Source organism: Haloferax sp. Atlit-4N, from assembly GCF_003383025.1.
GTDB lineage: Archaea > Halobacteriota > Halobacteria > Halobacteriales > Haloferacaceae > Haloferax > Haloferax gibbonsii.
Map to the genome: position 1 here is coordinate 1,167,266 of NZ_PSYY01000002.1, position 96,469 is coordinate 1,263,734.

Sequence of the window (96,469 nt, forward strand, 5' to 3'; positions counted from 1 at the left end):
CCGACGGCTCGGCGAGCGTCCGCCGGGGGGTCCGCGTCGCGGTCGACCTCGCAGAGCGGTTCGACGCGTCGGTCCACGCGCTGTACGTCGTCGACGCCGGCGACGTGGAGACCGCGCCGGAGCGACTCCGCGACGAGATGCGCGACGCGCTCACCGAGCGCGGCGAGGAGGCGCTCGCCGAGGTCGAGGCCGCGACCGACCGCGACGTGACCCTCGCGGTTCGAGAGGGCCGCCCCGCCGCCGAGATTTCGAACTACGCCCGCGAGGTGGACGCCGACGCCGTCGCCATGGGCACCCGCGGCCGCCACGGCGAGAACCGCTTTCTCATCGGGAGCGTCGCCGAGCGCGTCGTCCGGACCTGTCCGGTGCCGGTGCTGACGGTCCGCCAGTTGGAAGAGGGGACGACGGACTCCTTACTGAGCGACGAGGCCGCCTGAGCGGGCTGCGGGACTCGGTTCGGTCGCGGGCCGCGAGCCGTTCGACGCGGTCGCCGCCGACGGAATCGGGAGGAGTTTTCCCCGTCGCGCCCGAGTTCGGCGTATGGAAGACGAGCTCATCGACAGTTCTCAGCTCTCGCTCCCCCGCAAGTCCGTGCTCCCCGGTGCCGGATTCTTCTACCCCGACTCGTTCGACGAGGAACGCGCCGAAGAGCGCGCCAAGGAGAAGCTCGAAGACGCGTCGGTCGCGGTCGTCACCGACACCGACGCCGACGGCCTCGGCTGCGTCGCCCTCCTCCGGGAGGCCTACGACGCGGCCCTCGACGTGGCCGACTTCGAAGCGCGAATCGAGGAGAAACTCAGCGACGAGGACGAGGACGAAGACGACGAGGAGGAAGAAGAGCGACCGAAGTCGCCGGTCGCGCTGATGGGGTCGAGCCCGTACTCGCTCGAAGACGACCTCCAGCGCGTGGCCGACTACGCCCCCGAGGGCGTCGAGGTGTACGTCTGTGACCTCTGTCCGGACAAGTTCGAGTACGTCGAGGAGGAACTCGCCGCGCTCGTCGAGACGGCGGGCGAGATTCACTGGTACGACCACCACCAGTGGAAGCCGGAGGTCGCCGAGGCGGTCCGCGAGGCCGGCGTCGACCTCGTCGTCGGCGAGTCCGACGAGGAGTGTTCGACCGACGTGACGCTCCGCGAACTCGACTACGAGTTCGACGAGCGCTTTTCCGAACTCGCGGCCGTCACCCGCGACCACGACCTCTGGCTGAACGAAGACGAGCGGAGTCAGGACCTCGCGGACTACGCCTACTGGACCTCGAAAGAGGAGTACGTCGCCGTCGTCGGCGCGTACGGCGCGGACCTCCCGCCGGTCGTCGAGGAGTACATCGCCCACCGCCGCGTCGAAAAGGAGAACCTCATCCAGGCCGCCGTCGACCGCGCCGAACTGAAGACCGTCGGCGACTGGACGGTCGGCGTCACCTACGGCCGGTGCTCCCAGAACGAGGTCGCCGACGCCCTCCGCGAGGCGGGCGCGGACGCCGCGGTCGTCGTCAAGCCCGCCGGGAGCGCCAGCATCCGCGGCTCCGACGACTTCGAGCGCTGTCACGAGGTCGCCGACCTCGTCAACGGCGGCGGCCACCCGAAGGCCGCCGGCTGTAAGCCCGACATCTACGACGACATGCTCGACTACGCCCACCACTGGACGACGCAGGGCGCGACGACGAAGCGCGTCATCCTCCGGGCGTTCGAACAGGTCGCAGACGCGGTCGCGGAAGCGGAAGCCGAAACCGACGACGAGGACGAGGCGGACGACGAAGGCGTCGAGACCGAGCGCTAACGACGAACGCGACTCCGAAACCGACTCCGAAGCGGAAAACCAGCGTCGAAAAGCGGGGGTCGATTACGCGTCGTCGACGACCCAGCGGTCGGAGTACGTCGTTCCGCAGGTACACTTGGCGTAGGCGTGGACCACGTCGCCCTCCTCGTAGATGCCGCCGACCTCCTCGTTTTGCGCCTCGGCGAACGAGAAGATGAACTTGACCTCGTGGTTCTCGTCGGCGGCCGCCTCGGGGCAGGTGCCGCCGCTGAGGTCGTCGTCGATGTCGCCGTCGTTGCCCATGGCGGTCTGGGCGAACTCCATGGCGTCCATGCCCGTGCCGGCCGCGAAGGCCCGGCGGCCGTCGTCGCCGGGGACGACGAGGACGTAGCCGTTTTCGACTTCGACGCCCATGTTCGGGAGCTTGCCCTGGCTGTCGAGGTACTCGTGGGTGAGATAGAGCGCCACGTCGTCGAGGCGCTCGCCTGCGAGGTACTCCGTTACCTTGCTCATACCCCGCCTAGGGCGGTCGGCGCGTAAAAGCGGCGTGTCTCGGAGTGCGACCGGTCACTCGTCGGACAGGCCGAACTTCTCGGCGATGCTCGAAAGCGAGTCGTTCGGCCGCTCAGTGACGCGGTACACCTGCCTGACGCCCGGCACGCGGAGGCCGTACTGGTAGCCGTCGTCCAGTTCGTCGAGTTCGACGGCGTCGCCGTCGGCCCGGTCGTGTTCTCGGCACCACTCGACGAGCCGATTCTCGCCGTTGTTCGGGGTGCGAGCGAGGCGCTTGTTGTCGTACGCGCCGCGAATCACGAGTCCCGAGGCGTCGGCCGAGAGGCGGGCGTGGTAGGCGGTGCCGTCGAGGTGGAGCCGAACGAAATCGCCGTCTTCGGCGGTCACGTCGTCCGGAACGCGCAAGCAGGGGCGACGGGTACCGCCGCTCCGGGCGATGTTCGCGCGGAACGTCTGGACCGACGGATGGTCGGAGGGCAGTTGCTCTGGCACGGGAAAGAGAGGAGTGAGACGGCGTTATTCGTCCGCTTCTTCGTCGTCGCCCTCGCCGAAGGCGGCGGCGACGTCGCCCTCACCGGAGACGACCTTCGCGTTGATCTGGACGGTCTCACCGGAGACCTCGCGGCCGCGGACGGTGACGCGCTTGCGCTCGCCGTCGCGGGACGGCTTGTAGCCGATGCCGTCTTTGGCGAGGATTTCCTTGAGCGCGCCGCCGGGCACGTCGGGGTGCATCGGTCGGCCGGCCTTGTCCGAACCGCCCGTCAGTTCGAGCGTGAATCCGTCGAGACCGACGGCCGCACCGTCGACCTCGTCACCGAGGTCGCGGCCGAGGAATCGGTTTGCGTCCTGTCCTTCGACGTCGACTTGGTAGGTCGCACCGGTGTCGGGGTCGGCGACGACGACCATGAATTCTGCCATGCGCGGATGAAAACGGTCGCGGATAAAAAGTACGTCGAAAGCGCGTCTCGGGACCGTACCCGCCGAATCGGGGCGAAACGGCCGAATTCGGCGGCGTCAGGGAGGAACGACACGTACTGGTAAGAGTTAACACCTGACACGACGTACACCGTCTCATGAGCAACGATATCACCACTCGTGAGCCTGCAGACCTCGTCAAAGCCAAATCCAGGGCGCTGGTCGGCCCCGAACCGACAGACCTCGTCGAGCGCCCCCCGGCGGAGTTGGTCGAACGCCGGACCGACGCGCTCGTCGAGCGCCGGACGGAGATGTTAGTCGAGGCCGAGCCGACGACGCTCGTCGAGCGCTCGTGGTACGAGTGTACCGCCTGCGGCCACCGCTCGGGACACGGCGTCTACGAGCAGGTCTGTCCGCGGTGCGGCGGGTCGCTGAAGAACATCGGCGTGGCCCAGGAGTGACCCCTCAGACGACGTATTCGGTCTCGTCTCCGCCCGTCTCGCCTTCGGCCTCCGCTTCCTCGATGGACTCCCAGAGCGAACACCAGTCTGCGGGGTCGACGTAGCCCTCGACTTTCGCGCAGGCACCGAAGCCGTCGCCGTTCTTGTCGGGGATGTACTCCGCGCAGTTGCCGCAGTCTCGTCCGGCCTCGGTGAGGCCCGCCTCGACGGCGTCGTCCGCCTCCTGGAACTTGACCGCCTCCTTCGTGAACAGGTTCTCGGGGTCCCGCTGCTCGTTCGCCTGCGAGAGCGCCGTCCGGTAGGCCTCCGGAACCGGGCCGTGTTCGAACTCCTCCGCGGAGACCCCCTCGGGACGCTCCTCGTCGTGGTCGTCGTCCGACTCCTCTGCCGTCGTTGTCGTCTCCGTCTCCGTCTCCTGTTCGCCGCCACCACCGCCGAGGCAGCCAGCGACACCCACTACCGCACCACTCCCCACCAGTTCGAGGAACCGCCGCCTCGTTCGGCCGAATCGCGCCATAGCCGACAGCTACGTCCTCAGACCGTTTTAGTAAGCGCAGAGTTACCGTTGGACATGGTATCTTAACCGTCTCAACCCCGTCGGACGGCGGGTTCAGAATCCGTCGCTGTGACGGCTCAGAACCCGTCTTCCCAGCGGAACGTGCCGTTCCGCTGGACGACCTCGCCGTCGACTTCGATGCGCGAGTCCTCGCTCATGTCGGTGATCATGTCCACGTGGACCGCGGACTGGTTGCCGTCTTCGCCCTCGGGGAGACACGCGCCGTACGCCCGCCCGACCGCGAGGTGGATGGTGTCTCCCATCTTCTCGTCGAAGAGGATGCTGTCGGTAAAGCGGTCGATACCGCGGTTCATGCCGATGCCGAGTTCGCCGAGGCGGCGCGCGCCCTCGTCGGTGTCGAGGATGCCGGCGAGCGCGTCCTCGCCCGTGCCCGCGGAGAAGTCGACCACTTCGCCGCCCTCGAACGTCAGGTGGACGTTCTCGACGCGCTGGCCCTCCAGCGTCATCGGCACGTCGAAGAACACCTCGCCCTCGACCGCGTCCTCGACGGGCGCGGTGAACACCTCGCCCGACGGGAGGTTGTGGGAGTCGTAGGCCACGGAGGCCGCGGAGTTGACCGCGGTGCGGCCCTCGATTGACATCGTGAGGTCGGTGTCCGCCTTGACGATGCGGACCTCCGAACCGGCGTCGAGCACGTCTTTCATGTTCGCCATCTCGTCGGCGAGTTCCGACCAGTCGCGGAGAATCGCGTCGTAGACGAAGTCGGCGTACTCCTCGAACGACATGCCCGCCTGCTGGGCCGCCGCGCGGGTGGGGTGGACCGTCGAGACCCAGTCGGTGTCCATGCGCGCCTCTTTGACCTCGCTCGTGGCGCGGCCGTAGGCCTGCCGCGTCTCGATCGGCACGTCCGCGGTCGCCGCCGTGTTGCGGGTGCCGCCGAGGAAGAGCACCGAGTCGGCGGCCTCGTAGAGGGCGAGTTCGTGTTCGGGGAGGTCGAAGTCGCCGTCGTGCGCGCGGAGGTACGCCCGCTGGACCTCCTCGGAGGCGTAGGTCGTGACGACGCTCGCGCCGCGCTCGCCGAGGGCGTCGGCGACGGCGACCGCGAGGTCGTGGGCCCCCTCGCCGACGGAGACGACCACGTCGTCGCCGGCCTCGATTCGCGCGCTCCAGTCGACGAGCACCGCGGCGTGCTCGTGGATGCGTTCGTCCATACCCGAGCCTCGCGCGCGGCGGTAAAAACGTCGGCGTCTGCGGCCGCGACGCCGCCCGACCGCGGCCCCGAAAGCGGTGATTGCGGCGAACGGACCGAGCGTTACAGAACGCTTATCGCCCGATGTCCGCCATCATCTCCCGTGACTTCCATCGCACTCGCCACCGCCGAGGACCTCCCGGGACTCGTCGACGACGACGCCTCGTTCCTCGCGGCGCTCCGGGAGCGTGACGTGGCGGCGGAGCCGGTCGTCTGGTCCGACGAGTCGGTCGACTGGAGCGACTTCGACGCCGTGGTCGTCCGGTCGATTTGGGACTACTACCGGCATCCGAGGGCCTACGCCGCGTGGGTCGACCGCCTCTCCGACGCCGACTGCGCGGTGTGGAACCCGCCGACGACGCTCGACTGGAACAGCCACAAGTTCTACCTGCGCGACCTCGCCGACGCCGGCGTGTCGACGCTGCCGACCGAGTACGTCGAACGCGGCGGCGACGTGTCTCTCGAAGCCGTCTTCGAGACGCGAGGGTGGGACGAGCTCGTCGTCAAGCCCGCCGTGAGCGCGGGCGCGTTCGAGACGAGACAGTTGAGTCGCGCGGAGGCCGCCGACGCCCAGCCGTGGGTGGACGACCTCGTGGCAGAAAAAGACGTGTTGGTTCAGGAGTTCGCGCCGGACATCGAAGACGGCGAGTGGTCGCTCGTCTTCTTCGGCGACGAGTTCAGCCACGCGGTGGTCAAGCGCCCCGAGCCGGGCGACTACCGCGTCCAAGAGAAACACGGCGGGAGCGTCCACGTCGAGGAGCCGAGCGAAACGCTGCTCGATAACGCCCGGCGCGTCGTCGACGCCGTCTCGGCCCACCTCGGCGGCGACCCGCCGCTGTACGCCCGCGTCGACGGCGTGGAGCGCGGCGACGACTTCCTCCTCCTCGAAGTCGAACTCATCGAGCCAGAGCTCTTCTTCCGGACCGACGACGCCGCCGGCGACCGATTGGCCGAGGCGCTGTTGGCGCGGCTCTGAGCGGTCGGTACCGTCGGCGGAACGGTCGGTCTCGGCGGCGACCGCGCACGCGCCAAACCACAACCACTACCACCCCCCGCGGACGATGCCGACGCATGCAATTAGGCGTCATCGGCCTCGGCCGGATGGGGCGCATCGTAGTCGACCGAGTGCTCGATGCCGGGCACGAGGTCGTGGCCTTCGACCTCTCGGCGGAAGCCGTCGCGGCGGCCGCCGACGCGGGTGCCGAACCCGCGGACAGCGTCGCCGACCTCGTCGACCGGCTCGGCGACGACAAGCGAATCTGGCTCATGGTCCCCGCGGGCGACGCGGTGGACGCGACCCTCGACGACCTCGACCCGCATCTCGACGGGGACGACGTGGTCGTCGACGGCGGCAACTCCCACTTCGAGGAGTCCGTGCGGCGCGCCGAGGCGTGCTCGGCGGCCTACCTCGACTGCGGCACCTCCGGGGGCCCCGCCGGTGCCGAACTCGGCTTCTCGCTCATGGTCGGCGGCCCGCAGTGGGCCTACGACGAGCTGTCTCCCGTCTTCGACGCCGTGGCGACCGGCCCCGCCGGCCACGGCCACATGGGCGACTCCGGCTCCGGCCACTACGTGAAGATGGTCCACAACGGGGTCGAGTACGCGCTGATGCAGGCGTACGGCGAGGGCTTCGAACTGCTCGCCGAGGGCCGCTACGACCTCGACCTCGAATCGGTCGCGCAGACGTGGAACAACGGCGCGGTCATCCGCTCGTGGCTTCTCGAACTCTGCGAGGAGGCGTTCCGCGAGGAGGGAAGCGACCTCGGCGACGTGGACGACCACGTCGCGGGCGGCTCGACGGGCACGTGGACGGTCCAGGAGGCGCTCGAACAGGAGGTCCCGGTCCCGCTCATCTACCAGTCGCTCGCCGAGCGGTTCGGCTCCCGCGCCGACGACCGCTTCTCCCGTCGCCTCGCCAACCGGCTCCGGTACGGCTTCGGCCGCCACGAGGTCGCTCGGAAGGACGACTGACGGGGTCTGACGCGGCCCCCGTCGGCGCGAGCGCGATACCGGGGGCGGCCTCGATATGATACCGAGGGCCACCTCGATATTGTGGGAACCCGCGTGAGACCCGCGTCTCGGCGGTGAAATCGACCGCCCGCGGGTGCCGCCACAATCACAATTTCCTTAACCCCTCCCTCCATATCCGCCGGTATGGCAGTCATCAGTCTGGTGGGTGTCGGGGCCGGATTGGTCCTGGTACTCCTCGCCGTCGCCCTGCACTACTCGAAGGGCACCGGCTGGGAGCCGACCGCCGACATCACACAGGAAGTCCTCGAACGCCGCGCGGCGACCGTCGCAGAGACCGACTTCCCCGAGCCGATGAACCGTTCCATCGGCGGGGGCGGCGGCGTCGCCGCGGTCGCGGGCGGCGAAGAGGGCGCCGAGCTCGAAGGCGAGGAGGCGGAAGAAGAGCCGAGCCCCGCCGACATGCCCGAAGACGAAGTCGAGTACTTCGAAGTCGAGTTCGTCAAGCAGGGCGAGACCATCGAACTGGCGAGCAACGAGACGGTGCTCGACCAGGGTGAAGACGCCGGGATGGACCTCCCCTATGCGTGCCGGCAGGGTTCCTGTGTCTCCTGTGCCGCGAAGATTACCAACGGCCCGGCCGAGGAGTACATCACGCACCACACGCAGGAGACCCTCTCCGACGAGGAGATGGACAACGGCTACACGCTCACCTGCGTCGCCTACCCGAAGGCCGACTTCGCCATCGAGACCGGCGAAGCGCCGTAACGCGACGAACCGCAACCACCCACCGTTTCTCTCGACGCCACCCGTTTCGGTGAGCCGCGCCCGTCCCGTTCGGCCCCGAGGTTCGCGGTTCGCGGTTCACGGTTCGCGGCTGTCGCCCCCGGTCGCTCCCGCTTGTCGGCGAGGCGAATCCGAGGGGCGAAGACGCCTATCGACGCTTTCAAACGGTCTCCGCGTGTCTCACCTGTTCAGTGTCCCTCCCCGAAGGAGGTTCCCTCACCGAAGGCGACCTCAAACGGCCGATGTTCGAACTGGCGTGGCCCATTATCGTCACCGAACTCCTCCAGGTGGCGTACAACCTCGCCGACACCGTCTGGCTCGGTCGGCTCTCGACCGACGCCGTCGCCGCCATCAGCCTCGCGTTTCCCCTCATCTTCCTACTCATCTCCGTCGGCGGCGGCTTCACCGTCGCCGGGAGCACGCTCGTCGCCCAGTACACCGGCGCGAAAAGCGAGGGCTCCGCCGGGACCGTCGCCGGGCAGACGCTCACGTTCATCACCGTCATCGCCGTCGTCGTCGGCGTCATCGGCTTTTTCGCCACCGACGCGATGCTCGGCGTCCTCCCGAGTTCGGAGGCGACCGCCGGGCAGGTCATCCCCCTCGCCGGCGACTACATGCGCGTGTTCTTCCTCGGCCTACCGTTCCTCTTCGGCTTCTTCGTCTTCTCCGCGCTCATGCGCGGCTACGGCAACACCCGCGCCCCGATGGTCGTGATGTTCATCAGCGTCGTCATCAACATCGTCATCGACCCCGTGTTCATCTTCGGCTTCGACGCCAATCCGCTGTTTTCGATGCTCGGATTAGAGGGGCTTCAGGCGAGCCTCTTCACCGCCACGGGCTTTGACGGCTTCAAAGTCGCCGGCGCGGCGTACGCGACGGTCCTCTCTCGCGCCGTCGCCACCATCATCGGCATCTACGTCATCTTCGGGACGAGCGCCGGCCCCGACGTGCAGCTCGCCGACTTCCGCCCGCAGTTCGAGTACATCAAGAAAATCGTCGATATCGGCGTCCCGAGCGCCATCGAGCAGTCCGCCACCGCCCTCGGTTTCATCACCCTCACCGCGATGGTCGTCACGTTCAAGCCCGAGGTCGTCGCCGCGTTCGGCCTCGGCAACCGACTCACGTCGCTGGTGTTCCTCCCGGCGCTCGGCCTCGGACGGGCGACGAACACCATCGTCGGCCAGAACCTCGGCGCGCAGAAACCCGACCGCGCCGAGAGCGCCGTCTGGCTCGCCGCCAAGGTCGGCGCGAGCGTCATGCTCGTCACCGGCGTGCTCGCCTACGTCTTCGCCGAACCCATCGTCGCGTTCTTCCTCCAAACCGGGACCGCGTCGGCCGCCCAGACGATCGACCTCGGCGTCGAGTACATCCGCATCCGGGCGTTCGAATTCGGTTTCATCGGCGTCCTCCAGGTCGTCCTCGGCGCGTACCGCGGCGCGGGGAACACCAAGACCGCCCTCGGTTTCTCGCTGTTCGCGCTCTGGTTGGGCCGCGTGCCAATCGTCTACCTGCTTTCGTTCCAGTTCGGGTTCGCCGAGACGGGCATCTGGCTCGGGATGGCCGTCGGGCAGATTCTCGGCGCGATTGCGGCCACGGCGTGGTTCACCCGTGGCACGTGGAAACACAGCGTCGTCGACGCCGACGCGACCGGAACGTAATCGGCCGCCGGCGTGGGTTCCACAACGGTTTTACGTCGGTGCCGTGTAGCTCTCTCCGCTGAGGGCCCGTAGCTCAGTGGACAGAGTGCTTGGTTCCGGACCAAGATGTCGCGGGTTCAAATCCCGTCGGGTCCGTTCGCTCCGCTCACTCCCCCGACGACTTCCCGCTCGCTTGCGCTCGCGGGAATCCCGTCGGGTCCGTCATTTTCTAAAACGGCATATTCGACGCAGAGAGACCCCAGAAGTTCCCTCACCGCTTCAATGAACAAACTGTCCAAGATTTCGTTCGTTCCCAACGCTACCTATTCCATCGTGAGTTCCGGAAGCCGCTCCTGAAACAACCTATCCAGAACCGTCCACAGAATCTCTGTCGGAATCTGCTTCTCGAACTGAGCCGCCTCGTGATTGGTCTCTCCTTCGTCGGGCAGATAATACTGGAAATGAACCGCCCCAAGTTCGGGATGGTCGTCGTCCCGATGCCATCCACAATTGAACTCTGTATTCGGGTCTGCGTAATGAATCCGAAATTGTGACTCGTCTCCGGCGAACCGCCACTCCACGTCGAGTGTTGGAGACTCTGGCCCAGTCGCCGGCACGACTCGATTGGGGTCAAGTTCTGCTTGGATGTACTTCTTGACGATGCTGTCCGGTTCGTAGGACACCGACGTGACTGCAGGATGTCGCTGCAGAACGTCCTTTAGTCCCTCGTAGACCGAACTGTCGATAGTTCCGGATAAGCCCATTTGATCACGCGGAGATGGAGTCCCGTTTGGTCGCCCAGTCGTACTCGTTGAGCGCTGCTCGAACGACCGGAATTCGGTCGGCGAGGTGTTCCCACTCGCTGGCGACTTCCCGGCGTTCCGCGACTTCGTCGGCGTCGTCGAGGTCCGCGATACTCGCCCGAAGTTCGCCTGGTGTCTCGACATCATACGACTGCTTCCAGTCCGTGATCTTGCTCCGCATCGAATCGAGGGCGTTCGTCAACTCCTCCCGGCTATGTTCTCGCTGGAGTGCCGCGACCTCTCGGTAGGTCGCCATCAGCTGGTCAACGCAGTAGAGCGTCTGGTCGCCCTGTTCGATTTTGCGGAGGACGTTGTCCTCAACGAGCTGGTCCAGATACTTCTGGGCCGTCTTGACGGAAACATCAGTCTCGTTTGCGACCCACGACGCGGTTCGAGGCGTTCGAAGGGTGCGGGCGGCGGCACGGATGCGCTCGCCTCGGGTCATCGAAGCACGAGGGTCGTTCTGGGTTTCGTCGGGCATACTCGGTTCTACGAAGTGGTAAAACATATATCCACTAGGTTGGAAATATGGGTCTGACAAAGGATAGCGTTCGTCTGATGAACGAGATGAATCCAAAAATGCAGTCTACTGGTCGTGCTGGAAATGTATCGTACAGCCCCTCAACCGCCTGAAATCTAGACCCCGTTCGCCCACCGAACGAAAGCCCGTCGGGTCCGTACAGTTCTGGAACGCTTTAGAACCAAAGAGCGGGCTCTCTACCCGTCGAATCGCATATTTTCCTGTCGACAGATTTCGTCACGTAGCATGACGAACTCACTACAATCTTCAGAACACAAAGTACAGCAGTACACTCATTACATCAGTACACATATTTCACAGTATGCCCGTGAGCATCGACGACTTCGAATCTGGTGACCTTCCACGAGGGCCAAGCGTCCCCGAACAGGTGGTCACGTACCTCTACACTCACAGCGACCAAGCATTCACCCGCTCTGAGATTGCGACTGCCATCAGCGAGAACCCGAATACCGTCGGGACTGCACTCTCCCGCTTGAAGGACCGCAACCTCGTTCGCCACAAGGGAGAGTTCTGGGCAATCGCAGAGGACCAAGAGCGTGTCGCTGCCGCCTACGACCTCCACACCACGAGCGAGCGACTCAACGACGAAGACAGTGGCATCGACGCCGACGAGTGGGACTCAGTCGCTCCGGAGACACCACATCCGAGCGAACGAGACGAGGACCGACAGTAGATGCAGCCAGAGCGCGGAGACGTCGTCCGGAGTTCTGACCCCTTCAAACTCGGTGATGACAAGCAACGACCGTGGCTCATCGTCAACAACGACTCTCACCCGTTCGGTGGCCAGCAGTACATTGCGGTCGCTATCTCGACGAAAGAGTACGACGACTCACTCCCGCTCACCGATGGCCTCTGGGAAATCGGTGGTGTTCCTCGCGACTCGTTCGTCTCTCCGTGGGCAGTTCACTCACCTCGCAAAGAGGATTTCGTGGCGTGGCAGGGACGTCTCGAAGAGACGTTTGTCGACCGCGTCGTCGAGCAGGTTGAACAGTATCTGAGGTAGCCAGAACTGAGAGTCGCTAATCGCCAGACAACGAACCGATTAAACCAAATTCGTCACACACGATGACGCATTCCCTTCGGGTCCGTCATTTTCTAAAACCACATATTCAGTGCATAGAGGCCACAGAAGGTTCCTCGACAGTTGGACGAACGAACTACCGTAGATTTCGTTCGCCGAGAGGGAATGGTACCTATCGAACCAGACCGTATCGAGATACTCTACACCAACTCTTGGAAGACGAACAGGCCTGTACGCGTGGTTATTCACTCATCTTCCATTCACAGACCTTGTTCGAACGTTCCGTCACAGGCCATTTCACTCGACAAGCGATCTCGTCAACACTCGTGTTCTTCGGAACGTCGAAGTAGAGGACACCATTCGTCGTTTCTCCGGGGGCAAGCTCACGCGAGCCACGGAAGTATGGCATCTCGACCGGTTCACGCAGTCCACGTGCGAACCCACGGTTCGAATTTGAATCGACAAATCCGTTCCCTTCGACTTCGAACCAGTCTTTGTCAGGTTCTGAGATAGTCGAATCCGTCGGGTTCCACGCAGTTATCTCGAAGACAGCGAACGAACGCCTGTCGAGAGAGTGGTTTTCGAAGCCACTTCCGTTTTCGTCGACCCAGACCGTATCACTGACTGTCGGTTTGCTCACCCGAAGTTTGACACCATTCGGTAGCTCGTGAGAGCTTCCAAACTGTGCCTTCGTGGGAACGACGTGAGTCGTTTTCTCGAACGCCGGAGGCACTGCAATCGTTACGTCTTGAACCCCTTTTGCTGGGACCGTTCTTTCGATTGTCACCGTCTCACCAGGCTCAACTGTGGTATCAAGTACGCCGCCCGGTGCATTCGGCTCGGTGCTCCGTGCGACAGAGAACCGCTGGTTGAACAATCCAGCACTCCCACCGGTGTTCGTCACCGACACCGAGAACTCTATTGGGTCACCGTTAACGTGTTCTTCGGGGACATCGAGAGACGTGAGTTCCACATCTGGAAGCGAACTCGGGTCGACCGTTCCCTCCCAATACGCTTCCAAAGTCGACGACTGTGAATCGGAGAGCGAAATACGGAAATCCGTCGAGTCAGCCGGGACCTCGAAGAAAACCCAGCCCAACGCGGTGACGTTAGGATGCGCGTCTTCGGCTGTTTCGTAAAGTGTCCCACCGAGCGGGAACGACAGCGTCGGTTCACCACCCGGTTTCCCCTTCGGTTTGAGAGGCCGGTACTGGCTCCCACCGGTGATAAGTGCCAGAGAGTCACGGGAAGGGAGGTTGACGACCGACTCGCCTGTATTCGCTGACCGGACGTCAGCTAAGATCAAAGCGTTACCCGGCTCTGGGCTGATTGTGGTTCCATCGTCCAGCCGCGCTGCGCCGCTGAACCGAGCGGATGCAACCACAATGGTGGCACCATTGGACCGTGAGTACGACTCTCCGACCGAACGTTGTACTGGTCCACTCGCCTCAGGAGTTGGTGTCGCTTCCGTCCTAGACGATGCAGCGGACGAGTCAGTCTTCGTCGTACAACCAGCAGTCGATGCGAGTGCGAGCGAGGTGAGGAACGTTCGACGGTGCATAAACCGGGATGGTCCCGGTTTATGACTTAAACCTTCGCGCCGAAGCGACCTACTCGAACACGTCGAACACTTCCACTGCCTTGTACTCTTGACCCCACTCGGCCCCAGTCACTTCTTCGATGAGGCCGGCGTCTTCGAGATTATCGATGACGTTGTAGGCAGTTCCACGTGACACGTCGAGTTCCCGGACGATGTCGTTCGCCGTGAAGTACGGAACTTCGAGTAATTTGCGGGCGAATCTGTCTGTCGACGTGTTCCCCGCGTAGTCCGTCTCGTATTTCGATTGCAGTTCTTTGAGTGCCCACGTCCGGTCGTACGACTCTTCGGCCTGCGACCGAAGTGCTTCGAGGAAGAAGCCGATCCACTCGACCCACTCGCCCTGCTCACTCACGGCGCGCATCTTCTCGACGTACTCGACCTTGTTTCGGTTGAAGTAGGCACTCGGATAGATGTACGGACTCTCGATGTAGCCTTGGTCGACCAGATAGAGGATGATGACGAGTCGGCCGAGACGCCCGTTCCCGTCTGAAAACGGGTGAACCGTCTCGAAGAAGTAGTGGATAATCGCGGCGTCGACGAGTGGGTGGTACTCACCATTCATCCCAACGTACTCGACGAGTGAGGACATGAGGTCATCGAGAGACGATGCCGATGGAGGGATGAACGGGTCTTTGGCTGGGTTCGGACTGTTGAGCCGGACCATGTGGTCGCGGAACTCTCCGACGACGTCGCCCTCGTTACGCACGTCGTCGAGGAGCATCTCGTGGAGGTGTTTGAGCAGGTCGAGCGTGATTTCGCCACCGCCACCGACGTGGTCGATGCCGTACAGGAGCGCCTCCTCGTAGTTCAGGGCCTCACGCAAGTCCTTGCTTTGTGCCTCTGCATCGGCGCTGTCTTCGTGTTTCGTGTGGAATGCGGCGACGTCCTGGTAGTCGACTTCTGCACCCTCGATTCGGGCGGACTCGACTGCCTCGATTCGGATGAGCGTCGTGTACAGGACGGCCGCGAAGTCGACTGTCGAACTGATGCCGTCGACACGACCAATCTGGTAGGCTGCGTCGGCGACGAGGTCGTGTGTCTCGTCGGGGAGTTCGATTTTGGGCTCTGGCGGAAGCGGGTCTGGCGAGTAATACGGACGCGGATGATACTCGACGTACTTCCCCGGTGCCTCCTTCGGGAGCTTCTTCCTCCGCATTTCTACGCAGTACATGGGGTACCCATGTATAACTATTCATATACCAATTGAACAAGATCGGGATGAAGCCCGGTATGTACAGAGCAACCCGGGAAATTTGAAATAACAGTCGTTGATATCGGCCCTTGTAAAACTATCATTTAAACCACTAAACAAACAAACGTGTTCGAGTCACCCGTCGTCGACTAACAAGGAGACGATTTGACAACGAACCGTTCTGGCTGGGAGACAACTACCAACGTTCAGATTTCGAACGAAATGAATCCAAAAATGCGACCTGTCGGTCACGTTGAAAATGCGCCGTGCAGTCCCTCATTCGCCTGAAATCTAGACCCCGTTCGTCCACCGAACGAAAGCCCGTTGGGTCCGTACAGTTCTGGAACGCTTTAGAACCAAAGAGCGAGCGCTGTAGCCACCGATTTAGCATTTTCACCACCAACCGGTTTCGTCACGCACCATGACGAACTCTCCCAGCACGTCCTGCTCGGCGTCGGCGCAGTCGTGGGGTTGACCCTGTTCGCGTGGTTGCCATGGCTTCCGCGCCGGGTTCGGAGCGGGTTCGCGTCGATCGGCTTGATGACGTGTTCGGCCCTGCTCGTCTATTTTTCGGGGGGATACATCGAGGCGCACTTCCACTTCTTCGTCATCGTGGGCGTCCTCGCGGTGTACGAGGACTGGCTCCCGTTCGTCGTGGGCATCCTGTACGTCGCCGTCCAGCACGGCATCTTCGGCATGGCGCACCCCGAGGCGGTGTACAACCACCCGGACGCCATCGCCAACCCGATGGGCTGGGGGCTCGTCCACGCGGTGTTCATCCTCATGCTCGCGTCGGCGTTAGTCACGAACTGGTTTTCCGTCGAGCGTTCTCGGGAGGAGACCAGAAAGAAGATGCAGAGCCTCGAAGACAGCGAGGAGGCGAAGGCCGAAGTCGAGCGCCTAAACGAGCAGTTGGTGGTGCAGGCCGACGAACTCGCCGCGGCCATGGACGCGGTCTCGGAAGGGGATTTCACCGCGAACCCGCCCGAGAACACCGATATCGAGGCTATCGAAGCCATCAGCGACGCGTTTGTGGCGATGAAGCGCGACCTCTCATCGACCATCGTCGACCTCCGGGCGTTCGCGGCGACCGTCGAGCGGACGACGCGGTCGGCCCACGACGACGCGGAGACGCTCGAACGGACGCAACGACAGCTCGCGGCCGACGTGCGGGCGTTCGCCACAGACGTACGCGAACAGGCCCACGACCTCGAATCCACGACCGACGAACTGAGCAGCCTGTCGGCGACAATCGAGGAAATCGCCGCGAACGCCGACCAGGTCTCAGACGAAGCCAGTAACGCGGCGACGGCCGCCGACGAGGGCACGGGAACCGCGGCGGCGGCCATCGAGGCGATAGAGAACATCGAGCAGAGCGTCGACGAACTCGCGTCGCTCGTCGAATCGCTGGACGACCGGATGGACGACGTCTCGAAGAGCACCGACCTCATCGAGTCGATCGCCGAGCAGACGAACACGCTCGCGCTCAACGCGAACATCGAGGCCGCCCGCGCTTCGGACGGAAGCGAGGGGTTCGCCGTCGTCGCGAACGAGGTGAAGTCCCTCGCCGACGAGACGCAGAACCACTCGGCGGCCATCGAGCGGACGATAACCGAGACGGTCGAGGACGTGGCGCGCGTGCAGGCGGAGATGAAACAGACGAAGGCGCAACTCGAAACCGGGCGGTCGACGACGACCGACGCCGCCGAGGCGTTCGTGGCGGTCTCGGAAATCGTCGAAAGCGTCGACATGTCGGTCAACGAGGTCGCCACGGCGACCGACGACGGCGCGCGGACGACCGAGGAAGTTGTCGACGCGATTATCGGCATCGCCGACCACTCGCGGGACATCGCAGAACAGAGCGACGCGCTGGCGAGCCAAGCCGAGTCCAGAGCGGCGACGATTTCGGAGATTCGAGCGCAACTCGACGACCTCAGGGGCCAGACCGGCGGCCTGCAAGAGCAGCTCGAAACGTTCGACTGCGAGGTTCCGTCCGGCGGCTGAGCCGGGTCGGGTCGGGCCGGGTCCGGTCGAGTCGGGACCGACGAACGACTGCCGACTCGCGTCTGCAGTCGCTCGGGGAGCGAATGCGAGAACGCGAGCAAAAAAGTCAGCCGGCGGCGGCGGTCGCATCCGCCGCGGGAACCGATTCCGCGCCTCAGCCGAGGGCGGGCGTCGCGGTTATTCGAGGTCGAAGCGGTCGTGGCTCATGATCTTGTGCCACGTCTCGACGAAGTCCTCGACGAACTCCGCTTCGCCGTCGTCGCCGCCGTACACTTCCGCGATGGCGCGCAGGCGGGAGTTCGAACCGAAGACGAGGTCGAAGCGAGTGGCCTCCCACTCGACGTCGCCCGTCTCGCGGTCGCGCACCTCGTACAGATACTGGTCGTCCGAGACCGGCTCCCACTCGTAGTCCATGTCGAGCAGGTTCACGAAGAAGTCGTTCGTGAGCGTCTCGGGCTCGTCGGTGAGGACGCCGAGGTCGGAGTCCTGGTAGTTCGCGCCCAGCGCGCGCATGCCGCCGACGAGGACGGTCATCTCGTGCGCCGAGAGGTCGAGCAGGTCCGCCTTGTCGACGAGCAGGTCCTCGGGGCGCTCGTCGGCGTCGTCCGCGATGTAGTTCCGGAAGCCGTCGGCGTCGGGCTTGAGCATCTCGAACGACTCGACGTCGGTCTGTTCCTGCGACGCGTCGGTCCGACCGGGCTCGAACGGCACTTCGACGTCGTAGCCGGCGTCGACCGCGGCCTGCTCGATGGCCGCAGCGCCACCCAGCACGATGAGGTCCGCGAGCGAGACGCGAGTGTCGTCGGACTGCGCGCCGTTGAAGGACTCCTGAATCCCTTCGAGGGTGCCGAGCACGTCGTCGAGCTGGTCGGGCTCGTTGACGTCCCAGCTACGCTGGGGTTCGAGCCGGATGCGCGCGCCGTTCGCGCCGCCGCGCTTGTCGCTGTCGCGGTACGTGGACGCCGAGGCCCACGCCGTCTTGACCAGCTGAGACACCGAGAGGCCCGAGTCGAGAAGTTCGGCTTTGAGTTCCTCGACGTCGTCCTCGTCGATGAGGTCGTAGTCGGCGTCGGGGATTGGGTCCTGCCACAGCATCGCTTCGTCCGGGACCTCGGGGCCGACGAGTCGGGACGGCGGGCCCATGTCGCGGTGGAGGAGCTTGTACCACGCCTTGGCGAACGACTCCTGGAACTCCGCGGGGTCCTCTTGGAACTCCTCGAGCACCGCGCGGAAGTCGGGGTCCTTCTTCAGGGCGATGTCGGTGGTGAGCATCATCGGGTCGACGAGCTGGTCGGGGAGGTGAGCGTCGGGCGCCGCGTCCGGAATCTTGTCCGCGGGCGACTCGTCGGCCGGCCGCCACTGCCACGCGCCGCCGGGGCCCTTGTGAGCCTCCCACTCGTAGTCGAGCAGGTTGTCGACGTAGCCCATGTCCCACTTCGTGGGGGCCTGCGTCCACGGCCCTTCGATGCCGCTTGTGATGGTGTCGGGGCCCTTCCCGGAGCCGAACTCGTTCTTCCAGCCGAGACCCTGTTCCTCGATGGGTGCCGCCTCGGGCTCGGCTTCGAGGTTGTCGCCGGAGTCCGCGCCGTGGACCTTCCCGAAGGTGTGGCCGCCGGCGATGAGCGCGACGGTCTCCTTGTCGTTCATCGCCATGCCGCTGAACGTCTGGCGGATGTTCTTCGCGGAGCCTTCGAGGTCGGGTTCGCCGTTGGGACCCTCGGGGTTGACGTAGATGAGGCCCATCACGGTGTTTCCGAGCGGCTCTTTGAGGTTACCCTCCTCGTCGAAGCGGTCGGGAGACGTCGTCTCCCACTCCTCTTCGGGGCCCCAACTGGGTGCCTTGTCGCCGACGTAGTCGTCGGCGCGGCCACCCGCGAAGCCGAACGTCTCGAAGCCCATCGATTCGAGGGCCACGTTGCCGGCGAGGACGATGAGGTCGCCCCACGAGAGCTGGTTCCCGTACTTCTTTTTGACGGGCCAGAGGAGTCGGCGCGCCTTGTCGAGGTTCACGTTGTCAGGCCAACTGCTGATCGGAGGGAGGCGCTGGTGCCCGCCGGAGGCGCCGCCGCGGCCGTCGTGCGCGCGGTACGTTCCGGCGCTGTGCCACGCCATTCGGATGAAGAGGGGACCGTAGTGACCGTAGTCCGCCGGCCACCAGTCCTGCGAGGAGGTCATCAGCTCTTCGAGGTCGGCTTTCACCTGCTCGTAGTCGAGCTTCTGGAACTCCTCTGCGTAGTCGAACTCCTCGCCCACCGGGTCGGTCTGTTGTGCGTTCTGGTCGAGGATTTCGAGTTTCAACTGGTTCGGCCACCAGTCATGGTCGGAGCCATTCATACGCCAACGGTTACCGCTTTTGGGTGATAAAATTGACTGATTTTGAATTAACTCTTGGTTATAGCCAAAGCAATCTTTTTACTTTATGAATAATTCTCCGGAGGGCTCGCGTTTGGCACGTAGTCTATCAGTAAAACACATCTAGCAAACGGTGTGACAAGTTGTGGACTCGACGCGTCCGCCTCCGGCCGCCCGCCCGCCGAAACGGAGGTGAAAGCGGGTGGGTGGTCGGAAGCGGCCGGTTTCGGGTCCTCGAAAGGAGTCCAACCGCACTGAGGTACCCACATCTCACTCGGATAATCAAAAATACTTACCACGTGAATTTGTGTGGCATTGAAGAATATCGCCGCTGTATTCGCATGCACCATGGAAGATGGAGCAACGGCACTCTCGTTTGACACGCAACTTGCGGCTATTCAACACGTCGAACGGCGTCTACTGCTTCTCACGCTTCTCAGAGCGGGGCCCGACAGCACCGCGTTCGACGCTGACCACACACCTCCGGGAACCGACGTGCGGGAACTAAAACTACAGATGTACCACGTGCACCTCCCGAAGCTCGAACGGATGGGCCTCATCGAGCCGAACGGGAACTGGTACGACATCCGCAGAGGTCCGCGCTTCGACGATATCGAACCGCTGTTGCGCGTCATCGACGACCACCGAAAGAAACTGCCGGGCGACGTACTGTAGGCGTCGTCGAGCGAACCGACGTGCGAACGAACGGCAGCGCCGCTAGCGGATTACTCCGAGTCGCGGCCGAGCAATCCTTGGGACAGCAACCGACGCGAGATGACGATGAGTCCGTTCTGGAATCCACTGCCGAAAATCGCGTGTTCTTCGCCGGTGGCGGGAACGATGGTGCTGACGAGAATCGACGAGCGGTCGACGAGTAAGAGCCGGCCGATAGCGAGGTTCTCGGCGGTGTTCTCGCCGCGGAGCCATTCGAGACCGGAGACGAACGTCGTCGCGCTCGGGACGGCCGCCCGCACCTGCTGTCGCAGGGATTCGGTCGCCGCTCCGATGAGCACGTCCACATCCTCGGCTCGGGCGTTCAGGTCATCGACGAACCGGTCGGTCAGAAGCGAGTCGTCGCCGAGGACGAGCACGATTTCGTCGTCCGCGTCGTCGATGAGCTTGTGCGTCCGGTTCGCGATGCCCTCGGTCCCGGACATCGCCCAGACTTCCTGAACCGAGCCCTGTTCGTCCGAGTCGATTCTGTCGGTCCGTTCCAGCGCGTTCGTGAGCCGGTCGATTCGGTTTTGATACTGCGCACGGAGCGTCTCGGTCGCCTCCACGAGCGGGACGGCCCGGAACCGCTGCGGACTCGAGTGCTGGACTTCGACGAGCCCCTGCGCCTCCAGCACGCGAACCGCGTCGTACACGCGAGTCCGCGGTACGTCGGTAATCTCGCTGAGTTGCTTCGCCGTGCCCGTCGAGACGCGAGTGAGACCGACGAAACACTTTGCCTCGTACTCTTTGAGTCCGAGTTGCTGAAGTACGTCGATAGCGTCCTCTTGTGAATCTCCCGTGCTCATATGTCTCAACCGAACTCCGAGGCGTCCCGTCTCCTCACGAACGCTTGTATCGGCGAACGGATAACAATTGTTACTTTTCGAGTGAATACGTTTCGACAGGATTAGCCAACCGAGTTAATTCGACGTTAAAACCGTGCTTTCACTCCGGCTCCGAACGTGTCGTTGTTATTTTCTTAGTGACAAAGTAGTCTCACCGGGTTTTTCGTACGTTACGCGCGGACAATAGACACTTAATAGATTCACTCAGTTAATCACAAACAACTATACGGCGCCAAGACGAATGGAGAGTGCGGCACACAGCGAAGTACTGTGTCCCAACCACAACTGACACGTGCCGCCTCAGCCACCCGTCGTGGCTGAGTTCGCAGACAGCGAGGCACCCATTATGAGTACTGACTCGGGCGACGACTTCCGTTCTGTCGCAATCGAACAACTGAAACAACTCGGCCTCAGCGCGTACGCCGCACGGACCTTCGTCGCACTCACCAGCCTCGGTATCGGCACGGCAACGGAGATTAGCGAGGTCTCCGAGGTCCCGCGAACTCGGGTGTACGACGCGGTCGACGAGTTACGCGAGCGGGGACTCGTCGACGTCCAGCAGTCCTCACCGAAGCAGTTCTGGGTGGTGTCCGCGGAGACGACGTGCCAGAAGTTCGAACACGAGATGAGACAGCGGACCTCCCTTCTGACGACGGCGCTCCAAGAACTCGGGACGGCGCAACGCAAGCAGGAACAACGCGGCGTCTGGACCGTCGACGGCCAGTCAGCCGTCACGGACCGCGTCCTCGAGTTCATCCGCGACGCGGACGACGAAATCGTCTACATGACCGTCGAGGGACTGCTCACCGAGGACATCGTCGAGGCGCTTGGGGAGGCGGCACGCCGGGGCGTCTCGATTCGGGTGGCGGGAATCTCACCGGACGTTCAGGGGACGATTCGCGACGAAATCCCCGACGCGGAGCTGTTCGACACGCTCTGGATGTGGTCGGACACGCCCGCGGGCCGCCTCATGATGGTCGATAGGAATCAGACGCTCGTGAGCGTGCTCGTCAACGGCAGCGGCGCGACTCCGTCCGACCCTCGCTCGGAGACGGCGATTTGGGGGGCGGGCGAAACGAACAGCCTCGTCGCGGTGCTCCGGGCGATATTCGCGTGGCGGCTCGAACGCGACGGCCTCGACGACTGAGACGCGGACGGCTCGGGAGCCGCGGGTGGCCCGAAACGCGGAGATAGAAGCGTTCGAAGTCGGAGACTCATTACTGCGACCCGTTACAATCGACCGACTGCTGTCGAGAAAATCGCTCGCGCGAGTCGCCCCGAGCGCGGCGCGAGCGGCGCGGAATGCCATCGGGGCGGGTCCGGCAACCTACTGCCGTAGTGGACGCGGCGGCGCGACCGCGGTCGTCGCCACCGCGCCCATCGCCACGACAGGGTCGACGATGGGTATCGGAACGTCGGCCCGCACGTCGGGAATCGCGCCCGAAGAGGAGATGCCGGTACAGCTCGGTGCGACGACGTCGCAGCCGGCGTCGACGAGGCGGTCGACCGCCGCGCGAATCGCCGCCCGACCCTCGTCGGTCGTGAAGTAGTTCGTCGTCGCCGCGCCCTCGACGACTTCCTCGGCCGCGAGCCGGTCGCCGAGCAGGTGTCGGATGCTCGACCCGGCACCGTTTTCGAGGCCGAGCGTCCCGACGCGGTCGCCGCGGGCGGACGCGACGGCGGCCACGCTCGCGCCCGCGCCGACGACCGGGACGTCGAGCGCGTCGCCGAGCGCCTCCACGCCGGGGTCGAGCGCGCAGCTGACGCAGAGCGCGTCGACCTCGGTCGCCATCTCGCGGCCGAGCGCCTCGATGTGCGGGAGGGCGTCGGCCTCGGCGGCCGCGTTCGGAATCCCGTCCGGGTGGTCGGGGATACACCGCGACAGCGTCGAGACGTGCGGGTAGTGTCGCTCGACGAGCCGCCCGTGGAGGGCGACCTCCTCGGGGTCGTCGAGCGTGAGCACGCGGAGGACGCCGAGTTCGACCATCAGACAGCACCTCCGGTGTTCCGGTCGGCGTCCGTGCCGGCGTCCGTATCCGCCGGTTCGTCGATACCGCGGGCCTCGAAGAACCCCTGCTGGCGGAGCGCGTCGAGCAGTTCGCCCTCGCGGCGGTTCATGAAGCCGTTCGGCCCCCAGTAGCGTTCGAGCGTCTCCTGCCACTCGCGGCGGTCGTCGCCGTAGACGCTGTCGCCGTACATCTCGTTCATCGCGTCGTAACAGGCGTCGAGCTGGTCGTCGGTGGCGTCGCGGTAGCCGCCCTCGTGGAGGACCGCGTCGAGCGGGACCCGCGGGGCGTGCTCGGTCGCCTCGCCGTGGCTCGGGACGCCGAGACAGAGGCCGAAAATCGGCAGGACCCCCGAGGGGAGGTCGGTCGTCGCGGCGACCGCGGTGAGGTTGTTCAGGATGTTGCCGATGGGACAGACGCCGTAACCGCGGCTTTCTGCGGCCAGCATCACGCCCATCGCGGCCAGCGAGGCGTCTATCGCTCCCTCCAGCAGCCCCATCGCGGGCGTCGTCCGGAACTCGCGGTCGCGGTGCTCCAACAGCAGTCGAATCCGGCGGAGGTCGATGCAGACGAGGAGGAAGTGGCTCGCCTCCTCGACCTGCACGGTGCCGCGGCTACACAGCTCGTGAATCCGCTCGCGGCGGTCGGGGTCGCGTATCCAGACGAAGCTGTACATCTGGGTCGTCCCGCTGGTCGGGGCCTTCCGCCCGGCGTCGACCAGCGCGCGGACCTCGTCGTCGGGGATTTCGGCGTCGGTGTCGAACTGGCGGACCGTCGCGCGACGCGCCAGCCACGGGGCGAGGTCCGGCACGTCGGCGACCGCCGCGGCGAGCGCGGGCCGGTCTGTGCGGCTCGTGCGGTCCGTGCCGGCGCGGTCACCGCCTGCGGGCGTGCGGTCGCTCACACGAGCACCTCGCCGTCGGCGACGACGACCTCGCCGTCGAGCGAGACCGTCGGTTCGAGGATGACGCCGTCGAGGTGCGAGTCGCAGTCGATGGTCCCGCCGAAGCCGAGGTTGTCGCCGAAGGCGACGTGGCAGGTGCCGTACACCTTCTCGTCTTCGAGGACGGTTCCGATGATGCTCGCCGCCGGGTTCGTCCCGAGGCCGAGTTCGCACACTCGCCGGGCGCAGTCGTCGCCGCTCGTCGCGTCGAGGAACTCGTCGGCGGCCGCGCCCTCGACGGCCGTGATGCGCCCCTCGTCGAGTTCGACCGTCAGCGGCTCGTCGAGGACGCCGACGCCCGCGAGGCCGCCGTCGAAGACGAGCGTGCCGGTCGCCGTTCCCTCGACCGGCGCGATGTAGCTCTCGCCGGACGGGAGGTTACCGGAGTCGCCGGAGTCGGCGATGATGCCGTCGCTCGGGATGCCGTCGCGGCCCGAAAGCGACATCGTCGCCGACGCGCCGCCGGCCTCGATGCGGGCCTCGTCGGCCGCGGTGAGCTTCTCCGTGAGCGCCGCCGTCAGGCGTTCGACCTCCTCGTAGTCGGCCGTAATCGCGCCCGCGCCGAACATCTGGTCCGTGATGCCGGGCATCGTGGCGACGCGCGCGCCGGCCTCGGTCGCGGCCTCCCGCGCCCGCGTGTGCGTCAGCGACGCGCTGGTCGGACAGACCACGATGTCGGCCGACTCCATCGCGCGGGCGACCGACTCGGGCGGCTCCATCCCGTTTCGCTCCATCGGCGGAATCTCGAACAGGCCGGACTCCAGCCCGAGTTCGACCCCCGCATCGAACAGCGCCCGTCCGATGTGGTTCGTGTCGGTGTCGGTCACGACGAGGAGCGTCTCCCCGGGATGGGCGTTCATGTTCTCGGCGAGGAGTCGCTTCGCCACGGCGCGGTGGTCGGCCACGTCAGAGCACCTCCTCCGCGGTCTTCGCCAGCACCGACCGCCCGAGCAGGACGCTCGTGTCCGTAATCTCGCGGACAGTCGCTTTCATCTCGGGCGTGTAGCCCATGCAGTCCATCACGATGAGGTCGGCGTCGGTGCCGATTTCGGCGGCGGCCGCGGACACCTCGTCCTCGTCGGCGTACGGCGACCCCGCGGCGGTGACGAGGTCGTAGTCGGCCCACTTCTCGAACGTCATGGCCTCCTGTTCCTCCTTGGGCATGATGACGCCGAGGGTCCCGCCGTCGAGGATGGTCGAGACCCACGCCGAAAGCAGGTCGCTCGGCTCGAAGACGGGCACGCTGGCGTCGAACGGCGGGAAGTGGCCCGTACAGAGGACGCCGATGGCCGTGACCTCCGATTCGAGGGCGCGGATGCGTTCGCGGAGGAGTTCGACGACCGACTCGCGGTCGACGGTGACGGGCGTCCCGTCGGCGAGTCGGGAGACGTACACCGGCTCTCCCTCTCGCGGGCCGACCGCCGCTTCGACCTCGGCCGCCGAGTCGAACCGGTCGAGCGCGCCGACCTCGACGATGTCCACCTCGGGCGGGAGCGCCGCCGCGATGTCGGGCGTCACGTCGCTCCGGGGTGCCTGTCCGATGGTCACGAGTCCGAGCGTCGACATCTCAGACGCCCTCGCCGAGGGTCTGGAGACGGCCCATCGAGCCGTACAGCGACGTGAGTCGGTCGTACTCGGTCTCGTCGTAGAACGACGCGCGGCCGCGGGTGAAGTCCTTGGCCGTCTCGACGACGAACCCGGTCGCGTCGAGCAGGTCGGTGAGGTAGTTCGCGCCGGTCCCGCAGCCGGGGACGGGCGAGACGCTCGTCGTCGCCACGCCCACGACGGGCGCGTCGGTCGCCGTCGCCGGCTGGAGGATGCTGTTGATGTGGTGGACGTCGTTGCCGTAGGGGGTGATGTCCTGCATCGTGAGCGTGAGCGTGCTCGGCGGGCGGCCGGTCGACCGCTCTTGGATGTCGAGGAGGCTGTCGCTCACCTTCAGCACCCACCCCTCTTTGACGGTCGGCGTGATGGCGAAGCCGCGCTCGCAGTGGACGCGGTTGCCCTTCGTGGCGTCGACGGAGACGACGGCGTCCATCTCCTCGTCCACCTCGTGTTCGTTCATGGTGCTCGTATCGACCGGACTGCCCATGAAGGGCACCGGGTCGTGGGGGGAGGTCGGCGCGTCGGGACAGACGTGCGTGGCGATGCGAACGTCGCCGGCGAGCACGTCGCCGCGGGCGCGCATCTCGCCGAGGTGGAGCGCGACCGCGAGGGCCACGATGGCCCCGTCGGCGTCGGAGACCGGTCCGAGTTCGGCCGGCCGGGCGGCGACCCCGCCGAGGCGACCGATGACGCCGAGCGTCGGCGCGTCCGGGTCGGCCCCGGGGACGACCGTCTTGACGAAGTCGGTCGACCCCTCGTCGGTCGAGATGGTCGTCACTTCCGTGTCGAGACCGTACGTTTCGAGTGCGTCGCGTACCAGTTCGCCGTCCGCGTCGGGACGGCTGAGGATGTCGTATGCTTGCTGAATCTTGTCGAACATGAGTTGCGTTAGTTGAATACGTGTGATTTGACCGCTTTTCCGACCGCCTGTTCCACCGGGTCGAAGAGCGCCGGGTCGGCCATCCCCGCGCCCAGAGAGAGGTTCGCCGCGGGCGCGACGACGACCGCAACCGACCGGCCCTCCGCGAGTTCCGCCGTCGAGACGGGCATCCCCGTCTCGGCGTCGAGCGTCGTGATGAGGTCCGGGAACGTCGCGAGGCGCTCGCCGTCGAGTTCGAGCGTCATGTACTCGTTCCAGAAGGTGAGTTCGCGGCCCTCGATTTCGACCACACCCACGTCGAATCCCCCGGTCGTTTCGAGCGCGAACGACTCGACGGGACCGACGAGCGAGACCTCGCCGCCGACGGCGTCGGCGACGCGTTCGGCGGCGTCGCGGCCGTCGTCCGCGAGCCTGACCGCGCGACCGACCGCCTCGGCCTGGTCGTACGTGTCGAGCGCCGCGTGCGCCTCGGCGTAGCTCGCGGGAACCGGGTTGCGGGCGACCGCGACGAGGCCGCCGGCGTCTTCGGCCGCGTGCCGGACGAGCGACGCCGCCGTGCCGAGTTCGGCCTCGACGACCGTCTCCAGTCGGGCCGCGGTGCCCGGCACGCCGCCGACCGCCGCCTGCACCGACTCGGAGTCCTGCGACAGCCCGATAGAGCCCATCGGCCCGGTCGGGTGCGCCCGCCCGTTGCAGGCGGCATCGACGAGCGGGAGGCCCGTCACGGCCGACTGGAGCAGGCCGTTTACCGTGGCGAACCCGCCCATCTCGTTCGTCATCAGCGCGCCGACGGTCGTTCCGTCGGCCGCGAGTCTGTCCACCAACAGTTCCACCGCGCGCACGTAGTCCGCGGGGTCGACGTGGCTGTCGGTCGCGGCGGGCGCGCCCACGCCGCTGACTGTCAACACCACGTCCGTCGGGTCGAGGTCGGCGACCGAGACGATTGTCGGCCGGCCGTACTCGACGGCGAGTTCGCCGAATTCGATGCCCTTGGCCAGCGAGCCGCCGCCCCCGCCGCCGAGGACCGCGCCGCCGACCGCGACGTCTTCGACCCATTCGGCCGTTATCGTCCGCTCGCCGCCCGTCGGCTCGGGTCGTGTCTCGTCTGTCGGCGCGGCGTCGTCTCTTGCCGCGCGCTGCGTTCCGTCCGTCTGTGTCCGCGTGTCGTCTGTCGTCATTGGGGTGCCTCGGGGGAGTCTGCGTCGTCGACCGTCACGCTGAGGAAGGCGTTCGGCCGCTGTCTGTCGGCGTTGCGAAGCGTCGCGGTCCCCCGCGCCCGGAGTCGCTTCATGCCCGCCGCGAGCAGGTGGTACGTCTGGTCACGGCCCATCGATTCGAACAGCCCGTCGGACTTCGCCACCGCCGTGGCGCAGACCTCGTCGTCGCGGCACGGCCGGTCGCAGGCCGAACACGCCGGCTGGGCGGTCTTGAACGCCGCCGGGTCCGACGCGCACGACCGGAGGAGTTCGTCGGTCCACGGGCGGTTCCGTCGCGCCCGCCGGAGGGCGGCGAGGCGCGCTGCGCGCTCTGCGGTCATTCCCACTCCGCGCCCTCCTCGAACCGGTCGTCGTGGAGGAAACACCGGGCGACCTGGTCCGGGCCGCGCTCGTACAGTTCGGGCTCCTCGACCGCGCAGGCGTCGAACTCGTGGGCGCAGCGCGAGCGGAAGGCGCAGCCGCTCGGCTTCTCCCGCGGGTCCGGCACCTCGCCGTCGAGCGTGATTCGGTCGGGCTTCGCCAGTTCGTCCTCCTCGCTGATGGTCGAGATGGCGGAGAGGAGCGCCCGGCTGTAGGGGTGTTGCGGCGACCCGAACACCGAGTCCACGTCGCCGACCTCGACGAGCCGACCGAGGTACATGACGCCGATGCGGTCGGCGACGTTCTTCAGGAGCGAGAGGTCGTGGGTGATGAACAGGTAGGTGATGCCGAACTCCTCCTGTATCTCCTCGAGGATGTTGATGATGCGGGCCTGCACGCTCACGTCGAGCGCGCTCGTCGGCTCGTCGAGGACGACGAACTTCGGGTTGAGCGCCACGGCGCGGGCGATTCCGACGCGCTGTTTCTGGCCGCCCGAGAGCTGTCCGGGGTAGCGGTACATGAACTCCCGTGGGAGGTCCACCATGTCCAAGAGTTCCTCGACCCGTTCGAGCCGGGCCTCGGAGTCGCCGTAGTCGTGAATCTTCAGGGGAGCCTCGATAATCGACTTGACGCGGTGTCGCGGATTGAGGCTCGACGCCGGGTCCTGGTGGACGATTTGCATGTTCCGGCGGAACCGCTTGAGCTCGCCGTCGGAGAGGTCGACGACGTTCTGGCCGTCGATTTCGACCCGCCCGCTTGTCGGCTCCGTCAGGCGGAGCATCGACCGGCCGGTCGTCGTCTTGCCGGAGCCCGATTCGCCGACGAGTCCGAACGTCTCGCCCTCCGCGATGGAGAAGCTCACGCCGTCGACGGCGCGGACCTCCCCCGCCTTCTTCTGGAAGATGCCCTCGAACAGCGGGAAGTGTTTCTTGAGGTTCTCGACCGTGACCATCGGATCGTCGAGGTCCCGGTCGCGCTGTGCCGCCGCCGTCGATTCGGTCGTGTACGCTGAGTCGTTCATTGGTCCGTCCCCCCGTCGGCGGAGATGTCGCCGGGGGCGTCGCCGCCGCCGGCCAGCCACGGCGCGGTGCCGATGTCGACCGGGTCGGCGGCGAGCGATTCGTGACGCTCGCGGGCCGGGAGCCCGTCGAACAGGTGACACGCGGTCGCGTGGTCGGGACCGGTCCGCCGCGGGTACGGGTACGCCTCGTGGCAGGCCGCCTCGGCGTGCGGACAGCGGTCGGCGAACCGACAGCCGGCCGGCGGGTTCGTGTAGTCGGGCAGGTGCCCCTCGATGCCGTCGCCGATGCCGGTCGAGAGCGTCGGGATGCTCTCCAACAGCCCGCGGGTGTAGGGGTGCTGGGGGTTCGCGAACAGGTCGACGGTCGGCGCTTGCTCGACGATTTCGCCCGCGTACATCACGTTGATTCGGTCGCTGACCTCGCGGGCGACCCCGAGGTCGTGGGTGATGTAGAGGACGCTCGTGTCGCGTTCCTCGACGAGTTCGTCGAGGAGGTCGAGCACCTTCGCCTCGGTCGTCACGTCGAGGGCGGTGCCCGGTTCGTCGGCGATGAGCAGGTCCGGCTCCGACAGGAGCGCGATGGCGATGAGGACGCGTTGGCGCATCCCCCCGGAGAGCTCGACCGGGTAGCTCTCGAAGACGCGCTCGGGCGCCGAGATTTCGACCTCGCCGAGCATCTCGATGGCCCGTTTCCTGTGTTCGGCCTTCGCGCCGGTCGACAGCGCGTCGCGGACGAGCTTCGACAGCGACAGGCGCGGTCGCCCCTGCCACTTCAGCACGTCCATCATCTGCTCGCCGACCGTCAAGACGGGGTTGAGACTCGTCATCGGGTCCTGCATTATCATGCTCATCTCCTTGCCGCGCCGCGAGTGGCGCTCGGCGTCGGAGAGCGAGAGCACGTCCTCGCCCTTGTAGCGAATCTCGCCTTCGGGGATGGTCGCCGAGGGGAGCAGTCCCATGATGGATTTCACGGTGACGCTCTTGCCGCAGCCCGTCTCGCCGACGAGCGCCGCGGTCTCGCCGCGGTCGATGCTGAAGTCGATGCCGTTTATCACCTCGGCCGTCCCGTCGTGGGTCTCGAAGTGGACGTGGAGGTTCTTGACCTCTAAGATGGGGTCCGCCATCTCAGTCCACCTCCACGTCGAGCACGTCGCGCAGGCCGTCGCCGATGAAGTTGAACCCGAGGACGGCGAACGAAATCGCCAGCCCCGGGAACACGGCGATCCACCAGAAGCTCGTGACGTAGTTGCGGCCCTGTGCAATCATCGCGCCCCACGTCGGCGTCGGCGGCTGCGCGCCGAGGCCGAGGAACGACAGGCCCGCGCCGACGAGGATGACGAAGCCCATGTCGAGGGTCGCCTTGACCGTGATGGGGCTGACGACGTTCGGGAGAATCTCCTTGAACGTCGTCCGCACCCACCCCGACCCGAGCGCCCGGCTCGACTCGATGAACTCGTCTTCCTTTATCGAGAGCACCTCGCCCTGCACGAGGCGGGCGTACCACGACCACCACGAGAAGGCGATGGCGACCATGACGTTGAACAGCGACGCGCCGGTCGCGGCGACCACCGCCATGGCGAGGAGCGTGGGCGGGATGGCGAGGAAGATGTCCGTCACCCGCATGATGACGGTGTTCGTCGTCCCGCCGAGGTAGCCCGCGATGAGCCCGAGCGTCACGCCGATGGAGATGGCGATAGAGAGGACGATGCCGCTCATCAGGAGCGACAGGCGAGCCCCGAACAGGACGCGGCTGAAGATGTCGCGGCCGGTCGTGTCGGTGCCCATCAGGTGCGTCGCGCTCGGCGGCTCGCTCGCCTGGTCGAAGTAGACGCCCGCGCCGGCGTGTTCGGGGAACGGCGCGATGTACGGCGCGAGGAGCGCCGCGACGACGAGCGTCAGAATCATCGCCAGCCCGACGAGCGAGAGCTTGTTGCCCGCGAAGGTCCGAAAGCCGCGTTTGAGCTGTCGAATCCGCTCTTTTCGGGCGGCGCTCTCGGTGTCGAAAAACGGGAGCGAGGTCTTCGTGGACACGGCTATCCCTCCTCCAGCCGCACCCGCGGGTCGAGGTAGCCGTACAGCAGGTCGACCACGAAGTTGGCGGTCACGAAGCCGATACCGACCACGATGGTGACGCCGACGATGGCGTTGAAGTCCTGATAGAGGATGGCCTGGACGCCGTAGCGCGCCATCCCCGGCCACGCGAAGACGATTTCCACGAGGAACGCGTTCCCGAGGAGGAACCCGAAGGCGAGGCCGACCACCGTGAGTGAACTCGTAAAGGCGTTTTGCAGCATGTACTTGTATTCGATGAGGGTGTTCGGAAGGCCGTAGGCCCGGGCGGCGAGGACGTAGTCCTTGCGCTGCTCGTCGATCATGTCCGAACGGATGAGCCGCATCACCTGCGCCAGCGTGGCGAGGCCGAGCGCGACGGTCGGCAACAGGAGGTGCGTGGCCGCGTCGAGGAACGTCCCGAACTGGCCGGCGATGAGGCTGTCGACCAGATACAGGTTCGTGACCGCCGGCGGGGGAGCGACGCCGTCGCTGAGCCGCCCCGAGAGGGGCAACAGCCCGAGGCTGACGACGAAGACGATTTGCAGGACGATTGCGACCCAAAACCGCGGCATCGACACGCCGAACAGGGCGGTGATACGCGAGAGGTGGTCCTGCCAGCGGTCCTTGTTGGTTCCGGCGACGACGCCGAACGGAATCGCCAGTAGCACGGCGAAAAACAGCGTGACGACGGTCAGTTCGAGCGTCGCGGGCAGGCGGGCGACGATGTCCGAAAAGACGTTGTTGTTCGTCCGAAGCGACATCCCCCAGTCGCCCTGCACGACGCCGAACAGCCAGTCGGCGTACTGCATCGGCAGCGGCTGGTCGAGGCCCATCTCGGCCCGCAGTGTCGCGACTTGCTGTTCCGTTGCTTCCGGTCCGAGCGCCAACCGAACGGGGTCGCCCGGAATCACGCGGGATATCAGGAAGATGAGCACTGACAGCCCGAAGATGACGGGGACCGAGTGGATTGCGCGCCGAACGAGGTAATCTACGTATGACATTGGTGAGTTGGAAAGACGGCCCGAAGCGGGGCGTCGAAAGTCGTCGGGCGACTACTTCGCCCGGCCCTCGCCGCTGCGAGTCATGGAGTGGACGTCCCAGTCGAACGACATCACGCCGCGGTACTGCCAGCCCTCGACGTTCTCGTTGATGCCGATGCGGTACGGCGGGTTGGCGATGTAGACGCTGGGCATGCCCTCGACGATGAGCGCCTGCGCCTCCTCGTACTTCTCCAGCCGCGACTGGAGGTCGGAGGTCTGGCGCGCCTCTTCGAGGGTGGCCGCGATTTCGTCGGTGGAGTACCACGACTGGGAGATGTACGACCCGAACGAGGAGGGGTGGTACATCAGGTAGGTGTGGCTGTCCGGCGACGGCATCTTCGCCGTGTGGAAGATGTTCGTCATGTGGGCGGTCGACTCGGCGCTCGTCGCGCGGTCGGTGAGGCGGGCCCACTGCAGCGGGTTGATTTCGAGGTCGATGCCGAGTTCGCTCAGCCCGGCCTGGTTGAGAAGCCCCATCTGGCGCTGGAGTTCGGTCCCGGCGACGACGACGTGTTCGAGGCCGATTTCGTTGATTTCGTCGACGGAGTAGTCCGCCTTGTCGAGGAACTCCTTGGCCTTGTCGAGGTCCTGTTCCATCGGGACGAGGTCGCCGTTGTGGCCCGCCATCTCCCGGGGGACCGGCCCGGCCGCGACGCCGCCGCCGCCGATGATGTCGTTGACGGCGCTGTCGTAGTCGAACGCGTAGGCGATGGCCTTCCGGACGTTGATGTCGTCGGTCGGTGCCTTCTGGCAGTTCAGCGGGAAGTGGAACAACTGCAGCTGCGGCACCTCGGGGACGCGGACGTTGGCGTACGAGTCCATCTCCGCGTACGCCTGCGTGCCCATGTACTGGTCGGTCATGTCGCCTTCGCCCTGTTGCATCGTCGTCTTGATGGTGGACTCCTCGGTGATGACCGTCGATCGGAACGTGTCGAAACTGTCCTCGCTCCAGCCCTTCCAGTAGTCCTCGTAGGCCGACGCCTCGATGGAGTTGCCCTGCTCCCAGTTGTCGAGGACGTACGCGCCGGAGCCGGCGGAGTTGTTCTGGAGGTAGGCGTTGCCGTAGTCGCCGTCGGTCTCGTTCTCCTGGACGACGGTGCTGTTGACGATGTAGAACTGGACGAACGTCGCCAGCGCCGGGCCGTACGCCTGATTGAACTCGAAGGCGACCGTCCGCTCGTCGCGGACGGTGATGTTCGAGGGGTCGAGGTAGTCGAGCCAGAACGACGAGTACCCGCGCTGGAGCTCCAGCATCCGGGTGAGCGAGTACGCCACGTCGTCGGCGGTCAGCGGCGTACCGTCGGAGAACGTCACGTCGTCGCGGACGGTGAACACCCACGTCTTCCCCTCGTCTTCGGTGTCCCAGCTCTCGGCGATGTGCGCCGTCGGCTGGAGCGTCTCGGCGTCGACCGTGATGAGTTCGTCGTAGAGGTTCTGCGCCGCGAGCCCCTGCGTGTAGTCGACCTGCTCTGCGGGGTCGAGCGTCCCGAAGACCTGCCCGGCGACGAAGTGGAAGTCGTTACCGCCGCTCGCGCCGCTTCCGCCGTCGCTCGTCTGTTCGGTCGTCGTCGAGTCGCCACCCGAACTGCCCTCGGTGGTCTCGGTCTGCTGGGTCCCCTGACAACCCGCGAGTGCGACGCTCGTCGCTCCCGCACCCATGAGTTTCAGGAGTTTTCTGCGTTCTATGTTGCCGGTTGGCATGGAGAGTTGTGGATACCCTATTCGTATAAAGCTTTCCTAGTGATTAAACATATCGTCGATAAAAGAAGTTGATTCATCTAATTATAACTTTGTAATAATTATGGAGAGAACCGAGAACACACAGATATGGACGAATACGCACCCTAGAAAGAAATAGAAGCTGATTCTCATCTATCTCGGTTAGCTGAAGACAGAGATACACAGTCAATAGTGGTAGTAGTGGACAGTAGCCGGCCGTCAATCACGGGAACGTCGCGGCGAGCGCGGCCGAGAACGAGACGGAATCGACGCCGCCGCGAACAGTTACTCCGGGAGAAACAAGGCGGGTTCGGTGTGTCGGAACGAGCAACGACGGGTGTCCCCCAGGTCGCTCACCGTCGTCCGAATCTCGGGTTCGGTCCGAAGCGTTTCGACGAACGAGCGGTCGGTGTCCGGGTCGTAAAACACGGGATAGAGGACCGCTTCCATCGTTTCTTCCGATTTCACGACGACGACGAAGATTCGAACGTTCGTGTCGCGGGCGCGGTAGACTTCGAGCTGCTCGAACGCCGCATCAGGCTCTGAAACGGTCGAAGAGAGCGCTTCGAGCTCCGAGTCCGGGACGAGGAGCCGAAACCCGGCGTCGGCGGCCGCCGCCGCGTCCGTCGTGGCGACGTCTCCCGGATGAAGAACGAGCGTCTCCCAGCCCGAATCTTCGAGTTCCGCCGAAACCTCGTCTATCTCGGTGAGGATGTCAGCCCAATCGGCGAGGGCCTTGTTCGTTCGGTTGATTTTTCCGCGTACCATGCCGACACCCTCCGTGAACGCGGAGTAAAAGTGTTTGGGGCAGAAATCCGCGTTCCACCGACGGCCTGCGATCTCGGTCGTCGGCCGCCATACTGTGAGTAAACGATTCGTTCACAAATTGTATCCGATTCGGAGATTTTGAAGAAACATTCATATATATGAAGCTAAGCGGTATAACCGTGAGAATAGCAATGCCCGATTCGCAGGAGTGGATAGAGGACCCGCGTGTTGTCGAACTTCTCGAAGACCGGATGGACAAGAAGGACTATCTCATCTTCCGCGAACTGAACAAGGACGGGCGAATCTCGGACACGGAGCTCGCCGACCGCGTCGGACTCTCTCGGACGGCCGCGCGGCGGCGGCGCAAGATGCTCCAAGAGGACGGCATCCTCGAAATCTTCGCGCTGTTGGTCTTTCGGGCGGCCGACTACCCCTACGCCGAGGTCCACATCTCGTACGACAAGGGCTCCACGAACGACGAAATCACGGCGTTCATCGAGCGACTCCTCGACGAGGGGCTGGTCTACGAGGTCGCGGAGTGCATCGGCGAGTACGACCTGCTGATTCGCGTCTGGCAGTCCTCTCTGAGTAGTATCAACAGCTACGTCCGCGAACTCCTGCAGGACAGCGACGTGGTCGACAGCTACACCATCGTCCCCATCACCGACTCCTACAAGATGTTCCACCGGACGTTCTACAGGCCGGGCGAAGAGGCACCCGACGCGTCGTAACCGGGTCGGAGTCGCCGCGAGCGAGCGTCGGGTCGAACGTACAGTCCGAGAGCCGCCGGTCCTCGCGGGTGCACCGACCGGCCGAACCAACACGTTTTAGGTTGGCCTAAACAATGTGTCGAGCGAGCGACGCACGGACCGCGGCGTCGGGACACGACCCGCGAACCAGTAGACAGAGACACCATGGTCGGCACGACACTCACCCAGATTCGGACTCACATCGAATCGCTCGCGAGCGACGACGGGGCGTACGAACTCGTCTGCGGACGGACCGGAGAGCGGCCGGTCCCGGTGGACGGTCTCCGGTTCGAGGACCGTTCGACCGCGGAGGCCGCCGCCCGCGCGGCGAGACAGTACCGCTCCGCGCTCCGGCGGTACGACCCGAACGTCCCGTACTACGACCTCATCGTCTCGGAACACGACGACGTTCCGGGCTTCGGCGGCGCGGACGCGACCGCGGAGGGATGGGCGACCGCCGGTGCGACGCCCGGTCTTCCCGAACCGCCCTGCGACCTCGGAACCGACGCGGACGGCCGACCCGACTGCGCCGGCGGCGGGCGCTCCGAGCGGGTCGAGTTCTGCCACCGGGTCGCGGCGGCGGTGTTCGAGGCGCTCGTGGACGCCGACCATCGGGCTGTCGAGACGGCGGTGATGGACGCGTACTTCGACCTCGCGGAGACGATGTCCAGCGCGGACGACCTCTGTCTGCGCCTGTTGGAGAGCATGGCGACGGCGCTCCACGTCCACCTCACGTCGGCCGAGCAGGCGGACGTGCTCGAACGCGCCGCCTCGAACCTCTCGTCGCGACCCGAGTCGGCCGGGGCGCTGGAGGCGACGCTGGCGGAGATGGAGCGACTCGACCTCGTCGGGTCGTACACCTGCTCGCCGTGGCGGCCCGGGCCGGAGTCGGGAACGAGGTCCGCGGAACTGACCCTCGAACGGTACGCGCTCTCGGCGCGCGAGGGACGGCTTCCGGTGTTACCGGTCGTCCTCGACCTCTACCGCCGGGCGGAGTCGTGGAAGCCGGTCTCCCTGCACGTCACGCCGGCCGATGAGGGCTGGCACGCGACGCTTTCGGTCTCCTCGAAATCGAACGCGGTCGGACTGGCGAGCGTCCCGATTCACGAGCGCGCCGCCGACTGACTCGTTTTTCCCACCTCTCACGCCGCCGCGACGGGGACGCGCCAACCGTCTCAGGCCCGAAAGCCGCGCAGAAACCCGGTGGCGACGCCGCCGCACCCGAGCGACACGAGGAGTTCGAACGTCCGCACGACGAGCACCGCCGCGGCCGCCCCCGCGGCCGGCGCGCCCGTCGTGAGACTGAGCGCGCCAGCGAGAAGCACGTCGTACGCGCCGAGGCTCCCCGGGACGGGGACGACGCTCGCCGCCTGCGGGAGCGGGATGACGGCGACGATGGGGAGGAACGCAACGCTCGTCCCGGTCCCGGCGAGCGCGACCCAGAGCGCGAGCGACGTGAGCAGTTGCTCGAAGACGCCGCTGAGCGCGATGACGCCGAGGAGTTCCGGCGCGTCGCGGAAGTGGACGACGCGCTCCCAAAACCGCTCGACTGCGGCGGCGACGGCGTCGCGGCCGAGCGGCGTCTCGCGGGTGAGTCCAGAGACAGCGCGGACGACCGGGGTCAGGACCGCGACGACGACCGCCGAGAGCGCGTCTCGCGCCCAGACGAGCGCGACGCCGACGACGAACAGCGCGGCGACCGCGCCGGCCAGCGTCGCGAGGACGAACCGCGGGGTCGGTGCGTCGAGAAAGAGGACGACGACGACGGCGACCGAGAGAAGGAGCTGTGCGGCGGATTTGACGTACTTGGCGACGCCGCGGACCCCGAGGGCCTCGCTGTAGCTCGTCTCGGTCGCGACGCCGAAGAACTGCGCCATGATTGGCTCCGAACTCACCGGGCCGGCGGGGCTGAGCACGTCGAAGAAGTCGCCGGCGAACGCGAACTGGACGCTCGCCCGCGGCGAGAGCCCGCCGCGGAGGGGTCGAACCGACGCCCAGACCCCGAGGCCGTCGACGGTCGCCTCGGCGAGCATCAGAACGCAGACGACGCCGACGGCCCACGGGGCGACGGCCGCGACGCGCGAGCCGACCTCCTGCGGGCCGACGTACCAGAGGTACGCCGCGAGCGCTCCGATACCGAGCCCCGCGCCGACGGCGAACCGAATCCCGCGTCTCACACCCGAAGGAAGCGAAGCCCGCTACAAAACCGCCGCGACTCGCGGCCGCGTCGGTCGTCGGGGCCCTGCCTCGATTCGAGGACTAAACCACGACGAGACGGCCGGTGGCCGTGGATTTATGCTCGCGAGTTCCTACTAGCCCCGATGTGGACTCCCCGTTCGAGACGCTCGGCATCGACCCGGACGCAGACGAGGACGAACTCGTCGACGCGTACCGTCGGCGGGTGAAGTCGGCCCACCCCGACCACGGCGGGTCGGCCGAGGAATTTCAGGCGGTTCGGACGGCCTACGAGGCGATTCGAGCCGGCTACGAACCCGGCGACGAACTCGAACCCGTCGAGACTGACGGCCGTCGCCCGGCCGACGAGGGGGCGAGCCGAAACGGACAGCACGACGCCGGCACCGCCCGAAACGGCGAGACGGGCGGCGACGGGACCGGCGGCGCGGGTTCCGATACCGGACCCGACCCGGAGCCCGAACCCGAACGACGCGGGGCGCGGGTCGAGTTCCTCGACTACGACGTGCTCACCGACCGCGGCTGGTCGCTCGCCGACGACGACCTCTTCGAGAAGGCCGCCGAAAGCGGCCTCGACGGCGACGCCTACGGCGAGGTGTTCGTCGAGCCGCGGACCAACCTCCTGAAGGCCGCCGAGGACGCGGGCCACAGTTGGCCCTTCGCCTGTCGCGGCGGTGCCTGTGCGAACTGCGCGGTGGCGGTCGTCGAAGGCGACGTGAAGATGCCCTCGAACCACATCCTCTCGGAGGAGATGCTGGAGCAGGGCGTCCGGCTGTCGTGTATCAGCCTCCCGGTGACCGACGACCTGCAGGTCGTCTACAACATCGAACACCTCCCCGGCCTCGACGAACTTCGGCTCCCCCCGCAGCACGCCCGGAAGATGAGCGCGGGCGACTGACCGGCACCCGGCGGCTGGCCCGTCCGACGTGCGCCCCGGCGCGACTTCGGGGTTGTGCGTCACCCGCGCCCCAACGCGGCCGAATTAAGCTCCGATAGCGACCCTACAACGATATGAGAGGAACGCCGACGCGGAGAGACGTCCTTCGGCTCGCGGGCGCGGGCGCCGTGGCGGGAACGGTCGGGCTGGCTGGCTGCCTCGGCGGAAGCGGCGGCGGAACTGTCGACGCCGAGGGTGACGCGACGACGACGGGGGACGGGTCGACCGGGACGCCGGCCGACGAGGGCGCGTGGCGGACGACCGAACTCACTGACGTTCGCACCGGCGAGACGTTCACTATCGAGGGGCTCCTCGACCGACCGGTTCTCCTGGAGACGTTCGCGGTGTGGTGTTCGAACTGCCTGCGCCAACAGCGCGAGTTGGTCGAGTTCCACGAGGCCGTCGGCGACGACGTGCTGACGGTCGCGCTCGACATCGACCCCAACGAGGACGCAGAAAAGGTCAGGAAACACGCGGAGGACCACGGCTTCGACTGGCGCTACGCCGTCTCGCCCGAGCCGGTCACACGGAGCCTCACCGCCGAGTTCGGCTCGTCGATGGCGAGCGCCCCGGTCGTGCCGATGGTCCGGCTCTGTCCCGACGGGACCGCGACGCGGCTCAAGGACGGCCACAAGACGACCGCGTTCCTCCGCGAGCGGGTCGACGAGTGCTGACCGACCTCGCGCCGCGGCTGTTCGAACTGTTCCTCCTCGGCGTCGGCACCCCGCTCACCGCGGCCTGCGCCCTCCCGCTGTACCCCGGCTTCCTCGCGTACCTCGCGCGACAGAGTTCGCGGGCGAACGCGGAGTCGCCGTCACCAGCCGGCGGGGTCGCTGACGGACGCGGTTCGAGAGGTCGCGGCGACGGGAACGGAGTCGAGGGCGAGGACAGAGACAGGGACAGGGACAGAGACAGAGATGGAGACGAAGACGGCGGCCTCCCGATAGCCGTTCTCGGCGGCCTCGTCACCGCCGGCGCGGTATCGTTCATGCTCGTCGTCGGCGTCGTGTTCTCGTTCCTCCTCGAACTGTCGCTCACGGCGGTCGTCGAGGTCGTCTCGCCGGCGGCCTTCGGCGTCCTCTTCGTCGTGAGCCTCGCGCTCCTCTTCGACGCGAAGGTGTTCGCGCGGCTCCCCACCGTCGAGCCGCCGGAGACGCGCCACCCGGCGCTGTCGGCGTTCGCCTACGGCTTTTTCTTCGGCGCAATCGTCCTGCCCTGCAACCCCGGCTTCATCGCCCTGTTCTTCGCGCGCGTCCCCGTGCTGTTCGACACCGCCGCCGAGAGCCTCCTCGGGTTCCTCGCGTTCGGCCTCGGCATCGGCGCGCCGCTTCTCGTCTTCGCCCTCGTCTCGGAGCGGTACAGCCGACGGGCGACCCGGTGGTTCGCCCGACACACCACCGCCATCAACCGCGTCACCGGCGCGGTCATGCTCGTCGTCAGCGCCTACTACCTGCTCGTCGTGTTCGACGTGCTCGGCGTCGCGCCCGTCCTCGAATCGCTCCTCGACAGGGTCGTCTGAGCCGGGGACCCGACAGGGCGGGACGCCGCGAACCCCCGAGCCGCAGAAGTGCCTATCACCGTCGGCCCCCTCTATCTAGGGAAGCACCAGATGAACGCCGACCAGCGATCAGACCGGTACCGGACGGTCGTCGCCCGCCTCGAACGCCTCCCGACACGGGCGCGACTGGCCTTCGTTTCCGACCTCTGGGCCGCCCGCGGCTTCGAGACGCGCGTCGAGGCGGGGGTCGTCCGCGCCGAGCGCCGCGGCCGGTCGGTCCGGATTCGGCCCGCCTTCGGCCGTCGGTCGAGAGCGTCGGCGGCGGCCGAGCGAGACACGGCCGGCGTGAAACACCTCGGCGCCGGCGACATCGCCGAGGCGCTCCTGTACGCCATCGACCGGCAGGACGCCGATGCGGTCTGTCGCCGCCAGTTCGGCGCGTCGCTCGACGACCTCCGGCCGCCGCTCCGGGTTCGTGCCCGGCGGAGGGTCCGACGACTCGGGGACCGAACCGCCGCGGTCGGCCGCGACGCCGCCCGGGGAATCACCGCGCTCTTCGTCGTCGTCGCCGTCGTGAGCGGGGCGGCCGTCGCGCTCGACCTCGTGCCCTCGCCGCTCGACGGGTCGATGCAGTCCGCCGGAGTCGGGACGGGCGGGGCCGGTGAGTCGGGGTCGCCGACGGCCACGCCCGAGCGCGACGACGCGGCGACGGAGGGACCGTCGGAAACCGCGGCGACCGAGACCGCCTCCGGGTCGGAAACGCGGAACGCCGGCGCGCCGGGACTCGGGAGCGGCCAGCGCCTCGGGCCGGTCGAGCCCATCGAACCCGGCGAGTTGGAGCGCGTTCCGGGCGTCGGGCCGGACGGCATCGAGAACCTGACCGCTCTCAGCACGGCCCACGAGCGCGCGCTGGCCGAGGAGTCCTACACGCTGTGGGTCGACATCTACCGACCCGAGGGCGCGGACCCGAACTCGACGCGGAGACAGTACGACACCGACATCGCCGTCGCTGGCGACCGCTACGTCATCGCCGAGACCGTCGAGTCGGGCCGCGAGCGGACCCGACTGGAGACGGTCTACTACGACGGGGACGCGTGGTACGTCGCCGAGACCGAAGACGCGGTCGAGCGGACCCGGAAGGTCGACGGCAACGCCACCGCGCCGCCGGTGCAGTTCGAGCCGCGGGGGCTGAACCGCGGGCTCGTCCGCCAGTACCTCGACACGCGGGCGACGAACGTGACCGGGAAAGTGACCGACGAGAACGTCACGTACTACCGAATCGAGGGGAGTCAACGCCCGGCCATCGGCGGCGTCGAACCCGTCCAGGACTACCAGTTCGTCGCTCACGTGGACGAGCGGGGGTTCGTCGCCGACGCGACGGCGACCTATGCGCTCGTCTCCGACGAGGGGTTCTACTGGGTGCGATTCGAGTGGACCTACGGCCGCGTCGGCGAGACGACTGTGACGCCCCCTGCGTGGGTCGAGGGCGTCGAAAACGGGACGACAGCTGGGATGGCGACGACAGCCGACAGCAACAGGCCGCCGGCGCTTCGGACGCCCGCCCGACCGCAGTAACCCCCCGGCGGGATGCCTCGATGACGACTTTTATGCGCGTCCTCCGCCGAGCCCCGCTATGGCAATCGAGTCGGGAGACCGAGTCGCGCTCGCGTACGTCGGACGCTTCGAAGACGGGACCGTCTTCAACACCTCGCGGTACGAGGTCGCGGTCGAACACGGCCTGTACGAGGCCCAGGAGAAGGACCGCGACGACTACGCCCCCCAGACGTTCGTCGTCGGCGCGGGGCAGATAATTCCGGGGCTCGACGAGGCCGTCGTCGGGATGTCGGCCGGCGAGGAGGCCACCGTGACCGTCCCGCCGGCGGACGCCTACGGCGAGTTCGACCCCGACCGGATTCGGACCTACGACCCCGAGACGTTCGAGGGGATGGTCGGCGAGACGCCCGAGGTCGGCCTGCACGTCCACGCCGAAAACGGGCTCCACGGCGACGTCACCGCCGTTCGCGACGACGCCGTCGAAGTCGATTTCAACCACGAACTCGCGGGGAAGACGCTCGTCTTCGACATCGAAATCGTCGCCGTCCAGTAGACGGTCGCGGCCGGTCGGAGCAGTTGGAGCAGTTGTGACGGGGCGATAGAACGGAACGGGAACGGAACGGAACTGAGCGTCGAGAAGGAGCGCCGAGCCGCTACAGCGAGTGCTTGGGGACGATTTCCGGGTCGGGCGTGTAGTTGACCGCGGCCTCGACGCGGAACACGTCGGCGAGGAGTTCCTCGGTGACGACCTCGCGCGGCGGGCCCCAGTCGTACAGTTCGCCGTCCTGCATGGCGACGAGGTAGTCGGCGAAGCGCGCCGCCTGCGCGATGTCGTGGAGGACGACCGCGACCGTGACGCCGCGTTCCTCGTTGAGTTGGCGGACCGTCTCCAGCACCCGGAGCTGGTGGTGCAAGTCGAGGTACGTCGTCGGCTCGTCGAGGAGGAGCACGTCGGTGTCCTGTGCGAGCACCATCGCAATCCACGCCAGTTGGCTCTGTCCGCCCGAGAGGTTGCCGATTTGCTTGTCGCGGATGTGCTCGACGCCCGCGAGGTCGATGGCGCGTTCGACCGCCTCGTGGTCGTCCTCGTTGACCTGCTCGAAGAAGCTCCGGTGGGGGTACCGGCCGTGGTAGACGAGGTCCTCGACGGTGAGCGACGTGGGCGAGTCGTGTTGCTGGGAGAGCAGTCCCAACTCGCGCGCGAACGCCTTGTCGTCGTACTCGGTGATGGACTTCCCGTCGAGATAGACGTTCCCGGTGTCGGGCGAGAGCTGTTTGGCGAGCGACTTCAGGAGCGTGCTCTTGCCGGAGCCGTTCGGTCCGACGAGCGCCGTGATTTCGCCGCGCGGGATGTCGATTCGGTCACACTCGACGACCGGCTCCTCGCTCGTCGGATACGACAGTTCGAGCGCGTCACCGGTGAGCGCGCTCTCGCGTGTCGAGCCGTCTTCGACGCTCGCGCGTCCGTCCGCGGTCGCGTCCGTTTCGCCGTGTTGTACCATCTGTTGGGAGTCTCCTGATTGCTGTTCGGACATCACACTTCACCGATGTTCTGCTGTTTGCGCATGAGGTAGAGGAAGTACGGCCCGCCGACGAGGCCCGTGACGACCCCGACCGGGAGCTGAATCGGGTTGAGCGCGAGGCGCGCGCCCACGTCGGCGGCGACCATCAGCGCCGGGCCGGCGAACAGACAGCCGACGACGAGGCGCTTGTAGTCGCTGCCGACCACGTTCCGGACCAAGTGCGGGACGACGAGCCCGACGAAGCCGACGATGCCGGCGACGGCGATGCTCGCCGCGGCCGCGAGGACCGCGACGCCCGAGAGGGCGAATCGGACCTTCTCGATTGACATCCCGAGCGAGCGGGCGGTCTGTTCGCCCAGAAGCAGGACGTTGAGCTGTCGGGAGCTCCCGAGCGCGAGGCCGATAGCGATAATCGACCACGGGAGGGCCATGCGAACCTGCTCCCAGTCGGTTCCGGTGAGCGAGCCGGTCGTCCACGCGATGGCGGACTGGACGACGCCGATGTCGTCGACGAAGAAGAACAGTCCCGTCTGGAGGCTCTGGAAGACGGTGCCGACGATGACGCCCGCGAGGACGAGTCTGACCGGCGAGGTACCGTTCTTCCACGCGATGAGGTAGACGAGGACGAACGCGAACATCCCGCCGAGCGCCGCCAGAAGCGGGAGGTACGCCGCGAGCCCCGAGAAGACGACGAGCGTGAGGAGGATGAGCAGTCCGGCCCCCGACGAGACGCCGAGGATGAACGGGCTGGCCAGTTCGTTCCGGGTGACCGCCTGGAAAATCGCGCCCGAGATTGCGAGGTTCGCGCCGACGAGGGCGGCGACGAACACCCGCGGGAGCCGGATGTTCCAGACGATGAGCGTCCGCCGACTGAGGTCTGGGAGTTCGCCGCCGAGAAGGAACACCTGCCAGACCTGCGGGTCGAAGATGACCGCGGGGTCGAAGACGGCGCGCCACGCCTCGCCGATGGTCATCGAGAACGCGCCGAAGCTGACCTGCACGAGGCCGCCGGCCACGACGACCACGAGGCTGGCGAGACAAAGCGACACGAGCGAGCCGTCTATCCAGCCGAACAGCCGGTTCAGCACCGACCCCGAGGACTGTTCTGTCGACGTCGTCCCGCTCACTGCTCGACACCCCCGAGTTCGCGTCCGTCGAGGTAGTCCGCGAGCGCCTCGTCAGGGAGCGCATCGAGGACGCGTTCGGTACCGATCGCCTCGACGAGTCGCCGGATGCCGCGGGGTTCGGCGGTCTCGACCTCGTGGTCGGTCCGGCGGGTGTCGAACGCCCGGTCTATGTAGGACTCGCGGAGTTCCGCGAGGCGCTCGTCGTCGAGGTCGGCGTCGTCGGGGACCTCGCTTTCGAACCACTCGCGCCAGCGGTCGCGGTCGCCCCACTCGCCTTGGAACTCGGTGTCGGCGCGGAGCCAGTCGTAGTGGCGCGCGAGGTCGCCGGGGAAGCCGCGTTCGCGCCGGCGGTCCTCGATGAGACACCGGGCGACGTGGCCGCCCTGTCCGGCGGCGATACCGACCTGCGCGTTCCGCTCGCCCGACGGGGCGGCGACGTACAGCCCCTCGACGGGAGTTCGCCCGTCGTCGTCGGCGTACGAAGCGTCGAAGTGCTCGTGGACCTCGCCGTGGTGATCGTGTTCCTCGAACATCGCGTCGTCGTCGTCGAGGCCGCGGAGGTAGTCGCCGTCGTACCACGCGGCGGCGACGACGTAGTCGGCTTCGACCCGGCGGTCGTCCTGCGTGCGGACGACGAATCGCCGGGCGGCGGCGTCACTCGCGTTTCCACCCGCATCGTCGCCCGGTCGCTCGACCGAGACGACCATGTCCGCGACGTAGTCCGCGCCGACCTCCGCGACGTGTTCGTGCATGAGCGCGGTGAAGGTGTCGACGCCGATGCCGGCGGGGAAACCGAGGTAGTTTTCGAGGTACGCACACCGGCGGAAGGCGGCGTTACCCCGGTCGAAAACGACGGTATCGAGGCCGTATCGCGCGGTGAAGACGGCCGCGGCGCACCCCGAGGGACCGCCGCCGACGACGACCACGTCCGTCGAGTCAGGTTCGGTGCCTTGGTCGGTCACGGCTCAGACCGCCCCCGTGAGAACAGCCCGTCGGAGAGCGTGGTCGAAGTCGGCTCCGTCTTCGTTCATACGTTTTAGGCGTCCCTAATACAATAAACCACTTTCGGATTTTAGGTACTCCTAAATCCACCGACACGCGGAGAACGGCCCGTAAAGAGGCTGACTCACCCGAATCACCGGTAACGACGTCCGAGAGAAAGCCCGCCGGACTGCCTGACGAACGCGGCCCAGCGCGGCCGAAATCCCCTCAGCCGAGGAGGTACCGGAGCGCGGGCCGCCGACGGACGAACTCCAGTTCTTCGAGGTACGCGTCGAGGCCGAGGATGCGGCCCGCCGCGAGCGCGCCGACGACGAGGAACAGCGCGAGCCCCAGCAGGTCGCCGTTGACCAGCCCGTGTCCCCAGTCGGCGTTGCCGAGGTAGAAGAACGTCATGAGGAACGTCCCCCCGGCGGCGGCGAGTCGGACGGCAGCCCCGGTGATGAGCGCGAACCCGATGAGCGTCTCGCCCAGCGGGACCATGACGTTCGTGAACTCGAGCATCCACGGCGTCTGGCCGACCCACGCGAGGAACGCGTGGACCGGGCCGGGCGCGCCGGCGGTGCCGTTCACGAGCCAGCCGCCCGCGTTAAACGGCTCGGCGGCGAGGTACTTCGTCACCCCCGCGTGGAGGAACCAGTACCCCGTGATGATTCGGGCGAACACGAGCACGTAGCCGGTGACGCCCTCGGCGTAGTCGAACTCCATCCGGTTCCCCAGCATCTCGATTTCGCCGGTTGCGGCCATCGTCTGTCACCTCACGTGTGAAGCGTGGGCCGCCGGGAGGTTATAAATCCGGAGCGATTTTCGAATCCTCGGAAACTGGGAATCGGCGGGCCGTCCACGTCGATTCGAACCGGCACCCTCGGCGGGCGCGAACGCGAAGATACGTCTCGATACGGTGCGTGGGTTCCACCGGTCACACGGCCGACGGCGGGCGTCGTCGGGCGAGACTGACCCGTCCCCGCCGACTCACTCGGGCGTGATGACGACCCCGTCGTCGTCGGCGTGGTCCATCGCCACCTCGTGTCGCGTGTGGCGGGCGTGGGTGCGGGCCCACCGACGGGCGCTGGCCTCGGAGAGGAACTGCTCGCCGTCGGGACACTGTCGGCAGCTAACGACCCACGGCGAGACGTCGTCCGGGAAGTGTCCGGTGTGGCGACGGTGGTCGAGCGCGAACTGCTCGACCGACTGGTTGCCGAGCTGTAGCTCGGCCAGTTCGTACGAGAGGTCCCACTCCTCGCCGCACCGCGAACACGAGACGGTCGGCGTGTCGTCTATCGGGGCCGTCGGGGAGTGCGTGCGAAAGTCGTCGTCGCTCGGTGGAGACACAGGCGGGATTGGGACCGCGGCCTCTTGTAACCGTCTGCCCCCGAAGTGAAAGACAATCTGTTGATATATTCCCGCGGAATCGGCCGGGCGAGGCTCCCGGTCGCGAGCCTCACTCCGCGTTCGACGCCCAGTCTCTGACCAGCGCGACGGCGAAAACCGTCAGCAGGGCGGCGATGCCGGCGTTCCGCGCGAAGTCGCCGGTGTCACCGGCGGCGAGTCTGACGACGCCGAGCGCGAGGAGGAGTCCGATGACGAGCGCGAACAGGACGGCCGCCCACGACCGCGCGTGCATGGTCGTTGATAGCGGGTCGCCGGAGAAAACCGTTGAGGTGGGCGCATCGAACCGACTCCCCGGTCGTGGCACCCGGTCTCCTCGCCGTCCGGGTCGGGCGCGTCTCGGGTTCAGGCGCTCGCGTCGTAGCCCGCCTCTTCGACGGCCGCGACGAGGGCGTCGGTGTCGGCGTCGCCCTCGACGGTCGCTCGCTCCGCCTCGCGGTCGGCGGTCGCGTCCTCGACGCCGTCGACGCCGGCGAGGGCGTCGGCGACGCGCTGTTCGCAGTGTTCGCAGGTCATCCCGGTGACGGTGAGCGTGGTCGACATGCGGTTCGAGATAGGGGCTTCCCGATTTAGTGGATTTCCCTTTCGGCGGTTCGACAAACTCCCGACGTTAGCTTTCGATTCGAAAGCCAAACGCGAGGAACACCTATGACATCGTGGTACCAACTGAGTCGCATGCGCGCGCTCGACGAAACAGACCTCCACATCCTCGAACTCCTCGCCGAAGACGCCCGCCGACCCTTCAGCGACATCTCCGCCGAAGTCGGCCTCTCCGCGCCGGCGGTCTCCGACCGCATCGACCGCCTCCGCGAGGAGGGCATCATTCGCCGGTTCACCGTCGACCTCGACCAGTCAACGCTCTCGGGCGGGACGCCCGTGCTCGTCAGACTCACCGTCCGCCCGGAGTTCGTCGACGAGGTCCGCGACACCCTCCGAGCGGCAGACCCGGTCCACCACCTGTTCGTCGCGGCGGACGGCGAAGTGACCGTCCACGCCCGGCTCGACGGGGACTCCGTCCGCGCCCAGTTGGACGACCTCGTGGACCTCTCGCGGGTCCGCGACTACGAGGTGAGCCTCGTGGAGTCCGCCGAGTGGACGCCGACGGTCAACGGAACCGGATTCGCCCTCGAGTGCGCCGAGTGCGGCAACACGGTGACGAGCGAGGGCGAGAGCGCCCGCATCGGCGGGACGCTCTACCACTTCTGCTGTTCGTCCTGTCTCGGCCGGTTCGAAGACCGATACGACCGCCTCGAAGCCGGCGCGAACGACGACTGAGCGGGCCGGGGGCCGATAATCGAGCGACGCGGCCACTGGTTTCGAATCCAAAGTTCGACCCCTCGATGACGCTCGGTCCTGAAGGGGAAATCGAGGTAAGAGAGGGGCACGTACGTATAGGTGAGATGAGTAGCCGAACGGCCCATTTAGATATCCGCGGGATGAGTTGCGCGAACTGCTCGCGCACCGTCGGCGAGGCGTTGGAGGCGCTCGACGGCGTGGCGAGCGCCAGCGTCAACTTCGCCACCGACGAGGGTTCCGTGGAGTACGACCCCGAGGAGGTATCGCTCGGCGAGATATACGACGCCATCGAGGACGCCGGCTACGAGGCGCTCTCGGAGAGCCGGACCATCGGCATCACCGGGATGAGCTGTGCGAACTGCGCCGACGCGAACCGGAAGTCGCTGGAGTCGGTTCCGGGCGTCGTCGCCGCCGAGGTCAACTTCGCCACCGACGAGGCGCACGTCACCTACAACCCCGCCGACGCGAGCCTCGACGACATGTACCGAGCGGTCGAAGAAGCCGGCTACACGCCCGTCCGGGAAGACGACGGCGACGAGGGGGACGCGGACGACGCCCGCGACGCCGCCCGTAACGAGGAGATTCGCCGGCAGAAGCGCCTGACGCTGTTCGGCGCGGCGCTGTCGCTGCCGCTCCTCGCGATGCTCGCGGTCGAACTGTTCGGCGGCGGCCTCCCCGAGACGATTCCCGGCACGGGCGTTCCAATCGGCTGGGTCGGCTTCGCGTTCGCCACGCCGGTGCAGGTCTACCTCGGCCGCGAGTTCTACGAGAACTCCTACACGGCGCTCGTCCGGAACCGCACCGCCAACATGGACGTGCTCATCGCCATGGGGTCTTCGACGGCGTACCTCTACTCCGTCGCCGTCCTCGTCGGTCTCCTCGCCGGCAGTCTCTACTTCGACACCGCCGCGCTCATCTTGGTGTTCATCACGCTCGGGAACTTCCTCGAAGCGCGCTCGAAGGGACAGGCGTCGGAGGCGCTCCGGACGCTCCTCGAACTCGAAGCCGACACCGCGACGCTCGTCGACGACGACGGGACCGAACGCGAGGTCCCCCTCGACGAGGTCGAGGTCGGCGACCGCATGAAGGTCCGTCCCGGCGAGAAGATTCCGACCGACGGCGTCGTCGTCGACGGCGACTCCGCGGTCGACGAGTCCATGGTCACGGGCGAGTCCGTCCCCGTCTCGAAGGCCGAAGGCGACGAGGTCGTCGGCTCGACGGTGAACCAAAACGGCGTCCTCGTGGTCGAGGCGACCAAGGTCGGCTCCGAGACCGCAATCCAGCAGATCGTCTCGCTCGTCAAGGAGGCCCAGGGCCGTCAGCCCGAGATTCAGAACCTCGCCGACCGCATCTCGGCGTACTTCGTGCCCGCGGTCATCGCCAACGCCCTCCTGTGGGGCGTCGTCTGGTTCCTCTTCCCCGAGGCGCTCGCGGGCTTCATCCGGTCGCTCCCGGTCTGGGGGCTCGTCGCGGGCGGCCCCGTCGCCGCGGGCGGCGCGGTCTCGACGTTCGAGTTCGCCGTCGTCGTCTTCGCGTCGGCCGTGCTCATCGCCTGTCCCTGCGCGCTCGGCCTCGCGACCCCGGCCGCGACGATGGTCGGGACGGCAATCGGCGCGCGCAACGGCGTCCTGTTCAAGGGCGGCGACGTGCTCGAACGCGTCAAAGACGTGGAGACGGTCGTCTTCGACAAGACCGGCACGCTCACCAAAGGCGAGATGACGCTGACCGACGTGGTCGCCGTCGGCCCCGCCGCCGACGGCTCCGGCGTCGTCACCGCCGACGACGAGACGCTCGACGAGGACGCGGTCCTCCGGTACGCCGCCTCGGCCGAGCGCAACAGCGAACACCCGCTGGCCCGCGCCATCGTCGCCGGCGCGGAAGGCCGCGGCCTCGACCTCGCCGACCCGGAGGACTTCGAGAACGTCCCCGGTCACGGGATTCGCGCGACCGTCGACGGGAAGACCGTCCTCGTCGGTAACCGCAAACTCCTCTCGGACGCGGGCGTCGACCCCGCGCCCGCCGAGGACGCGCTCCGCGACCTCGAACGCGAGGGCAAGACCGCGATGCTCGTCGCGGTCGACGGCGACCTCGCGGGCGTCGTCGCCGACGCGGACGAAATCAAGGAGTCGGCCGCGGAGGCCGTCGCCGCGCTCCGCGACCGCGGCGCGACCGTCCACATGATTACCGGCGACAACGAGCGGACCGCCCGCGCCGTCGCCGAGCAGGTCGGCATCGACCCCGAGAACGTCAGCGCCGGCGTCCTCCCCGAGGACAAGGCCGACGCCGTCGAGTCCCTGCAGGCCGACGGAACGAGAGTCATGATGGTCGGCGACGGCGTCAACGACGCGCCCGCGCTCGCCGCCGCGTACGTCGGCACGGCGCTCGGCTCGGGAACCGACGTCGCCATCGAGGCGGCCGACGTGACGCTCATGCGGGACGACCCGCTCGACGTGGTGAAGGCCATCCGCATCTCCGCGGGGACGCTCGCGAAAATCAAACAGAACCTGTTCTGGGCGCTCGGCTACAACACCGCGATGATTCCGCTCGCGTCGCTCGGCCTCCTCCAGCCGGTGTTCGCCGCGGGCGCGATGGCGCTGTCGTCGGTGTCCGTCCTCACGAACAGCCTCCTGTTCCGGGCCTACACGCCGGACCACGACTACCGCTTCCTCGACTTCCTCCGGCGGTAGTCCGCTTCGCCGTCTCGCTTTTCTCCTCGCGCGGCGATTCTCTCAGGGTATGTCCACTCGAACCCCCGCGCGGACGGAGCCGTGGCTCCTGGTCGCCGTCGGCGCGTTCCTCGTTCTCGTCGGCCTCGGAACGCTCGCGAGCGCCCCGTGGCGCTACGCGGCCGGCGGGTCGGTCGTCGCGGTCGCGGCGCTCCAGATAGTCGGGTCGCTGTCGGCGGTCGTCATCGGTGCCGGAGCCGCGTGGCTCGGGGCGGTCGAGGCGCGCGAAAAACGGTGACGGACGGGACGTTCAGTACCGCGACGGGAGGAACGCCATGCCGATGAGGAGAATGACCGTGGTGAACGAGACGATGGCGATGCCCCAGAGACCGTTTTCGGTCTCGTGGAAGCTGTCGATTTCGGACAGTTGCGCCTGGTAGCTGTCGTAGTTCTGCGTCAGGACGAGCGTCTCGCCGTCCGGGAAGTACGCGAGGTACTGCTGTCCCGAGATGGTCAGGTTCGCCTCGTTTTCGACGGTGACGGTGTTCTCCTCGGACGCGAACCACTCGAGGGTCACGCCGGAGGTCTCGACCGCGTCGACGGTGACGGACTGGTTGTTGTAGTCGAAGGAGTCACCCTCGGCGACGGTGCGCGTCTCGTTGGCCGGGAAGTACTCGTCGACCGAGACGAGCGTCGAATCGTTGACGACGACGTAGCGCTCGCCGTCGCGGGTGACGGTCTCGTTGTCGGCGTTCGAGTCGGCTTGGAGGATTGCGGTCTCGTTGTACAGTTCGACCAGCGTCGCTTCGGTGGGGTCGGAGACGTTGGCGATTTCGACACGGTAGTCCGTGCCGTCGAGCGTGACGGTGCTCTCGTTGTCCCACGTCTCGGTGAAGCGAGCGGAGTCGTTCACGTAGGTGAGTTCACCGGAGCGGACCAGCGTGGTGCCACCACCGTGACCGCCCGACTCCTCCTCTTCGGTTATCGACGACACTGTGTACGCCTGGTCGCTATCGGGGACGGAGAACTCGTCCCCCTGTGCCAGCGAGTACTCGGGGTTCTCGAAACTGACCGACGGCGTCGATGCAGTCGCGATAAGTGAGTATGCACCGGCACCGATGACCAGGAAGAACACGACGGAGATGACCGCGGCGCGTCGTTGCATGGTTTCGGCATGGGCCACGCGGCGTATAACGATTACTTTTCCTCGGAGCGTGTCACCGCGTCGCGCGACTGCCGGCGGCGACTCCCGCCCCCAATACGACGGTGCAGACGAACAGTCGAAGCTGTGGATTGACAAGGGTTTTTGAAACTATTGGCCGAACCTCCCGTCAATGAGATATCGACCAGTCGTTCGACGGAGCCGAACCGGGAGTTGGTCGTGACGCGCGACGACGACCTCGTCACAGAACAGTTGGAACTCGCCGCCGATCGGTTCGACTTCCTCAACGCGTTGGACGGCGCGCGCCTCGACAAGCGAGATTTGACCGAGGTGCTTCCGTACTCGCGCTCGACGGTCGACCGCGCGATACGCGACCTGACCGCCGCGGGGTTCGTCCTCGACGACGGCGACTACACCACGTCGCTGAAGGGCGGACAGTTCATTTCGCTGTTTCGCGCCACTCGCGACGCCGCCGCCGACGTGCTCGAACTCGACTCGTTCGTCGCCGGAGCGGCCGCCGACTACCCGCTTCCGGTCGAGGCCGTCGTCGGGGGCGACGAACTGCGGACCGACCCGCGCGTCTCACACCCGTTCGATGCGCTCGGAAACAGGCTCAAAGCGACGAACAACGGGACGTTCGTCCTCCCGTACCTGCCGAGTCAGACGTTCGTCGACCGGTGTACGACCTGGCTCGTCGACGGGCACTCCTGTCGGTTCGTCGCTCCCAACTCCGTCGTCACCGCTATCTGGCGGGCGTACCCGGCGTTTCTCGAAACCGTACAGACCGTCCCGGACTGCGAGCTTCGGGTCGGCGAGGTTCCCCGTTCGCCATCGCGCAGACGACGCTCGACGGGACGCCCCACGCGATGGTGGTCGCCTACGACGACGACGCGCGCGCACGCTGCGTCATCGAGAACACGAGCGAGCGCGCCGTGGCGTGGGCCCGGAGCCGCGTGCAGTCGATTTGGGAAGCCGCGAGCCCGTTCGACCTCAACGGAAACGCCGACGGTGACGCTCCCGAAACCGAAGCCGACATCGCGGACGCCAAAGCGGGCGATGCGGACGCCGAAGCGACGACGGCCGGCTCCCGGAACGTAACCGACGACCGCGGTGGGAGTGCGGCGATTCGCGGCCCGGTGCTCTCCACGGAGCTGCGGTCGCAAGGGTTCGCCCGGCTCGCACCGGCGTACTTCGACCGCGTCGGCGTCTCGCCGCCGCTGGCGTGTTGGCGCGCCGGTTTCGACCTCGGCGAGGTCCGCGCCGGTTACGCGCTCGACCGCGAGCGCCCGACCGAAGACGGACGCGAGAACGTGACTGACGACCTGTTCTCCCGACTCCGCTCGGGGACCGACCACGTCGTGACGGGGCCGCCCGGCGCGGGAAAGAGCACGGTATGTATGTCCGTCGCGTGCCGGTGGTACGACCACGAGCAGGGTACCGTCCTCTACCGGAAGTCCGGCCAGCACGACCCGTTTACCTCCACGGCGCACCTCGGGTCGTACCTCGCCGAGGCCAGCGGGCACGTCCTCGTCGTCGTCGAGGACGCGACCCGGACCGAGGCGAACAGCATCTTCGAACTCGTCCGCGAGTTCGACGACGACGACCGCGTGACGTTCCTCCTCGACAGTCGGGAAAGCGAGTGGCGCGACGACTCGCTCCGCGGCACCGCTCGCCTCGAATTCCACCGGAGACAATCGATAGACGTGGTCTCTGTTCCCGTCGTCGACGCCCGCGAGCGAGCCAGACTGGTCGAGCACTTCGAGGCGACTGTGGGAACGAACGTCGATATCGACCCCGAGGAACTCACCCCGAACGAGGGCGGGGACCTCGAACCAGGAGAGATGTATCTCTTTTTGCATCGACTCGCCCGGCACGCCGAGCCGGCAGCAGGAGGGAACGCCGCCCCGACGAGCCTCCTCGACGACATCGACTCCGTCTACGCCGACCTCGAACGCGTCGACGAGCGACTCGGCGTCGACGTCGGCGTTCTCGTGAATCTCCTGAACGCCTCGGGCATCGGCGTCTCGCCGCCGCTCGCGTACGCGCTCACCGAGTCGAAGCAGGACGAATCGGTCGTCGAAGAAGCGCTCGACGCGCTCGAACGGACCGTCCTCTACTCCGCGTTCGGCGACGACGAGTCCGACGGCGACCGGGTTCGCGCGGTCCACGAGACGTGGTCCGCTCGCTTCCTCCAGCGACTGCTCGACCTCGAATCCGAGCGTCGCGCCCGCCGCCGGTTCGAGCGGTGTCTCGACGCGCTCTGCTCGCTCGTCGACGACGGCGACGCGCGCCGGACCGTCCAATCGGTGTTCGGCGGGACCGCCGATATCGTTCGCACTATCGAGAGCGACCCCGCGACGTGGGGAGAACGACTCGTCCGTAGCGTGTTCGAACTCGGCGTCAACACGCCGACGCTCTCCGAGCTGTACGCCGAGACCGACTACTCCGACGTCGACGTGCCGCGGGCCTGCGACGGCACGCTCCGACTCGACGTTCGTCGGTGGCGCGCCCGCATGTTCGTCAACGGGGGCGAACTCGAACGCGCCGAACGAGAGTTCGAGTCGCTCGCGTCGCTCGACGACGAGCGCCTCGACGAGGCGGCACTGGTCCGCGCGCGCGCCGACGGCTTTGCCGGACGCTCCGAGGTCGGACGCTACCGCGGTTCGTTCGAGCCCGCCCGCGAATACGCACAGGAGGCCCTCGAACGATTCAGTCGAATCGACGACGAGGTGGGCCGCAGCGACGTGTTGAACGCGCTCGGTGGTATCGAGGCACAGACCGACAATCCGGAGGCCGCGAAAGGCTACTACCAGCGAGCGCTCGAACTCCGTCGCGACCTCGAAGACGAGACGAAAGTTGCGAGCACGCTCGCGAACCTCGGACTCGTCGAGATAACGCTCGGTGAGTTCGAGTCAGCCGCGGCGCACGCCCGCACGAGTCTCCAGATTCGCCGAGAGATTCAGTATCCGTGGGGAGAAGCGCTGAGCCTCGCCGTTCTCAGCCGTATCGAACTCGAAAACGGGACGCTCCACGAAGCGGAGCGATACGCCCGACTCGCGCTCGACATCCGCGTCGAAATCGGCGACTCCATCGGCGTCGCGTCGACATCGAACAACCTCGGGAAGATAGCGTTCGACCGCGGGGCGCTCGACGACGCGCGCGAGCGCTACGAATCGCTTCTCGACGACGTCGAGGACCCGGAGTTCGATTGGATTCGAAGGGACGTGTACTACGGTCTCGCCCAAACGCTCTCTGAACTCGGTGAACCCGAGACCGCCATCGAATACGCCGAACGCGCCATCGACCTCCTCGAAGAAAACGAGTCGAAGCGGACCGAACTCCAGACAGTCCGCGCCCGAACTCTCCTGGACAGCGGCGATCTCGACGACGCGCGAACGGTCGCAGAACGCGCCCACGAACGAGCGTCCGGACTCGGCGACGAGCCGAGGACGCTCGCGAGCGTGACGCTCGGAGAGGTGTACGTGCGGTCGGGAGAGACTGACGACGGGACTTCGCTACTCAGGACTGCAATCGAATCCGCGCCGACGGCAGTCCTCGAAGGCCGGTGTCGCCGACAGTACGCTACGGCGCTCTGTGAGACCGGAGACGTTTCCGATGCACTCGCCGAATTACGACGCGCTGCAGCGTGCTTTTCCTCCGTCGAAGCCGGGGTTCGAGCGCGGAAGACTGCACTTGACGCCCTCGAACTCGCACACGAACTGGGCGACGACGACGCGGTCAGCGCGCTCGAACAGCGGCTCGTACGATAGCGTCGTCAGTCGCCGCTTCGATACCGAGACGCGTCGCTCGCGAGAGTTGCGTTCGAAGAGAAAAGCCAAGGGCCGGAATTGTACCACTGGTTCAAGTTCCAACCGTTAAAGTATATGAATAGAGCATGACCGAGAAGGAACAGGCTCAGCACCTCCGAGAACAGCTCAAAACGGGCGAACGCGGCGGAAGTGATACCGACCGCGACGCACTCCTCGAATTCTCCGACCGTCTCAAGCGGATGCGCGAAGAGTACACCTGGCATCGTCACCTGAAGCTTCTCCGCCACTCGACGATCGCGAGCGAGCAGGCACCCGTTGACCTCGTCGACGCTCGCGAAGACCCCGACGCCTGCCAGCAGCTCGTCGACTGGATTCACGACAAGTACGACATCGACGAGACGCCGTACACTAACCAGGACTACCGCGTCGCGGTCCGCATCTTCGGCAAGCGGACTCTCGGGCACGACCTCGCCGTCGAGCAGCGCGAGAAGGAAGACGTCATCCCACCCGTGATGAAGCGTGAGATCAAGACGACCCTCCCGCGGAGCTTCAAGCCCCGACCCGACCCGGCGAAGATGCTCTGGTGGGACGATCATATCGACCCCATGCTCCAGAAGTGCCGCTACTCCCGCGACGCCGCGATGATCGCCGTCTCGTGGGACCTTGGCGCCCGCAGCGGGGAGATGCGTGAACTCCGTGTCGGCGATGTCACCGACCACAAGTACGGCCTCCAAGTCTCCCTCGACGGAAAAACCGGCCAGCGCTCGCCGACAGTCATCAACGCCGTCCCGTACCTGAACAGATGGCTCGCGGACCATCCGAAGGGCACCGACCCAACGGCACCGCTCTGGTGCGACCTCGACAGCGGCCGCGATGTCTCGTACAAGATGAAGCTGAAAATGATGAAGAAGCCCGCCCGCCGTGCGGAAATCAAACACACCGACATCACTTGGCGCCGGATGCGCAAGAGCTCCGCCTCGTTCCTCGCCAGCCAGAACGTCAGCCAAGCTCACCTCGAAGACCACCACGGATGGGAGCGCGGCTCCGACGTCGCCTCCCACTACGTTGCTGTCTTCGGCGATGCGAACGACCGCGCCGTCGCGAAGGCCCACGGAATGGACGTCCAGGAGGACGACCCCGAACCGACAGCGCCGGTTAACTGCCCGCGGTGTGAGAGAGAAACTCCGCGCGAGCGCCCTGACTGCATGTGGTGCGGCCAACCGCTCTCCCACGAGTCCGTCAGGCAGAAGAAGAACCAAACGATGGAGCTGCTCGACGCTATCCAGACCGAGGACGGCGACGCAGCCAGCGCGCTCGTTGAGCTCGGGAAGATCCTCGAAGAGTACCCTGCGCTCAACAACGTCGTCGGCGACGACATCGAGGTCAAAGAGCTCTACTCCCAGATTCAAGCCTGACCACCTCGCTTGCGGTCAAGCTCTAAGAGCTCAAGCGGCTGGCCACCAAACCGCTCTGCGACATCGGGATCGGTCGCCTGCTCCCGGATCGTCTTAAATACCTCTTCGTGCTGCTCGATGATGTCGATCGGGTCCGTCGGTTGTGTCGTTGCCATAGCTTAGTTCTCCAATTTGGCTGTCATGCTACCCTCTCGCTCTTTTTCGAGTTCGCAAAGTTGGGCGGTGAGCGTCATCGCGACCCTCCGTTGGTGAAGTCGGTGAGCCCGTGTTGGGGAATCTCGAGATCGCCGCCACCCGAAACGCGGTAAACCCGGATGACGCTTTTCGGGAGCCAGACCTCGTCGCCGTCGGCGAGCAGGAGGTAGGCCTTCTCGGTCTCGTGGTCGACCCGGCCGCTGACTAGGTTGTCGCTGCGGCCGAGCAACTCGACGTCCTTCTCGTCGACGAGCCAGTCCGGGAGCCAGGCGACAAGGTAGTCGTCGTCACCGCCGTTGGCCTGGAGCTCTCGGGCGACGGTATCCGGGTCGTCACCGGAGAGCTTCCGGTCGCTGATCAAGTCAGCGTAGCCTTTGATTAAGATAGGGTCTTCACTCATCGTATCTCTCTCCTGCCGTTGTGGTTTCGGGCCAGTGCCATTCGAGACCGTCCTCGGTCGGGGTCGTGAGTCCCTCCCGGCAGAGCCGGTCGTAGGCGTACAGTATCGGGGAGACACCCGGCCCAAGGCCGTGCCGGACGCGAGCCTCCTTCGCGTACACCATCACCAGCTTGTGACGCCGGCGCCGGATCCGGAACTCCTCAAGGACACCACGAGGGTCGGCGAGGAACCGGCCGCCCCATCGGGCAGTCGCATGGAGGCGCTGGAAGAACGTCCGGACCGCGGTGATGACGCTACGCATCGTCCTCCCCCTCGATGTCGACGTGGTCGAGAGGCTCGTCGGCGCCCTTCACCGCGGCGACCAACTGCTGGACGAGCATCTCCGCGCCGTTCTGGCTCACGCCGAACTCCCAGCGGTGGAGGTGGCCAGCCGACTGTGCGAGCGCGTCTTGGGCGTTGCCGTGGACGTCGTGGAGCTGGCTCTCGTTGAGCAGCACCGAGACCGAAATTCCCTCAGAGTCCTCGGGGTTGAGCTCGCGGTCGGTGACGACCTGTGCGGAGATGACCTCGTCGCCGTCGACGTCGGACGAAAGGTTGACCAGATTCGCGATCTGGTTGGCGAATACGCGGTAAGTCGGCTCCTGCATCGTGAGGCCGAGCGTGACGAGGCCGTCGTCGTGGCGGTCGATGGCGCGCTGGCACTGCTTCGCGAACAGCGCGGCCTGATCGCGATTCATGTCGAGCCGCACCAGCGCGTGCGGGTCGGTTGTCGCGAGTACCCGGCACTCCGGGAACGGTGACTCGTAGTCGATGGCGCCGGTGTCACTCGCGGTCATCAGTCATCACCTCCCCAGAGGAGACACTCCAAGCACGGGAGCTCGTCAGTCCCGGAATTCGGACCTACACACCCCACCGTGCCGTTGATACAGGAGTCGTCCTGGTCGGCGATTCCGGCGTGGGTTCGGACGGCGTCGGCGCATTGGTGATGGTAGCGATCAGCGCCGTGCTCACCAGCGACCGCGGTGGGGTCGTATTTTCCACCGTCGGTGACGAGCCATCCGTCCATGTCGGCGTCCTGGTTGGAATCGTCGAGGAGATTCTGCCACGCCTGTTCAGCTTCAAAGCCGCTGTCGAAGTGTGCGTGCAGTCGTGTCGCCACCGTTCCCGGAGTTCCATGCCAGTCTTCGCCCATCGAAGCGAGAAGCCGCTGAGCGTCACGGTACTTTAGCGGCCAGTCGCGAAGCACGAAGTCGTTGTACGGCCCGTCAATGACCCAGAAACATGTCGCACAGGTGTTCTTCGAACCGGGACGGAACATCAGCTCACCGACGTCGCCACAGTTCGGGCACGTCCAGTTGGTGTCGAAGATCCGAACCCCACGGTCATCGACGTAGTCCATGTCGTCGTAGTCAGCGCTGGAGTGTGGGACGTGCTCGACAGTTTGACCGCCGTCGGTGACGAGTCGCTCGCCGCTTGGTGAAAGGCCGAGGTCCTCCGGGTCGGCGGCCTCGAGGCGCGCTGCAGTCGTGTGCTCCGGGATGCCCCCACTCGTTCCGCGTGGACGCTCGCCTGGCTCGTCGAAACTGAACCCACAGCGGCCGCAGTAGTAGGCTTCGTCCCGACCGCTCGCACCACGCGTCGCCGGCGAGCGCTTTCGGACGTGAGGCTTGTCGCAGCGGGGGCACACTTTGAGGTTGCGTCCGCCGTCGGTTGCGACGCGCGACACGCGGACGTCGTGGAACTGCTCGTGGTCCTCAGCGGCGTCGCCGACTTGCTCGATGTCGCCGCGCTCGATGACTCCGCACTGCTTGCACTTCGCGACGAAGCTCATCACGAATCACCACCCTCGTCGTTGACGTCTTCGTCGACCGTCTCGGAAATCTGATGGTGGCCGGCCTGGGGATGGGCTTCTTCGGATTTGTGCTCCCACGCGAGACCGCTCCAGCGCAGCGCTCCGGGAGTGATTTCTTCGCTGCAGATCGGACACTCGGCCCCGATCAGGTCGTCGTAGTCGATCCGCGCCGGAACAAGTTCGACAGCGCCGCCGTCGGTCGCGACCCGGTCTTCACCGGGGAGCGGACCGATGTACCGCCAGCGGCGCTCGCCACACTCCTCGCAGTCGTCGGAGAGGGTACACGTCTGCTCGTGCCCGCAGCTGACGCAGCGGTGCTCAAGCTCGTCTGGTTCGTCGTCGACTTCGGTAGCGCGGTCGAAGTCGTTGCCGTAGCGCTTGTCGAGCGAACACATCTGACAGAGCCGCCGGTTCGCCCCCGTTCGCTGTCCGCACTTCCGGCACTCGCGACCCGCCATTATCGCGACCCTCCTAGCGAGAGCGTACGGCCACAGACGATGCACCGTTTTTCGATCACCGCGCTTCCGGTGAAATCGGTCTTCCCGTAGCGTCGGGTGTGCTCGTGGGGGCAGTTGTTCGCGGTCGTGATGCCGCCGTCGGTGATAAGTCGGTTCTCAGAAGCGGTGGTCTCTTGAGCCGGGACGCCTAATCCCGACTCGGTTGCGTTCTCAGTCATTTGGTTGAGGTCGTGACCCGCGGTAGGCCGGGCGCGCTTGTCCTGGACAGATGTGGCGCGCTCGGCGGGCTCCGCGGTGCTACTTCGTCCCTTAGAACTCGACGTATAAGGGAGGGTGCTGTATTTCCGGCAGAATGGGTGTGTTGGAAAAGCTATGCTTATTCGCTGGTTCTGCGCCTTACGAGCCGCGTAACTAAGCCGCTCTCTCGCGTTTTCGTGCATGCGTTTTTAGTTGATCGTGGCCGGCGCGTCTCCCCCGCGCCGGGACCTTTCAGTCGATAGGCAGTACTTTGGGGATCGTTCAGACGTCCGCGCGGGTCCCCTCCTCCGCTGAATTTTCACTCTCTCGCTTGCTACCAGTAGGAGCGAAGTCATCCCACTCATTGCGGTTCTCCGCCTCAAGACGGGCCTTGATGGCTTCACGAACCCATTCACTCCGAGATGTCGCAGGGTGTCGGTGGCCATCGATGTCGTCTCGCATCTCTTCGTCCATCGTGATCGTTGCTTGATAGCGGTTAGTCACCATCTTACCACGTAACCACGTAGTTTCGATGTAATAATAGTTCTTGTGGTGACTCACCAACTAACCACAGGGGCAAGTAATTATGTAGCCATGTGACCACTTTCGGCCATGGCCAATCGGAAAGACGTCACAGTTCCCTTACCGAAAGACGCAGTTGATGAAATCGACGGGAAGCTTTCATACGGAGATAGTCGTGCGGGGTGGATTCGTGAGGCAGTCTATCAGCGTCTTGAGCGCGAGGGGGTCAACACAGAAGAATTCCGTAAGGAATTGGGAGACCCAATTGAGGGCGACGAGGGAAATCCGAATCGGGGACCCGAAGCGGTCCCAGTAAGTAACTGAGATGGGTATTTTTCGCGTCCTCCGAGGGCTGTTCAGTTCAAACAGCAGTACTTCGATCGATGGCGACAACATGGGTGTCGCAGGAGAGGATTGGAGGTGGAGCCGCGTTGACGAGCAGCCGTTTGACCACTATACAGACGCATCCGACCGGGTCGTCGTACTGAAGCGCGAGCGGCGGCACGATGAGGTTGAAGAGCTTCTTCTATGGTGCATCGACTACGTGGAGGCCGAAGCCGAGTTCGAGAAGCACCAAAAGTACGGCCATGCGGCCATTGCACCCGCATATTACCGACACCTCGGTATCGTCTATCGTAAGGACGGCCGCTATCAGGACGAAGTGGGAATTCTTGAGAGGTACGTCAAGGCGTGTCGGGATTTGGGAGGGGACCCACAGAAGAAGATGTCCGACCGACTAGAGCGAGCTCGGGAGCTGGCGGCAGAGAGTGGGTCTTGACCGGCGTCTGGGGTCACTCAGCCAAGCTGGTTGATACCGAGGTCTCCGACTGGGGGGTCGATTGTCTCGTCGAGACGCGGTACACGCGACTCTGGGCGGGCCCCTCAGACTCGATGAGATCGTATTCTTGGAGCTTCGCTAACTTGTTTCGCCGCGACCGCTTGCCAACCGGCGTCAGGTTGTGGCCGTAGTAAAGCTTCTCAGAAACCTTATCGCACCGACTGTGAAGGTCTCTTGCTGAGAGTTCGCCGGCACCGTGGATCAGCGCGTAGAGGATATGGTGGTGGAAGGGAAGCGGCCGGAGGTTTTTATTGCACATATGCGATTATAGCACTATGGCACGACCGAGTTTCACCGTCCCGGACGACCTCCTGGATGACTTCGACCGGGCGCTCGCGTCAAAAAGCGCGCGAGGGGAACTCCCTCCGAAGGTCAACCGGAGCAAGGTGGTTCGAGAGCTGATGTACGAGTACGCAAAAGAGGAGCTTGGTGAGGGAAACTTGAATACGACCCCGAAGCTGACGATTGACTGATTGTTTTACAGCTCTGCGGGGTCAAGAGCACTAATACTGTCGGGGAGTTCAATTGTCTCGTCGAGGACACGGTAAACGCGGTTCTGTGGGGGACCTTCGGACTCAATAAGATCGTATTCTTGGAGCTTCGCGAGTTTGTTACGGCGTGATCGCTTACCGATTGGTGTCAGATCGTGGCCATAGTAGATGTCCTGAGAGACCTCCTCATACTTAGTATGGAGATCACTCGCTGGGAGCTCACCAGCTTCGTGAACTAACGCGTAGAGAACGTGGTGATGGAAAGGGAGCGACCGAAGGTTTGATTTCCGGATTCGGTGCTGGGCTCGCTCGAATGAGTCGTTGATATCGGGACCGTGAATGCTCGAACGCCCCCGCTCGTCTGCAAGTTCGGCGGCGGCGCGTAGCGCTTGAATCCCGAATCTCGCAACGCCTGCAACCTCGTCGGCGATGGTCTGGAGTTGGTTGTTCGTGACTGCTCCTCGAGGGAGGCCCTGATCAGCCCGTGCCCGTAGGATCGACGATAGCTCGTTGACCCCGTAGCGCTCAAGTTTGATTGGACCAGTGATATTCTGCCGCACGGTAGAGGGAGCGCGAGCAAGCCAGCGATCAGCATCGTGGCAGATCGCGACGATCGATACCTTGGGTACGCGGGTGATGTACTCTAAGGCCTCGGTGTTTGGGAGCGTGTCAGCCTCGTCAAGTACTAAGATGTAGGGTTGGTCGACAGCTTCACGCAATTGCTCTCGGAGAACTTCGACCGGGGTGTTTAGTGCGACATCAACCTGGACATGGTGCTCGCGAAGAGCAGTCCGAAGAATCTCACCGGTAGTGGTGCCGAGACATTCGATGTGAGCGTGGTCGACGGCAGCGAACGCCTCAAGCTTTCCGAGCGTGTGCCTGGCGAGAACAGTTTTTCCGACGCCGGAAGGCCCTGTGATGAGGACATCGTCGGCACGCTTTCCGTCGAGCGCCGCCCCAAATGTGCGGGAAAGCTCTTCTACCGCCCCCTCTCGGTGCCTGAGCTCCCGGGGCAGGTACTCGTCCTCGAAGACCCGCGGATCAGTTATCATGTTGTCCAAAAATGACGTAAACTGGGTATAAAAACAAGTGCGACAATTCCGGCAGGTGGTTGACGAATTCTAAACTTGTTTTTTAACCACCTGCCGCCCGCCCATGCTGGCCCGCTAGTGAGCAGGCTTCGTCGTGGACGATCTCGAAGACGTCCTCATCGAGGTTCCCACACTCGCACTTGAACGAGATGACTTCACCATCGTGGAGGCCGCCTCTTCCCTCAGTTTTCCCAAACTTGACGACTGTGATCGGGTGGGCCGCATCGAACTCAGGTGTCGGACGTCCGGGGACATCAGGGACGAGCTCGTCGTAGTGGTCTCGACCGTGTTCACCAGCGAGAGAGCAGTCTTCGTCGTGCCAGATCTGCTCAAGCGTCTCGTCAGCTTGCATGCATTCGGGACAGAGGTAACCGACACACTCTCCGCGGAAGTGATTCGAACCCTCGGGCTCGGTGACGACCAGCCGCTGAATTTGGATACCCTCCAGCCGTTCGCGAATGACCTTCATTGGTTTGCCTCCTCATCAACGTGGAGATTAGAAACAAATTCGTCGACGTACGCATCAACCGCAGTCGATAGATGCGCGTCGGACCCATCGACGGCACGGAATATCTCGTCCTTCGTTTCGTGAGGGACGCCATTGTCGCCCGCGAGGCTCGATTCCAGTTCGTAGGCGAGCCATCTCAGTTGCGCAAGCCGCACGTAGGTCTCGTCTTGGATGAGCTGCTCGTACTCGTGGTACGTCAGTTCATCATCGACGAGCGAGCGTTCGTGCTGGTATGGTTTGGAGCCAGCGTACTGCAGCTTGTGTGCGAACGACATCAGTCGTCACCCCACGGAAGGATGGAGGTCGCTCGCGAGACCATCGCCATTCGAATCTGCTCGGCTGACTCCTCCATCCGACGCTCGGTCACTTGGGAGACGTCGTCGCTGTACTGCAGCAGAATGTCGATGCTTTTGAGAGCGACTGCGAGCTCGCCGAAGACTTCGTCCGAGCAGAGTTCTTCAGCGAAGTTCCCGTCAGGGTCGTCCACGTCGACGAACTCATCAGCGTAGCGGCCGGCGGCCGCGCGAGCGTCGGCGATGCTCGTCATTCGGAATCGCCCTCCTTGGCGTCGCGGTTGTGGAGTGGGTGTTCGAGCCGGAGCCGGGAGCGCGGGTAGGCGTAGCGCTTTTTCTCGACGTCGAGGTCGGTGCGCTGGGGGAACGTCACTTCGACGACGTCGTCTGTCGCTGGGTACGCCGGGTTTACATCCGCGACGGTGGGGCCGTCGTCGGCGAGCTTGTAGGCGTCTGCGCGGAGGGTGTCGAGGCCGACGACGAGCATGGCCGCGATGTCGAGCGAGTCATCTTCGTCGGCGTCGCGGTCGATGACGTGGTCGCCGACGTGGAGCCGGGGGAGTACGTCCCCGTCGGCCATGTTGAGCTGCTCAGCGATGCGGCGGGCGTGGGTGTTGTCGTCGGTCATATTAGCTCTCCTCCGGGATCTGCGCGAGGACTGCGTCGTGGATCACGTTGCTCGTTGCGAGGTAGACGTCCCAGTCGGGGAGTTCGTCGACGTAGATGTCGGGCGCGAAGTCGTTCGCTGGGGTGGTCGTGGTCGGTACTTCCGAAACCGTTTCTGTTGGGGGGTTCGTAGCTGCCATTGCTTCGTTGTCCGAAGCACGGTCGGGTGTTCCAGCACCCGGCCGGCCATTCATCCTCGGCCGACCTCCCGTGCTCAGTTACATCTACAACGGCCAGTCTCTTATAGATTTGCTTTGCAAAGTGCATTAGAAATTGTGACACAAAGTATAATGCAAATGGTTGCGTACTTGCGTACGCAGATGAGTGTACTGAACAGCAACATGGTAAACGAGAACTACGAGCCGTCGGCGAACGACGAGGAGGTTCTTGCTGCGCTGAAAGACGGTCGCGATGAGGGTAATCCGTGGGGGCGGTCGAACCCGCGATACCTCGTCGACCAGACGGAACTCGACAAGGGCAACGTCGAGTTCTCACTCCGAAGTCTTCGAGACGCGGGGTGGATTCAGCGTGTCGCCCGCGGACTCTACGAGTTCGTCGACGACCCGAGGGAGGGTGGTGATGACGTCGGGGAGTAGCGACAGCATCAGCTGGCCGGCGAACTACCCGCGCACCGCCGACAAAGACCGCGAGCCGTATCCTGGCGACCTCTCGCCCACGCGCAAGGAGTCCTTCGAGAGCGTCGTCGACGAACTCGAGCGCTGGGGCGCGACCGATGTCGACATCTCGACGGCGAGTCAGCACTACGTCGACCGGCCGAACATCCCCCACCAACACGACAAGCCCGACGACGTCGGCGTGGTCGCACGCTTCCGTCGCGAGGGCGAGGCGGCCGACACGGGCTACGCGATCGCGTGTGACCGCTGGGCGACTCAGCGTGAGAACGCCCGCGCGATTGCGCTGTACGCCCGTCGGATGCGACTCGCCGAGCGCTGTGGCGTCACGACCGCGTCGTCGACGTTCGAGACAGCTCGGCTCCCACCCGCCCAAGACGATGATGTCGTCGTCGCCGAGGCGTCGCGAGCGCCGCACGACGTCCTCGAGGTCGCCCCTGACGCGCCGGCCCACGTGGTTCGCGGCGCGTATCGCGAGCTGCTCCAAGAGCGACACCCCGACAAGGGCGGGTCGCAGGAGGAGGTCATCGAGCTGCAGGAAGCGAAGGAGGCGATGTTGGGATGAGCGACCTCCCGTTTTGGTGCCCGTGGTGCGAGGCGGTCATCACACTCGACGGAGAGCCGGCGACCACGGAGGCCGACGCCTACTGGCACGCCTACGACCACCAAGACAAGGGCCCCGACGCGGTAGTTGTGACCGACCACTTTCGGCGGGTCGACACAGTCGAGACGGAGCAACACCATGTCTGACGACATCCTCGAACCACAGGCCCGGATGGATCGCGCGTTCCGAACGCGCGACGCCAACCAACAAGGCTTGAGGCGTTTGAGCCGTGGCTACTGTGTTGGATTATGTGACGTGGGGACTCAGAAAGAGGTGCGACGCGCGTGCCGTCGTAGCCGACTACTCACGCCCACTAAGGCGTCTAAAGGCAGTTACGACGGTGTTTAGTGGTCCGCGCTGAGGCGAATTCGACATCTGCATTCCCCAGTCAGACCCCTTATGCGACTCGTCTTCTTCGCGGTCACTCGAGGTCGAGCTCATAACCGACTATTGGACGGGGGTAGTGTTGAATACTTCGATTGAGATGACATGATATCGGGCTAATTAGAAAAATAAGCCGCTAGGCCGGCTTATGGCTCTAATCTCTCGAAGATGGAGTCTGAATAAAAGACCAGCAACCCAAGAACTAGACTAACTGCCAGTTCACCGATTAACATAGCATATGAAAGCCCCTGCCCACGCACTTGGAGTGCACCCACGAGTACACCACCGGAGAACAATATCACTCCACAAATTGCGAACGCCATTGCCCAAGTAATTGCCTGCGCATTAAATTCGTGGACCGAGTTATTGTGATTCACCCACCCAGAGTACTCCTCGTTGAGCTTCTCGAAGAAATCCTTGCGCGACCACTCGCCGTTGGCAGCGGACTCTACTCGCGAAGGATCGATACCCATCTCGAACTTCGAGGAGGTGTACGCCATTGCAGCAACAACGGACGATCCCAGTAGAGCCAACACCCCAATGGCAGTATGGGCATTAAGAAAGCTTGATGTAGAAATTGCATTTGTATTCGTCGAGAGCGAAAGTGCACTACTGAGGATACCTAGTACCAAGAGGTTCACTCGAAAAATTCCGACTGCCTTTTGATCCTCGCGATGGATTTTGTCAATCTGCTGGTCCATCGTGTGCCGTGCTTCTCGACATGCTGCTTCAAGCTTTGACGCAGAGTCACCCCCTGTATCTTCTGAGCCCATGGGGTGTACCAGAAGCCTGTCAGAATATAATGCTATTGGTTAATCACGTATAGAGCAACTATTTCGATCCAGTAATTGTTTCTTGCACCAACCCAACTTGCGCGAGAACGAGACAGATCGCCGCCAGCGCCCGCACGGGAACGAGGTCGACGCCAGTCCAGACGCCCGCGCCGAAGAGCACGAGCGCGAAGGAGATCGCGATGAGCGCCAGCAACTTCCAGCCCGAAACGTGCGGGTCGTAGAAATGCTCGAGCAGCGGGACGGCCATGAAGCCGAACGCCCCGGCGAAGAGCATGAGGTAGTTCACGGCGACCAGGACGTCAGTCATCACTGCCCTCCTGGTCGGCGGCGTGCCACGCGGAGAGCGCCCCGCTCGCGGCGGCGGCGAGTTGCCCCCACCGTGCACGGGCGATCTCGACGCCGAACAGCGCCGAGAGCACGCTCGCGAAGACGGTGATGTGGTTGCCGGTGAGCTGTGCTGTCTGTGGGAAGAGGACGTCGGCGAGCAACGCGACGGCGAACGCCGCCGCGAAGATGAGCCCCGCTAACGCCCGTGCTTTTTGCAGTCGCATTCATGGGTGTGAGGGTGTCTGAGATCCGCGACGGCCCCTCTCGGCGTCGCGGGCCCGGTGATGTCAGTAGTGCTCGCTCCGTGAGTCGACGGCGTCGGCGCTCGTCGAGCGGAGGTCATCGCGGGCGATAACCCCGACTACTCTTATAGTAGAGATGGTCGAAAATCTCGAAATCACGATTATAGTTGGATGTGCAGAGGCGGGAGTCTGCTGCGCTGGATACCTTGTAGCGTTACTCAAAGCGCAAAAGAAAGAGCGACGAGGTGATCAATAGAATCAGAACTGGTCGACGACGTGCCGGCTCGGGTCCCACGACGACGGGACGAACGCGTCGCCGTTGTCGTCCGTCGGCTGTTCTTCGGGATGGTCCTCGTACCACGCCTGGACATCGCTGCTCGTCACCCCGCCCGTCGGGCTCCGGTAGTGAGTGAGCGTCGCGCCCGACGGGACTGCAGCTGCCAGACGGTCGAAGAGGTCCGCTGCTTCTGTAGCTCCGTCGTAGGTCGTGCCGTCGACGTCGATCGTGCCAGAGACGAACGTCACGCGAGCCGTGAGGCGTTCCTCTCCGTCGGAGAGGCTGTCGTCCTCTTCGGTGGTCGTCCGTTGTGGGCCGTCGTACTCCGGGCCGACCGCCGGCGAGTCGTCCGCCGGGAGTTCGGACTGGAGGGCGTCGAGCGTGTCCGGGTCCGATTCAACCGTGAGCGTGACGACGTGGTGGAGTTCAAAGTGGCTCATAGGTAACTCACCCGGCGGGCGGTGGTGTCCAACAATGAATCTGTTTCTGAGTCTGTTAGCGTCCGAGACCAATACGCAGCCATGGCAACGTCACAATTTTGGTATTGACCAAAGTCAGAACGTTTCCCAACACATAGAGGATAGGTTGGTGCGGTAGTGAAATCTACCGCAGAGTCGTTGAAACTGGTGTTCCCATTCCAGTCTTTTATAGAGGTATAATCTCCGGCTTTTGCCTTACAGACACATGCTACCCAACCACTAACATTACTTATGTTAGCAAAAGACGCATCGCTCCCATCCGCAACCCCAAATCCGATTTCCCCATCTCCGACTTTAAGCCCCCAAGCATTTTTTGCGTTTACCGGGTCGCCCATGTTGAACGTTCTCGCGGATATTGGGAACGTATCGGACTTTGCCAATAGGAAAACGGAAAACTCATTATTTACAGTAGAATAGTCTGTTTCTCCAAAGTCGTCAGAACCATCAAATGATGAACCCTCTCCAACTGGCGACGGGTTTCCCATGCTTACTCCCCCGCTGAGCGTGAGGTGTCGCCCGTTGCCCGAGCGGTCCCGAACGATGTTTCGACCGCTGGCGTAATCCACGTCATCGAACGTGTACCATACCTCTAAGCCGTCTTGTAGATTGACTTGTGACATTTACTGTCCCTCCACGATTACTTCGCCGACTTCGAGCGTTTCGGCAGACGCATCGGTTGACTCTTCTTTCACCTGCAAAACGGGTGAAAAGTCAGCATTAACCGAGAAATCCAACGCAGGACCGACCATGTTCCCGTCAACTAAGAACCGCACTTCGCTCCCGTCGTACTCCACGGTCAGGTCATGGGTGGTTCCCCCTCCCCAAACATAGGTTGTGACCGAAGTGCCGTTTGTAGGCGTCCCTGAATTGGTCACATATGTTTTGGTGTCGTCATTTCCGAATCCTATTTCGAATCCGAAACCACTCCCAACGTCACGAACAAAGCCATCTCCGAGGTCGTTCCTATCCGATAGGAACAGCCATGCAGGCTGATTATTGTCCGTGAACGTCACGTCGCGGAAGGTGAATCGGAACGGACCGAGAGATTGATACGAAACCAGAACGGGTGAGCCAACTCCACCGTAATCATCGGATCCTCCACTCCCATCGTGTTCGACGTGCATCCGACGGGGGCGGTCGTTGACGTTGAACGTCCAGTTTGAGACGCCGCCGTCGGACGCCGACCACGCCGGAACGTCCGCGAGCGTCTCGTACTCCCACATGAGGCGTTCGGTGAGCCGGGCGGCCCGCGGGCGTCGGAGCGCGTAGAGGCCACCTTCACCGTCCGCTTGCGCCGCGAGACGACGCTGACCGACACCAGCGTCCCACTCGACTAAGGAAATGTCGTCGCCGGGAGAAACTGCGTCGTCGGTCCGGAGGTGGCCGTGGACCGTCCGGTCTGAGACGACTGCCTCATGCGGCCCGGCGTCGAGCGCGCCTTTCGGGCGGACGACTTCGCCGCCGAGTTCGACGGGGCCTTTCTCCGTGTCGGTGAGGTAGTCGCGGGTGCGGCGGGTGACTGTCACATCAGAGACGAATGCCGTACTCGAACTGCCATCGTTGTTTAACGCAAACCCAACTCCCCCGCTATCAAATGGTGATTGTTGGGTGCCCTCTGCGACTGCTTCGGTAGTGCCATTTATCGACGCCTCAACGTGGAGTTCTCCAGACTTGCTTATGTACCCGTTCACTGCAATCGGTGTGTTAAGGTTCGATGAGAGCGGAACGGGTTGTGTGTCTAAGTCCTGAACGTTTCCAGATTTGTCTTTGTAATTCAGGTTCACGTCATTTGGTCCCGCTCTGAAGTCTATGAAATAGCATCCGTTTGGTGCGTTCCCCGATGACATTTCCTGTGCCAATATCACGATTCGGAAGAAATCGCCGGTGTCCGTCAGTTGAAACTCGGTTGAGAACGTGTCCCCCTTTTCAATATAACTTTCAAGTCCACCGAGAGACACGATTTGTTGGATGTTTCCGTCTGTATCTAATTGGAGGTCGTGCGTTCCATTCAGAACTGTCGAGGATTGAACGGTCGCCTTAGAGGCCGCCCCGCCCCATGCATCAGAAAGCGTCCCCTCCTCCCAATCCTCCACCGTGAGGTCCACACTCGACGGTACTTTCACACCGTCTTTCCCGACGTTCGTGAGTTCGTACCCACCCCAGTCTTTGTCCGTGTCAACGGTCAACCCCGAGAGGTCGCCCGCGTCCACCCCGCCGGACTGGTCGAGGAGGGCGTAGGCGCTCCCGTCCCATCGGTAGAAACCAGCAGTGTCGGACCCACTGGGTGGCACCTCGATGAGGCCGGGCTGTTGTGGAGCGTTCGCCGTCGCATCGTACTGCGGGATCGTGATCGACTCGGAGGCGATGAGGTCGGTCAGCGTCGCCGTCTCGGCGGTCACCTCGTCGGCCTCGAGCGTCGGGCCCGTCAGCACGCCGTTTGCCTTCTCTTTCCATTGCCGAAGGAATCTGAAAATCCCCATTAGTGCGCCTCCTGAATGGTCACGTCGGCTGTCTCGCCCGCTGCGGCGGGGGTCGTCACGCGCACCCGAAGCCAGGCGTCGGCCGCGTAGAACGTGTCGCGGATGTCTTGGGGATCGTCGACGTCGGCCGCGTCGTAGACGGCCTCGTCTTCGAACCACCCGTCGGTGGGTGCGCTGCGGCTGTCGACGTCGTGGTGGACGTCGAGTGCGTAGCTGGCGTCGGCAGTCGCCTCGATGTTGAGCGACACGAGTGCGTCGCCCGGCGTTTTCATCGCCAACAGGACCGCGTCGGCGGTCTCGATCGGCTTCTCGGTACGTCTGGTCGTTGACTGTGTTTGTGCCATGTCAAAACCCTCCTGCAGGAAGGCCGCGGTCGTTCCTCATCCACCCGCCGCGGCGCAGGTGGACTCATCGGGGTCGGTGGTCAGTTCGTGCTCAAATCGCCGTCGAAGTAGACGACGTCGCCCGTATCCTGGAGCCGATAAAAGCCGGGTTGGCCGTCAGCGAGTGCGGTCGCGTCGGGCACGCTCTCAACGCCTTGATTCGAGATGGGATTGCCCTCCATGTCGAGTGTCTCTCGGACGCCGATCGAATCGACGACGACGTCGAGCGAGAGTGTCCCGATGTCTCCAGAGAAGCGCTCGGGGACGAACAGCGACAGCGCCGACCCACGTGGATACGTCGCGTCAGTTCCGTCCGAGTACGCCACCCGGAAGTAGAGCAGATGCATCCCAGCGCCGGTGGTCGAAAACCCGCCGGAAAACGAGTAGCTCACCTCACCAGCAGCGGCGTCGGTGACCGACACCGTGTCGTTGAGGACGGTGTTGTCGTCCGTTTCCCGTTTCACGAAGAGTCGGACCTCGTCGGCGTTGGTGAGGTCGACCACGCCCCCATCCAAGTCCTTGAGTGTGGCGTCGAGTGTGGGCGCTGAGTCGCCCTCTCGGAGCACGTAGTCTGCCGTCGCTGGCTTCTGTGCAAATGGATCGCTCATGATGTCAGAACAGGATGAGTGCGTTCTCGAGGCGGTACTTCCCCGTGCCGCCGATGGCGACGAACTCGCCTTCGTAGGGGTCGTAGAACTGGACTGTTTGCTCGGCGGTCACGATGACGTTGTACGCATGGCGGCCCGACCAGTCGTGGATGACGCCGACGGTGTTCGTGCCAGCGACCAGCGCTGAAAGCACGCCGAATCCTCGCGCGAACTGTTCGCAATCGAAGCGTTCGGGGCGGTAGGGCAACCACGACACGCCACCGGCGAGGTCAGCCAAGAGCCACACGTCGGCTGCAGCTGGGGCGAGGTAGCGGCCATCGGCGTAGACCGTTTCGATGGTCGCCGAGTCGTCGTAATTCGGGATTGCCTCGCTGAGAGCGGCCTCGATGTGCTCTCGGTCGACCTCGTCGACGCTCGGCGAGGGGAACACGCCGAGGTCGTCGAGGACCTCACGGAGCGACGTTTCGAGTTCGATGGCTTTCTGCCGAGCCTCGCGGCGACGGCCAGTGAGGTACGCCCCGACCGCGGTCAGGGCGAGCATGGCGAGCGATACGACTACTGGGGTCGGTGTGTCGAACATTGTGAAAACCTGCGTAGTGGTCGTGGATTTGAGTCCGGAAGGCGCTCGCCCCGATGGGTCATCACGCCGCCGCTCAGAGTGCGCGTTTAGTCGTCCGTGCGATCGTCTCGATCCCGCGGAGCGCTCGGGCAAGCGAGTCTTTTCCCTCGAAATCGAGGTTCATCGTGCCCCACTCGAAGCGGGCGTCGTGAAGGGTGTACGCCGGGTCGGACCGTTCGTCGATGGCCTCGAACGCGTCGACTTTGTACGCGTAGCCTGGCTGGAGAATCTGCGCCTCGATTTCGAGCTGCCCCGTGACGGTACTCTTCGCGAGCGCCTTCGCGAGCTCGGTCCGCGCGATGCTTTCGAGCTCGGCATTCGACTTCGCGTCCGGTCTGAACTCAGCTTCCGCTTCGATCTTCCCGCGCTCGTCGATAGACGTCTGGGAGACCGCCTCAACCTCGGGCCGGTTGTCGTTCTCGTCCTCGGGGCCGAACACGGTCACGGAGTTCGCAAAGCCCTCATCGGTGTCGACCGGCTCCGGCTGGCCGACGACGGTCCAGTCGACGTCCTTCACGACCTCGCCGGGCGCGAAGGCGTTGAGCACGAGCGAGTCCTCGGCGTAGTCAGGGACGAACACGAGTCCGGAGTCCTCGGCTATCGCGTCGGCAATCTCGAACGGGCTTCCGACGAACGTCTCGTCGTCGATGACGCGGATCGAATTCGTGTCGATCCGGAGCTCCCAGTTCGACAGCTCACTCGGCTGGAACCCCGTTCGCGGGATGGCATCGTCACGCTCGCCGTAGCCATCGAGTGTGATGCGCCCCTCGATGTTCGACCCGAGCGAGTCTTGTGCTGCGAAGTCAACCGTCACGCCCGACGTGTCTGTCTCGGAGCCGTTTGCCGGGAACCAGTTGGTGCCGTCGTTCCTGACCTGGAGGGTGGCCGCCCCGGATGGATCGTCGACGGTGACGTCGAGCGTCGCGGCGGCGATGTTGAACGTCGTATCGAACTCGCTGCCTTCGATTGTGACGCCAGGGTAGTCGACGGGCGCGTCGAGGCGGCCATTCGTGAGCGTGTTCGGGAGCGTGTGGTTCGCCCGGAGGTCGACGGGGTCAACCGCGTCGATGTTGAAGTTCTCCGAGAATTCTGACGACACTTCGGCGCGAAGCGTGTGCGACCCCGCGTCGACTTGGCCGGGATCGATCCACGCACCGGAGGTGTGGAGCGAGACCCAGTCGATGGTCCCGTTCGTCGATATCGAGAGGTCAGCGAGTTCTGTTCCGTCGAGCGACCACTTGACCTGCGATGAGCCGTTCGTCCCTTGGATATGGAGGAAGAGCCCGAACTCACCGTCGGGGATGTCGTAGTCGAGTTCAAACGGCCACTCGGCAGCCTGCCCCGCGGTATCGAGGTTCGCCGCCTCCCCGCCAGAGAAGTCCGACGAGAAGAACGTCCCATAGGAGCCGCTCGCGCTCTCGCCTTCCATGAGGAACGAGCGCTGCAGCGGCACGATTGTCGCCGATGACCCGCTCCCGACACGCTTCCAGGGGTCGGTGTTCGAAGGGTCGCCGAACAAGTCCGCGAACGACAGGTCGGCGGGTGAGTCCTGGGCGAGGAAGTCTTCGTCGACGGTCGTCTCGGTCGGCGTCGTCACGTTCGCGGCGAACGGCGTGTGGGTGTTGATGAAGTCCGCCCACGCGACGCCGCCGCGCTCCGAGGAGACGTCGTAGACGACGCCCCCATGCCGAAGCTTGTCGACTACGTCGAAGCCGACGAGGCGGTCGGAGACGCCATTATCGCCACCGTTCAGCCGGTACGTGTGGAACGGCCCCCGGAAGACCACGCTCCCACCGAGGTAGATCCGTGTCTCGGTGAGCTCCCACTCCCGGAGTCGCCTGTCAGGGCGGATATCGATGCGCCACTCTCCGACGGCCGATGATTCGGGCTGGATCATCGGCCAGCCCTCGATCCGAGATCCATCGAGGCGTGCAATCTCGCCCTGGTCGTCGGTGAACGTCGCGAACCAGCCTTCTGACGGAATCTCGAAATCGGTCGTGACCGCGGTCGCCTCTGAGGTTGCCGTCGAGTGCTCGGTCTTCGCGACCACGCGGACTTTGTGCCGCGTGTTCTGGTCGAGCCCGTCGACGGTCGCGTCCGTGTCGTTTGGCGCGAGCGTCTTGACGACCTCGAACGACCCCATCGGGCCGTCTTCGAGCGGGGTCGTCCCGGTCGCGAGCTCGACGTCGACGGCGTCCTCGTTGTCGATGAGGTCGGCGAACGTGATGTCGAACGCCGTTGGACGGGTGTCGGCCGAGGGTTTTCCTGGCGTCGGGAGCAGCGTGACCGGGCTGATGGTGGTCCACGACCCCTCGCGGTCCGGGGTCTCGTGTCGGATTCTGATATCGTACTCCTCGCCATCCAGCAGATTCGCGATTGTGAGTGCCGGCGTCACGTCGTGTGAGACCATCCCGTCATCCGTCCACGGATTACCCGAAGCGGTCACACGATGCTGGATGTGCCAAACGCCCGCGTTGGCCGTGTCGCCCCACGTGAGGGTAAACTCGTCCTCGACTGACGCGTCCGCAGCGAAGTCTGTGACCGCCGCGGACGGCGTGGTAGCGAACCCAGTTAGTGGATCGGACTCGCGGCCGTCGCCGAACGCAACGATTTCGAGGTCATATCTGGTTCCATCGAGCAGGCTGGAGATTGTGTATCCGGTCTCGTTGGCCGCGAGGTCGCCGGAGGACGACCACGTCGCCCCACCGTCATCGCTCCACCGGACACGGTACCCGTCCTCATTTGTGGCGTTATCGTCCCATCCGACCGTTATCTCACGAGTCCCAAGCGACCCCGTGATGTTCGTCGGCGACGGGACAACTGTCGCTTCCGACACTTGGTCGGTCGACTGAGATTCGCCGTCGACGACGCGCCGGACGGTGTAGTAGTATCGCGTCGACTCGGTGAGACCCGAGTCCGTGTACGACGTGACCGTCTCGTCCGAAATCGTCGCGACCAACGAACCGAGCGACCCATCGGTCGAGCGGTAAATCTCCCACGACCCACGTGCGAGGCTGTCCTGGCGCGTCCACGACAAGTCCATCGACGTCGCGCTGGCCGCAGTCGGGACGAGGTTGGTCGGTGCGGGGAACGGCTCACCAGTAACCGAGACGCTGTCGAGCCGCGGGGTTGTCGACGTGTCGGTCGTCGAGATGGACACGTCGATGGACACGCTCCCGCTCAACGCCAGTCCAGAGAGGTCGTGCGACCCAGTCGACACGTCTGAGAACGTGACGCTATCGCCGGCCTCGTTCGAGACGGTGATGTCGATCGTGCCGTCTGCATCGTTCGACGTCGCGACGTCGAGCGAGTCGTAGAGAACTGGCTCGGACCAGCTGTGCGTCGCTGAGTCCCACGAGCCAGAGCTGAAGAACGGGTAGTGCTGCCGGTAGTCGTACGTGGTTGAGGCGGTGCCGTTGTCGGTATCGATATAGCCGGTCCACAGCGTCCCGACCTTCGAGTCGACGAAGCTCCCATAGAGCGTCGTCCCGTTGGACTCCTCGCTGATGTTGCCCGCTCCCAGTTCGAGCAGCGGCGTGAGGTCATCGTTGACAGGGTCGTATGAAACCGACCCGTAAGTCCCGGCATCCTGCGAGATGGTACACTCGTTGCTGGCCGAGATTGTTTGCTGGTCAATCTCGGCGTAGTCGATGCAGACCTCAGCGTTGCTGGCCGCTGTCCGTCCCCACTCGACCGAGACCGTCCGAGAGTCAGACGACGGATAGTCACGAGCCAGTTCGATGGCGGTCGTGAGTTGCGTCCGCGCCCCCGAGTTCTTATCAAACGTGTGCGAGACCGTCGGCATCAGAGCACCACATCCTCAAGCGCGGCCTTCACATCCGTTCGGCTGTCGTAGGCCCCCAGCGGTGCGAGGACGACGATGTCGAGCTCCCAGCGGAGCGCTGTCCGAGTCCGGTTCGAGGCGTCGCGACCGCCGACGATCACGCCCCAGACACTCGCGAAATCGTACCGAAGTGGTGCCTCGATCGACACCAAAAACGAGTCGACGTCCGCGAGGTTGGCGGTATCCTCTCGGAAGAAGGCCCCGCCTTGGGCCCGCCCCGCTCGAACGAACGTGTCCGCCGTCTCGCGGACGTACGGCGCCAACGCCTCGAAACGCGTCTCCGGCGTCGGGAACGACTCGTTGGGGACAAAGCGGAACGTCGGGTTGATCTCCTCGGCCACCCGCGGCGTGTAGATCGTCTCGCCGACCAGGACATCCGCAGCGATGCTCCCCTGTTCAGTCCCAATCGTCCACGTCATGATGGGCCGACCCCCCGGCGGTACCGACTCGTGATGTTTTGGACCTCATCACGAGCCACCTCCCGCTGCTGGACGACGAACTCGTCCGACGCAGTCACGCGCCACTCGGTCGCCTGGAGGTTCTCGACAGCGCGGGCGAACGCCGCGACGTGGTCGCCGAACGAACTGACGTGCTTTTGCATCGACGACGCGACCGCCGGCGTCGCCCCGCCCATCGACGTCGCGCTGACGCTCCCTGACGACGCCCCAGCGAACCCAGAACCAAGCACCATGTTCGAGACGCGAGCGAACTCCGCCTCTGAGAGCCCCGCCTTGGACGCCGTGACACCGCCCTGCTGGTTCGCGAGTGCTCTGAAGAGTTCTGGCGTCATCTGCATCGACCTGTTCTCGATCTTGCTCGGGTCGGACACGTAGCCCGGGACACCGATACCTTGGCTGTCGAGTCGGTCTTGGAGCTCCTGGCGCCGCTCGTTGGTCTCCTCGAGGCGGGTCTTCAGGTCGTCCCAAGAATCCTCCCAAGGCGGCGTCTCTTTGAGTTCCTCCTTGATCGACTTGCGCTCCTCGGTGAGCTCCTTGAGCTCCTGGAGTGTGTCTCGATTCCGCGTCAGCGCTTGCTCGATCGCCGGCGTGAACTCCGCCATCGGCATCCCGGCCGACTGGTTCCCCGTTCCGCCAACGAGCCCCGCGTACTGATCCGCAGTCGGTTGGGTTGCACCCGAAGCCGTGGGGTCCGACGGCCCACCCGTGGCACCCGGAGTCGCCGTCTCGGGTGCGTACCGCGGGACCGAGAACGAGTCACCGCCCTCGCCGGGCAGCGCCAGCTTCTCCATCTCGAAGTCCTCCGAGATCTGGACGTTGGCCCCCGTCGCCGTCGAGATGATGTTGAGCACATCGCGATACTCTTGGACGAACGCTTCGACGCCTTCGATCGACTGATTGACGCCATCGAGGATGCCCGTCGCGAACTCGTCCCCGATCTTTCCGCCGACGCTCGAGATGTAATCCAGCAGCCCGACAAACGCCCGGACGGTGAAGCCCTGGACGGTGTCGAGTGCTCGGTCCCAATCGCCGGTGAGCACGCTTAGCGAGAAGCGGTTCGCGCTCAGCATCGCGTCCAGCTCCGTGATGAACAGCCCGGAGATAGACTGGACGCCGACGTCGACGATCCCCTCGCCCTTCTCCATCGCTTCAGCCCAGATGGAGTTGTTCTTCGCCAGCTCGCGCTCGGTGACCTCGTTCATCTCACTCAGATGCGACTGCGTGAGGTCCGTCACCCGAGCAAGCGAGGAGTCCACCGTCGTCTGGATGTCCGCGAAGTTCGTCTGATAGGCAATCGACGCCGCACCGGCCCCAGCGATGAGCCAACCAATCGGGCCGGAAACGAAAGCAGCAATCGGGGCTGCAGTTCCTCCAAAGATGCCTCCAGTCAGCGCGACCGTCCCGAGCAGCCCATCGGTCGCGTTGTTCGCATCGTTGGCCGCGTCGACGAGGTCGCCGAGCCCGCTGACTGCGTCCGTGACTGCCGGGAGCATCTGCTCACCCGTTGTCGTTCCGAATTCGAACACCGAGTTCTGCAGTTCGGTGATCTGCGAATCGAGCGTATCGGCCTGAGCCGCGTATTCTGACTGAACAGACGTCGCGTCGCGGTAGGCGCTTTCTGACTGCCGCACCGACTGCTCCAGCGAGTCGAAGTTCTGCGCCAGCGTGAGAACCGCCTTCCCTCCCGACCGGCCGAATATCTCGGTCGCTTCGGTGACGCGAGCGGTCGAGCCCTCGATAGATTGCAGGTGATCCAGATAGCGGAAGAGCGCTTCCGTTGGGTCTTCTTCGATGAGCCTCTGGAACTCTTCGGCTGTCATCCCGATGGCCCCCGCAACCTCTGGAACGTTCTCTGCGAGCCGGTTGAACATCTCGTTCGTCCGAGTCCCGCTGCGCTCCACCTGCATACCGGAGGCCACGAGCGTCCCGCTGATCGCGACGAGCTCGGCGAACTTGACGCCGAGTGTTCCAGCTGCCGGGGCAGCGCGTGACATCGCCGAGACGATTTCTGACGACGACGCCGCGACGTTGTTTGAAATCTCGTTGATAGCCGAGCCCATGTTCTCGGCCTCCTCGATGGGGACCGAGAGCGCGTTCGCCAGTCGGGCGATGTCGTTCGCGGCCTGTTCCGCCGAAAGGTCGGTTGCCGCGGCCATCTTGCCAATGGTCTCGGTGAAGGCCTCGATGTTGTCCGTCCCAGTCACTCCCAAACGCCCCGCGATTTCGGCAATTTGGGCGAGACGTCTCGTTGGGATAGCAAGGTCACTTCCGAGGGCAAGGAGGCTATCGCGGAGCTCGTCCGCGGTAGCTTCACTCGTGACCTTTTCGACGTCAGTGAGGGCAGTCTCCCACTGCCGGGCCGCATCGACAGCCTGCCCGGCCATTACCGCTGACATGGCGGCAATGGCACCACCTGCGATGCCTGCGGCGCTCGTCATCGACATGAGCGACCCTTCGACCGATGCGAGCTCGGTCTCGAGGCCGTCGCCGTCGCCGACGATCTCGACGCGGAGCTGTTCGACGGTGTCTGATCCTGTGAAAACCATGGGTGAGATTTTATTACAATTTGTATCTTATCCGATACTATGACAGACTACGTTTGCGAGAAGTGCCGAAGTGAAATTTCAGCTGAAGCGACGGTGTGTCCCAACTGTGGGTATAACCCTGGAAAGTCTGAAAGTAGAACTGGAAGTGCAATGATTATCCTTGGAAGCATGTGCATCTTTTCGGTTTTACTGAGCCCAGTCGGGCTCATTCTCGTCTATTTTGGAAATAAAAAGAGAAACCGCGCAAAGGAAATCGTCCCTGCAACAGAGCAGGTCAAATCTGAGTGACGTCGTCGTCAACCTGCGCTTCTAACTCTCGCATCGCCTGCATCCGCCGTTCTTCTCGCTCGCGTTCGTACGTCGGCTTCGACGACGGCGACTCTGGAGTTGATTGTCTCGATTTGTTCTTGAGTTCGTGGAAAATTCTTCGACCTTCGAACCAGCGACGCTCCTCTTGTGGCGTCAGGTTTCGATAGGAGTTCTCGCCGACGTAGTCCCATGGCCCTTCGGTCGTCAGGATGTACTCTCGGAGAGCGGCGGTTTCGTATCGTCCGAGTTGTCGTTCTCGGCCTCCTCGTCGAGCCCCAGCGACTCGACCATCCCGCGAGCCACCCGTACTTGCTCGGCCTGGCTCTCCCGATACCCGAGGAAGGCCCGAAAACCCGCGGCGTGCTTGATGGCCTCCCGTAGCGGCATCACACCGTAGCCGATCATGCCTTCGTGGCCGTCGAGGTCGCCTTCGATCATCTCCGGCGTGACCTCGAAGTCCAACTGTGGAAGACAGACGTTGAACATCTCTGCGAGGTCCTCCGGGTCAGGGTCGTCGCTGGTGAGGCTGGTGTCCCATTTTTCCAGGTGGCCATTCAAGGGTGGACGCACGAGAATCGCCTTGTCGGTCCCTGGGATGCGTTGCTTCACGGGCTCGGGACGGCTGTCGCCGTCCTTGCGCCGCACGAACCAGTCGTTCGGGTCAGCCAGTTCGAGGTCGTCGCCGTCGTTCGTCGTGGGCATGTCTTCAGTCATGATTACACACTCGCGAGGGTGATGTCAGCGAACTCGAACTGCGGCGAGATGGTCGCTCGCCCCTGATTCGCTTCTTTGTTCGCCTCTCCAGAACTTGTTCGAGTGCCACCGGTGAGGTCCACCGTGAACGAGTCGGCCGTCCACTTCACGTCGATGCCTTTGTTCTGGAGGTAGGCCTCGATCTCTCTCGCGTTCGATTCGGGACCGAAGACCTCCGCGTCCAGCGAAAGTGTCTGTTCGTTTTCATAGAGTGACCGGAAACGTCCACCGACGGTGTCGGCGTCGACGTTGTTGTCGAACGAGAAGGACGACGAGACGATGCGGGCGTTCGTCCCGCCGAGCGAGCCCGTCGTCGCTTCGATCGAGTCGTCGATGAAGTGCTCGAAGGGCGTCCCGACGCTGCCGGCGTGCGAGCCACCTCCGAGCGCCGGAATCCCGAGGTCGCCTTCGCCCTGGTCGTACGAGTCGGAGCCAGCGATTCGGGCGAGTTCGTTGCCACTCCCGTCTTTGACGATGACGTCACCGGTCGTTTCAGCGTCGAGCGAGAGTGCGTCGATGCCGGGGAAGGATTCGGTGGTCGTCTCGGTCGTCGTCCCGTTGAGGGTGACATCTTCGGTCGTCGTCGCGCCCTCGTCTTCGATGGTGAGCGTTTGCGAGGTGTCGCTGGGATCGGTCGACTCGACGTCGAGGGTCGTGCTTCCCGACGGCTGGTCGACGACGTAGACCATGAAGCGCTTGAAGTCGTACGTCAGCGAGTTCTCGATCGGGAGCGCGGTGTCCGTCGCGAACGGTATCTCTCCGCTCGCGACGAGCCCGCCGTGGCCGACGTAGAAGATGCGCTTCCCACCGCCCGCGGCACCACCGGCGTTGTGTTCTTCGCGCCCGACGAACGTGTGGGTGTTCTTCAGCCGGTTGTCCGCATCGCGCTGGATGCCGTCGGTGATGGCGTCGACGGGGTCGCCGTCGCCGTCGACGAGCGCACGCTGCAGGTGGTAGGCGATGGTGATGCCGGAGTGGTCTTCGGGGCCGGCGAAGAAGTCCTCGGGTCGGTACGTGCCGACGCCGCGTTGGGCTTCGATGTTCGCTTCCGGCTCCCAGCCGGGATACATCATGATCGTGTCGCTGTACGCCTCGAAACTCGGATCGGAAGGGGGCTCGCCGCGAGTGGTCTCGCGGACGAACTCGCCTCGTTGAAGACGAATCCCTCCCTCGTCTGGTTCTGTCATAGTTACTCAGTAGAGCTGCTCTCTCGTTTGGTCGGGTGAACGTGGATGCTGTCGAACTCGTCGACGAGTCGCTCGCCGACGTCGCGTGGGCAGCGAGCCGTCCCGTCCTCGGTGAACGAGACCGGCTCGTCCATCCACGAGCATTTGAGCGACCGCGTCGCGGTGTTGTCGTTCTGTACGTACATCTCAGGTTCAGGCCTCGTACTCGTAGGTCGCGAACAACTGCTCGGCGTGCTCCGGCGGCTCGCGCTCGGTTTTTCGGACCTCTTGCGGGCCCGTCGGCTCGAAGATCCGGAGCTCGCCGTCAGTCGTCGCCTCTCGAAGCACGCGCCCCGTCTCCTGAGCGAGTTCGTGGGCGACGGTCTGGGCGACGCCTGCGGTCTCGCGATGGCCGCCGTTGCACTCGATGAGGCACGTGCCGAGCATGACCTGGACAGCTCCCGAGCCGTCAGCGGCCATGCCCGTCGCGTTCGTCTCGCCACCGGAGACGACACTCTCGGACTTATTCGAGACCGACACGTACGGTGGTTGGTTCGCCCCGCTGTCGTCGGTCGGGGCGATATCGTCGTCTGGGGTGAACGGGACAGAGACGGCGGCCGATTCGAATTCTCGACGCAGGAGCTTCACGATGCTATCCAGAGGGTTTTCACTCGGCATTGGCGCCCTCCACGGCCTCAATTCGCACCCACGAATTCGATTCGTCGTGGTAGTCGAGTGGGACGAAGGTTTTCCCCGTCCGCTCGTCGGTGATGGTCATGTTCTTGCTGCCGGTGCTATCCCGTGGGATGACGTCGACGTCGTCGGGGAGCCAGAGTTCAACGTCCATCTCCACGTCGGTCCCACCGTTGTCTTGCATCCAGTTGGACTGCGTCGACGTCTCGAGACGTCCTTGGTAGGTCGTCTCCGACTCGACGGTCTCTGTCCCGTCTGGACGACCGAGGTCGTCCTCGCCGGGGACGGTGACCGTCACGGTGAGCTGGCGGCCAAGGGTTTTCCCGAGTCGCCGGAACGCTCGCGATGTCTGGTTCTCGAACGTCATCGGATGCGCCTCGCGGTGATGCTTGCTCGGAGGTTTCCGAGTTGCACTTTCGGGTGCTCGTCGTCCGTTCCGGGACTGCGGTCTTCAGCCTCGCCGGCGTTGACGTTCTTCTTCATCTGGTTCATCATCGCCTTCGCGAGCTCTTCGACCAGTTCGTCGATGCTGTCGACGCTGTCTGCGATGTCGTCAGCTTGGGCTCGCATGACGTGGATAACCGCCGGTCGGAACCACGGATACGCGGGCATGTCTTTGGTCCCCGTTTCGAGATAGACGGCGTACTCGACGCCGCTGGACCCGACGACCCAGCTGTGAGTCCCGCCCCAGGTCTCGCGAAGTTCGTCGAAGCGATGTCGGAGGCGATTCAGGCCGATGATGGTGACGCCAGCGTTCGGCATGGTCATTCTCCCGTCGTGTTGATCGACCGGGAGGAATCGCGGATCACGCTGGTCGCGAGCGTTCCGCTGGGGTCGCGCTTTGCGACCTCTTTCCGGAGCTCGGACAGCGACGAGCCCTCGAAGACGACAGACCCACTCTCTTGAGATCCCTCTTCGATGGCGCGGTCAACCGTCGACCGGATTTTGAGCGCCGCGAGGTACTTCTCGAGCTGCTTTTTGTGTGCGTCTGTCCAGTCGTCGGTGTCGTTCGCACGGTCGTTTTCCCACTCGGCGTCATCGAGCTTCGCCGAGATGTCAGCATCCGAAAGCGCAAGCGGGTCATCGGCCGGCGCGGCCAACCCGAGCACCGCGCGGACGTCGTCGGGAGTGGCCGTTGGCATGGATTACTCCCGCGCGTCGATTGCGCTGTGGACGCCGTCGCGGTCTCGACCGTCCGATTCCGCGACTTCGATGGCGTCGAGGTGGTCGTCGAACTCGCCGGACTCGATGTCGTCGATCACATCGGACATGGGCGTCCGGTCGACGAACGACTCGGCGTCGAACGCCTCTGGGTCGCTCGGCTTGGCGTCGGTGTCCGGGTCTTCGGGCCCGTCGCCCCCACGCTCGATGTGCCGGTGCATCGCGAGCAGCTTACTCGCGACCATCGGGTCGTCGACGAACGCATAGCCGTCCTCGTCGAACTCCAGCGGGGAGTCCTTGCCGAGGATCTGCGAGTTCCGGAGTTCAACCGGCCCGCCGCTGCTGTGTTTGAGGTAAGGCATGGGCGGTTACGTGTCGATCGCGATGTTCGCGCTCGGTTGGGTCGCGGCGAAGCCGACACGCTCGTCGATCTGCCAGACAGTACTCTCGATGGACTCGTCGTAGTAGCTCGAGACGTCGAGGGCGCGCCGGGTCGACTCCCAGCCGAAGTTCGTCGGGTCGACGAGGTAGGCCTCGCCGTCGGCGTAGTTGCCCGTGTTGTCGAGGTAGACGGGGATGTCGCCGACGACGCCGAGGAACGCCTGTTGGCCGACAAGGTTCCCGCCGGGGAGGATACCCTGCTGGAGGACCTGATCACCGAGATCGGAGGCCTGGGTGAACTTGTCCATGTTCAGCAGGTCGTTCATGTTCTGCCCACCGGTGAGCAGGCGCAGCTCGGCCATGTCCAGTTCGTCGTTGAACGCGAGCTGTCGGGCGAGAGTGATGTCCTCGTACTCGATGACGCCGTTGGAGTTGCTGTTCGCGTCGATCGCGCCGGCGCTGTTGGTGTTGTTCGACAGGATACTGTACGCGATGCCGTCGACGCGCGTCTCCTCGGCGCGGATCAGGTCCTCTTCCTGATCCATCGTGATGTCGATGACGTTGTCCTCGACGTCTTCGTCGGGAATCACGACTTCCAGCCCGTACTTCGTGTGGGCGACCTGGACCTTGTCGTAGTCCTTCGTCGCACGGGGGTACTCGCTCCCCGGCGGGATTTCAGCGACATCGCCGTCGAACTCGCCGTCGGAAATCGGGAACTCGACCGAGTTGCTGTCGTTGTTGGTCGCGTCGTAGTCGCGGAACGCGGTACGACTCTGGTACTTCTTGTTGCGAATCTTCTCGACGATCGCGCGAACGTCGGCGTCGTCGATGATGTCGGCTGCAGTTTGTGCCATATCAGATCACCTCAGAGAAGGACCCACGCGTAGCCGGCGGGAGCGGTCTGGCCGCGCCACGTGCCGTTCTCGTCCGAAAGGGCGTGGGCAGGCCCCCCGGCCGTTGTTTCGAGTTCGCCCGCAGCGCCAGTCGCTCCGAGGTCGAGGTCGTCGCCGGCGGCGACCGACCCTTCGACCGCGGCGACACACGGACCGCCGACGTGGATTGGGGCGACCCCAGAGTTCTCCGTCGCTCGGCCACGAGCCCGGACCCCGAGCAGGTTCTCGGTGTCCGTCCCGGGCTCAACCTCGCCGCCGGTGATGCCGACCGCGTCGCCCGGCGACGTCGTGTCGCTTGCGTCGCTGTATCCGATGGTCGTCGTGCTGTCGCCGCCTCCTTGTCCCGGATTGGTACCCATTTAGAGCACCTCCAGGGCGCCGTCGTAGTCGTCGGTTCCGGCGAGCGTGGCGGCTTCGTCCTGCAGGGCTTCGACACGCGAGTCGGGGAGCATGTTTCCGACGGTGTCGAGCTTCTCGCTGATCTGCTGGATGCGCTCGCGGTCTTCCTCGCTCGGTCCGCCGCTGCCACCTCCAGAAGAGGACGAACTCCCCGATTCGGGGTTCTGCGTCAGCGCCTCGACGTCGAGGTCGCCGCCGTCGGTCTCGAATTCCGATGCCTTTGCCTCGAAGCTCATGGCTTCGACCGTCGTTTCGCGGAGTCCGCGCTGTTCGGTGAGCGCCTCGTCGAACATCGACTCAACCGTTTCGAGCCGACGTCGCATCGCTTCGAGTTCGTCAGCGGATTCGACTTTCGGGTCGTCGAGTTCCGCCGCGGTCTCGATCAGTTCCTCGTTGTCGTCGAGCACGTCGAGTCGCTCCAGTTCGGAGGCTTCGGCGACGACGGGGTCGTCAGCCTGCGCCGCGACTGCGAGCAGCTCGCGCTCTTTGTCAGTGAGATTGTCTTCTGTCATGGATGCTCTCCATCCGCGGGCCGGGGTGCTCTGGCCGTTACCGCCGTCCTGGCCGTCATCGCCCCCGGTGTTCGTCACCTCCAGACCACCGTCCGCCAGCGCCTCCACCTGAACATCGAAGTTCGAGGTGAGCGCAGCGGCCGTCGCCGTCATGTCCGCCGACGGGCCGGGTGCGATGTCGTTCGATGGTGCCGCACCATCGGCGACGATCGCGAGGTCGCGCACGGCCGAGACCGCAGTCGGCTCGTACAGTGCATCGTCCTCGCCGGCCTCGCCCTCGACGAGGTCGAGCTCGCGAACGATAACCGGCGACACTTGCGCCAGCCCGCGCTCGACCACGTCTTCAGCGTCCCAGTCGGAGACGAACCCCTCGAAAAGCAGCCCAACGCCGGGTTCGTACGCCGCGGCGGTGATCTCGCCCACCTTCTCCTCCATCGTGACCGCGCCGGTTGCTCGAGCACCGTCGTCGGTCTTCTCGACGCCGACGTGTTGCTCTGGATCGAGCGAGTCGGCCATCGTGATCGGCTTGCCCTCAAGCAAGTCGACCATCGATTCGAGGATGTCAGCGGGCCAGCGAGTCTGCTTACCCGAGAGGCCATTCGTGACGTCACCCTCACCGAGGACGACACCATGGACGCGCAGAGCGTCCTCGGGGTCGTGGGCGAGGGCTGCGATACCGCTGTTGAACAGTTCGTGAACAGTCATAGGATTCGGATTACCTCCCAGTATGAATCGAGAGGCTGCACTTGCACTGCGGGTGCAACGGGAGAAGCCCAGGAGCCTCGTCGATCGAATACGGCCCGCCAGCTGCGAGCGCTCGGCACTCCGAGCACGCACCAGGGGCCAGCATGATGTCGACCTGCTTGATTCCCGACCGCTTCCACTCGGTCGCCCGGGCTCGGTTGTGCGAGTGCATCACCTCCGTCCGGGCGATGAGGTTCGACCGGTACTTGCCGACGTGGTCGACGCGGTCAGCGAGGTCGCGGGCGATTCGCTTCGGCCCGTGACTGCTTGCAAGCCCCTCGGTCAGGACCCGCCGCATCTGGTTCGCGGTGGCGTCCGTCATCCCCTGCAGGGCCCCGTAGTTCCGCGTGTAAAGCGCCTGCAGTTGCTCGCGATGAACGGGGAGCTGCAGAGCGGCGCTCACCTCACCAGACGTCCCGAGCTTGAGCGTCCGAAGCTCAGTTTGTGCCGCGCTGACGCCGCGCTCGTACGCCTGCTTGACGAACTGGTTGTCGTCGCCGTACTGTTGGAGAATCTCGCGCTCGGTCTGCTGCTGGAGCCACCGGTTGAACGCCTGCACCTGCTGGGCCTCCGTCTCGAAGTCGAAGCCTCGTGGCGGCTCGACGAGCGCCTCGGTCTGGAGCCCGAACGCATCGAGGTCGACGATACCCTGCCGGAGCGCCGCCATGATGGCCGCCCACCGCCCCCGAAGACGTTGAGCGTAGTTCGCCCGAATCGTCCGCGTTCGAGACGGCTCTTCGCGCTCTTGGGCCTTTTCGACATACCGCTCATGAGCAGCCGTTGGGGTCGGGGGCGTGGACGTGTCTGCAGCCGCGCTCGCGCTCATCAGTCGTCACCCCCTGCCGGTGCCGTCCCGGTCAGCTGCTCCGCCATCGCTTGGACCTCTGGGTCCGACTCGTCGACGTCGGCGTCGAGGTCGCTCGGGAGCGCTTCCTCTGGGAGCTGGAGCACCATCTGCAGGAGGACCGCCGGGTCGGCGAACATATCGGTCGGCTGGTCGCCCCGGATCTTGTCGAAGGCGTTCGCGAATCGCTCCAGCCGTTCGATGTCGTCGTCGTCGAGCGACATGACTGGCGACGCTTCCTCTTCGGGTTCGATGAGGACCCGAACGCCGGAGGGGTCAAGCTTCGGATGGCGCTCGGCGACCGCACGGAACGCTTGGGTCCACGAGCGGGACTGGTACTTGCGCTCTTCCTCGATCGTGTCCTGGTAGGAATTCTCCTGTCGGTCGGAAACGTGATTCGCGATGGACTCGCCGAACGCCGTCGCGTACTTCGGCGCTGGGAGCGGGGCGAGGATGTCCGACACGTAGTGTTTGAGCGTGTCGTCAAGGTCGGGGACGCTCGGCTCCCACTGGTTCAGTTCGATCGAGCCGTCGTGGCCGATGATGTCACCCGGCCCGAGACCTTCGACGCCATCCAGCCAGTCGTCTTGGTCGTCGTCGGACCACTCAGTCAGGATGACCTCATCTGGCGTCTCAGTAACCTCAGTGTTGAACTGGGCGTCCCACACGCCGTACGCCTTGGTCTTGACCGCTCGCGCCCGGTCGCGCTTGATCTCTTGGTACTCCTCAGCGTCCGTCGCACAGGACTCGATGATGGACGTCCCGAAGACGCCGTCTTCGGTCGCGTCGTCGCCCCCGATGTCGGGGTTGAGGACCTGCTTGAGGATGTCGTTTTGCGAAAACGTGATCTCGTCTTTATCGAACCCACCGATCCGACGCCCGACGATAGAGTTGTCGTCGAACTGGACGTACGCCGCTGCCTCGCCGCGCTTGGTGACCTCGTCAGAAATCTTGGTGTCGTCGGGGTCAAGTAGGATGTTCGTGTTGGCGTAGGTCCGGGCCGACACTGTCTCCGGTGGAATGTGCTTGAATCCCGTGATGGGGCCGTCAGGCTTCTCCTCAGACCCATCCTGTTTGAGGAGCTCGATGAGGTTCGTGCCACGGGTCCAGCGTTGGGCGATGGTGACGCCGAGGAACGGGTAGAACGGCTTGTGTTTCTCACCACCGATGACCGCGCAGTTGTCGATGAAGCCGCCCGTCGGCGCAAAGTCTGGAGCACCCTCGCCACCCATGAAGTACGCCTGGGTGGTCTCGTCGTCAGCCTCGATCCGGACGCCCGGTTTCGTCACGTCGCGGACGAACTGGTTGATGTTCGCCCGGATGATGCCGACCTCGCGGTAGAGGTCATGGTACTCGTCGATGTCGTCCGGGGGGTTGAGGTCGTCGACGTCGCTGTTCTCGATGAAGATTCGAGAGTTGCGCGTGACGGACTCGACTTGCTGCGAAAGCCCAGCTGCGAGGGCTTCGACGCGTCCACGGACTCGGCCAGTTAGTGATGTGACACTCATGGATTATCTGATGCTTCCTTTGGACGGCGAGGTCCCACGGCGTCGCCGCGTGGTCTTTTTCGACCGGTTGTTCCGCACCCAGTTCGCCAGTGCCAGCGCGTCCGGATGGTCGTCGTGTCCGTTCTCCGGATGGTGAACGCGGACGTGCCGGTTCGCCGTGTACTCGTAGCGCATCTTCGTCGTCTCGCGCTCCAAGCGGCCGTGTTTTGGGAGGGTCAGTTCCTCGCCCTCGAACGCTTTCTTGAGCGCCTTGTACATCGCCGACTTCTGCGGCGTCGAAAACGGAATCCCCTCAACGACGTTGGACAACGAGCGGTCCACGTCGGCGAACTGAACGACGCCCTCACCAATCGAGTTCTTGTCCACACCGAACGCGACGGTGTCGAACTCGGCATGAAGCGCTCCGATGCGACCGAGAACAGCAGGCGTCTTCGACGTCTCCTCGTTCTCGATATGGACGGCCGTTCCGTCGCCGGTCATGATGATGTAGACCGTGCGGTCCCGTCCCTCGCCGGCGACGTCACACCCACCGTAGTACTCGACACCCGGTCTCGGGTGGTCGCCCACGCGGACCGAGTTGAACTCGCCAGGGGCCGTCGGCAGGTCGTGCTGGCACGGGCGGTAGATCGACGTCGGGATGTACGCGTTGCCCTCGGAGACGAACTCGCCGAGCCACTCCTGGCGCCACGAAATCGAGTCCGTCGACGCACGCTTCTTGAGCAGGAAGTCATCGTCGACGAGCGGATTGGCCGACGTCGGGACCGAGTGTGGCGAAAAGTAATCGGGCTCGTTGTCCGGCGTGTTCGCGTCGTAGTGATAGCCCGCCTCCCCACGTGGCGTCGATACAACGAACAGCTCGTGGTCGTCGCCGTGGGTGGCGAACATCGGCTCGATGACGTCCTGAAACGCCGACCGCTTGATCAGCGCCCCCTCGTCGACGACGATTACCTTCGGGAGGACACCGCGTTCGTTGTCGCCGCCGTCCTTGAGCGTCCCCGAGAGAATTCGCGTGCTGTTCGCGAACTCCCAAGAGGTCTCGTTGTCTTTGGCGACGCCGATCTGCTCCAACGAGAGCGGACAGCGCTCGAAGTGCTGCGTGCACCGCCGAAACATCTCGACAGCGGTGTCCTTGACGTCGCCGGCGAACATCACGTCGTGGCCGGACTCAATCGCCGAAAAGAGCGCGGCATCCGCACCGATCGCCCCGCCGGTTTCGGTCTTCCCGATCTGACGCCCACAGTTAACTGACACGTCGGGGCACGGGTCGTCCGCCATCGCGCGCTGGAAGTCGAAGAGCTCCCAGCCGAACAGCAAGCGGATGCGCTCCGAGCGCGGCCGGGGTTTGAGGTCCTCGATCAAGTCGTTCGCGGCGTCCTGGGTCCACACACCATCCTCGACGAACAGTGAGAGGTACTCCGTCGAGGAGAGGTCGCTGGCGTCGACCAAGTCGTCGGGGATGTCGTAGACGCCCTCCTCCGCCGGGCAAACGTGGCGGTCGGCGAGATGCTCTCGCCCGACCGGGACCCACCAAGTGCATCCTTCGTTGGGACAGTACGCCCGCCCATCTTCGAGCACGCGGCCGTCCTCGACGACGAGGTCGTCTGGGGCGATACCCGAGCCAACTGCCGTCTCTGGGAGCTCGAACTCTTCATCAGACGAGAGTTGGTCGGGAGCGAGGCTCATTTCAGTCGTCCCCTCCCGTGAGTGCAGTCACGAGCGTCCCCATGGCTTGGGCCTGCTGGGAGTCCGGATCTTCGAGCAGGCCGAGGTCCTTCAACCACTGGCGACGGTCACGAGAGAGCTTCCCCTGGGCGGCGAGGACAACGCTCTCGCGGTATCGCTGTTGCTTCAGCGCTCGACCGTCCTGTGTCGTCTTGATCTGAGTCTCTTTATCGACGAGCGGGTGGCCCGAGTCCAAGTCGTCCGGTCGGGTCTCTGCCCAGTTATCGAGGACGACGTCTTTGACGTGCGCGACAGATATCCGGAATAGCTCCATCTCGTGCCCTAACGGGGGCTCTCCGTGACGGTCCTCGTAGTCTGAAAGGTAGTCGTCGAAGATGTCGTCAACGAGGTCGCGAAGCGAATCGTCGAGGACTTTCTGATAAAACCGGTTGTGGTCGGCGTACGCTCCGTGCGTGACGGCGTTCGTGTTGTCGTCGGGAGCTCCAGATCCTTCGCGAGCGCCACCTGGTGCAGCGCCACCGTGGTATTTGCAATGGCCCTCACCAAGGTGATCAGTCCCCATCCCCGCCGTCTGGGCGCAGTAACCACCATCCTGTGTCGGATGGTAGTTGCAGTCCCCGTCGACGGGCTCGTCGTTACTCATCAGATACCCTCATGGAATGATTGTTTCAGAACTTGGCCTCGGCAGTCTGCAAAACGGCTGCCGCGCGCTCTTCGAACTGCTCGCAGTCACTTGCAAGCACGGTGAGTTCGACGCCCGCCCCCACGAGCTCGACGGTGAGCCGTTCGTCGACACCCGTGAGTGAAGCGATCAGCTTCGCGGACACGACGTGCGCTGCACGCCTGTGCCCACGAGGCGTCTCGACGACGACGTCGGGAGAAGTACTCATGAGCCCAGTTAGTGCCGCCCGGCGTGCTTGACGGCGAGCTTCACCGCCCGCTCGAAGATTTCGCGGTCTTTGCCCTGGATCCGTTCGTCGCTCTTCAGCGACCAGATCGTGCGGCGCATCGCCTTCCGAGAAACACGAATGCCGTCCTCCTCGAGACGGTCCGCGATAGCGGCGGCGCGTTGGACCATCTGAAGACGGGACCGAGTCCCGTCCGGCGCGCGGCCGGCGATGGAGCCACAATGGTCACAGACCGTTCGAGCTTCGTACGTCCGGTTGACGCCGTGTTCGCCGACGGGTTCGGTTCCAGTCACACGACCGGTTTCATCGCGGACGGTCACTTCGCCGAACTGGTCGTGAACGTGGACGTCGTGGCCGGCGACTCCGTTAGCGACCCGCCGGTGGTCGCGCTTGATCCGGTGGAAGCACGTATTGCAGACGCCCGGCTGCTGCCAGACATAGCGTTCGAACGCACGATCAGGACGGACGGGACGGTCGACACTCTGTGTGTTCTGCGTGAGTGACATAAGACGAGCTGCGAGGTTGGGAGTTGCTGTCGCTACTGGCCGACGCCGGTCATCCCCCGAAGCGGGGTGCGACGCCGTTGAGTAGAATCGGTACGAGTCTGAAAAACAGACAGTCGCGTGAGATGATAAGCCTACGCTTACCGTGCGTCTGTGGGCGGAACTCTCGGCTCGTGAATGGGACGACGTCCGTCTTTGGGGTCGGGGCGTCGTGTGACAAGCCCGTGATCGAGGAGTCGACGAAGGGCCCGTCGGGCGGCAGTCGTCGAAAACGTCGACGCTTCAGCGACCTCGTTGGTCGTCATGGGCGAGTCAGCCTCTTGAAGAACGAGCCAGACGGCAACGATGTTCGCCGGTTCGTCCTCGAGGATAGGCCGGACCGCGTCGTCGACGGTGAGGGTCACTTTGCACCGACCCCCTCGATTCGATAGTCAGTCATGACGTAGCCTCGGCTAATCGACAGCGGGTGATCGTCGGTGAGCGGAGGGTCATCCCCCGTGTGTTGACCCGGATCTCCAGTCCCAAGTGACCGGGTCAACCGTGTCATCCGTGGCAGCCTCATCCGTTTCCGCGTTTGCGACGAAGTCTGGGTCGGATATCGCCAACGCCCACGTATAGGTGTCCAATACGGGGTTGTTGGCGGTCTGAGTGTCACCGAAATCGACAGTTCCAGACGCTGGGAGTCCAGAATCCCCATACAAAGTGGCCCCGTGCGGCCCTGCTCGGTCGAAAGCATCGACAGATCCACCGTCGACGAGGCGACCCAGCGTCTTTCGGACATGCTCTTTCGAAACGCCGACTGCGTCTGCGAGCTCTCGGGCTGACGTCGTCGTTGGGGACTCCCGAAGCTGTTCGACGATAGCGCGTTGTTTCTCGGTGAAGCACCACTCGACACCAGGGACTTGGATGTCAGCGAACCCTGTGGGAACAGCGTCGGTTCGTACGAACACGGTCGCGTGGCTATCGGGGTCTTCGGGGTTCCGAGCGTAGCGCCCAGCTGCCTGTGCGGTGTGGTTCTCCCGCACCGATGCGAGGATTTCACCAGCGACATCAGCATCATCGCCGACAAACTCACGACCGTGGGCTCGCTGCTCTTCGCCGTCGACGTCGACCATCTTCGGGGCCGCGTCGAGGTCGAGCTCGGCCAGAAGATCGACCACAAAGTCGTCACCGGGGTCGATACAGCCTTCGATAAGCCCGATGCGCTCGTGGGCGAAGTCGTTGCGGCTCTTCTCCTCGCCGTAGTGCATCGTGTCGGGGCTCTGGACGCCGGTGTCGGCCATAATCTGTTTCAACTGTTGCTCGACGGCGCCGGTCGTGATTGCAGTCCGGAAGTAGTGGCCGTACTCCTCGTGGAGATGTTCGACGATCGTCTCGACCTGCCGCTCGTTGAAGTACTCGCCGCTCGCGAGGGGGCGGGTCGCATCGCCGACCTGGACGACACGAAGGCCGCGTTCGAACCGGCGCCACAGTTGGCGCTCTTCGGGCTCGAGAACGGGGGTCGTGTTGATGTGAGGGACGGTGTTAACCGACCATACCGGGCGGGCAGGGTGCGCGTCAAGACCGATGACCGACCGTGCCTGTGAGAGGTCCGGCGCCGTTCGGACTGTTCGGACTTCGTTGTCCTCGTCGAGGACGACAGACACCCATTCGCGATTCCATCCGTCGTCATCGGAGACCTGCGCATCGAGACGTGGAGGCTCGTGCGGGGTCTTCCCGACGCGACGACCATTCCCACGGTCCTCCGCGTGGAAGATCGCACGGGCGAGCGCGGGAGCCAACGTGTGAGCGCCGTCAGTTTCGAAGTACCACTCGCGGTCAGGGTCGCGATCAAGTTGGTCCCGAAGCGCGTTGCGCTCGCGAGCAGCGTCACCTTCCCACCCCTCGTGGAGAGAGAGCTGGACGAACGACTCCCATGTCTTCACCGGGGCGTCGATTTCCTTGAGGTAGGCCGTGATCGCACGTGCAATCCGGTCTTTCGAGAGGTCGGCGGTGAAGTCAGGCTCCTCGTCGATGACGACGTTGTTCCCCGTGCGAAGCCCGGGGACGTGGGCGAAGTTGTGCGTCGCGATGATCACCGCGAGGTCCTCGGCGTCCTTGTTCCGGAGGTCCTCCCACTGCTTGATCGCGGGGCACTTCGACGCTTCACCCTCCTCAAACTCACCGTCTTTCTCGTCGTAGGTCGTTGGTGATCCGTGGCAGCACGGAAGCTTGCAGTTCTGGTCGTTGTGTGTCTCTAAGTGACGGTGCGCCGCGGAGAACGCGATTCCACGCCCCTCGCACATCCGAGTGAGCCACTCAGAAGCGGGCACGCCGTTGATCGTGACAGCCTGACGGTCGGTGCCTTGGACGTGCTTGGGGTCATGGTCACCGGCAGCCACGGGGCAGGCTTCGTGCCGGCTCAGAAGCGCGAAGTAGTTGATGCCAGCTTCGTCGGCGGCCTCGATCGCCTCGTCACGCGCGTCGCGCGTCGCCGAGAGGTGGACAACCGGTCGTCCTCCAGTAACGCTCTTGTACTGCTCGGAATCCCACGCTTCGGTGACAAGGGTGTAGCTCTTCCCGAGCGACGTCGGCGCGTCGATGACTGTCTCGTCTTCGTGTCGCATCGCTTCGGTGATCTTCGCGAAGAGTTTGTCGCGAGCTTCGCGCGTCGACGGCCAACGGAGACCACGCTTCTTCGCTGCGCGCCGGCGCTCGTCTGGCGACAGCGCGTCGAGCTGGGCCAGCGGAAGAGCTGACTCCGGCGATGCGTCGATGTCCTCGTCACTCTCGATGGCGTCCTCGAGCAGCGGGGGGAGGTCCTCGTCGCGGTCAGACGTTCCTGATGAACGCTCCAGCTTCGGGATGTCGAAGCCGAGGTCCCGCAGATGGTCGATGCCTTTGAACCACATTTCTCCGCGGGCGTCGCTAGGAGAGACGTTTCGGTGGGAGAGCTCGCCGGCGTCGATGAGCGCCATGATGACAGGCCCACCGTAACCTCCCTCGTCGCCGGTGTCTTGCCAGATTCGCTCGTCGACGATGTTAGCGGTCCCGCTGGAGTTCTTCCCCCAAGTGGGAGCGAAAGCACGCTTCCCCTGACTTGTCGACGCCTCGTCATTCCAACTGAAGACTATCGTCCGGTCAGCGACCCGGCGCGCGTCGAGTCGGTCAAGCGCTGCGAAGATATCACGAATGTCGTCTGTCGTCTCGCTTGCCGTCGTCGCCGCGGGCTCGTAGTTGTCCAGGTCGTAGTCATCGCGAGCGGTCGAGACGCTCTTCCGACCGCCAGATGTGGTTTGGTCGTTCGCTTCCAGAAGCGCGTCAAGGACATCTCCGTTCCAGTTCCGGACCTCAGTCGGAGTGCCGGGAACGTGCTCTCCCGTCATCACGCAGACGCGCTTTCCGGGGTAGATCTCTATCGATGGGAGGTCCTCGTTCGAACCCCAAGGCTCGTCGTCGAGTTGCCATGCGGCCTGCTTGACGCCGTCCGGAAGGTCCCCACGGTAGATAGCGTGGGCCCCGGCGCCAGACTGAGAAATGTCGGCGTAGGTGAGGCCGAGGTGCTCAAGGATCGCGGCGAAGGCCGGGTGGATCTCCCCGGTCTCCTCGTCGCGAACGTCGTCGCCGTCGACGTAGACGTAGGGATCGTCTGGTTGCTGCAGGAACGCGCGGCCATCAAGGCGCTCGTCGACCTCAGCCATCGCGATGGTTTCGCCGTCGACGTAGTTCTCGGTGAAGCCCCACTTCCATCGGGCGTCGCAGTCACACTCCGCGGTCGTCTCCGCGTCGTGGTTGTCGCGCGAGCACGGTGCAGGGGCGTCACGGTCAGCCCACGGTGCGAAGGGCTTCTTCTCGACGTGGCCCATCCACTGCTCGCGCCCGAGGAGTTCCGGGGGAAACACCCCGGTCTCGGGCGCGCTGAAGTCGGCGTCGGCCCACGTCGACGATGTGGTTGTCGTGTCTTGGGGCTCGGCGACGTCGTCGGAGGGCGTGTCGTCAGTAGTATCTAAAGCGGCATCCGGTTTATCGGCTGCCGAGTGATGCCTCTCGGCGTCTGTAGCGACATCTGCCAGTCGAACGCGCGGGTCGTCGAGATCGCCGGCGAGCTCAAGCGCATCCGTGTCGCGAAGGGCCTGCCGAACCTCCCGCTCTTGGTAACCGTTCGCGACCGCCTGCTGGACGAGTTCGTCACGAGGGACGGCCTCATCGTCCTCGAGGCCGAGGAACCCCCTCGTCTCCCAGAGGAGACTCTCCCAGTCGAACGAGAACGTCACGCCGACTCACCTCCCTGGAACCACTCAGCGACCGGGTGGTCGCGCTGGACGCTCCAGCGGTGGACCTTGATAATCGCTTCTTGGAGGCTGGCCTCTTCGTGTGAGATCTCTGCGTCGCGGTCAGCGAGGCGCGCGGACTCGCTGCGGTACTCGTCGTGAAACTCGTCGAGCTGGTCTGCGAGGAAGAACAGCGTGTCGACGTAGTCAGCAGCGACTTCGAATTCGCCCGCTGCGACCGCCTGGACGATGACCTTCTCGAGGGCGTCGAAGGTGAAACAGGCGGCCTTGTGGTCGAAGTCTGCCGCGCGAGTGCCGGTGTCGGCGCTCACGCCGAAACACCTCGCTGGTCACGCGCGACAGCAGCCGCTTTTATCTTGGATTGTGAACCAGCGGTAGGAAGCCAAGGGCCGGATTTGAACCGGCGGGGGTTCCGCTCTGCAGGCGGATGCGTTGGGCCGAACTCTGCCACCTTGGCGCAGTTACTGGTATCCCTGTCTTGTGCTTAAGCCTGACGGTGTGCGACCTGAGTCGGGCGTTTTCGCTGTCTCGACCGAGAGAGCGGTCGCTGTCTGTGTAGTGTGCGAGCGAGCGTTTGCCGCTCGCCATAAATGAAAAAAGCCCACTGGACCGAAGTCCAGCGGGCTCTGTATGAGTGGGGGCGGCGAACTGGATTTCCCAGAGGATCGCTCACTCCAGTACTGACCAGAACGCAGGTGAGCTTAACTGCCGTGTTCGGGATGGGTACGGGTGGAACCTCACCGCTCTG

Annotated in this window: 109 protein-coding genes, 2 tRNA genes and 1 rRNA gene (1 of these 112 only partly in view); 33 read left to right on the forward strand and 79 right to left on the reverse strand. The window is 64.7% G+C overall.

What is annotated here, in order from left to right:
* Positions 1-437, forward strand: the 3' portion of a protein-coding gene (locus C5C07_RS14975) for a universal stress protein (RefSeq protein ID WP_004976471.1). It extends 25 nt beyond the left edge of the window; 437 of the gene's 462 nt are visible here — the last part of the coding sequence; its start codon lies beyond the left edge, outside the window; the stop codon is at positions 435-437.
* 103 nt (positions 438-540) lie between these two features.
* Complete coding sequence (locus tag C5C07_RS14980; protein ID WP_004976472.1) at positions 541-1,779, forward strand: DHH family phosphoesterase; 1,239 nt, start codon at positions 541-543, stop codon at positions 1,777-1,779.
* A 63-nt stretch (positions 1,780-1,842) separates the two neighbouring features.
* On the opposite strand, the gene C5C07_RS14985 is transcribed toward C5C07_RS14980, so the two are convergent.
* Genes C5C07_RS14985 through C5C07_RS14995 form a run of 3 tightly spaced genes read right to left on the reverse strand, consistent with a single transcriptional unit; the run spans position 1,843 to position 3,189 of the window.
* Positions 1,843-2,271 carry a DUF5807 family protein gene (locus C5C07_RS14985; protein ID WP_004976473.1) on the reverse strand — a complete coding sequence of 143 codons (429 nt, stop codon included), beginning with the start codon at positions 2,269-2,271 and terminating at the stop codon, positions 1,843-1,845.
* A gap of 54 nt (positions 2,272-2,325) precedes the next feature.
* A complete protein-coding gene (locus C5C07_RS14990; protein WP_008096630.1) occupies positions 2,326-2,763 on the reverse strand; it encodes a hypothetical protein in 438 nt (145 codons plus the stop codon).
* A 24-nt stretch (positions 2,764-2,787) separates the two neighbouring features.
* The gene (locus C5C07_RS14995) at positions 2,788-3,189 is read right to left on the reverse strand and encodes a 30S ribosomal protein S6e (protein ID WP_004976475.1); all 402 of its coding nucleotides are present in this window, start codon (positions 3,187-3,189) and stop codon (positions 2,788-2,790) included.
* Between the two features lie 155 nt (positions 3,190-3,344).
* Between C5C07_RS14995 and C5C07_RS15000 the strand changes: the two genes are divergently transcribed.
* Positions 3,345-3,647 carry a rubrerythrin-like domain-containing protein gene (locus C5C07_RS15000; protein ID WP_050459214.1) on the forward strand — a complete coding sequence of 101 codons (303 nt, stop codon included), beginning with the start codon at positions 3,345-3,347 and terminating at the stop codon, positions 3,645-3,647.
* Between the two features lie 4 nt (positions 3,648-3,651).
* Here C5C07_RS15000 and C5C07_RS15005 read toward each other — a convergent pair whose 3' ends face one another.
* Both C5C07_RS15005 and C5C07_RS15010 read right to left on the reverse strand, forming a co-directional pair.
* Positions 3,652-4,164 carry a high-potential iron-sulfur protein gene (locus tag C5C07_RS15005; RefSeq protein WP_049905176.1) on the reverse strand — a complete coding sequence of 171 codons (513 nt, stop codon included), beginning with the start codon at positions 4,162-4,164 and terminating at the stop codon, positions 3,652-3,654.
* A gap of 116 nt (positions 4,165-4,280) precedes the next feature.
* Positions 4,281-5,375 carry an aminopeptidase gene (locus tag C5C07_RS15010; RefSeq protein ID WP_004976478.1) on the reverse strand — a complete coding sequence of 365 codons (1,095 nt, stop codon included), beginning with the start codon at positions 5,373-5,375 and terminating at the stop codon, positions 4,281-4,283.
* Positions 5,376-5,516: 141 nt separating this feature from the next.
* On the opposite strand from C5C07_RS15010, the gene C5C07_RS15015 reads away from it, so the two are divergent.
* The 5 genes from C5C07_RS15015 to C5C07_RS15035 all read left to right on the forward strand — a co-directional run bounded on the left by C5C07_RS15015 (position 5,517) and on the right by C5C07_RS15035 (position 9,960).
* A complete protein-coding gene (locus C5C07_RS15015) occupies positions 5,517-6,389 on the forward strand; it encodes a RimK family alpha-L-glutamate ligase (protein ID WP_115805390.1) in 873 nt (290 codons plus the stop codon).
* A gap of 95 nt (positions 6,390-6,484) precedes the next feature.
* Positions 6,485-7,384: a phosphogluconate dehydrogenase (NAD(+)-dependent, decarboxylating) gene (gene gnd / locus C5C07_RS15020; protein WP_004976480.1), complete on the forward strand. Its 900-nt coding sequence runs from the start codon at positions 6,485-6,487 to the stop codon at positions 7,382-7,384.
* Between the two features lie 183 nt (positions 7,385-7,567).
* Positions 7,568-8,149, forward strand: coding sequence for a 2Fe-2S iron-sulfur cluster-binding protein (locus tag C5C07_RS15025; protein WP_049905177.1), 582 nt, complete (start codon positions 7,568-7,570; stop codon positions 8,147-8,149).
* Between the two features lie 209 nt (positions 8,150-8,358).
* Positions 8,359-9,825, forward strand: a complete 1,467-nt coding sequence (locus C5C07_RS15030; protein WP_304999705.1) for an MATE family efflux transporter — start codon at positions 8,359-8,361, stop codon at positions 9,823-9,825.
* A 62-nt stretch (positions 9,826-9,887) separates the two neighbouring features.
* Positions 9,888-9,960 (forward strand) — tRNA-Arg (locus C5C07_RS15035).
* 167 nt (positions 9,961-10,127) lie between these two features.
* Here C5C07_RS15035 and C5C07_RS15040 read toward each other — a convergent pair.
* Together C5C07_RS15040 and C5C07_RS15045 are read right to left on the reverse strand one after the other, a co-directional pair.
* On the reverse strand, positions 10,128-10,487 hold the full coding sequence (locus C5C07_RS15040; protein ID WP_233510396.1) for a hypothetical protein: 360 nt from the start codon (positions 10,485-10,487) through the stop codon (positions 10,128-10,130).
* Between the two features lie 85 nt (positions 10,488-10,572).
* Positions 10,573-11,088 carry a hypothetical protein gene (locus C5C07_RS15045; protein ID WP_199522743.1) on the reverse strand — a complete coding sequence of 172 codons (516 nt, stop codon included), beginning with the start codon at positions 11,086-11,088 and terminating at the stop codon, positions 10,573-10,575.
* A 361-nt stretch (positions 11,089-11,449) separates the two neighbouring features.
* Here C5C07_RS15045 and C5C07_RS15050 point away from each other — a divergent pair, with 361 nt between their 5' ends.
* The gene (locus tag C5C07_RS15050; RefSeq protein WP_049905178.1) at positions 11,450-11,821 is read left to right on the forward strand and encodes a hypothetical protein; all 372 of its coding nucleotides are present in this window, start codon (positions 11,450-11,452) and stop codon (positions 11,819-11,821) included.
* Entirely contained in the window at positions 11,822-12,151 is a 330-nt protein-coding gene (locus C5C07_RS15055; protein ID WP_004976484.1) for a type II toxin-antitoxin system PemK/MazF family toxin, read from the forward strand.
* A gap of 259 nt (positions 12,152-12,410) precedes the next feature.
* On the opposite strand, the gene C5C07_RS15060 is transcribed toward C5C07_RS15055, so the two are convergent.
* On the reverse strand, positions 12,411-13,553 hold the full coding sequence (locus tag C5C07_RS15060) for a hypothetical protein (RefSeq protein WP_233510397.1): 1,143 nt from the start codon (positions 13,551-13,553) through the stop codon (positions 12,411-12,413).
* Positions 13,554-13,779: 226 nt separating this feature from the next.
* Positions 13,780-14,925 carry a Fic family protein gene (locus C5C07_RS15065; protein ID WP_115805392.1) on the reverse strand — a complete coding sequence of 382 codons (1,146 nt, stop codon included), beginning with the start codon at positions 14,923-14,925 and terminating at the stop codon, positions 13,780-13,782.
* A gap of 576 nt (positions 14,926-15,501) precedes the next feature.
* On the opposite strand from C5C07_RS15065, the gene C5C07_RS15070 reads away from it, so the two are divergent.
* Entirely contained in the window at positions 15,502-16,965 is a 1,464-nt protein-coding gene (locus C5C07_RS15070) for a methyl-accepting chemotaxis protein (protein ID WP_233510399.1), read from the forward strand.
* A 177-nt stretch (positions 16,966-17,142) separates the two neighbouring features.
* Here the strand turns inward: C5C07_RS15070 and katG are convergent, their stop codons facing one another.
* Complete coding sequence (gene katG, locus C5C07_RS15075; RefSeq protein WP_004976488.1) at positions 17,143-19,299, reverse strand: catalase/peroxidase HPI; 2,157 nt, start codon at positions 19,297-19,299, stop codon at positions 17,143-17,145.
* A 327-nt stretch (positions 19,300-19,626) separates the two neighbouring features.
* Here katG and C5C07_RS21110 point away from each other — a divergent pair, with 327 nt between their 5' ends.
* On the forward strand, positions 19,627-19,992 hold the full coding sequence (locus C5C07_RS21110) for a hypothetical protein (RefSeq protein WP_147299500.1): 366 nt from the start codon (positions 19,627-19,629) through the stop codon (positions 19,990-19,992).
* Between the two features lie 50 nt (positions 19,993-20,042).
* On the opposite strand, the gene C5C07_RS15080 is transcribed toward C5C07_RS21110, so the two are convergent.
* Positions 20,043-20,837 (reverse strand): TrmB family transcriptional regulator, encoded by a 795-nt coding sequence (locus C5C07_RS15080; protein WP_004976490.1) that lies wholly within the window; start codon positions 20,835-20,837, stop codon positions 20,043-20,045.
* Between the two features lie 385 nt (positions 20,838-21,222).
* Here C5C07_RS15080 and C5C07_RS15085 point away from each other — a divergent pair, with 385 nt between their 5' ends.
* Positions 21,223-22,023 (forward strand): TrmB family transcriptional regulator, encoded by an 801-nt coding sequence (locus tag C5C07_RS15085; protein ID WP_115805393.1) that lies wholly within the window; start codon positions 21,223-21,225, stop codon positions 22,021-22,023.
* A gap of 180 nt (positions 22,024-22,203) precedes the next feature.
* Here C5C07_RS15085 and C5C07_RS15090 read toward each other — a convergent pair whose 3' ends face one another.
* The 13 genes from C5C07_RS15090 to C5C07_RS15150 form a co-directional block, all read right to left on the reverse strand.
* Entirely contained in the window at positions 22,204-22,863 is a 660-nt protein-coding gene (locus C5C07_RS15090; protein WP_115805394.1) for an aspartate/glutamate racemase family protein, read from the reverse strand.
* Complete coding sequence (locus C5C07_RS15095) at positions 22,863-23,786, reverse strand: nitroreductase family protein (RefSeq protein ID WP_115805395.1); 924 nt, start codon at positions 23,784-23,786, stop codon at positions 22,863-22,865. Before C5C07_RS15095 ends, C5C07_RS15090 begins: the two co-directional genes overlap by 1 nt.
* Positions 23,783-24,730 (reverse strand): aminopeptidase, encoded by a 948-nt coding sequence (locus tag C5C07_RS15100; RefSeq protein ID WP_115805396.1) that lies wholly within the window; start codon positions 24,728-24,730, stop codon positions 23,783-23,785. The genes C5C07_RS15095 and C5C07_RS15100 overlap by 4 nt, the downstream gene beginning before the upstream one ends.
* Before the next feature lies 1 nt (position 24,731).
* Positions 24,732-25,391: an AroM family protein gene (locus C5C07_RS15105; RefSeq protein WP_115805397.1), complete on the reverse strand. Its 660-nt coding sequence runs from the start codon at positions 25,389-25,391 to the stop codon at positions 24,732-24,734.
* 1 nt (position 25,392) lies between these two features.
* A complete protein-coding gene (locus tag C5C07_RS15110; RefSeq protein ID WP_004976497.1) occupies positions 25,393-26,310 on the reverse strand; it encodes a DUF1177 domain-containing protein in 918 nt (305 codons plus the stop codon).
* A gap of 8 nt (positions 26,311-26,318) precedes the next feature.
* Positions 26,319-27,488: a DUF917 family protein gene (locus tag C5C07_RS15115; protein WP_115805398.1), complete on the reverse strand. Its 1,170-nt coding sequence runs from the start codon at positions 27,486-27,488 to the stop codon at positions 26,319-26,321.
* Complete coding sequence (locus C5C07_RS15120; RefSeq protein ID WP_115805399.1) at positions 27,485-27,847, reverse strand: hypothetical protein; 363 nt, start codon at positions 27,845-27,847, stop codon at positions 27,485-27,487. The genes C5C07_RS15115 and C5C07_RS15120 overlap by 4 nt, the downstream gene beginning before the upstream one ends.
* Entirely contained in the window at positions 27,844-28,908 is a 1,065-nt protein-coding gene (locus C5C07_RS15125) for an ABC transporter ATP-binding protein (protein ID WP_004976503.1), read from the reverse strand. Before C5C07_RS15125 ends, C5C07_RS15120 begins: the two co-directional genes overlap by 4 nt.
* Positions 28,905-30,032 (reverse strand): ABC transporter ATP-binding protein, encoded by a 1,128-nt coding sequence (locus tag C5C07_RS15130; RefSeq protein ID WP_004976504.1) that lies wholly within the window; start codon positions 30,030-30,032, stop codon positions 28,905-28,907. The genes C5C07_RS15125 and C5C07_RS15130 overlap by 4 nt, the downstream gene beginning before the upstream one ends.
* 1 nt (position 30,033) lies before the next feature.
* Entirely contained in the window at positions 30,034-30,939 is a 906-nt protein-coding gene (locus C5C07_RS15135; protein WP_004976505.1) for an ABC transporter permease, read from the reverse strand.
* A 2-nt stretch (positions 30,940-30,941) separates the two neighbouring features.
* Complete coding sequence (locus C5C07_RS15140) at positions 30,942-31,961, reverse strand: ABC transporter permease (protein ID WP_004976506.1); 1,020 nt, start codon at positions 31,959-31,961, stop codon at positions 30,942-30,944.
* A gap of 51 nt (positions 31,962-32,012) precedes the next feature.
* A complete protein-coding gene (locus C5C07_RS15145) occupies positions 32,013-33,701 on the reverse strand; it encodes an ABC transporter substrate-binding protein (protein WP_050459198.1) in 1,689 nt (562 codons plus the stop codon).
* A gap of 303 nt (positions 33,702-34,004) precedes the next feature.
* Entirely contained in the window at positions 34,005-34,487 is a 483-nt protein-coding gene (locus C5C07_RS15150; protein WP_004976508.1) for a hypothetical protein, read from the reverse strand.
* A 191-nt stretch (positions 34,488-34,678) separates the two neighbouring features.
* Between C5C07_RS15150 and C5C07_RS15155 the strand changes: the two genes are divergently transcribed.
* Together C5C07_RS15155 and C5C07_RS15160 are read left to right on the forward strand one after the other, a co-directional pair.
* Positions 34,679-35,218, forward strand: a complete 540-nt coding sequence (locus C5C07_RS15155; RefSeq protein ID WP_004976509.1) for an Lrp/AsnC family transcriptional regulator — start codon at positions 34,679-34,681, stop codon at positions 35,216-35,218.
* A gap of 183 nt (positions 35,219-35,401) precedes the next feature.
* Entirely contained in the window at positions 35,402-36,361 is a 960-nt protein-coding gene (locus tag C5C07_RS15160) for a hypothetical protein (protein ID WP_004976510.1), read from the forward strand.
* A 50-nt stretch (positions 36,362-36,411) separates the two neighbouring features.
* On the opposite strand, the gene C5C07_RS15165 is transcribed toward C5C07_RS15160, so the two are convergent.
* The gene (locus tag C5C07_RS15165) at positions 36,412-37,413 is read right to left on the reverse strand and encodes a lysylphosphatidylglycerol synthase domain-containing protein (RefSeq protein WP_115805400.1); all 1,002 of its coding nucleotides are present in this window, start codon (positions 37,411-37,413) and stop codon (positions 36,412-36,414) included.
* 146 nt (positions 37,414-37,559) lie between these two features.
* Here C5C07_RS15165 and fer point away from each other — a divergent pair, with 146 nt between their 5' ends.
* The 5 genes from fer to C5C07_RS15190 all read left to right on the forward strand — a co-directional run bounded on the left by fer (position 37,560) and on the right by C5C07_RS15190 (position 41,971).
* Complete coding sequence (gene fer, locus C5C07_RS15170) at positions 37,560-38,327, forward strand: ferredoxin Fer (protein ID WP_115805401.1); 768 nt, start codon at positions 37,560-37,562, stop codon at positions 38,325-38,327.
* Positions 38,328-38,440: 113 nt separating this feature from the next.
* Entirely contained in the window at positions 38,441-39,040 is a 600-nt protein-coding gene (locus C5C07_RS15175; protein WP_050459194.1) for a hypothetical protein, read from the forward strand.
* Complete coding sequence (locus C5C07_RS15180; RefSeq protein WP_115805402.1) at positions 39,034-39,885, forward strand: cytochrome c biogenesis protein CcdA; 852 nt, start codon at positions 39,034-39,036, stop codon at positions 39,883-39,885. The genes C5C07_RS15175 and C5C07_RS15180 overlap by 7 nt, the downstream gene beginning before the upstream one ends.
* Before the next feature lie 90 nt (positions 39,886-39,975).
* Positions 39,976-41,439 carry a hypothetical protein gene (locus tag C5C07_RS15185; protein ID WP_115805403.1) on the forward strand — a complete coding sequence of 488 codons (1,464 nt, stop codon included), beginning with the start codon at positions 39,976-39,978 and terminating at the stop codon, positions 41,437-41,439.
* Positions 41,440-41,497: 58 nt separating this feature from the next.
* On the forward strand, positions 41,498-41,971 hold the full coding sequence (locus C5C07_RS15190) for a peptidylprolyl isomerase (RefSeq protein ID WP_004976518.1): 474 nt from the start codon (positions 41,498-41,500) through the stop codon (positions 41,969-41,971).
* Positions 41,972-42,071: 100 nt separating this feature from the next.
* On the opposite strand, the gene C5C07_RS15195 is transcribed toward C5C07_RS15190, so the two are convergent.
* The 7 genes from C5C07_RS15195 to C5C07_RS15225 all read right to left on the reverse strand — a co-directional run bounded on the left by C5C07_RS15195 (position 42,072) and on the right by C5C07_RS15225 (position 46,999).
* On the reverse strand, positions 42,072-42,920 hold the full coding sequence (locus C5C07_RS15195) for an ABC transporter ATP-binding protein (protein WP_394338705.1): 849 nt from the start codon (positions 42,918-42,920) through the stop codon (positions 42,072-42,074).
* A gap of 32 nt (positions 42,921-42,952) precedes the next feature.
* The gene (locus C5C07_RS15200) at positions 42,953-44,068 is read right to left on the reverse strand and encodes an iron ABC transporter permease (RefSeq protein WP_004976520.1); all 1,116 of its coding nucleotides are present in this window, start codon (positions 44,066-44,068) and stop codon (positions 42,953-42,955) included.
* On the reverse strand, positions 44,065-45,030 hold the full coding sequence (locus C5C07_RS15205; protein WP_115805405.1) for an FAD-dependent oxidoreductase: 966 nt from the start codon (positions 45,028-45,030) through the stop codon (positions 44,065-44,067). Before C5C07_RS15205 ends, C5C07_RS15200 begins: the two co-directional genes overlap by 4 nt.
* A gap of 247 nt (positions 45,031-45,277) precedes the next feature.
* A complete protein-coding gene (locus tag C5C07_RS15210) occupies positions 45,278-45,814 on the reverse strand; it encodes a DoxX family membrane protein (protein WP_115805406.1) in 537 nt (178 codons plus the stop codon).
* 225 nt (positions 45,815-46,039) lie between these two features.
* Positions 46,040-46,399 (reverse strand): hypothetical protein, encoded by a 360-nt coding sequence (locus C5C07_RS15215; RefSeq protein WP_115805407.1) that lies wholly within the window; start codon positions 46,397-46,399, stop codon positions 46,040-46,042.
* Positions 46,400-46,508: 109 nt separating this feature from the next.
* The gene (locus C5C07_RS15220; protein WP_004976527.1) at positions 46,509-46,691 is read right to left on the reverse strand and encodes a hypothetical protein; all 183 of its coding nucleotides are present in this window, start codon (positions 46,689-46,691) and stop codon (positions 46,509-46,511) included.
* Between the two features lie 110 nt (positions 46,692-46,801).
* Positions 46,802-46,999: a heavy-metal-associated domain-containing protein gene (locus tag C5C07_RS15225; RefSeq protein WP_004976528.1), complete on the reverse strand. Its 198-nt coding sequence runs from the start codon at positions 46,997-46,999 to the stop codon at positions 46,802-46,804.
* A 132-nt stretch (positions 47,000-47,131) separates the two neighbouring features.
* Here C5C07_RS15225 and C5C07_RS15230 point away from each other — a divergent pair, with 132 nt between their 5' ends.
* The 3 genes from C5C07_RS15230 to C5C07_RS15240 all read left to right on the forward strand — a co-directional run bounded on the left by C5C07_RS15230 (position 47,132) and on the right by C5C07_RS15240 (position 50,716).
* Entirely contained in the window at positions 47,132-47,731 is a 600-nt protein-coding gene (locus tag C5C07_RS15230) for an AsnC family transcriptional regulator (RefSeq protein ID WP_049905180.1), read from the forward strand.
* 125 nt (positions 47,732-47,856) lie between these two features.
* The gene (locus tag C5C07_RS15235) at positions 47,857-50,439 is read left to right on the forward strand and encodes a heavy metal translocating P-type ATPase (RefSeq protein WP_050459188.1); all 2,583 of its coding nucleotides are present in this window, start codon (positions 47,857-47,859) and stop codon (positions 50,437-50,439) included.
* 49 nt (positions 50,440-50,488) lie between these two features.
* Positions 50,489-50,716, forward strand: a complete 228-nt coding sequence (locus tag C5C07_RS15240) for a hypothetical protein (RefSeq protein ID WP_004976531.1) — start codon at positions 50,489-50,491, stop codon at positions 50,714-50,716.
* 12 nt (positions 50,717-50,728) lie between these two features.
* On the opposite strand, the gene C5C07_RS15245 is transcribed toward C5C07_RS15240, so the two are convergent.
* Entirely contained in the window at positions 50,729-51,583 is an 855-nt protein-coding gene (locus C5C07_RS15245) for a hypothetical protein (protein WP_050459187.1), read from the reverse strand.
* 216 nt (positions 51,584-51,799) lie between these two features.
* Here C5C07_RS15245 and C5C07_RS21900 point away from each other — a divergent pair, with 216 nt between their 5' ends.
* The 3 genes from C5C07_RS21900 to C5C07_RS15255 all read left to right on the forward strand — a co-directional run bounded on the left by C5C07_RS21900 (position 51,800) and on the right by C5C07_RS15255 (position 56,765).
* On the forward strand, positions 51,800-52,678 hold the full coding sequence (locus tag C5C07_RS21900; RefSeq protein ID WP_233510400.1) for a hypothetical protein: 879 nt from the start codon (positions 51,800-51,802) through the stop codon (positions 52,676-52,678).
* Between the two features lie 1,415 nt (positions 52,679-54,093).
* Positions 54,094-55,350: a lipopolysaccharide assembly protein LapB gene (locus C5C07_RS21905; protein WP_233510407.1), complete on the forward strand. Its 1,257-nt coding sequence runs from the start codon at positions 54,094-54,096 to the stop codon at positions 55,348-55,350.
* A 125-nt stretch (positions 55,351-55,475) separates the two neighbouring features.
* Positions 55,476-56,765, forward strand: coding sequence for a site-specific integrase (locus tag C5C07_RS15255; RefSeq protein ID WP_115805408.1), 1,290 nt, complete (start codon positions 55,476-55,478; stop codon positions 56,763-56,765).
* Here C5C07_RS15255 and C5C07_RS21330 read toward each other — a convergent pair.
* The 6 genes from C5C07_RS21330 to C5C07_RS15280 all read right to left on the reverse strand — a co-directional run bounded on the left by C5C07_RS21330 (position 56,756) and on the right by C5C07_RS15280 (position 59,670).
* On the reverse strand, positions 56,756-56,920 hold the full coding sequence (locus C5C07_RS21330; RefSeq protein ID WP_158546589.1) for a hypothetical protein: 165 nt from the start codon (positions 56,918-56,920) through the stop codon (positions 56,756-56,758). The genes C5C07_RS15255 and C5C07_RS21330 overlap by 10 nt on opposite strands.
* A 74-nt stretch (positions 56,921-56,994) precedes the next feature.
* Positions 56,995-57,360: a hypothetical protein gene (locus C5C07_RS15260; protein ID WP_147302027.1), complete on the reverse strand. Its 366-nt coding sequence runs from the start codon at positions 57,358-57,360 to the stop codon at positions 56,995-56,997.
* The gene (locus C5C07_RS15265; protein ID WP_115805410.1) at positions 57,353-57,661 is read right to left on the reverse strand and encodes a hypothetical protein; all 309 of its coding nucleotides are present in this window, start codon (positions 57,659-57,661) and stop codon (positions 57,353-57,355) included. The genes C5C07_RS15260 and C5C07_RS15265 overlap by 8 nt, the downstream gene beginning before the upstream one ends.
* Positions 57,654-58,196 (reverse strand): hypothetical protein, encoded by a 543-nt coding sequence (locus tag C5C07_RS15270; RefSeq protein ID WP_115805411.1) that lies wholly within the window; start codon positions 58,194-58,196, stop codon positions 57,654-57,656. The genes C5C07_RS15265 and C5C07_RS15270 overlap by 8 nt, the downstream gene beginning before the upstream one ends.
* Positions 58,196-59,191, reverse strand: coding sequence for a hypothetical protein (locus C5C07_RS15275; protein WP_115805412.1), 996 nt, complete (start codon positions 59,189-59,191; stop codon positions 58,196-58,198). The genes C5C07_RS15270 and C5C07_RS15275 overlap by 1 nt, the downstream gene beginning before the upstream one ends.
* Entirely contained in the window at positions 59,191-59,670 is a 480-nt protein-coding gene (locus C5C07_RS15280; protein WP_115805413.1) for a hypothetical protein, read from the reverse strand. The genes C5C07_RS15275 and C5C07_RS15280 overlap by 1 nt, the downstream gene beginning before the upstream one ends.
* A gap of 1,153 nt (positions 59,671-60,823) precedes the next feature.
* Between C5C07_RS15280 and C5C07_RS15290 the strand changes: the two genes are divergently transcribed.
* Positions 60,824-61,207, forward strand: coding sequence for a hypothetical protein (locus C5C07_RS15290; RefSeq protein ID WP_147302028.1), 384 nt, complete (start codon positions 60,824-60,826; stop codon positions 61,205-61,207).
* 335 nt (positions 61,208-61,542) lie between these two features.
* Positions 61,543-61,740, forward strand: coding sequence for a CopG family ribbon-helix-helix protein (locus tag C5C07_RS15300; RefSeq protein WP_042662545.1), 198 nt, complete (start codon positions 61,543-61,545; stop codon positions 61,738-61,740).
* Between the two features lie 5 nt (positions 61,741-61,745).
* Here the strand turns inward: C5C07_RS15300 and C5C07_RS15305 are convergent, their stop codons facing one another.
* From C5C07_RS15305 to C5C07_RS21335, 6 genes are all read right to left on the reverse strand, one after another.
* Positions 61,746-62,810, reverse strand: a complete 1,065-nt coding sequence (locus C5C07_RS15305) for a Cdc6/Cdc18 family protein (protein ID WP_115805417.1) — start codon at positions 62,808-62,810, stop codon at positions 61,746-61,748.
* An 82-nt stretch (positions 62,811-62,892) separates the two neighbouring features.
* The gene (locus C5C07_RS15310; protein ID WP_115805418.1) at positions 62,893-63,318 is read right to left on the reverse strand and encodes a hypothetical protein; all 426 of its coding nucleotides are present in this window, start codon (positions 63,316-63,318) and stop codon (positions 62,893-62,895) included.
* Positions 63,315-63,632 (reverse strand): hypothetical protein, encoded by a 318-nt coding sequence (locus C5C07_RS15315; RefSeq protein WP_115805419.1) that lies wholly within the window; start codon positions 63,630-63,632, stop codon positions 63,315-63,317. The genes C5C07_RS15310 and C5C07_RS15315 overlap by 4 nt, the downstream gene beginning before the upstream one ends.
* Positions 63,632-63,904, reverse strand: coding sequence for a hypothetical protein (locus C5C07_RS15320; protein WP_115805420.1), 273 nt, complete (start codon positions 63,902-63,904; stop codon positions 63,632-63,634). Before C5C07_RS15320 ends, C5C07_RS15315 begins: the two co-directional genes overlap by 1 nt.
* Entirely contained in the window at positions 63,901-64,278 is a 378-nt protein-coding gene (locus C5C07_RS15325) for a hypothetical protein (protein ID WP_115805421.1), read from the reverse strand. Before C5C07_RS15325 ends, C5C07_RS15320 begins: the two co-directional genes overlap by 4 nt.
* A 1-nt stretch (position 64,279) precedes the next feature.
* A complete protein-coding gene (locus tag C5C07_RS21335; RefSeq protein ID WP_158546590.1) occupies positions 64,280-64,456 on the reverse strand; it encodes a hypothetical protein in 177 nt (58 codons plus the stop codon).
* 180 nt (positions 64,457-64,636) lie between these two features.
* Between C5C07_RS21335 and C5C07_RS15330 the strand changes: the two genes are divergently transcribed.
* Genes C5C07_RS15330 through C5C07_RS15340 form a run of 3 tightly spaced genes read left to right on the forward strand, consistent with a single transcriptional unit; the run spans position 64,637 to position 65,698 of the window.
* Positions 64,637-64,912 carry a type IV toxin-antitoxin system AbiEi family antitoxin domain-containing protein gene (locus C5C07_RS15330; protein ID WP_233510401.1) on the forward strand — a complete coding sequence of 92 codons (276 nt, stop codon included), beginning with the start codon at positions 64,637-64,639 and terminating at the stop codon, positions 64,910-64,912.
* Positions 64,896-65,513, forward strand: a complete 618-nt coding sequence (locus C5C07_RS15335) for a J domain-containing protein (protein ID WP_115805423.1) — start codon at positions 64,896-64,898, stop codon at positions 65,511-65,513. Before C5C07_RS15330 ends, C5C07_RS15335 begins: the two co-directional genes overlap by 17 nt.
* Positions 65,510-65,698, forward strand: coding sequence for a hypothetical protein (locus C5C07_RS15340; RefSeq protein WP_115805424.1), 189 nt, complete (start codon positions 65,510-65,512; stop codon positions 65,696-65,698). Before C5C07_RS15335 ends, C5C07_RS15340 begins: the two co-directional genes overlap by 4 nt.
* A 384-nt stretch (positions 65,699-66,082) precedes the next feature.
* On the opposite strand, the gene C5C07_RS21115 is transcribed toward C5C07_RS15340, so the two are convergent.
* The 12 genes from C5C07_RS21115 to C5C07_RS15395 all read right to left on the reverse strand — a co-directional run bounded on the left by C5C07_RS21115 (position 66,083) and on the right by C5C07_RS15395 (position 78,993).
* On the reverse strand, positions 66,083-66,637 hold the full coding sequence (locus tag C5C07_RS21115; protein WP_147302029.1) for a hypothetical protein: 555 nt from the start codon (positions 66,635-66,637) through the stop codon (positions 66,083-66,085).
* A 130-nt stretch (positions 66,638-66,767) separates the two neighbouring features.
* The gene (locus C5C07_RS15350; protein ID WP_115805426.1) at positions 66,768-67,037 is read right to left on the reverse strand and encodes an acyl-CoA oxidase; all 270 of its coding nucleotides are present in this window, start codon (positions 67,035-67,037) and stop codon (positions 66,768-66,770) included.
* Positions 67,030-67,281, reverse strand: a complete 252-nt coding sequence (locus C5C07_RS15355) for a hypothetical protein (protein ID WP_115805427.1) — start codon at positions 67,279-67,281, stop codon at positions 67,030-67,032. The genes C5C07_RS15350 and C5C07_RS15355 overlap by 8 nt, the downstream gene beginning before the upstream one ends.
* A 276-nt stretch (positions 67,282-67,557) precedes the next feature.
* Positions 67,558-68,016 carry a hypothetical protein gene (locus C5C07_RS15360; protein WP_115805428.1) on the reverse strand — a complete coding sequence of 153 codons (459 nt, stop codon included), beginning with the start codon at positions 68,014-68,016 and terminating at the stop codon, positions 67,558-67,560.
* Positions 68,013-68,540, reverse strand: a complete 528-nt coding sequence (locus C5C07_RS21120; RefSeq protein WP_158546591.1) for a hypothetical protein — start codon at positions 68,538-68,540, stop codon at positions 68,013-68,015. The genes C5C07_RS15360 and C5C07_RS21120 overlap by 4 nt, the downstream gene beginning before the upstream one ends.
* Positions 68,541-68,675: 135 nt before the next feature.
* Positions 68,676-70,535, reverse strand: a complete 1,860-nt coding sequence (locus C5C07_RS15365; protein WP_115805429.1) for a hypothetical protein — start codon at positions 70,533-70,535, stop codon at positions 68,676-68,678.
* Positions 70,535-70,879 carry a hypothetical protein gene (locus C5C07_RS15370; protein WP_115805430.1) on the reverse strand — a complete coding sequence of 115 codons (345 nt, stop codon included), beginning with the start codon at positions 70,877-70,879 and terminating at the stop codon, positions 70,535-70,537. The genes C5C07_RS15365 and C5C07_RS15370 overlap by 1 nt, the downstream gene beginning before the upstream one ends.
* Positions 70,880-70,959: 80 nt before the next feature.
* The gene (locus tag C5C07_RS15375) at positions 70,960-71,526 is read right to left on the reverse strand and encodes a hypothetical protein (RefSeq protein WP_147302031.1); all 567 of its coding nucleotides are present in this window, start codon (positions 71,524-71,526) and stop codon (positions 70,960-70,962) included.
* Between the two features lie 4 nt (positions 71,527-71,530).
* On the reverse strand, positions 71,531-72,106 hold the full coding sequence (locus C5C07_RS15380) for a hypothetical protein (protein WP_147302032.1): 576 nt from the start codon (positions 72,104-72,106) through the stop codon (positions 71,531-71,533).
* Positions 72,107-72,179: 73 nt separating this feature from the next.
* Positions 72,180-75,950 carry a fibronectin type III domain-containing protein gene (locus tag C5C07_RS15385; protein ID WP_115805433.1) on the reverse strand — a complete coding sequence of 1,257 codons (3,771 nt, stop codon included), beginning with the start codon at positions 75,948-75,950 and terminating at the stop codon, positions 72,180-72,182.
* Positions 75,950-76,408 (reverse strand): hypothetical protein, encoded by a 459-nt coding sequence (locus C5C07_RS15390; RefSeq protein WP_115805434.1) that lies wholly within the window; start codon positions 76,406-76,408, stop codon positions 75,950-75,952. The genes C5C07_RS15385 and C5C07_RS15390 overlap by 1 nt, the downstream gene beginning before the upstream one ends.
* Positions 76,405-78,993: a phage tail tape measure protein gene (locus tag C5C07_RS15395; protein ID WP_115805435.1), complete on the reverse strand. Its 2,589-nt coding sequence runs from the start codon at positions 78,991-78,993 to the stop codon at positions 76,405-76,407. Before C5C07_RS15395 ends, C5C07_RS15390 begins: the two co-directional genes overlap by 4 nt.
* A gap of 39 nt (positions 78,994-79,032) precedes the next feature.
* Between C5C07_RS15395 and C5C07_RS21125 the strand changes: the two genes are divergently transcribed.
* Entirely contained in the window at positions 79,033-79,281 is a 249-nt protein-coding gene (locus C5C07_RS21125) for a hypothetical protein (protein ID WP_128081402.1), read from the forward strand.
* Between the two features lie 225 nt (positions 79,282-79,506).
* On the opposite strand, the gene C5C07_RS15400 is transcribed toward C5C07_RS21125, so the two are convergent.
* The 17 genes from C5C07_RS15400 to C5C07_RS15480 all read right to left on the reverse strand — a co-directional run bounded on the left by C5C07_RS15400 (position 79,507) and on the right by C5C07_RS15480 (position 91,117).
* Positions 79,507-80,016: a hypothetical protein gene (locus C5C07_RS15400; RefSeq protein ID WP_042662561.1), complete on the reverse strand. Its 510-nt coding sequence runs from the start codon at positions 80,014-80,016 to the stop codon at positions 79,507-79,509.
* A gap of 2 nt (positions 80,017-80,018) precedes the next feature.
* Positions 80,019-81,242 (reverse strand): hypothetical protein, encoded by a 1,224-nt coding sequence (locus C5C07_RS15405; protein WP_115805436.1) that lies wholly within the window; start codon positions 81,240-81,242, stop codon positions 80,019-80,021.
* A 2-nt stretch (positions 81,243-81,244) separates the two neighbouring features.
* Positions 81,245-81,427: a hypothetical protein gene (locus C5C07_RS15410; protein WP_115805437.1), complete on the reverse strand. Its 183-nt coding sequence runs from the start codon at positions 81,425-81,427 to the stop codon at positions 81,245-81,247.
* A 7-nt stretch (positions 81,428-81,434) separates the two neighbouring features.
* On the reverse strand, positions 81,435-81,899 hold the full coding sequence (locus C5C07_RS15415; RefSeq protein WP_115805438.1) for a hypothetical protein: 465 nt from the start codon (positions 81,897-81,899) through the stop codon (positions 81,435-81,437).
* Complete coding sequence (locus C5C07_RS15420; RefSeq protein WP_115805439.1) at positions 81,889-82,281, reverse strand: hypothetical protein; 393 nt, start codon at positions 82,279-82,281, stop codon at positions 81,889-81,891. The genes C5C07_RS15415 and C5C07_RS15420 overlap by 11 nt, the downstream gene beginning before the upstream one ends.
* Positions 82,278-82,676 (reverse strand): hypothetical protein, encoded by a 399-nt coding sequence (locus tag C5C07_RS15425; protein ID WP_147302033.1) that lies wholly within the window; start codon positions 82,674-82,676, stop codon positions 82,278-82,280. Before C5C07_RS15425 ends, C5C07_RS15420 begins: the two co-directional genes overlap by 4 nt.
* A gap of 2 nt (positions 82,677-82,678) precedes the next feature.
* Positions 82,679-83,023: a hypothetical protein gene (locus C5C07_RS15430; protein ID WP_147302034.1), complete on the reverse strand. Its 345-nt coding sequence runs from the start codon at positions 83,021-83,023 to the stop codon at positions 82,679-82,681.
* A 36-nt stretch (positions 83,024-83,059) separates the two neighbouring features.
* Positions 83,060-83,437: a hypothetical protein gene (locus tag C5C07_RS15435; protein WP_115805442.1), complete on the reverse strand. Its 378-nt coding sequence runs from the start codon at positions 83,435-83,437 to the stop codon at positions 83,060-83,062.
* Positions 83,438-83,443: 6 nt separating this feature from the next.
* Entirely contained in the window at positions 83,444-84,310 is an 867-nt protein-coding gene (locus tag C5C07_RS15440) for a hypothetical protein (protein ID WP_115805443.1), read from the reverse strand.
* An 11-nt stretch (positions 84,311-84,321) separates the two neighbouring features.
* On the reverse strand, positions 84,322-84,708 hold the full coding sequence (locus C5C07_RS15445) for a hypothetical protein (protein WP_115805444.1): 387 nt from the start codon (positions 84,706-84,708) through the stop codon (positions 84,322-84,324).
* Positions 84,709-85,965, reverse strand: a complete 1,257-nt coding sequence (locus tag C5C07_RS15450; protein WP_115805445.1) for a hypothetical protein — start codon at positions 85,963-85,965, stop codon at positions 84,709-84,711.
* A 10-nt stretch (positions 85,966-85,975) separates the two neighbouring features.
* The gene (locus tag C5C07_RS15455; protein ID WP_158546592.1) at positions 85,976-86,671 is read right to left on the reverse strand and encodes a hypothetical protein; all 696 of its coding nucleotides are present in this window, start codon (positions 86,669-86,671) and stop codon (positions 85,976-85,978) included.
* Positions 86,672-86,829: 158 nt separating this feature from the next.
* Complete coding sequence (locus tag C5C07_RS15460) at positions 86,830-88,356, reverse strand: hypothetical protein (protein WP_115805447.1); 1,527 nt, start codon at positions 88,354-88,356, stop codon at positions 86,830-86,832.
* A gap of 3 nt (positions 88,357-88,359) precedes the next feature.
* Positions 88,360-90,039, reverse strand: a complete 1,680-nt coding sequence (locus tag C5C07_RS15465; RefSeq protein ID WP_115805448.1) for a terminase large subunit domain-containing protein — start codon at positions 90,037-90,039, stop codon at positions 88,360-88,362.
* 1 nt (position 90,040) lies between these two features.
* Positions 90,041-90,682, reverse strand: coding sequence for a hypothetical protein (locus tag C5C07_RS15470; RefSeq protein ID WP_115805449.1), 642 nt, complete (start codon positions 90,680-90,682; stop codon positions 90,041-90,043).
* Positions 90,683-90,707: 25 nt separating this feature from the next.
* Complete coding sequence (locus C5C07_RS15475) at positions 90,708-90,929, reverse strand: hypothetical protein (protein WP_115805450.1); 222 nt, start codon at positions 90,927-90,929, stop codon at positions 90,708-90,710.
* Positions 90,930-90,937: 8 nt separating this feature from the next.
* Positions 90,938-91,117 (reverse strand): hypothetical protein, encoded by a 180-nt coding sequence (locus tag C5C07_RS15480; protein ID WP_115805451.1) that lies wholly within the window; start codon positions 91,115-91,117, stop codon positions 90,938-90,940.
* Positions 91,118-91,168: 51 nt separating this feature from the next.
* Here C5C07_RS15480 and C5C07_RS15485 point away from each other — a divergent pair, with 51 nt between their 5' ends.
* On the forward strand, positions 91,169-91,450 hold the full coding sequence (locus C5C07_RS15485; protein WP_115805452.1) for a hypothetical protein: 282 nt from the start codon (positions 91,169-91,171) through the stop codon (positions 91,448-91,450).
* Positions 91,451-91,590: 140 nt separating this feature from the next.
* On the opposite strand, the gene C5C07_RS15490 is transcribed toward C5C07_RS15485, so the two are convergent.
* From C5C07_RS15490 to rrf, 5 genes are all read right to left on the reverse strand, one after another.
* A complete protein-coding gene (locus C5C07_RS15490; RefSeq protein WP_115805453.1) occupies positions 91,591-91,854 on the reverse strand; it encodes a MarR family transcriptional regulator in 264 nt (87 codons plus the stop codon).
* Positions 91,855-91,938: 84 nt separating this feature from the next.
* Complete coding sequence (locus tag C5C07_RS15495; RefSeq protein ID WP_115805454.1) at positions 91,939-95,703, reverse strand: hypothetical protein; 3,765 nt, start codon at positions 95,701-95,703, stop codon at positions 91,939-91,941.
* Positions 95,700-96,032, reverse strand: coding sequence for a hypothetical protein (locus C5C07_RS15500; RefSeq protein ID WP_042662578.1), 333 nt, complete (start codon positions 96,030-96,032; stop codon positions 95,700-95,702). The genes C5C07_RS15495 and C5C07_RS15500 overlap by 4 nt, the downstream gene beginning before the upstream one ends.
* A gap of 69 nt (positions 96,033-96,101) precedes the next feature.
* Positions 96,102-96,178, reverse strand: a tRNA-Cys gene (locus C5C07_RS15505).
* 178 nt (positions 96,179-96,356) lie between these two features.
* Positions 96,357-96,469, reverse strand: a 5S ribosomal RNA gene (rrf, locus tag C5C07_RS15510); the annotation flags it as partial.

Excerpts from the sequence above, each read along its gene's own strand:
- C5C07_RS15145 (WP_050459198.1), bottom strand. The coding sequence starts at position 33,701 with ATGCCAACCGGCAACATAGAACGCAGAAAACTCCTGAAACTCATGGGT.
- C5C07_RS15005 (WP_049905176.1), bottom strand. The coding sequence starts at position 4,164 with ATGGCGCGATTCGGCCGAACGAGGCGGCGGTTCCTCGAACTGGTGGGG.
- C5C07_RS15475 (WP_115805450.1), bottom strand. The coding sequence starts at position 90,929 with ATGAGTACTTCTCCCGACGTCGTCGTCGAGACGCCTCGTGGGCACAGG.
- C5C07_RS15120 (WP_115805399.1), bottom strand. The coding sequence starts at position 27,847 with ATGACCGCAGAGCGCGCAGCGCGCCTCGCCGCCCTCCGGCGGGCGCGA.
- C5C07_RS15315 (WP_115805419.1), bottom strand. The coding sequence starts at position 63,632 with ATGTCGTTCGCACACAAGCTGCAGTACGCTGGCTCCAAACCATACCAG.
- C5C07_RS15225 (WP_004976528.1), bottom strand. The coding sequence starts at position 46,999 with ATGTCGACCACGCTCACCGTCACCGGGATGACCTGCGAACACTGCGAA.
- C5C07_RS15355 (WP_115805427.1), bottom strand. The coding sequence starts at position 67,281 with ATGCGACTGCAAAAAGCACGGGCGTTAGCGGGGCTCATCTTCGCGGCG.
- C5C07_RS15390 (WP_115805434.1), bottom strand. The coding sequence starts at position 76,408 with ATGACGTGGACGATTGGGACTGAACAGGGGAGCATCGCTGCGGATGTC.
- C5C07_RS15080 (WP_004976490.1), bottom strand. The coding sequence starts at position 20,837 with ATGAGCACGGGAGATTCACAAGAGGACGCTATCGACGTACTTCAGCAA.
- C5C07_RS15350 (WP_115805426.1), bottom strand. The coding sequence starts at position 67,037 with ATGACTGACGTCCTGGTCGCCGTGAACTACCTCATGCTCTTCGCCGGG.
- C5C07_RS15300 (WP_042662545.1), top strand. The coding sequence starts at position 61,543 with ATGGCACGACCGAGTTTCACCGTCCCGGACGACCTCCTGGATGACTTC.
- C5C07_RS15360 (WP_115805428.1), bottom strand. The coding sequence starts at position 68,016 with ATGAGCCACTTTGAACTCCACCACGTCGTCACGCTCACGGTTGAATCG.
- C5C07_RS15305 (WP_115805417.1), bottom strand. The coding sequence starts at position 62,810 with ATGATAACTGATCCGCGGGTCTTCGAGGACGAGTACCTGCCCCGGGAG.
- C5C07_RS15450 (WP_115805445.1), bottom strand. The coding sequence starts at position 85,965 with ATGACTGTTCACGAACTGTTCAACAGCGGTATCGCAGCCCTCGCCCAC.
- C5C07_RS15340 (WP_115805424.1), top strand. The coding sequence starts at position 65,510 with ATGAGCGACCTCCCGTTTTGGTGCCCGTGGTGCGAGGCGGTCATCACA.
- C5C07_RS15435 (WP_115805442.1), bottom strand. The coding sequence starts at position 83,437 with ATGCCTTACCTCAAACACAGCAGCGGCGGGCCGGTTGAACTCCGGAAC.
- C5C07_RS15230 (WP_049905180.1), top strand. The coding sequence starts at position 47,132 with ATGCGCGCGCTCGACGAAACAGACCTCCACATCCTCGAACTCCTCGCC.
- C5C07_RS15070 (WP_233510399.1), top strand. The coding sequence starts at position 15,502 with ATGACGTGTTCGGCCCTGCTCGTCTATTTTTCGGGGGGATACATCGAG.
- C5C07_RS15400 (WP_042662561.1), bottom strand. The coding sequence starts at position 80,016 with ATGACTGAAGACATGCCCACGACGAACGACGGCGACGACCTCGAACTG.
- C5C07_RS15085 (WP_115805393.1), top strand. The coding sequence starts at position 21,223 with ATGAGTACTGACTCGGGCGACGACTTCCGTTCTGTCGCAATCGAACAA.
- C5C07_RS15275 (WP_115805412.1), bottom strand. The coding sequence starts at position 59,191 with ATGAGCTTCGTCGCGAAGTGCAAGCAGTGCGGAGTCATCGAGCGCGGC.
- C5C07_RS15210 (WP_115805406.1), bottom strand. The coding sequence starts at position 45,814 with ATGGCCGCAACCGGCGAAATCGAGATGCTGGGGAACCGGATGGAGTTC.
- C5C07_RS15335 (WP_115805423.1), top strand. The coding sequence starts at position 64,896 with ATGACGTCGGGGAGTAGCGACAGCATCAGCTGGCCGGCGAACTACCCG.
- C5C07_RS15025 (WP_049905177.1), top strand. The coding sequence starts at position 7,568 with ATGGCAGTCATCAGTCTGGTGGGTGTCGGGGCCGGATTGGTCCTGGTA.
- C5C07_RS15155 (WP_004976509.1), top strand. The coding sequence starts at position 34,679 with ATGCCCGATTCGCAGGAGTGGATAGAGGACCCGCGTGTTGTCGAACTT.
- C5C07_RS15105 (WP_115805397.1), bottom strand. The coding sequence starts at position 25,391 with ATGTCGACGCTCGGACTCGTGACCATCGGACAGGCACCCCGGAGCGAC.
- C5C07_RS15320 (WP_115805420.1), bottom strand. The coding sequence starts at position 63,904 with ATGACGAGCATCGCCGACGCTCGCGCGGCCGCCGGCCGCTACGCTGAT.
- C5C07_RS15150 (WP_004976508.1), bottom strand. The coding sequence starts at position 34,487 with ATGGTACGCGGAAAAATCAACCGAACGAACAAGGCCCTCGCCGATTGG.
- C5C07_RS21115 (WP_147302029.1), bottom strand. The coding sequence starts at position 66,637 with ATGGACCAGCAGATTGACAAAATCCATCGCGAGGATCAAAAGGCAGTC.
- C5C07_RS15465 (WP_115805448.1), bottom strand. The coding sequence starts at position 90,039 with ATGAGCCTCGCTCCCGACCAACTCTCGTCTGATGAAGAGTTCGAGCTC.
- C5C07_RS21125 (WP_128081402.1), top strand. The coding sequence starts at position 79,033 with ATGACAGACTACGTTTGCGAGAAGTGCCGAAGTGAAATTTCAGCTGAA.
- C5C07_RS15445 (WP_115805444.1), bottom strand. The coding sequence starts at position 84,708 with ATGGGTACCAATCCGGGACAAGGAGGCGGCGACAGCACGACGACCATC.
- C5C07_RS15010 (WP_004976478.1), bottom strand. The coding sequence starts at position 5,375 with ATGGACGAACGCATCCACGAGCACGCCGCGGTGCTCGTCGACTGGAGC.
- C5C07_RS15220 (WP_004976527.1), bottom strand. The coding sequence starts at position 46,691 with ATGCACGCGCGGTCGTGGGCGGCCGTCCTGTTCGCGCTCGTCATCGGA.
- C5C07_RS15255 (WP_115805408.1), top strand. The coding sequence starts at position 55,476 with ATGACCGAGAAGGAACAGGCTCAGCACCTCCGAGAACAGCTCAAAACG.
- C5C07_RS15245 (WP_050459187.1), bottom strand. The coding sequence starts at position 51,583 with ATGCAACGACGCGCCGCGGTCATCTCCGTCGTGTTCTTCCTGGTCATC.
- C5C07_RS15410 (WP_115805437.1), bottom strand. The coding sequence starts at position 81,427 with ATGTACGTACAGAACGACAACACCGCGACGCGGTCGCTCAAATGCTCG.
- C5C07_RS15385 (WP_115805433.1), bottom strand. The coding sequence starts at position 75,950 with ATGCCGACGGTCTCGCACACGTTTGATAAGAACTCGGGGGCGCGGACG.
- C5C07_RS21330 (WP_158546589.1), bottom strand. The coding sequence starts at position 56,920 with ATGGCAACGACACAACCGACGGACCCGATCGACATCATCGAGCAGCAC.
- C5C07_RS15425 (WP_147302033.1), bottom strand. The coding sequence starts at position 82,676 with ATGCCGAACGCTGGCGTCACCATCATCGGCCTGAATCGCCTCCGACAT.
- C5C07_RS15055 (WP_004976484.1), top strand. The coding sequence starts at position 11,822 with ATGCAGCCAGAGCGCGGAGACGTCGTCCGGAGTTCTGACCCCTTCAAA.
- C5C07_RS15000 (WP_050459214.1), top strand. The coding sequence starts at position 3,345 with ATGAGCAACGATATCACCACTCGTGAGCCTGCAGACCTCGTCAAAGCC.
- C5C07_RS15130 (WP_004976504.1), bottom strand. The coding sequence starts at position 30,032 with ATGGCGGACCCCATCTTAGAGGTCAAGAACCTCCACGTCCACTTCGAG.
- C5C07_RS15270 (WP_115805411.1), bottom strand. The coding sequence starts at position 58,196 with ATGACCGCGAGTGACACCGGCGCCATCGACTACGAGTCACCGTTCCCG.
- C5C07_RS15185 (WP_115805403.1), top strand. The coding sequence starts at position 39,976 with ATGAACGCCGACCAGCGATCAGACCGGTACCGGACGGTCGTCGCCCGC.
- C5C07_RS15455 (WP_158546592.1), bottom strand. The coding sequence starts at position 86,671 with ATGGCGGCGCTCCGGCAGGGTATCGTCGACCTCGATGCGTTCGGGCTC.
- C5C07_RS15380 (WP_147302032.1), bottom strand. The coding sequence starts at position 72,106 with ATGTTCGACACACCGACCCCAGTAGTCGTATCGCTCGCCATGCTCGCC.
- C5C07_RS21120 (WP_158546591.1), bottom strand. The coding sequence starts at position 68,540 with ATGGGAAACCCGTCGCCAGTTGGAGAGGGTTCATCATTTGATGGTTCT.
- C5C07_RS15195 (WP_394338705.1), bottom strand. The coding sequence starts at position 42,920 with ATGGTACAACACGGCGAAACGGACGCGACCGCGGACGGACGCGCGAGC.
- C5C07_RS15190 (WP_004976518.1), top strand. The coding sequence starts at position 41,498 with ATGGCAATCGAGTCGGGAGACCGAGTCGCGCTCGCGTACGTCGGACGC.
- C5C07_RS15485 (WP_115805452.1), top strand. The coding sequence starts at position 91,169 with ATGGTCACAGACCGTTCGAGCTTCGTACGTCCGGTTGACGCCGTGTTC.
- C5C07_RS21905 (WP_233510407.1), top strand. The coding sequence starts at position 54,094 with ATGTTCGTCAACGGGGGCGAACTCGAACGCGCCGAACGAGAGTTCGAG.
- C5C07_RS15420 (WP_115805439.1), bottom strand. The coding sequence starts at position 82,281 with ATGACGTTCGAGAACCAGACATCGCGAGCGTTCCGGCGACTCGGGAAA.
- C5C07_RS15375 (WP_147302031.1), bottom strand. The coding sequence starts at position 71,526 with ATGAGCGATCCATTTGCACAGAAGCCAGCGACGGCAGACTACGTGCTC.
- katG (WP_004976488.1), bottom strand. The coding sequence starts at position 19,299 with ATGAATGGCTCCGACCATGACTGGTGGCCGAACCAGTTGAAACTCGAA.
- C5C07_RS15460 (WP_115805447.1), bottom strand. The coding sequence starts at position 88,356 with ATGAGTGTCACATCACTAACTGGCCGAGTCCGTGGACGCGTCGAAGCC.
- C5C07_RS15140 (WP_004976506.1), bottom strand. The coding sequence starts at position 31,961 with ATGTCATACGTAGATTACCTCGTTCGGCGCGCAATCCACTCGGTCCCC.
- C5C07_RS15365 (WP_115805429.1), bottom strand. The coding sequence starts at position 70,535 with ATGGGGATTTTCAGATTCCTTCGGCAATGGAAAGAGAAGGCAAACGGC.
- C5C07_RS15240 (WP_004976531.1), top strand. The coding sequence starts at position 50,489 with ATGTCCACTCGAACCCCCGCGCGGACGGAGCCGTGGCTCCTGGTCGCC.
- C5C07_RS15290 (WP_147302028.1), top strand. The coding sequence starts at position 60,824 with ATGGGTGTCGCAGGAGAGGATTGGAGGTGGAGCCGCGTTGACGAGCAG.
- C5C07_RS15405 (WP_115805436.1), bottom strand. The coding sequence starts at position 81,242 with ATGACAGAACCAGACGAGGGAGGGATTCGTCTTCAACGAGGCGAGTTC.
- C5C07_RS15310 (WP_115805418.1), bottom strand. The coding sequence starts at position 63,318 with ATGAAGGTCATTCGCGAACGGCTGGAGGGTATCCAAATTCAGCGGCTG.
- C5C07_RS15090 (WP_115805394.1), bottom strand. The coding sequence starts at position 22,863 with ATGGTCGAACTCGGCGTCCTCCGCGTGCTCACGCTCGACGACCCCGAG.
- C5C07_RS15110 (WP_004976497.1), bottom strand. The coding sequence starts at position 26,310 with ATGTTCGACAAGATTCAGCAAGCATACGACATCCTCAGCCGTCCCGAC.
- gnd (WP_004976480.1), top strand. The coding sequence starts at position 6,485 with ATGCAATTAGGCGTCATCGGCCTCGGCCGGATGGGGCGCATCGTAGTC.
- C5C07_RS15330 (WP_233510401.1), top strand. The coding sequence starts at position 64,637 with ATGAGTGTACTGAACAGCAACATGGTAAACGAGAACTACGAGCCGTCG.
- C5C07_RS15235 (WP_050459188.1), top strand. The coding sequence starts at position 47,857 with ATGAGTAGCCGAACGGCCCATTTAGATATCCGCGGGATGAGTTGCGCG.
- C5C07_RS15065 (WP_115805392.1), bottom strand. The coding sequence starts at position 14,925 with ATGCGGAGGAAGAAGCTCCCGAAGGAGGCACCGGGGAAGTACGTCGAG.
- C5C07_RS15370 (WP_115805430.1), bottom strand. The coding sequence starts at position 70,879 with ATGGCACAAACACAGTCAACGACCAGACGTACCGAGAAGCCGATCGAG.
- C5C07_RS21335 (WP_158546590.1), bottom strand. The coding sequence starts at position 64,456 with ATGGCAGCTACGAACCCCCCAACAGAAACGGTTTCGGAAGTACCGACC.
- C5C07_RS15440 (WP_115805443.1), bottom strand. The coding sequence starts at position 84,310 with ATGGCACAAACTGCAGCCGACATCATCGACGACGCCGACGTTCGCGCG.
- C5C07_RS15050 (WP_049905178.1), top strand. The coding sequence starts at position 11,450 with ATGCCCGTGAGCATCGACGACTTCGAATCTGGTGACCTTCCACGAGGG.
- C5C07_RS15325 (WP_115805421.1), bottom strand. The coding sequence starts at position 64,278 with ATGACCGACGACAACACCCACGCCCGCCGCATCGCTGAGCAGCTCAAC.
- C5C07_RS15260 (WP_147302027.1), bottom strand. The coding sequence starts at position 57,360 with ATGAGTGAAGACCCTATCTTAATCAAAGGCTACGCTGACTTGATCAGC.
- C5C07_RS15045 (WP_199522743.1), bottom strand. The coding sequence starts at position 11,088 with ATGCCCGACGAAACCCAGAACGACCCTCGTGCTTCGATGACCCGAGGC.
- C5C07_RS15280 (WP_115805413.1), bottom strand. The coding sequence starts at position 59,670 with ATGGCGGGTCGCGAGTGCCGGAAGTGCGGACAGCGAACGGGGGCGAAC.
- C5C07_RS15125 (WP_004976503.1), bottom strand. The coding sequence starts at position 28,908 with ATGAACGACTCAGCGTACACGACCGAATCGACGGCGGCGGCACAGCGC.
- C5C07_RS14995 (WP_004976475.1), bottom strand. The coding sequence starts at position 3,189 with ATGGCAGAATTCATGGTCGTCGTCGCCGACCCCGACACCGGTGCGACC.
- C5C07_RS15470 (WP_115805449.1), bottom strand. The coding sequence starts at position 90,682 with ATGAGTAACGACGAGCCCGTCGACGGGGACTGCAACTACCATCCGACA.
- C5C07_RS14985 (WP_004976473.1), bottom strand. The coding sequence starts at position 2,271 with ATGAGCAAGGTAACGGAGTACCTCGCAGGCGAGCGCCTCGACGACGTG.
- C5C07_RS15265 (WP_115805410.1), bottom strand. The coding sequence starts at position 57,661 with ATGCGTAGCGTCATCACCGCGGTCCGGACGTTCTTCCAGCGCCTCCAT.
- C5C07_RS15395 (WP_115805435.1), bottom strand. The coding sequence starts at position 78,993 with ATGGTTTTCACAGGATCAGACACCGTCGAACAGCTCCGCGTCGAGATC.
- C5C07_RS15115 (WP_115805398.1), bottom strand. The coding sequence starts at position 27,488 with ATGACGACAGACGACACGCGGACACAGACGGACGGAACGCAGCGCGCG.
- C5C07_RS15480 (WP_115805451.1), bottom strand. The coding sequence starts at position 91,117 with ATGGTCCAACGCGCCGCCGCTATCGCGGACCGTCTCGAGGAGGACGGC.
- C5C07_RS14980 (WP_004976472.1), top strand. The coding sequence starts at position 541 with ATGGAAGACGAGCTCATCGACAGTTCTCAGCTCTCGCTCCCCCGCAAG.
- C5C07_RS15175 (WP_050459194.1), top strand. The coding sequence starts at position 38,441 with ATGAGAGGAACGCCGACGCGGAGAGACGTCCTTCGGCTCGCGGGCGCG.
- C5C07_RS15415 (WP_115805438.1), bottom strand. The coding sequence starts at position 81,899 with ATGCCGAGTGAAAACCCTCTGGATAGCATCGTGAAGCTCCTGCGTCGA.
- C5C07_RS15160 (WP_004976510.1), top strand. The coding sequence starts at position 35,402 with ATGGTCGGCACGACACTCACCCAGATTCGGACTCACATCGAATCGCTC.